Source organism: Alteromonas sp. ABV4_150 (assembly GCF_056311745.1).
The window spans coordinates 3,286,760-3,402,102 of sequence record NZ_CM149971.1 but is presented as its reverse complement, the minus strand read 5'-3'; the positions used below and the strand labels follow the sequence as shown (position 1 = coordinate 3,402,102).

At 43.3% G+C, this 115,343-nt stretch carries 95 protein-coding genes and 1 pseudogene (2 of these 96 running past the window's edge); 56 read left to right on the top strand and 40 right to left on the bottom strand.

Annotated elements, in window-relative coordinates; genetic code table 11:
* Positions 1-510 carry the 5' portion of an HDOD domain-containing protein gene (locus tag ACYX4M_RS14770; protein WP_476080678.1) on the bottom strand. The gene continues 336 nt to the left of window position 1, outside the view, so 510 of the gene's 846 nt are visible here — the first part of the coding sequence; its start codon is at positions 508-510; its stop codon lies beyond the left edge, outside the window.
* A gap of 489 nt (positions 511-999) precedes the next feature.
* Between ACYX4M_RS14770 and ACYX4M_RS14765 the strand changes: the two genes are divergently transcribed.
* Positions 1,000-2,298: a glycosyltransferase gene (locus ACYX4M_RS14765; RefSeq protein WP_476080677.1), complete on the top strand. Its 1,299-nt coding sequence runs from the start codon at positions 1,000-1,002 to the stop codon at positions 2,296-2,298.
* Between the two features lie 17 nt (positions 2,299-2,315).
* On the opposite strand, the gene ACYX4M_RS14760 is transcribed toward ACYX4M_RS14765, so the two are convergent.
* Both ACYX4M_RS14760 and ACYX4M_RS14755 read right to left on the bottom strand, forming a co-directional pair.
* Positions 2,316-2,708 carry a SufE family protein gene (locus ACYX4M_RS14760; RefSeq protein ID WP_476080676.1) on the bottom strand — a complete coding sequence of 131 codons (393 nt, stop codon included), beginning with the start codon at positions 2,706-2,708 and terminating at the stop codon, positions 2,316-2,318.
* A 16-nt stretch (positions 2,709-2,724) separates the two neighbouring features.
* Positions 2,725-3,120, bottom strand: a complete 396-nt coding sequence (locus ACYX4M_RS14755) for a DUF2750 domain-containing protein (RefSeq protein WP_476080675.1) — start codon at positions 3,118-3,120, stop codon at positions 2,725-2,727.
* 310 nt (positions 3,121-3,430) lie between these two features.
* Here ACYX4M_RS14755 and ACYX4M_RS14750 point away from each other — a divergent pair, with 310 nt between their 5' ends.
* From ACYX4M_RS14750 to ACYX4M_RS14730, 5 genes are all read left to right on the top strand, one after another.
* On the top strand, positions 3,431-4,135 hold the full coding sequence (locus tag ACYX4M_RS14750; protein WP_476080674.1) for a heme oxygenase-like domain-containing protein: 705 nt from the start codon (positions 3,431-3,433) through the stop codon (positions 4,133-4,135).
* Positions 4,136-4,367: 232 nt separating this feature from the next.
* Positions 4,368-5,177: an exodeoxyribonuclease III gene (gene xthA / locus ACYX4M_RS14745; protein ID WP_476080673.1), complete on the top strand. Its 810-nt coding sequence runs from the start codon at positions 4,368-4,370 to the stop codon at positions 5,175-5,177.
* A gap of 42 nt (positions 5,178-5,219) precedes the next feature.
* Complete coding sequence (locus ACYX4M_RS14740; RefSeq protein ID WP_476080672.1) at positions 5,220-5,861, top strand: energy-coupling factor ABC transporter permease; 642 nt, start codon at positions 5,220-5,222, stop codon at positions 5,859-5,861.
* A gap of 111 nt (positions 5,862-5,972) precedes the next feature.
* The gene (locus ACYX4M_RS14735) at positions 5,973-7,148 is read left to right on the top strand and encodes an FIST signal transduction protein (protein ID WP_476080671.1); all 1,176 of its coding nucleotides are present in this window, start codon (positions 5,973-5,975) and stop codon (positions 7,146-7,148) included.
* The gene (locus ACYX4M_RS14730) at positions 7,145-8,587 is read left to right on the top strand and encodes a sensor histidine kinase (RefSeq protein ID WP_476080670.1); all 1,443 of its coding nucleotides are present in this window, start codon (positions 7,145-7,147) and stop codon (positions 8,585-8,587) included. The genes ACYX4M_RS14735 and ACYX4M_RS14730 overlap by 4 nt, the downstream gene beginning before the upstream one ends.
* A 23-nt stretch (positions 8,588-8,610) precedes the next feature.
* Here the strand turns inward: ACYX4M_RS14730 and ACYX4M_RS14725 are convergent, their stop codons facing one another.
* Together ACYX4M_RS14725 and ACYX4M_RS14720 are read right to left on the bottom strand one after the other, a co-directional pair.
* The gene (locus tag ACYX4M_RS14725) at positions 8,611-9,174 is read right to left on the bottom strand and encodes a phosphoribosyltransferase (protein WP_118489551.1); all 564 of its coding nucleotides are present in this window, start codon (positions 9,172-9,174) and stop codon (positions 8,611-8,613) included.
* Positions 9,175-9,251: 77 nt separating this feature from the next.
* Entirely contained in the window at positions 9,252-10,616 is a 1,365-nt protein-coding gene (locus tag ACYX4M_RS14720; RefSeq protein WP_476080669.1) for an FtsX-like permease family protein, read from the bottom strand.
* A 192-nt stretch (positions 10,617-10,808) separates the two neighbouring features.
* Between ACYX4M_RS14720 and ACYX4M_RS14715 the strand changes: the two genes are divergently transcribed.
* The 4 genes from ACYX4M_RS14715 to ACYX4M_RS14700 all read left to right on the top strand — a co-directional run bounded on the left by ACYX4M_RS14715 (position 10,809) and on the right by ACYX4M_RS14700 (position 17,214).
* The gene (locus tag ACYX4M_RS14715; RefSeq protein WP_476080668.1) at positions 10,809-11,411 is read left to right on the top strand and encodes a PilZ domain-containing protein; all 603 of its coding nucleotides are present in this window, start codon (positions 10,809-10,811) and stop codon (positions 11,409-11,411) included.
* Positions 11,412-11,469: 58 nt separating this feature from the next.
* Complete coding sequence (gene mfd / locus ACYX4M_RS14710) at positions 11,470-14,967, top strand: transcription-repair coupling factor (protein WP_476080667.1); 3,498 nt, start codon at positions 11,470-11,472, stop codon at positions 14,965-14,967.
* A gap of 1 nt (position 14,968) precedes the next feature.
* Complete coding sequence (locus ACYX4M_RS14705) at positions 14,969-16,609, top strand: CsiV family protein (protein ID WP_476080666.1); 1,641 nt, start codon at positions 14,969-14,971, stop codon at positions 16,607-16,609.
* 89 nt (positions 16,610-16,698) lie between these two features.
* A complete protein-coding gene (locus tag ACYX4M_RS14700; protein ID WP_476080665.1) occupies positions 16,699-17,214 on the top strand; it encodes a cob(I)yrinic acid a,c-diamide adenosyltransferase in 516 nt (171 codons plus the stop codon).
* A gap of 130 nt (positions 17,215-17,344) precedes the next feature.
* Here ACYX4M_RS14700 and nagZ read toward each other — a convergent pair whose 3' ends face one another.
* On the bottom strand, positions 17,345-18,355 hold the full coding sequence (gene nagZ / locus ACYX4M_RS14695) for a beta-N-acetylhexosaminidase (RefSeq protein ID WP_476082887.1): 1,011 nt from the start codon (positions 18,353-18,355) through the stop codon (positions 17,345-17,347).
* A 98-nt stretch (positions 18,356-18,453) separates the two neighbouring features.
* On the opposite strand from nagZ, the gene ACYX4M_RS14690 reads away from it, so the two are divergent.
* Both ACYX4M_RS14690 and ybaK read left to right on the top strand, forming a co-directional pair.
* Complete coding sequence (locus tag ACYX4M_RS14690; RefSeq protein ID WP_476080664.1) at positions 18,454-20,922, top strand: penicillin acylase family protein; 2,469 nt, start codon at positions 18,454-18,456, stop codon at positions 20,920-20,922.
* Positions 20,919-21,389, top strand: coding sequence for a Cys-tRNA(Pro) deacylase (gene ybaK / locus ACYX4M_RS14685; protein WP_476080663.1), 471 nt, complete (start codon positions 20,919-20,921; stop codon positions 21,387-21,389). The genes ACYX4M_RS14690 and ybaK overlap by 4 nt, the downstream gene beginning before the upstream one ends.
* 60 nt (positions 21,390-21,449) lie before the next feature.
* Here the strand turns inward: ybaK and ACYX4M_RS14680 are convergent, their stop codons facing one another.
* From ACYX4M_RS14680 to pheS, 5 genes and pseudogenes are all read right to left on the bottom strand, one after another.
* The gene (locus ACYX4M_RS14680) at positions 21,450-22,043 is read right to left on the bottom strand and encodes a hypothetical protein (RefSeq protein WP_476080662.1); all 594 of its coding nucleotides are present in this window, start codon (positions 22,041-22,043) and stop codon (positions 21,450-21,452) included.
* A 300-nt stretch (positions 22,044-22,343) separates the two neighbouring features.
* Entirely contained in the window at positions 22,344-22,889 is a 546-nt protein-coding gene (locus ACYX4M_RS14675; protein WP_476080661.1) for a hypothetical protein, read from the bottom strand.
* A gap of 114 nt (positions 22,890-23,003) precedes the next feature.
* Positions 23,004-23,303, bottom strand: coding sequence for an integration host factor subunit alpha (gene ihfA / locus ACYX4M_RS14670; RefSeq protein ID WP_012518129.1), 300 nt, complete (start codon positions 23,301-23,303; stop codon positions 23,004-23,006).
* Between the two features lie 3 nt (positions 23,304-23,306).
* Positions 23,307-25,695: pseudogene (pheT, locus tag ACYX4M_RS14665) on the bottom strand (phenylalanine--tRNA ligase subunit beta).
* Positions 25,696-25,709: 14 nt separating this feature from the next.
* Entirely contained in the window at positions 25,710-26,690 is a 981-nt protein-coding gene (gene pheS, locus ACYX4M_RS14660) for a phenylalanine--tRNA ligase subunit alpha (protein WP_015066912.1), read from the bottom strand.
* 501 nt (positions 26,691-27,191) lie between these two features.
* Here pheS and ACYX4M_RS14655 point away from each other — a divergent pair.
* Positions 27,192-27,647 (top strand): hypothetical protein, encoded by a 456-nt coding sequence (locus ACYX4M_RS14655; RefSeq protein ID WP_333970077.1) that lies wholly within the window; start codon positions 27,192-27,194, stop codon positions 27,645-27,647.
* A 241-nt stretch (positions 27,648-27,888) separates the two neighbouring features.
* Here ACYX4M_RS14655 and ACYX4M_RS14650 read toward each other — a convergent pair whose 3' ends face one another.
* The gene (locus ACYX4M_RS14650) at positions 27,889-28,917 is read right to left on the bottom strand and encodes a hypothetical protein (protein ID WP_476080660.1); all 1,029 of its coding nucleotides are present in this window, start codon (positions 28,915-28,917) and stop codon (positions 27,889-27,891) included.
* 587 nt (positions 28,918-29,504) lie between these two features.
* Between ACYX4M_RS14650 and ACYX4M_RS14645 the strand changes: the two genes are divergently transcribed.
* Positions 29,505-30,368, top strand: a complete 864-nt coding sequence (locus ACYX4M_RS14645) for a glycosyltransferase (RefSeq protein ID WP_476080659.1) — start codon at positions 29,505-29,507, stop codon at positions 30,366-30,368.
* 72 nt (positions 30,369-30,440) lie between these two features.
* Here the strand turns inward: ACYX4M_RS14645 and ACYX4M_RS14640 are convergent, their stop codons facing one another.
* The gene (locus ACYX4M_RS14640; protein ID WP_476080658.1) at positions 30,441-31,538 is read right to left on the bottom strand and encodes a glycosyltransferase; all 1,098 of its coding nucleotides are present in this window, start codon (positions 31,536-31,538) and stop codon (positions 30,441-30,443) included.
* 329 nt (positions 31,539-31,867) lie between these two features.
* Here ACYX4M_RS14640 and ACYX4M_RS14635 point away from each other — a divergent pair, with 329 nt between their 5' ends.
* The 3 genes from ACYX4M_RS14635 (at position 31,868) to ACYX4M_RS14625 (ending at position 37,492) form a co-directional block, all read left to right on the top strand.
* On the top strand, positions 31,868-34,339 hold the full coding sequence (locus ACYX4M_RS14635; RefSeq protein WP_476080657.1) for a right-handed parallel beta-helix repeat-containing protein: 2,472 nt from the start codon (positions 31,868-31,870) through the stop codon (positions 34,337-34,339).
* A 493-nt stretch (positions 34,340-34,832) separates the two neighbouring features.
* A complete protein-coding gene (locus tag ACYX4M_RS14630; protein WP_476080656.1) occupies positions 34,833-36,257 on the top strand; it encodes an oligosaccharide flippase family protein in 1,425 nt (474 codons plus the stop codon).
* 5 nt (positions 36,258-36,262) lie between these two features.
* A complete protein-coding gene (locus ACYX4M_RS14625) occupies positions 36,263-37,492 on the top strand; it encodes a glycosyltransferase (RefSeq protein ID WP_476080655.1) in 1,230 nt (409 codons plus the stop codon).
* A 247-nt stretch (positions 37,493-37,739) separates the two neighbouring features.
* On the opposite strand, the gene ACYX4M_RS14620 is transcribed toward ACYX4M_RS14625, so the two are convergent.
* The 6 genes from ACYX4M_RS14620 to ACYX4M_RS14595 all read right to left on the bottom strand — a co-directional run bounded on the left by ACYX4M_RS14620 (position 37,740) and on the right by ACYX4M_RS14595 (position 44,364).
* Positions 37,740-38,378, bottom strand: a complete 639-nt coding sequence (locus ACYX4M_RS14620) for a hypothetical protein (protein ID WP_476080654.1) — start codon at positions 38,376-38,378, stop codon at positions 37,740-37,742.
* 138 nt (positions 38,379-38,516) lie between these two features.
* Positions 38,517-39,752, bottom strand: a complete 1,236-nt coding sequence (gene wcaK, locus ACYX4M_RS14615) for a colanic acid biosynthesis pyruvyl transferase WcaK (RefSeq protein WP_476080653.1) — start codon at positions 39,750-39,752, stop codon at positions 38,517-38,519.
* Positions 39,753-39,812: 60 nt separating this feature from the next.
* Positions 39,813-40,715 (bottom strand): glycosyltransferase family 2 protein, encoded by a 903-nt coding sequence (locus ACYX4M_RS14610; protein WP_474807426.1) that lies wholly within the window; start codon positions 40,713-40,715, stop codon positions 39,813-39,815.
* Positions 40,716-40,794: 79 nt separating this feature from the next.
* Positions 40,795-41,895 (bottom strand): glycosyltransferase family 4 protein, encoded by a 1,101-nt coding sequence (locus ACYX4M_RS14605; protein ID WP_476080652.1) that lies wholly within the window; start codon positions 41,893-41,895, stop codon positions 40,795-40,797.
* Positions 41,896-41,899: 4 nt separating this feature from the next.
* Entirely contained in the window at positions 41,900-43,222 is a 1,323-nt protein-coding gene (locus ACYX4M_RS14600; RefSeq protein ID WP_476080651.1) for an O-antigen ligase family protein, read from the bottom strand.
* 2 nt (positions 43,223-43,224) lie between these two features.
* Positions 43,225-44,364 carry a glycosyltransferase gene (locus ACYX4M_RS14595; RefSeq protein ID WP_476080650.1) on the bottom strand — a complete coding sequence of 380 codons (1,140 nt, stop codon included), beginning with the start codon at positions 44,362-44,364 and terminating at the stop codon, positions 43,225-43,227.
* Between the two features lie 297 nt (positions 44,365-44,661).
* Between ACYX4M_RS14595 and ACYX4M_RS14590 the strand changes: the two genes are divergently transcribed.
* The 5 genes from ACYX4M_RS14590 (at position 44,662) to ACYX4M_RS14570 (ending at position 49,912) form a co-directional block, all read left to right on the top strand.
* The gene (locus ACYX4M_RS14590) at positions 44,662-45,390 is read left to right on the top strand and encodes a transglutaminase-like cysteine peptidase (protein WP_476080649.1); all 729 of its coding nucleotides are present in this window, start codon (positions 44,662-44,664) and stop codon (positions 45,388-45,390) included.
* Positions 45,390-47,327, top strand: a complete 1,938-nt coding sequence (locus ACYX4M_RS14585) for a bifunctional diguanylate cyclase/phosphodiesterase (protein ID WP_476080648.1) — start codon at positions 45,390-45,392, stop codon at positions 47,325-47,327. The genes ACYX4M_RS14590 and ACYX4M_RS14585 overlap by 1 nt, the downstream gene beginning before the upstream one ends.
* A 120-nt stretch (positions 47,328-47,447) precedes the next feature.
* A complete protein-coding gene (locus ACYX4M_RS14580) occupies positions 47,448-48,017 on the top strand; it encodes a hypothetical protein (RefSeq protein WP_476080647.1) in 570 nt (189 codons plus the stop codon).
* 44 nt (positions 48,018-48,061) lie between these two features.
* Complete coding sequence (locus ACYX4M_RS14575; RefSeq protein ID WP_476082886.1) at positions 48,062-49,468, top strand: O-antigen ligase family protein; 1,407 nt, start codon at positions 48,062-48,064, stop codon at positions 49,466-49,468.
* A gap of 33 nt (positions 49,469-49,501) precedes the next feature.
* Positions 49,502-49,912, top strand: coding sequence for a 3-phosphoshikimate 1-carboxyvinyltransferase (locus ACYX4M_RS14570; RefSeq protein ID WP_474872691.1), 411 nt, complete (start codon positions 49,502-49,504; stop codon positions 49,910-49,912).
* Here ACYX4M_RS14570 and ACYX4M_RS14565 read toward each other — a convergent pair whose 3' ends face one another.
* Genes ACYX4M_RS14565 through ACYX4M_RS14545 form a run of 5 tightly spaced genes read right to left on the bottom strand, consistent with a single transcriptional unit; the run spans position 49,913 to position 55,404 of the window.
* Entirely contained in the window at positions 49,913-50,668 is a 756-nt protein-coding gene (locus tag ACYX4M_RS14565; protein WP_476080646.1) for a VpsP family polysaccharide biosynthesis protein, read from the bottom strand. It abuts the gene before it with no gap.
* A complete protein-coding gene (locus ACYX4M_RS14560) occupies positions 50,661-51,401 on the bottom strand; it encodes a tyrosine-protein phosphatase (protein WP_476080645.1) in 741 nt (246 codons plus the stop codon). The genes ACYX4M_RS14565 and ACYX4M_RS14560 overlap by 8 nt, the downstream gene beginning before the upstream one ends.
* A gap of 9 nt (positions 51,402-51,410) precedes the next feature.
* Positions 51,411-53,627 carry a GumC family protein gene (locus ACYX4M_RS14555; protein ID WP_476080644.1) on the bottom strand — a complete coding sequence of 739 codons (2,217 nt, stop codon included), beginning with the start codon at positions 53,625-53,627 and terminating at the stop codon, positions 51,411-51,413.
* 26 nt (positions 53,628-53,653) lie between these two features.
* Positions 53,654-54,139: a polysaccharide biosynthesis/export family protein gene (locus ACYX4M_RS14550; protein ID WP_239219860.1), complete on the bottom strand. Its 486-nt coding sequence runs from the start codon at positions 54,137-54,139 to the stop codon at positions 53,654-53,656.
* A gap of 59 nt (positions 54,140-54,198) precedes the next feature.
* The gene (locus tag ACYX4M_RS14545) at positions 54,199-55,404 is read right to left on the bottom strand and encodes an outer membrane beta-barrel protein (protein ID WP_476080643.1); all 1,206 of its coding nucleotides are present in this window, start codon (positions 55,402-55,404) and stop codon (positions 54,199-54,201) included.
* 672 nt (positions 55,405-56,076) lie between these two features.
* Here ACYX4M_RS14545 and ACYX4M_RS14540 point away from each other — a divergent pair.
* The 3 genes from ACYX4M_RS14540 (at position 56,077) to ACYX4M_RS14530 (ending at position 60,285) form a co-directional block, all read left to right on the top strand.
* Complete coding sequence (locus ACYX4M_RS14540) at positions 56,077-57,531, top strand: undecaprenyl-phosphate glucose phosphotransferase (protein ID WP_476080642.1); 1,455 nt, start codon at positions 56,077-56,079, stop codon at positions 57,529-57,531.
* A 78-nt stretch (positions 57,532-57,609) separates the two neighbouring features.
* Positions 57,610-59,517: an acyltransferase family protein gene (locus ACYX4M_RS14535; RefSeq protein WP_476080641.1), complete on the top strand. Its 1,908-nt coding sequence runs from the start codon at positions 57,610-57,612 to the stop codon at positions 59,515-59,517.
* Between the two features lie 396 nt (positions 59,518-59,913).
* Entirely contained in the window at positions 59,914-60,285 is a 372-nt protein-coding gene (locus ACYX4M_RS14530; protein WP_476080640.1) for a glutathione S-transferase N-terminal domain-containing protein, read from the top strand.
* Positions 60,286-60,436: 151 nt separating this feature from the next.
* Here the strand turns inward: ACYX4M_RS14530 and rplT are convergent, their stop codons facing one another.
* The 4 genes from rplT to thrS all read right to left on the bottom strand — a co-directional run bounded on the left by rplT (position 60,437) and on the right by thrS (position 63,696).
* Positions 60,437-60,793, bottom strand: coding sequence for a 50S ribosomal protein L20 (rplT, locus tag ACYX4M_RS14525; protein ID WP_012518092.1), 357 nt, complete (start codon positions 60,791-60,793; stop codon positions 60,437-60,439).
* 18 nt (positions 60,794-60,811) lie between these two features.
* A complete protein-coding gene (gene rpmI, locus ACYX4M_RS14520) occupies positions 60,812-61,009 on the bottom strand; it encodes a 50S ribosomal protein L35 (protein ID WP_012518091.1) in 198 nt (65 codons plus the stop codon).
* A gap of 118 nt (positions 61,010-61,127) precedes the next feature.
* The gene (gene infC / locus ACYX4M_RS14515; RefSeq protein WP_179985174.1) at positions 61,128-61,667 is read right to left on the bottom strand and encodes a translation initiation factor IF-3; all 540 of its coding nucleotides are present in this window, start codon (positions 61,665-61,667) and stop codon (positions 61,128-61,130) included.
* A gap of 112 nt (positions 61,668-61,779) precedes the next feature.
* Entirely contained in the window at positions 61,780-63,696 is a 1,917-nt protein-coding gene (gene thrS / locus ACYX4M_RS14510; protein ID WP_476080639.1) for a threonine--tRNA ligase, read from the bottom strand.
* Positions 63,697-64,167: 471 nt separating this feature from the next.
* Here thrS and ACYX4M_RS14505 point away from each other — a divergent pair, with 471 nt between their 5' ends.
* From ACYX4M_RS14505 to ACYX4M_RS14495, 3 genes are all read left to right on the top strand, one after another.
* Positions 64,168-65,052 carry a fructosamine kinase family protein gene (locus tag ACYX4M_RS14505; protein ID WP_476080638.1) on the top strand — a complete coding sequence of 295 codons (885 nt, stop codon included), beginning with the start codon at positions 64,168-64,170 and terminating at the stop codon, positions 65,050-65,052.
* 61 nt (positions 65,053-65,113) lie between these two features.
* Positions 65,114-65,875, top strand: coding sequence for a pteridine reductase (locus ACYX4M_RS14500; protein WP_476080637.1), 762 nt, complete (start codon positions 65,114-65,116; stop codon positions 65,873-65,875).
* Positions 65,872-67,221 carry a DUF3080 family protein gene (locus ACYX4M_RS14495; protein ID WP_476080636.1) on the top strand — a complete coding sequence of 450 codons (1,350 nt, stop codon included), beginning with the start codon at positions 65,872-65,874 and terminating at the stop codon, positions 67,219-67,221. Before ACYX4M_RS14500 ends, ACYX4M_RS14495 begins: the two co-directional genes overlap by 4 nt.
* A gap of 10 nt (positions 67,222-67,231) precedes the next feature.
* Here ACYX4M_RS14495 and ACYX4M_RS14490 read toward each other — a convergent pair whose 3' ends face one another.
* Together ACYX4M_RS14490 and ACYX4M_RS14485 are read right to left on the bottom strand one after the other, a co-directional pair.
* Positions 67,232-68,722 (bottom strand): mechanosensitive ion channel family protein, encoded by a 1,491-nt coding sequence (locus tag ACYX4M_RS14490; protein WP_476080635.1) that lies wholly within the window; start codon positions 68,720-68,722, stop codon positions 67,232-67,234.
* Between the two features lie 47 nt (positions 68,723-68,769).
* On the bottom strand, positions 68,770-69,396 hold the full coding sequence (locus ACYX4M_RS14485) for a CPBP family intramembrane glutamic endopeptidase (protein ID WP_476080634.1): 627 nt from the start codon (positions 69,394-69,396) through the stop codon (positions 68,770-68,772).
* Positions 69,397-69,822: 426 nt separating this feature from the next.
* Between ACYX4M_RS14485 and ACYX4M_RS14480 the strand changes: the two genes are divergently transcribed.
* From ACYX4M_RS14480 to ACYX4M_RS14430, 11 genes are all read left to right on the top strand, one after another.
* Complete coding sequence (locus ACYX4M_RS14480) at positions 69,823-70,656, top strand: MurR/RpiR family transcriptional regulator (protein ID WP_476080633.1); 834 nt, start codon at positions 69,823-69,825, stop codon at positions 70,654-70,656.
* A 154-nt stretch (positions 70,657-70,810) separates the two neighbouring features.
* Positions 70,811-71,353, top strand: coding sequence for a DUF924 family protein (locus ACYX4M_RS14475; RefSeq protein ID WP_476080632.1), 543 nt, complete (start codon positions 70,811-70,813; stop codon positions 71,351-71,353).
* Between the two features lie 338 nt (positions 71,354-71,691).
* A complete protein-coding gene (locus ACYX4M_RS14470; protein ID WP_476080631.1) occupies positions 71,692-72,975 on the top strand; it encodes an amidase in 1,284 nt (427 codons plus the stop codon).
* 204 nt (positions 72,976-73,179) lie between these two features.
* Positions 73,180-74,757 carry a gamma-glutamyltransferase family protein gene (locus tag ACYX4M_RS14465; RefSeq protein WP_476080630.1) on the top strand — a complete coding sequence of 526 codons (1,578 nt, stop codon included), beginning with the start codon at positions 73,180-73,182 and terminating at the stop codon, positions 74,755-74,757.
* Positions 74,758-74,880: 123 nt separating this feature from the next.
* Positions 74,881-75,699 (top strand): sulfite exporter TauE/SafE family protein, encoded by an 819-nt coding sequence (locus ACYX4M_RS14460; RefSeq protein WP_179983038.1) that lies wholly within the window; start codon positions 74,881-74,883, stop codon positions 75,697-75,699.
* Positions 75,700-75,709: 10 nt separating this feature from the next.
* Entirely contained in the window at positions 75,710-76,990 is a 1,281-nt protein-coding gene (locus tag ACYX4M_RS14455) for a pyridoxal-phosphate-dependent aminotransferase family protein (RefSeq protein ID WP_476080629.1), read from the top strand.
* Positions 76,983-78,227, top strand: a complete 1,245-nt coding sequence (locus ACYX4M_RS14450) for an allantoate amidohydrolase (RefSeq protein ID WP_476080628.1) — start codon at positions 76,983-76,985, stop codon at positions 78,225-78,227. The genes ACYX4M_RS14455 and ACYX4M_RS14450 overlap by 8 nt, the downstream gene beginning before the upstream one ends.
* A 36-nt stretch (positions 78,228-78,263) precedes the next feature.
* Complete coding sequence (locus ACYX4M_RS14445) at positions 78,264-78,629, top strand: AraC family ligand binding domain-containing protein (RefSeq protein ID WP_179983035.1); 366 nt, start codon at positions 78,264-78,266, stop codon at positions 78,627-78,629.
* Positions 78,630-78,847: 218 nt separating this feature from the next.
* The gene (locus ACYX4M_RS14440) at positions 78,848-80,344 is read left to right on the top strand and encodes a uracil-xanthine permease family protein (RefSeq protein WP_476080627.1); all 1,497 of its coding nucleotides are present in this window, start codon (positions 78,848-78,850) and stop codon (positions 80,342-80,344) included.
* Positions 80,345-80,587: 243 nt separating this feature from the next.
* Entirely contained in the window at positions 80,588-83,005 is a 2,418-nt protein-coding gene (locus tag ACYX4M_RS14435; protein ID WP_334059301.1) for a TonB-dependent siderophore receptor, read from the top strand.
* Positions 83,006-83,139: 134 nt separating this feature from the next.
* Positions 83,140-84,306 (top strand): purine nucleoside permease, encoded by a 1,167-nt coding sequence (locus ACYX4M_RS14430; RefSeq protein ID WP_476080626.1) that lies wholly within the window; start codon positions 83,140-83,142, stop codon positions 84,304-84,306.
* Positions 84,307-84,405: 99 nt separating this feature from the next.
* Here ACYX4M_RS14430 and ACYX4M_RS14425 read toward each other — a convergent pair whose 3' ends face one another.
* From ACYX4M_RS14425 to ACYX4M_RS14415, 3 genes are all read right to left on the bottom strand, one after another.
* Complete coding sequence (locus ACYX4M_RS14425) at positions 84,406-86,409, bottom strand: hybrid sensor histidine kinase/response regulator (protein ID WP_476080625.1); 2,004 nt, start codon at positions 86,407-86,409, stop codon at positions 84,406-84,408.
* 152 nt (positions 86,410-86,561) lie between these two features.
* Positions 86,562-87,509: a diguanylate cyclase gene (locus ACYX4M_RS14420; protein ID WP_476080624.1), complete on the bottom strand. Its 948-nt coding sequence runs from the start codon at positions 87,507-87,509 to the stop codon at positions 86,562-86,564.
* A gap of 175 nt (positions 87,510-87,684) precedes the next feature.
* Positions 87,685-89,790 carry a two-component system response regulator gene (locus ACYX4M_RS14415; RefSeq protein ID WP_476080623.1) on the bottom strand — a complete coding sequence of 702 codons (2,106 nt, stop codon included), beginning with the start codon at positions 89,788-89,790 and terminating at the stop codon, positions 87,685-87,687.
* A gap of 251 nt (positions 89,791-90,041) precedes the next feature.
* Here ACYX4M_RS14415 and ACYX4M_RS14410 point away from each other — a divergent pair, with 251 nt between their 5' ends.
* Positions 90,042-90,341: an Hpt domain-containing protein gene (locus tag ACYX4M_RS14410; protein WP_476080622.1), complete on the top strand. Its 300-nt coding sequence runs from the start codon at positions 90,042-90,044 to the stop codon at positions 90,339-90,341.
* Between the two features lie 59 nt (positions 90,342-90,400).
* Here ACYX4M_RS14410 and ACYX4M_RS14405 read toward each other — a convergent pair whose 3' ends face one another.
* Positions 90,401-91,402 (bottom strand): adenosine deaminase, encoded by a 1,002-nt coding sequence (locus tag ACYX4M_RS14405; RefSeq protein WP_476080621.1) that lies wholly within the window; start codon positions 91,400-91,402, stop codon positions 90,401-90,403.
* A gap of 323 nt (positions 91,403-91,725) precedes the next feature.
* Here ACYX4M_RS14405 and ACYX4M_RS14400 point away from each other — a divergent pair, with 323 nt between their 5' ends.
* Complete coding sequence (locus ACYX4M_RS14400; RefSeq protein WP_476080620.1) at positions 91,726-93,057, top strand: NCS2 family permease; 1,332 nt, start codon at positions 91,726-91,728, stop codon at positions 93,055-93,057.
* Positions 93,058-93,167: 110 nt separating this feature from the next.
* Here the strand turns inward: ACYX4M_RS14400 and ACYX4M_RS14395 are convergent, their stop codons facing one another.
* The 3 genes from ACYX4M_RS14395 to ACYX4M_RS14385 form a co-directional block, all read right to left on the bottom strand.
* A complete protein-coding gene (locus ACYX4M_RS14395) occupies positions 93,168-93,425 on the bottom strand; it encodes a DUF3862 domain-containing protein (protein WP_476080619.1) in 258 nt (85 codons plus the stop codon).
* A 98-nt stretch (positions 93,426-93,523) separates the two neighbouring features.
* Positions 93,524-94,453: an allantoinase PuuE gene (gene puuE, locus ACYX4M_RS14390; protein ID WP_476080618.1), complete on the bottom strand. Its 930-nt coding sequence runs from the start codon at positions 94,451-94,453 to the stop codon at positions 93,524-93,526.
* Positions 94,446-95,099 (bottom strand): TetR family transcriptional regulator C-terminal domain-containing protein, encoded by a 654-nt coding sequence (locus tag ACYX4M_RS14385; RefSeq protein WP_476080617.1) that lies wholly within the window; start codon positions 95,097-95,099, stop codon positions 94,446-94,448. Before ACYX4M_RS14385 ends, puuE begins: the two co-directional genes overlap by 8 nt.
* Before the next feature lie 415 nt (positions 95,100-95,514).
* On the opposite strand from ACYX4M_RS14385, the gene xdhA reads away from it, so the two are divergent.
* The 7 genes from xdhA (at position 95,515) to ACYX4M_RS14350 (ending at position 103,779) form a co-directional block, all read left to right on the top strand.
* Positions 95,515-96,960 (top strand): xanthine dehydrogenase small subunit, encoded by a 1,446-nt coding sequence (xdhA, locus tag ACYX4M_RS14380; RefSeq protein ID WP_476080616.1) that lies wholly within the window; start codon positions 95,515-95,517, stop codon positions 96,958-96,960.
* Positions 96,953-99,319 (top strand): xanthine dehydrogenase molybdopterin binding subunit, encoded by a 2,367-nt coding sequence (gene xdhB / locus ACYX4M_RS14375; protein ID WP_476080615.1) that lies wholly within the window; start codon positions 96,953-96,955, stop codon positions 99,317-99,319. Before xdhA ends, xdhB begins: the two co-directional genes overlap by 8 nt.
* Entirely contained in the window at positions 99,316-100,218 is a 903-nt protein-coding gene (xdhC, locus tag ACYX4M_RS14370) for a xanthine dehydrogenase accessory protein XdhC (RefSeq protein WP_476080614.1), read from the top strand. The genes xdhB and xdhC overlap by 4 nt, the downstream gene beginning before the upstream one ends.
* Before the next feature lie 30 nt (positions 100,219-100,248).
* Entirely contained in the window at positions 100,249-100,752 is a 504-nt protein-coding gene (gene uraD, locus ACYX4M_RS14365) for a 2-oxo-4-hydroxy-4-carboxy-5-ureidoimidazoline decarboxylase (protein ID WP_476080613.1), read from the top strand.
* Positions 100,753-100,832: 80 nt separating this feature from the next.
* Complete coding sequence (uraH, locus tag ACYX4M_RS14360) at positions 100,833-101,159, top strand: hydroxyisourate hydrolase (RefSeq protein ID WP_476073199.1); 327 nt, start codon at positions 100,833-100,835, stop codon at positions 101,157-101,159.
* Between the two features lie 5 nt (positions 101,160-101,164).
* Entirely contained in the window at positions 101,165-102,460 is a 1,296-nt protein-coding gene (gene guaD / locus ACYX4M_RS14355; RefSeq protein ID WP_476080612.1) for a guanine deaminase, read from the top strand.
* Between the two features lie 44 nt (positions 102,461-102,504).
* Positions 102,505-103,779 (top strand): urate hydroxylase PuuD, encoded by a 1,275-nt coding sequence (locus ACYX4M_RS14350; RefSeq protein WP_476080611.1) that lies wholly within the window; start codon positions 102,505-102,507, stop codon positions 103,777-103,779.
* 30 nt (positions 103,780-103,809) lie between these two features.
* On the opposite strand, the gene ACYX4M_RS14345 is transcribed toward ACYX4M_RS14350, so the two are convergent.
* Entirely contained in the window at positions 103,810-105,099 is a 1,290-nt protein-coding gene (locus ACYX4M_RS14345; protein WP_476080610.1) for a diguanylate cyclase, read from the bottom strand.
* A 299-nt stretch (positions 105,100-105,398) separates the two neighbouring features.
* On the opposite strand from ACYX4M_RS14345, the gene ACYX4M_RS14340 reads away from it, so the two are divergent.
* Positions 105,399-105,674 (top strand): putative quinol monooxygenase, encoded by a 276-nt coding sequence (locus ACYX4M_RS14340; protein WP_476080609.1) that lies wholly within the window; start codon positions 105,399-105,401, stop codon positions 105,672-105,674.
* A 192-nt stretch (positions 105,675-105,866) separates the two neighbouring features.
* Here ACYX4M_RS14340 and ACYX4M_RS14335 read toward each other — a convergent pair whose 3' ends face one another.
* A complete protein-coding gene (locus ACYX4M_RS14335; protein WP_334059282.1) occupies positions 105,867-106,226 on the bottom strand; it encodes a winged helix-turn-helix transcriptional regulator in 360 nt (119 codons plus the stop codon).
* A 285-nt stretch (positions 106,227-106,511) separates the two neighbouring features.
* Here ACYX4M_RS14335 and ACYX4M_RS14330 point away from each other — a divergent pair, with 285 nt between their 5' ends.
* Positions 106,512-107,003 carry a (2Fe-2S)-binding protein gene (locus ACYX4M_RS14330; protein ID WP_269916298.1) on the top strand — a complete coding sequence of 164 codons (492 nt, stop codon included), beginning with the start codon at positions 106,512-106,514 and terminating at the stop codon, positions 107,001-107,003.
* A complete protein-coding gene (locus ACYX4M_RS14325; protein ID WP_476080608.1) occupies positions 107,000-109,297 on the top strand; it encodes a xanthine dehydrogenase family protein molybdopterin-binding subunit in 2,298 nt (765 codons plus the stop codon). The genes ACYX4M_RS14330 and ACYX4M_RS14325 overlap by 4 nt, the downstream gene beginning before the upstream one ends.
* Positions 109,298-109,444: 147 nt before the next feature.
* Here the strand turns inward: ACYX4M_RS14325 and ACYX4M_RS14320 are convergent, their stop codons facing one another.
* The gene (locus ACYX4M_RS14320; protein ID WP_476080607.1) at positions 109,445-109,939 is read right to left on the bottom strand and encodes an acyloxyacyl hydrolase; all 495 of its coding nucleotides are present in this window, start codon (positions 109,937-109,939) and stop codon (positions 109,445-109,447) included.
* 290 nt (positions 109,940-110,229) lie between these two features.
* On the opposite strand from ACYX4M_RS14320, the gene ACYX4M_RS14315 reads away from it, so the two are divergent.
* From ACYX4M_RS14315 to ACYX4M_RS14295, 5 genes are all read left to right on the top strand, one after another.
* Positions 110,230-110,880 (top strand): NAD(P)H-dependent oxidoreductase, encoded by a 651-nt coding sequence (locus ACYX4M_RS14315; RefSeq protein ID WP_476080606.1) that lies wholly within the window; start codon positions 110,230-110,232, stop codon positions 110,878-110,880.
* A gap of 1 nt (position 110,881) precedes the next feature.
* Positions 110,882-112,816, top strand: coding sequence for a monovalent cation:proton antiporter-2 (CPA2) family protein (locus tag ACYX4M_RS14310; RefSeq protein WP_476080605.1), 1,935 nt, complete (start codon positions 110,882-110,884; stop codon positions 112,814-112,816).
* Between the two features lie 267 nt (positions 112,817-113,083).
* Complete coding sequence (locus ACYX4M_RS14305) at positions 113,084-113,617, top strand: efflux RND transporter periplasmic adaptor subunit (RefSeq protein ID WP_476080604.1); 534 nt, start codon at positions 113,084-113,086, stop codon at positions 113,615-113,617.
* Positions 113,607-114,218, top strand: coding sequence for an efflux RND transporter periplasmic adaptor subunit (locus tag ACYX4M_RS14300; protein WP_476080603.1), 612 nt, complete (start codon positions 113,607-113,609; stop codon positions 114,216-114,218). Before ACYX4M_RS14305 ends, ACYX4M_RS14300 begins: the two co-directional genes overlap by 11 nt.
* 3 nt (positions 114,219-114,221) lie before the next feature.
* Positions 114,222-115,343, top strand: the beginning of a protein-coding gene (locus ACYX4M_RS14295) for an efflux RND transporter permease subunit (RefSeq protein WP_476080602.1). It continues 1,926 nt past the right edge of the window; the window shows 1,122 of its 3,048 coding nt (coding positions 1-1,122); the start codon lies at positions 114,222-114,224; its stop codon lies beyond the right edge, outside the window.

The following is a 115,343-nucleotide window of genomic DNA, read 5'->3' as shown; positions in this document are numbered from 1 at the left end:
AAGCTCCGCAGGGCTCACACGCGTATTAAACGCCTGACAGCGGGTTGCCGACTCAGGCATTAACGAAACGGTTACCAACTCACCAATGTTGTGAAGCAGCCCAGAAACAAAAAGTCTTTCTGGCTCCCTGATATTGCGCATATCAGCAAAATACTTGGCAAGTAACCCGCAGGACACGCTTTGTTCCCAGAACTTGTCTAGGTCGACCACTTGTCCATCCACGTCGCTAAATGCCTGACTAACACCATAGGCCAGCGCTAAATCGTAGGTAGAACGAGTTCCCACAACCTGAATAGCCCTTGTTATGGTGTCAATTTTATTGGGAAAACGATAGAGCGCTGAGTTTGACACTCTAAGTAGCTGGGTAGCCAATGACGGGTCGAAAGCAATGATATCGCCAATATCGTCAATGCTTGAAGCCTCATCATCCATACAAGCTTTGAGTCGCGTTACCGAGTCTGGTAAAACAAAGAGGTCTTCCGCTTTCGAAACTATTTCATCTAAATTCATTCGTGCACTCTCTTCAATGCAGTCTTTGTCATTGTCGTGTTCAAGGCACCTCCATTCGCCCTGAACTTAATTAAGGTATAGGCTTTAAAACTAAAGAGGTCAATTAATATCGCTTAGTAAAAAAGTATGATTTCTTTAATAATCAGACAGTTGAAAACTCTTAAAAAAGTAATTATTAATTGAGGCTGCTTTTTCAGTATAGGTTGTTTTTCCAACCCTGAGTATTACCAATTTTGGTAATACTCAAGACTACAAGACACCTCCGGAGTTCCTCGAACATGCCGGCACGTCGCGTATTATAACTAACTGCTTGTATTTACAGATCTAAAATTCTATTTCAAAGAAAAACTTAGGGTAATTACCTATAAGAATTAGAATTTCTAAGGCACTCCCCTTTAACATATGGCAAGCGTATTTTTGTGATAGCATTCGCTTCAAAATAACCGTGCAGTTCAGGCACATTTTGAATTAAGAGTAGTGATCCATACCATGTTAAATGTTGTTGTAGTCGGCTATGTATGGCCCGAGCCAAATTCCTCAGCAGCGGGGCAGAACATGCTCTCTATTATCGAGCGTTGCTTAGCCGCTAACTTTAACGTGACTTTCTTAACAGCTGCTACCGATAGCGACCACAAAGCCGATCTTTTAACAATGGGAGTAAATGTTCAGTCTGTGGCGCTAAACTGCAGTTCATTTAACACTCTTATTGCAGACATTGCACCAGACGTGGTTGTTTTTGATCGCTACATGACTGAAGAACAGTTTTCTTGGCGAGTAAAAGAAGTTTGCCCGAATGCACTTAGAGTGCTTAATACCGAAGATTTACATAGCCTTCGCCACGCAAGACATGAAGCTGTAAAAAAGCATAGCGACGCAAGCCTAGCGCATTTACATACCGAACTGGCCCAAAGAGAAATTGCTTCGATTATTCGAAGCGATCTGACCTTAGTTATCTCAAAAAAAGAAATGGCCTTATTGACTGAACACTACGGTGTACCTTCAGCGCAACTTCAGTATCATCCTCTTGTGGTTGGCCCATCTATTAGCTCTGCCCCTTCTTTTGAGCAACGCTCACATTTCGTTCATATTGGTAACTTTCGCCATGCGCCAAACTGGGACGCGGTTTTGCAATTAAAACAGCATCTTTGGCCTTCTATCAAAAAAGCATTGCCTCATGCTGAATTGCATATTTATGGTGCTTACCCACCTAAGAAAGCAACGCAGCTTCACAACGAGAAACAAGGCTTTTTAGTGAAAGGCTGGGCGAGCGATGTTGAGTCTGTAATGATGAATGCTAAAGCCCTTATTGCCCCCTTGCGATTCGGCGCGGGTATAAAAGGAAAATTGCTTGATGCGATGCGCTGCGGCACGCCTAGTATCACGACCTGGATTGGCGCGGAAGGTATTGCTGAAGATAGCGTTGAAGTAGATAGTGGTATGAGCGCAAAAGCAGACAACGAGGTCAAAAATTTGCAGTCTGCACAATGGCCTGGCGCTCTATGCGATACTGATACTTCTGATGCGGCCGTAATTCGCGACTACGTTGAAAGGGCCGTAGCGCTTTATGAGAATGAGAAGGTATGGCGTTTAGCCAATAAACACACGGCTAGTTTGCTAGACGTATTTAAACAGCAACAGCCAGAAGTGCCGCTTATTGAAAGAATCAATGAGTTAAAACAAGGGCTGGATAAACATAGAGATACGTTGTTTATGCAAAGTTTGTTGTGGCACCAAACGCTTGCAGCAAGTAAATATATGAGCCAGTGGATTGAAGCAAAAAGCAAATAGAGGGACGAGAGAAGTGCCTATACACACTTCAACTTTGTTATCACCGACTTTATTCCGTTGCCTCGCGACTGGCTTAGATATCGCTCCAACTGGCAGCGGGACAAGTAATCTTCGAAGTCGAAATTACCGCGCTGCGCTTTGGACAAGGTATTGGCTTTTTCAAGTAATACTGCTAGTACTCCCCGTATCACCTTACTTGGCGAGTATGCCATTAAGCTGTCTCGTTCCGCAGAATATGACAACCACACGGGGCTTTCACATCCTTCAACTGCTGTATCTGGCGTGCGCTTATCTAAAGAAAGTGGCGTTAACGATTTACCCGCTAACATAAGCGTGCGCGTGAAATCATCCCAGCCTTTTGAAGCGGCAAGTGAGGAAGCTAAAGGAAGCAAAGTCTCATCCGAACTCATCTGCTACTAGTCCAGTTTAATTGCCGCTTAGCTCGGCAGCTAAATCCTCTGCGGTCATCACTAGGTTTTCGACGTCACTCGTTGTTGGAAACATAACCAGTTCCACACCATTTTTTGTAAGACCAGGCAGCCAGGTTTCTTTGAATTCAGCAAGTTCCACACTCACACATTGGCCTTCTATTTCATTAATGTCTACAAACTTTTGCGCCAAGTCACGATGCGGGAATACGGGTAATTGAACACTCTCCCCACCTTCGAACATTACAAAGCCTTCACTACCCTGCATCATCCATATTTCTTTTGCCTTCGCAATATAGCTAACAACAAGCTCTTGTCGCTCTTCAGCGCTTAGCTTCATCGCTTGCTCAATGACCGCATCGCTCAACTTGTCCGCAATTGTTTCTGGAAACACGTTTATTCACCTATCTCAAAATTTGGGGCAAGTATACCCGCACCAGCAAAAGGCGCAATGTAATAGTAACCAAAACCTCCCTTACAAAGACACCCATGCCAAAAGCAACAAAACCTTTCTTACAAAGACACCCACGCTAGAGCAGCGAAACTTCCCTTACAAAGACACCCACCTTAACCAACAATGAACCAAGTAAATTTAAAATTATCTAGCTTTTGTTCAATTCACTATCGGTTACAGAGACACCCATGCTAAAGTAAAACCAAACCGATAATGACTATAAAGCAACAACGCCAAGATACTTTAAACCATGCGCAATCTTTTCACTGCTCTTAAGCAAGACACCCATGCAAACCACGATATTTTGGAAAACACCTTCCCATTTTCTATCTACCACAAAGACAATTTGTTCGATGAAAAGGCATATCTCGCTATTTTAAAGATCATGAGGAAGTTCCATCAAACAGCGGCAAACGCTGTTCAACAAGCGGAACTCCAAGTTACTGCCCTTGCATCAGTGGCTTCGATGATAAACAGTGGCGTGATTGAAGATGCGCTGAACCAAGACATTGTTGCGCTTACCAGAGATTCACTTACCAAAGACATCCACGCATTGAATGCTTCTGATACTGCTGTTTCGCTTAGTGACCAAGCTTACGAAGACACCCACCCCAACTCACTATCTACGCAACTCAGCAACTCGCCAACCAGCCAAGCTATTTCAGCTATATACGTATGGTTAGGCTCATCAATGGGTGCAAGTATCATTGTTCGTAGATTAGACGCTAAGGAACGCAATATACCGACGAACTATTACCAAGCGATGGCTGGGTGCGCGAAAGCATGGGTGTCATTCAAACAAGAAGTAGAAAGGCTACTCCCTGAACTCGATCTGGAAAATGAAGGCTTTATTGCAGATGCAGTGACAGACGCTAACTCTTGGTTTAACTACCTGATTTCACAGGCTGAAGTTGTCAGTCATAATAGCAAAGCTCAGGCGGTTGCAGGCAAATAGCTTTGCGCCATATAAGATAACGCTTCGTCCTTCTATAAAAAAACCAATTGTACGTTAATTCGTTTCGCCCACTCCCGGCGGCCTTCCTCCGGGTTGTTTAAACCTACCAAGCTATAAATAAACTTAATCATGGCAATCGTCTGAATGCATTAATATATTGATAGTTCTTCGTTAAGCGCTTGCTGAGTTTCTGATAGAATTACCGCAATCTTGAAACAACAAAAACATAAACATGAAAGTAATCTCATTTAATATAAACGGCATACGCGCCCGCTTGCACCAACTACAAGCGGTTATTGACGCTCACCAACCAGACATTATTGGTTTGCAAGAAATTAAGGTTCACAACGAGCAATTTCCAGTAGAGGCAGTGGAAGCCATGGGCTACCACGTCTATTTCCATGGGCAGAAAAGTCATTATGGCGTAGCGTTTTTAGCCAAGAAAGAAGCCCTTTCTGTTTCTATGGGTTTCCCTACCGACGAGGAAGATGCCCAGCGTAGAATGATCATCTTGAAAACCACTGATGAAGCGGGCGAACCTTTAACTATCCTTAACGGCTACTTTCCACAAGGTGAGAACGAAAAGCACGAAACAAAATACCCTGCCAAGCGCAAGTTTTATAAAGATCTAATGACGTATTTGAACGAGAACCACACGCCGGATGAGAACGTCATTGTGATGGGTGATGTGAACATCTCCCATACAGATTTAGACATTGGTATTGGTGAAGAAAACAAGAAGCGCTGGTTGAGAACAGGCAAGTGTAGCTTTTTACCCGAAGAGCGTGAGTGGTTGAACACACTTATCGACTGGGGTTTTGAGGATAGCTTTAGAACACTTAACCCTGAGACTAATGACAAGTTCTCGTGGTTCGACTATCGCTCAAAAGGTTTTAACGACAACCGCGGCCTGCGCATCGACCTGATATTGGCTACAAAAACATTGCATTCGCATCTGCACGACGCTGGCATTGATTATGAGTTAAGAGGCATTGAGAAGCCGTCTGACCACGCGCCGATTTGGGCTGAATATAAAAAGTAGTTGGCCGATAGCAATTAAAACAGCGCCAATTAAGGAGTAACAGTGAATTCATTACAGTTGTTGGCATTGCTATTCTATGGCGCATTTTTGTTGAGCGCGGTTAAGCACATCGATTTTAGTCACTTCGCTCGCAACAAGCAGCAGCAACACCTTATATTCGGCACTGCTGCTTCTCTATTTGTGCTCTGGTTGTTTAAAGCAGGGATTTTTGAAGGCTTAGACGTTCATTTTCTGGGCCTTTCTGTTCTCACCCTTATGTTAGGCTTTAGAAATGCAATCATTGCTTCTTTTATCGCGCTTTTGGGGGCAAACCTAATAGGTTACGGCGCGTGGGAAAACTTTGGTATTAATGGTCTGCTTGGAACTATTTTACCAATTGGAACAACCTATCTTTTCTACATGCTGTCTTTCCACCATATACCTCGTCAACTTTTTGTTTATATTTTTGTATGCGCTTTCTTTCCGGCCGCACTGTCAATTGCACTCAAAACACTATCCTTAGGCGCTTTCTATTTCATCGAAGGCACATACACATGGGACATCGTTTTCGATAACTACATTTTACTCATCCCGTTATTGGTGTTTCCAGAAGCGCTTCTTAATGGAATGGCCATCACACTTCTTGTCATCTATCAACCGACGTGGGTGTATACCTTCCACGATAAGTTTTATCTCGACAATTAGAATCTTTGTCTTCTTAACTCACTTCACTTATTTAATTTATTAAACTAATAGTTAATAAGGTTTTGCTGATTTCAATCTATTATTAACTTGTTAAGTCAGTGGTAGAGCCAAATGAATATTCAGACAGTCGCATTAGAGTGCAACGATACTGCGAGCATAGCTTCAGAATTAAATAGTATATTGACCGATACTAAACCTTCATTACTCATTGGTTATGGTAATGTGGATGCATCGTTAGAAACATTGGCAGCAACGATAAGCGACGCAGAGCTACCTGTTTTTCTCTCTAGTTCTTGTTTAGGCGCTTTGCTTTGCAACGACAGTGTTGCTAAGGCTAATTGTGATCTAGCGCTGTTTTGTATAGACGATGATAGTGGCGCCTATGGTGTCGGTAGCGCAGACCTATCCAAAAGCGGTTCATTCAAAGCCGGTGCATCCGCACTGGAAGAAGCATTAATAAACGCCGCAAGGCCGTATGAAAGCCCAGCACTTATTTGGTGTGCTCTGCCCCCCGGTGATGAAGAAAGTATACTTGAAGGTTTTGCTAGCGTTGTTGGCACAAAAGTCCCCATCTTTGGGGGGTCGATGGCAGACAACACTGTTTCAGGCAACTGGTGCACCATTACTAAAACTTCATGGGGATCTCAAACCATTGCTGTAGCTGTTTTATATCCCTCAACGCCTTTTGGGTTAAGCTATAGCTCTGGTTATAAACCTACTGAGACGGTACTCAAAGCCACTAGAGCTCAGGGGCGACAACTCCAACAACTGGATAATGGCAGAGCCAGCACTATTTATAATAGTGCAACTAACGGCCTGATTTCACATCAGGTGAACGGCGGTCAAATTTTGGGCCTAACGTCATCGGCCCCCTTAGGCAAGCCTGTCGAGCTTGAAAATGGCGCAATAAACTATCTTCTATGCCACCCTGACTCCGTTGATGAGGATGGTACCCTTAATGTTTTTTCCGAAGTAACAGAAGGCGAACAGCTGGTTTTAATGGAGGGCAATATCACCAGCCTTACCTCCCGCGCAGAGCGTGTTATTAATAATGCAATTATGCTGCTACCAGAAAACAAAAAGCCCATTGGCGTATTGATGATCTATTGCGCCGGATGCCGTTTAATGGTGGGCGATGAAATAAACGCTATGTTGAACTCCCTACAAGAGAGGTTTGCCTCGTTGCCTATCTGTGGCCCATTTACGTTTGGTGAACAGGGGCGCTTTTTAGACGGCAAGAACAGGCACGGTAACCTTATGATATCAGCAGTAGTATTTTCTCGATGAATAAAGATTACGAAAACGTTTTAGAAGATCTGGCTCTTGTTTATCGCTTGAAACAGCAAGCTGAGGCCCATAAAAAAGAAAGTGATGCCTTACTAGAGGGCACGCGAGTACTGCTTACTGCTGAGGATGAAGCAGACCTATACAAAAAGATGTTTAGCGTTTTTCAGGGGCTTTACAACTACGAAGTATGCTTTGTGCTGGAGAATGAAAGCGCGGGCAGAATGAAATGTATCAACAGCACGCATGACGCTTTACTCAACACTGTTTGGAAAATAGACGACACTCTTTCTCGCGCAGTCAAAAGCGAACCCGTAGCATTGTTTAATGTTCAACAACAAACGACTTGGCAACAGCACCTAGCCTTATTTGAAAATCCTGTCACATCGGTGCTCTATTGCCCGTTTAAGGTGCATCAGCAGCAGGCCGTTATTGTTTTTTGCCATCAGTCACTAGGTTACTACACCCAAGAATACGTAGATATGGCCAATAGATACCGCACCTTTACCGAGCAATTGGCAATGGGAATGCAGGCCAAATTAATGACGCTGGAAACCGTCAGGTTGAAAGAAGAAAAGGCCAAAGTTGAAAAAAGCCTTATCGATTCTGAAAAAATGGCTTCTCTAGGGTTATTGGCCGCAGGTGTAGCCCACGAAATAAATAACCCGATAGCGTTTATCAATAGTAACATTCACTTTTTAAGAAACGTATTGCCTGCTTTATCTCAAATGCAGGACATAGTGCTGCAGTTGGCATCAAGTGCTAGCGATGAAGAAAGGCAGGAAATAGCGCAAAAAGCAATCCTATGGCAATCGCACAACAAGATAGATTCATTAAGTGATGAAATTGCAGATATATGTGGGGAGTCTGAAGAAGGGTTAAACAGAGTCACTGATATAATCACCAGCCTACGTTCATTTTCTCATGACGCAGACATACCGGATGACGAAACTATTAATGTGAATGACTGTATTGCCCATGCCTTAAGGTTGGTAAATAGCGAATTAAAACACCGCATCAAAATTCAACAGCACTTAACGGAGGTCCCTCTAATTAAAGGGAAAACCGGAAAGTTAAATCAGGTATTAGTTAACCTTTTCGTCAACGCTGCACAAGCAATGGAAGATGGAGACAAGCTAACTATTTCTTCATTTGAAGAAGATAACCATACTATTATCACCGTTAAAGACACGGGGTGTGGTATAGAAAAACATGCCCTGCAAAAACTTTTCGAGCCGTTTTATACCACCAAACCCACAGGGAAAGGAACTGGATTGGGGCTGTATATTTCTTTTTCTATCGTTGAGGCCATGGGCGGCACTATTGCAGTAGATAGCGAGGTCAACGTGGGCACTACGTTTACGCTCTCGTTTCCAACGAATTTAGCAGATAAAAAAACCGCACATTCGTGCGGTTTAGACGGACTCGATAGCGATTCGTAATCGCTATTTAAACTGTGGGAACGCTATTTTTGGAACAAAATGTCCATAACGTCAGCCAACTCACCTTTTCCTTCGCGAATTTCTTCTTCTGACAAACCAGCAATTTCGTGAGGGAACACTAGCCATTCATCACTTTCGTTTACATAGTAATCTGGCACGATATCAGTAGTGTTATTTTGAGGCTTATACCAAGGGCATGCAATGCGAATGTCTTTTGGCATGTTCAAGCGCATAAGCTTATTAATTTGCTTGATAAGCGCGTCAACACTTCGGCCTGAGTCAAAAACATCATCAACAATCAATAATTTATCGTCAGCGTTGGCATTTTCAACCAAGTAGTGTAATCCGTGCACACGGATTTCTTTCGACTGTTTATTGATTCCATAGTAAGACGAAGTACGAACCGCAATGTGGTCAGTTGACGTATCTTTAAATTCAAAGAATTCTTGAACTGCGATACCAATTGGAGCACCACCACGCCATATACCAATAATAAAGTCAGGGCGGAAGCCGTCTTCATACACCTTTGCCGCTAAGCGAAAGGAATCCTGTAGAAGCGATTGCGAGGTGATAAAATTCTTGTTCATGACGTCTCACTGAGCAAATTTTAAAAGACCGCGAGTATAGTGAATTTCACGGCCTTTTGCACGGTAAATTCAACTATTTATTCGTTTTGAAGGGCTTGTGACGGTGCTATTTTCATCGCTTTGCGCGCAGGATATACGCTGGCTAAAACGCACAACAACAACGAAAGTAAAGTGATGCTAACAATTTGCGCTACGTCCATTTCAATAGGCAGCCCTCTTCCATCAGCGGCGAGCGCTAAAGGTGAACCTATTACATCCAGAATATTATTAAGCTGAAGGGTTATAAAGACACCCAAGATAAGTCCTATCCCTGCGCCTTTAATGCCATTAAATAAGCCGTTCAATACAAAAATCCACATTACCGAACTAGGCAGCATACCTTGAGTTTGAAGTACCGCAATATCGCCTTGCTTTTCGGTGACCACCATTACCAGTGCAGACACTATGTTAAATGCAGCTACAGCGATAATGAGTAGCAACATGAGTGTCATCATGTTCTTTTCCATTTTTACAGCGTCAAACAGCGGGCCCTGGCGCTCCCGCCACGTTCTTATATTATTTACAGAGACACCCACCCTATCAGTTAACTCATTAACCACCGCTTGGTAATTAAACGCGTCATCCAAAAAGAGACGCAATGATTGTTTACTGCCTTTGGGGTCTCTCATTAAGCGATTCACATCATCAAGATTCATGTACATCACCTTGTCATCCATTTGCGAGCCCATATCGAAGACACCCACTACAGTTACAAGCCGCTGACTTGGCATTCTTCCAAACGGGGTATAAACACTGGCTCCTGCCACCATAACTCGTAACCTGTCGCCCACCCGCGCTTCAAGCTTGATAGCCAGCGAACGCCCAATGATGGCGGCGAAACTACCTTTAGTTAGGTCACTGAATCTGCCTTGCTCCATATGGTTTGCAACTAAGGTGTGCTCAAGCATCACATCTGGCTGAACACCGTGAACCTGCACGCCGCGCAAATCTGAGCGTGATTGCACTACAGCTTCAGCTTCTCTGTAGTCCATACTCGTAACAACGCCTTCGATGGGTGTCATGCTAACTTCATTTAAAGTTAAAGGCTTCAACGCGGACGCATTTTGAGTGGGTGTCTCTGTAAATTCCGACTTTTGAGTTTTTAACGTGGGTGTCTCTGTAACTTCTTTTTGAGTGGGTGTCTTGTTAAGGCTGTTGGTTGGGATGGGTGTCTTTGTAAATTCAGTCTTTGTAATTTCAATGTGGGGAACTATGCCTAGTATGCGCTGTTTTAACTGCCCTTCTAGGCCGTTCATTACGGATACTACGATAATAAGCGCCATTAGCCCTAGCGCGATGCCGGCCACTGAAAATCGGTTGATAAATGAGACAAAACTGGTTTGGCTTGCTTTGTTAGACTTGGCATAACGATAAGCAATGAATGCAGAAAGAGGATAAAACATAGCGCCTTGCTTTTCAGTAATACGGTAATCTGCCTTACATTTAGCTATGCTTAGTGAATAAATAATTCAGATAAGTAGCCCAAAGGCGAGATGACGGGTTAACCCCAAAATAGTAAAGTGGGTATACTACATGTGACCGGTATACTACTTATAAGTGACTAGCGGCACAAGAAATAGTGGCAGAGGAATGATGTGAGCGAACTTAGCCTAGAACAAAAAAAAGTCCAATTCGATGAGTATTTTTCTATTGCGCACAGCATAAATGCAAACGTGCGCCCTTTAGGTGAAAACGAAAAAGTGCCTGATGAGGAAAACCTTGAAGAGTCGATGCCCTATGCATTTCGCATTGCTAGTGAAATGGCGGCGTTAGAAGCGCAGGCAATTCGCCCTTTAAGAAACTTAGGCGATCATGCTGAAACCTTGGCCGAATACCTAAATCATCAGTCGCGAAAAATTGATCTGATGATGTCTTTTGTATTGCATCAACAAGATGAGCCCGAGTACCGTCACAAAACCGTAAAGCTCGGTGGTGGTGGCGTTATTATCGAGTCGAGTGACCCACTAGAAGTAGGTAAATATGCAGAACTAAAGCTTTTTCTCGATGCCGAAGCCGCAGCAATTTTTTGTTTTGGTGAAGTAATTACTTGCGAGCAAGTTGAAGATAGTTACCATATCGCCTTTATTTTCAATACCATTCGAGAGCAAGACCAGGAGCTCTTGGTTCGCGCCAGTTTGCATATTCAAACACAGCAACTAAGAAAACGGGCGAAAGAAAAAAAAGCGGGATCTGAATAGCCCCTAACAACTGTATATAAGCCGTAAAACTCATCTTGCATTTAAAAAACAGGACGTCATGACAGCCACTTTATTATCGCTTCCATTACCTGCGCCTAAAAAAGAAGCCTCATCACAAGATCACAAACAGTGGGGCCAGCTTCAAGGCAGCAGCGCCGCGCTATGTATTAGCCAAACGCTAAACCAATACGAAGGCCCTATTGTATTGATTACCGCCGACACGCCATCGGCAATGAAGCTTGAAAAAGAAATCGCATTTTTCTTAAGCGATAATCAAAAAAATACGCCCATTACCCTGTTTCCAGACTGGGAAACGCTGCCATACGATTCCTTTTCACCTCACCAAGATATTGTTTCGCAAAGATTAGAAACTCTGTTTCGCTTTACCCAACAAGTCGAAGGCGTTTTTATTGTTCCTGTTAACACGCTAATGCAGCGCCTTGCGCCTACCGACTATTTAGCAAAATACCTATTGATGCTAAATAAAGGCGATACATTAGATAGAGATCAATTTAGGCGCAACCTAGAGCAAGCTGGCTACCTACACGTAAGCCAGGTGATGAGTCATAGCGAATTCTCGGTACGAGGCAGTATTATCGACCTATTCCCTATGGGTAGCGACCAGCCGTTTCGAATAGATTTATTCGACGATGAAATCGACTCTATTCGCTATTTCGATACAGAAACCCAGCGATCTGGCGAAGCCGTGAATAAAATTCGCCTGCTGCCCGCTCGCGAATTCCCAACTGATAAAGAAGCGATAACCCTTTTTCGCCAGCAGTTTTTAGAAAAATTCGACGCTAACAACGCCTCTGAAAGCGTCTTTTCTCAGGTAAGCAAAGGCACTATGCCAAGCGGTGTGGAATATTACTTGCCTCTGTTTTTTAAACAAACCGCGACTTTGTTCGATTACCTTCACCCGAAAAGCCTGCTTCTACTTCACGGTGATGTGCAAGATGCCAGCGAGTTCTTCTGGGCTGACGTACAAGAACGTTACGAGCAGTATCGCTACAACTTAGCTCGCCCGTTACTGGCACCAGATGAACTGTTTTTACCCATTAACGAGCTGTTCGGTGCTATTAAGCAGTGGCCTCGTGCGTCGCTTTCCAGCAAGGTACTTGAAGAAAAACAAGGTTCTACCAACCTTCAGTGCGAAAAACTGGATGACATTGCGATTAACTCGCAGAAAAAAGTACCTGCTGAACGACTTATTAAAACTGTAAAACAAGCTACTGACAACGGGGCTAAAGTACTGTTTTGTGCTGAAACCCAAGGTCGCCGAGAGGGTTTGATTACTGTGCTTGCCAAAGCAGGTATAAAACCCAAGATTATTGATAGCTTCAGCGACTTCATAGCCAGCCACGATACTATTGGTATCACAGTGGGCATGGTTGATAACAGCTTTCGCTGGCAAACCCAGGAAGGCGAGCTGTTATTTATCACAGAAACAGAGCTATTAGGCCAAAAAGTAAGCCAGCGTCGTTTACGCGATAAGCGTACTGCCACCGACGAAAGCGCTATTATCCGCAACCTAGCCGAGCTTTCTATTGGCCAACCCGTAGTGCATTTAGACCACGGCGTCGGCCGTTACCTAGGCTTGCAAACGCTAGATGCAGGCGGTGTTGCCACTGAATACTTGTGTATTGAGTACGCCAAACAATCAAAATTGTACGTACCTGTTGCGTCACTCCATTTAATTTCTCGCTACACAGGCGGAGACGCAGATAGCGCACCAGTAAGCGCTTTAGGTTCTGACGCCTGGACGAAAGCCAAGCAAAAAGCCGCTGAAAAAGTCCGTGACGTTGCCGCAGAACTATTGGATGTATACGCCCGCCGCGCTGCTAAACCTGGTTTTGCTTACAATATAAACTGGGACGACTACCAAGCATTCTCAGACAGCTTCCCCTTTGAAGAAACGCCCGACCAGGCGCAAGCCATTGCAGCCGTTATGCACGACATGGGAAGCCCATCAGCCATGGATCGCTTAGTATGCGGCGACGTAGGCTTCGGTAAAACCGAGGTTGCGATGCGTGCGGCGTTCCTTGCCGCAAATGCAGGTAAACAGGTAGCTATATTAGTGCCTACCACCCTACTTGCGCAGCAACATTACGAAAACTTTAAAGACCGCTTCGCCGCTTGGCCGTTTGAAATTGAAGTAATGAGCCGCTTTGTCAGCGGTAAAGCGCAAAAGTCTGTGGTGGAGCGTATTGGCGAAGGTAAGGTCGATATTGTGGTAGGCACGCACAAATTGCTATCTAGCGATATAAAGTACAAAGATTTAGGCCTTGTGATCATCGACGAAGAACACCGCTTTGGTGTGCGTCAAAAAGAAAAACTTAAATCTTTACGTGCCGATGTAGATATACTTACGCTAACCGCTACGCCTATTCCTCGTACGCTAAACATGGCGTTATCTGGCATGCGCGACTTATCTATTATCGCTACAGCACCAGCCCGTCGTCTATCAATTAAAACCTTTGTGCAGCAGCGTAATAAAGCCGTTATCCGTGAAGCTATTATGCGTGAAATTCTGCGCGGTGGACAGGTTTACTTCCTTCACAATGAAGTGGAAAGTATTGCACGAACGGTGGAAGAGATTGCCGAAATCGTACCCGAGGCTCGTATTGCAATGGGGCACGGTCAAATGCGCGAGCGCGAGCTAGAAGGCGTAATGAGCGACTTCTACCACCAGCGCTACAACGTGCTCGTATGTACCACTATCATTGAAACCGGCATCGACGTACCAAGCGCAAACACCATTATTATGGATCGAGCCGATCATTTAGGTTTAGCGCAGCTTCACCAGCTTCGCGGCCGTGTAGGACGTTCGCACCACCAAGCCTATGCTTACCTGTTAACACCGCATCCAAAGCGCATGACCAAAGATGCAGTGAAGCGTCTAGAAGCTATAAGTCAGCTAGAAGACCTAGGGGCAGGTTTCGCTCTTGCTACACACGACTTGGAAATTCGTGGTGCAGGTGAGCTTTTAGGTGACGACCAATCAGGGCAAATCGCCAGCATTGGATTTAGCCTGTATATGGATATGCTAGATAAAGCGGTGAATGCTCTTAAAGATGGTAGAGAGCCGTCGTTAGACGATGCAACATCAGGTCACACTGAGGTCGAGCTACGTATTCCTGCCCTATTACCTGAAGATTATATTGCCGACGTTAACACCCGCCTATCGCTATACAAGCGTTTGGCAAGCTGTGCTAACCAAGACGATATTGACGAGTTCCAGGTAGAGTGTATTGACCGTTTCGGTCTTTTACCTGAACCGGCTAAAAATTTGATAGAAGTGGCTGAAATTAAACTAAAAGCCCAAGAGTTAGGCATTCTAAAAGTAGACTTGTCGGCCCAAGGCGGTACCATAGAGTTTAAAGAAAACACTAAGGTCGACCCGGGCTTTATAATCAGCTTGGTACAAACCAAACCCAACACTTTCAAATTTGAAGGTAGCCAAAAACTGCGTTTGGTGAAAAAGACCGAAACAGCTAAAGAACGCATCGCGTTTATTAGCGATATTATTGCCGATTTTGCAAAGGAGTCGCGATAACATGAAGTTATCTCGCTGGTGCCCGTTAGTCGCATCAATAAGCGCCGTATTTTTAACAACAATTTCAACCACAGCTTACGCCAACGATAGCTGGTGGTTCGATGTGGAAGTGATTGCGTTTAAGCGCAACGTGGCACTGACTGAGTTAGAAGAGCAATTTTCGCTAGCCGACAATCTGTCAGCCCCTCGCGCTGAGGCAGACATTATCAGCGACGTAATTGCCCCCGATATTAGCTATTTAAAGCAAGGCTTAGCCGTTTGCGATGCAGATACTAGGATAAAATGGCCAAACGAAACCCTTTTTGATATTCCTTTAAAAGATGTAGATTTTTTATCGCTAGCTACCCCATCTAGCACACAAAATAGCGTTAAGAGCAAGGGCGCCTATAGTGATGCTTCAAGCGTGGCGGCAGACAACTCGTCTCGTACTCAAGATGTAAATAATCAAAAGGAAACAGCGTTTAACAAAAGCCAAGATAACGCAGTTTATTCATCAACTGGGTATACCAGCAACACAGATTATTCAGATGCCGAGACCGCAGGTAACGCACCAGATGCAGCCACTATCGCTAGCTACTGGACATCGTTTTTTGGCGTAAAACAAACTACGCCTGTTACTGTACCAGCCTTTAAATATTGCGAAGAAGCAAAACCTTGGCTTAGCGCAGAGATCACCACTGTATTAAACGTTATGGCCTCGACAGAGCGTGATCTAATCAATGAGGCGCTAACAAACGGTAACTCAGACCAAGCGCCCTCAATTCAGACTGCACTGAAGCCGGCAATTGTATGGAAGGTCAACAAGCCAGACAACAGAATGCCAGCCCCTGCTAGTTTACCTATTGTGGTTGAAGGCCACGACTGGCCTCTCGCTTCAAAAGCGCATCTACTGACTAGTGAGCAACAGGCGCTATCATCTATTTCTCGCCAAATTCGTTCGAACCGACAACTAGAACGCTTATTTCATGCTACCTGGCGTCAGCCTGTAATGTTCGGTAAAAACAATGCTTTTGACGTTAGACTCTACGGCGGTCTGAACTACGCGCAACAGTACGACAAAAATGGCGACATGCGAGAGCAACAAGGGAACGTCGCCCTTGTTAAGCCTGCCAACAGTGATACAGAGTTCGGCTATGAAGCCACCGCAGGTTTGAATAATGATGAAAGCAGTGCAACTATTAAAAGCGTAGCCGACATAGCCACCACTTCAGATATTTTTGCTGATATCGAACGCCGGCTATCAAACCCACAAGCTATAAAGTATGAAGCGTTTAAGGCGCTAGATACCGCCATAATTGTGGAGCAAGGTGACGACAACGCCCTAGCCCCATCGCTCAGAACGCCTATTTGGGAAATTGACGGCACAATAAAAGTATTTCTTAAATACATCAACCGCGTGCCGTATCTTCATGTGGACGGTGAGATGTTCTACCGCCAGCCAGTGCCACTTAGCTACTTTAGCAGTGAAGAGAACAGAAACGTGGCAGCGAACCAAGCAACAACAACCGAATACAAGTTGGTGTCGGTCCCGTTAGCCGAACAACGAAGGGTGATCAGTACGCAACTGCACTACTTTGACCACCCATTGTTTGGGTTTGTCGTGCAGATCCGCCGTTACAATCGTCCTGAAGTCAGCGAGTAGCACTATGCGCGCTAGCTGCTAGTTATCAGCATAAAAAGTGCGGCGCTAAATAAGGCAAGCAAGAAATTTAGTTAAGAGAATTAGTTTTTATGAAAATTTACACTCGCACTGGCGATAAAGGCAGTACGCAGATTTATGCCGACAAAGCCGTACGTGTTGATAAAGACGACTTAGTAGTACAAAGCTACGGCGACATGGACGAACTTAATAGCCATATTGGTTTGTTAGCCGCTCATGTTGCTGAGGAACATCAGCCTATGTTGCACGATATTCAACGTAACCTGTTTCAAGCTGGCTTTGCTATCTCTGCAAGCTCTACATTAAAGCAAGCCGACGTTGAAAGCTTAGAAAGCCTGATAGACACCATTACAAGTAAAATGCCGCCCAATACGTCATTCGTACTGCCCGGCGGCTGTAAAGCTGCTGCGCAAGCTCATGTATGCCGTGCTGTTTGTCGCCGTGCTGAACGCGCTGTTATCAGCCTTTCCAAGCACTACGACGTCCCCGAAGTATTACACGCGTATTTAAACCGCTTAAGCGACTTCCTTTTCACTTTTGCGCGCTTTGTGAATGTAGAAGCCGGGGTAGACGAAACTAAGGTGTAAAGTGCGGGTATCGAATTGCCAATGATGTGCCCAAGGAAACAGGCAGTCATAAAATCAGCTATGAAGCAGGCAAACGTACACCGAGATAACTTACTAGCATAAACGAAAAATAAAACGGTAGGTATAACACCTACCGTTCGCTTAATTGCTTTATTAACTCAACGGCACTGTCGTACTTATCATTAAGCCCTGCAGGCATAACCCGCCCGTAAAGCGCCATAACCCGCTCTTGCTTCTGTGAATCGCTCTCATTTAAGTTAGAAAAGCGTGCTTCTAACCCATCCAGAATACTTTCTGCCCCTTTTGGATTATTGCAAGCGAGGACCATGTCGCAGCCGGCATTTAGCGCAGCTTCGGCGCGCTCTACATAACTTCCGGCAACACTCGCGCCATGCATAGACAAATCATCAGAAAATACAGCGCCACCAAAGCCCAAGTCGCGCTTAAGCACATCTTGTAGCCATTTTAGTGAAAACCCTGCTGGCTTATCGCACACCTGGTTATAAATAACATGGGCAGGCATAACGCCATCAAGCATAGTGCGCTCAACTAAGCGTTCAAACACCACCATATCAGTACTTCTTATCTCATCAAAATCTCGCTCATCTACCGGTAAAGCAATATGTGAGTCGGGTGCCACACTGCCGTGCCCAGGAAAATGCTTTCCAATGGCGGGCATATTTACGGTTTTTAGCCCTTGTATAAGATGGGTAGCAAGGCGTATTACCTCGTTTGCATTATCTGCAAATGCCCTGTCGCCAATAACTTGTGATACACCGTTAATATCAAGCACAGGCGCAAAGCTAAAATCGATATCTATGGTTTTGAGTTCATGTGCCAATACTAGCCCACATGCCTTAGCATACGCTGCACTTTCATCCTGATGTTCTGACTGCTTTAAAATATTTCCCATAGCAGGTATTGCGGTGAAACCTTCACGAAAGCGCTGCACACGCCCGCCTTCGTGATCAACCGCTATCAGTACTGGGCGTTTGGCATAGCGTCTTATATCTTGAACAAGCGCAGAAAGCTGGCGCTTATCATGATAATTACGGCTAAATAAAATTACGCCACCTACAACTGGATGGGCTAACTTTTCCATTTCTTCAGGCGCAAGTTCTTCAGCCTGGCAATCCAACATTAATGGTCCCACAGCACCGCCTTTGTATGTGTCATAAAACATCACTTCAAATTTGCTAATTCTGTGGTTAGGATAGAGAAAAATAGGGAGTTTTACACGTGATAAATTGGTTCAAGTGGTTGGTTTTAAGTGTTTTAACACTGCTTCTAATTGCGGCGCTGGGGATTTATATATCGCTTCGGCTAAGCTTACCCGCACTCGATGGCAATAGTGCCACCTACCACGTGACCGCAAAAACCGAGCTAAGCCGCGACAGCTTGGGTCATGCCGTCATTAACGCCGACGATATTTTCGATTCAGCCTACGCTTTAGGCTTTGCTCACGCACAAGACCGCTTTTTTCAAATGGACTTACAACGTCGCGCCGCTTCGGGAAGTTTGTCGCAATGGGTGGGCGAAGTAGCCCTAGATATTGATAAAAAAGCCCGCTTTCACCAATTCGAACAACGAGCAAAAGCCGTATTCAACAGCCTGCCTTCAACCCAGCAAGAGTTGTTAGTACGCTACGCTCACGGCGTAAATGACGCACTGGATGAATACACCTTGCCGCCCTTTGAGTACCTCGCAGCAGGCGTTGACATAAAGCAATGGCAGCCCACCGACAGCATTCTAGTTATTTACAGCATGTACCTAGACTTACAAGGCACACAAGTAGAACTAGATTTAGCGAGAGAGGCACTACTTTCAACTTTCGGAAGTGATATATATAGCTTTATTACCCAGCCAAGCAATTATCAAGCTGCCTTAGATGCCAGCGAAATCCCGCTACTTGAGGCTGAAATACCCGACTATCCAGCTACTCTTCGTACCCTTACCAACCAGCAGAAAAATGGAAGCGGCCAAAGCGCGGAGCCCAGTACCCAAAAGAGCAGCGAACAAAACACAAAACAAGGCTCAGATACTTCTACCTCTACCACTTCTACATCAACTACTACAACCGCGAAAACTACAAGCAATAGCAAAAACAACAACACAGCGATTGCTCGTGCCCAATATAACGGCACAGAGCCTCCTGACATTGGTAGTAACAACTGGGCGGTTACAGGAAGTCACACAGTAACAGGAGCAGGCCTTTTAGCGAACGATATGCACTTAGGCTTGCGCGTCCCTATCATCTGGTATCGCGCCCAGCTTAACTACCAGGAATCGGGTAACGATGTGCAGGTAACTGGCGTTTCTTTACCAGGTATTCCTGGAATAGTAGTGGGTACCAACGGTCATATCGCCTGGGGCTTTACAAACGCGAACCTTGATAATGTGGATTGGATAGAGCTAGATAATACAACGCCCACGAATGCTGTAACAGAGCGTATTCCCCTACCGGACGGTGAGCATGAGTTCACATTTGAAGTAAGCGAATACGGTCCTGTAAGAGAACTTAACGGCAAACGTTACGCGCTGAACTGGGTCGCGCATCATCCCTTTGCTGCTAATTTGGGTATCATCAATTTCGGCGCTGCAAAGGATGTTCAAAAAGCTATTACCATAGGCAAACGCATTGCCATTCCAACTCAAAATTTAGTTATTGTAGATGAAACGGGCAATGCTGCGTGGCTTCCTGGCGGCGCGGTAATGGATAGGCAAACGGCGTCGTTCACCGCCATAAAACAGCAAGCCGCGACGGTGCCAGAGCGTGCTACAAAACTGCCTATGGTGTTGAACCCAGAAATGGGAAGAATATGGACAGCCAATGCCAGAGTAATTTCCGCTGACGACTTCAAAGTATGGGGTGATGGTGGCTATGCCCTAGGGGCCCGCGGGCAACAAATAAGGGACAGGCTTTTTGAAAAAGACACCTTCAGTGAAACCGATTTTTACGCTATTCAGCTAGATAATCACGCCCGCTTTCTTATTCCGTGGCAACACCTGTTATACGGCTTGCTTAACATGCAAGACATTGAATTCAAACCAGACCTTGCTTATTTAAACGCGTGGAAAGAGTGCGCATGTGAAGACTCGGTAGGCTACACCCTAGTTAAACACTTTAGGCGCGAAGTGATACAAACGCTTTTTGGTGGTTTACTTTCTAACCTAGATCAACAAGGTATAAACAGCCGCACCCTGCTACGAGGCATCGAACCTGCCACTTGGCAGCTTATTCATAGCCAGCCTGATTCATGGCTGCCTGCCGACACTGAAAGTTTCGACGAGTTATTAGTAGATGCTTACAGACGCGCTAAACACAAATTACTAGATAAGTATTCTCCGGTAGAAGCTGACATGGAAACATTAGCCTGGGGTAAGGTCAACGCTTTATCTGTAGAGCACCCTTTCGCTAGTCAAATTCCATTAGTAGGAAGCATGTTAAATATGCAGCAAGTAGAAGGCTTTGGCGATACCTACATGCCTGCGGTTCAAGCGCCTAGCTTTGGTGCTTCTGAGCGATTCTTTGTAAGCCCAGGTCATTTAGAAGATGCCATTCTGACCTTACCTGGTGGGCAGAGCGGACACCCGCTGTCAGATTTTTTTACAGCAGGTTTTAAGGACTATGCCACCCATGCGGCAACGCCTCTACTACCGAGTGAACCTATACATAGCCGAACATTTTATAAAAAAGAGGTTGAATGACACCTGCAATCACAGTTCTTACCAAAAAGCGTATAGCCCATAAGGTATTAAAGTATGAACACGATGCGAACGCGACTTCCTACGGGCTAGAAGCGGTCGAAAAGCTAAACTTAGACGCTAACACCGTATTTAAAACCTTAGTGGTGAGTACAGACACCAACAAACTGGCTGTTGCTGTAGTACCGGTAAACACCAAGCTAAGCGAAAAGAAAATGGCGAAAGCATTAGGTGTGAAAAAGGTAGAAATGGCGCAGGCAAACGCGGTAATGGTTGCTACAGGCTATGTGTTAGGTGGGGTAAGCCCGTTGGGCCAGAAAAAGCGGTTAGCCTGCGTAATTCACAAAAGCGCTGAAGGCCTTACTACTATGCATGTGAGCGCAGGAAAGCGTGGGTTAGAAGTGGCGCTTTCCCCTGCCGATTTGGCTTTGATGACAAGCGCTAGATTTGCAGATATTTCGGTAAGTTAACTTAGCGCAATTTAAAACATCGTTAACTGCGCTAGCAAAAACTAATTACGCGCTATTTGGTTATGCGACTGCTGCCATTATGTTCTTAAGGTTTTCGATTGGTTTAAGCCTTTTTTTAATCAACACATCTTCGTTTATCTTAAGGATAATACCTTTCAGTAAATCAGTGGTATTTTCTATGTGCGATAGTGACTTAAGATGCTCTATGTCTTCGAAAATCTTACGCCCTTTTAGCGATAGGCGCTTTTCTGATCTACCTTTTGCCAAGTCACTTTGAAGATAACTCGCTATCTTTTTCGCTGACTTTTCATCTTCAGACAATGAGTGAATGTAGTACTTCATCATGCTTGGAACAAAGTCTATAGTTGCACCAATTTCCATTGTCGCTAAATTTAGAATATCGATTAAATGCGCAGGTAAACGCCCTTCCACTGGCTTTCGCTTTGCTTCATATTGACGTTTAACCGCAGGTGTAGATTGGTGAGGTAACACAGTCACACTTTCACACTTATCACATACCCCCACCAAGACCTTTTTAACCACCCCCGTACCATCACTGAAAGGCACATCTCTAAGTTGAAATGTTGCATTTTCAAATGATTGGCACTTATTACATGCCGCTTTCTGCGACTCGCCTACTTTGAAAATTTTCATACCTTTTCCTCAATGGTGAACGCTTATAAAAACGCTATTTGGCTCTACAAAATACCATTTAACGTACCAACTCTGACCGGCTAGCTTTGTCTTAATTACATGTACTGTAATTCTGCTATCAAAATGATGAGGACTAGGAAGAAAATGTACGCCATATTGCGTACATTTTCAAATTGAGCTTTCAATAAATTTATAGTATGAAAAGTAGGAGGGAGTATGAAGCTGGTCTAGGGTATAGATTTCTGATGAGTGTTTGAGCGCAGCGAGAACAATAGCCTAAGTCATAGCCTTAAACATAATCTACTCACCCGCCTGCGCTAACCAGTGCTTGCGCGCTTCCTCAAGCGCTGCTTCATCAGGCTGTTCGTTACCCGAAATAGCTACCGCTATTTGTTGAATAATGGCGTCGCGCTTTTTAATCAGCGCATCAGTGCGTGGAAATAAATCTTTGGCTTCAGGATATTCCGCCTTCAACGATTCAACATCTTCTAAGGCATAATAGCGCGATTCAAAGGCTTCGTTATACAGCTGGCGTTTGGCATTAAAAACAACGTAGTCTTCGGCGGTTTCCGAGCTAAGATAATCCATATCTTCAGGTGACAAGTTAGCAGCTTGCCCTACTTCGCGGGCTTGTGCCATCCACGCGTCAATGTCTTCCTCATTGCCATTTTTAACCGCCTGCTTTACGCCTGCCTGCAAATCGCTTGCGTGCAGAATTTCCATTACCGTTATAAGTGGAACTTGCGCTGCGTCTTGATCTCGCTTGTCTGCATCTAGCGACAAATAAGCAAACCATGAAAAGGTAGCAGCAACAATAATAGCAAGAACAACAAGTGCTTTTTTCACACTTTCCTCCAAAGACATGCATATAGAAATCAGTGCGGGTGCACTGTTAAAAAGAAGCAATACAAAAAAGAGCGAGAGACCTCGCTCTTTTTCAATATTGTAACGACCTAAAGATTATTGGTCGACAGGCTCAGAGTTTTCAACTCGGCTTTTTAATTTTTGACCCGGGCGGAAGGTTACCACTCGACGCGCTTTAATAGGAATGTCTTCACCGGTTTTAGGATTACGGCCAGGACGTTCGTTTTTATCACGCAGGTCAAAGTTGCCAAAACCTGACAGTTTTACTTGCTCACCAGATTCCAGAGCGCCTTTAATCTCTTCGAAAAAAAGCTCTACCAGATCCTTCGCATCACGCTTGTTAATGCCTAGTTTCTCGAATAGGTGTTCAGCCATCTCGGCTTTGGTCAATGCCATAGTTTACTCTCTTAACGCGGCCCCAAACTCAGATTCCAGACCTTTAACCACAGTATCTACAGCTTGCTGAATTTCAGCTTCTTCCAAGGTTTTATCCGGATCTTGTAAATGAAGTGACAAAGCAAGGCTCTTATAGCCAGGCTCAATTCCCTTGCCTTTGTACTCATCGAACAAGTTTAGAGCAACTAGTTGATTTACGCCAATATTTTCTATGTAAGAAAGAACATTTCCTACACGCACTTCATCTTTAACCGTAATAGCAATATCACGGCGATTCGATGGGAAGCGCGATACTGGTACGGCTGACGGTAATTTCCGATCGGTAATGGCATCTACCACTAGTTCGAACACAAATACGCGGCCGTTAACACCAAGCAATTTAGTAAACTGCGGGTGTATAGCACCAATATAGCCAACTTCTTCATCATTAAGCAAAATTTTTGCCGTCATGCCAGGGTGCAACGCACTATGCTGCCCTGTAACGAACTGGAACTCACCGGTTTTACCCGTAAGTGCCAACAACGCCTCAACGTCTGCTTTCGCATCAAAGAAATCAACCGGGCTGTCGCCCAAGTCCCAATGTTCTTCATTACGACGCCCTGCTACTACACCACCAATTACTTGTTGTTGCAATACACCATTTGGCGCATCTTGTTGAGGAATAAAGCGTAATCCGGTTTCAAACATGCGAACACGTTGTTGCTGACGCTTCTGATTATAAGCAGTAGCACCTAGCAGACCCGGCCATAAACTAACGCGCATTACCGACATGTCAGAAGAGATTGGGTGTGGTAACACCATGCCTTTCACGTCTGGGAATAATGCGTTTTGAATTTTAGGGTCTACAAACGAGTAAGTAATCGCTTCATTGTAGCCACGGCTAAGAAGCAACGACTTCATAGTGTTTAGTGGCAGCTTAGCTTCTTGCGAAGGCAACATTGCCAGCGTAGCTTTAGGCGCCACGTTTGGAATGTTGTTGTAGCCGTATACGCGGGCAATTTCTTCAATCAAATCTTCTTCAATTGAAATATCAAAACGATAGCTTGGCGCAACCGCTTCCCAGCCTGCTTCAGTTTGAGTAACGTCTAAACCAAGGCGGTTAAGCATTTCCGTTACTTTTGCATCATCAATGCTAATGCCTAGTACACGAGCTAAACGTTCACGACGAAGCGTAACCGTTGCCTGCTTAGGTAGCTTGTCTTCAGCCACAGCTTCAACCACAGGGCCAGCTTCACCACCACAAATTTCAAGAACTAGTGCAGTAGCGCGCTCCATTGCTTTACGCTGAAGTAGCGGGTCTACGCCACGCTCATAGCGGTGCGATGCATCGGTATGCAAACCATACTGACGAGCACGGCCCATAATGGCATCACGGCTAAAGAATGCACTTTCAAGCAAAATATCTTGCGTTTCAGTCGTTACACCAGAGTGTAGGCCACCGAAAATACCCGCCATGGCTAGCGCTTTGTTGTCATCGGCAATAACTAACGTATTGCTTTGCAGCTTAGCTTCGGTTTCATCAAGTAGCGTAAGGGCTTCGCCTTCATTCGCCATACGTACGTTAATGTTGCCTTCAATGCTGGCAAGGTTAAACGCGTGCATTGGCTGGCCAAGCTCTAGCAATACAAAGTTAGTCACATCTACAATGGGGTCGATGCTGCGAATACCGCAACGACGTAGCTTTTCAACTAACCACAGTGGCGATGCTGCTTTAACATTTACGCCTTTAACCACACGCCCCAAATAACGTGGGCATGCGTCATCAGCGCTTAACGTAATTGATAATTTATCACCAATTGTTGCGTTTACCGCTGCTACTTCAGGCTCGCAAACGTCAAGGTTATTAAGCACGCCTACTTCACGGGCAATACCGCGAATACCCAAACAGTCTGCACGGTTTGGTGTAAGGTCTACTTCAATAGCGTTGTCATCAAGACCAAGGTAATCGCGAATGTCTTCGCCAATAGGTGCATCGGCTGGAAGCTCGATAATACCGTCGTGGTCGTCGCTAATACCTAGCTCAGAGAAGCTACATAGCATGCCGAATGATGGCTCGCCGCGAAGCTTTCGCTTTCTTAATTTTAAAATCGCCTGGCAATACAGCGCCAACAACCGCTACCGCTACTTTAATGCCCTGACGACAGTTAGGTGCACCACAAACGATATCAAGTAGCTCATCGCCACCTACGTTAATTTTAGTTACGCGCAGTTTATCGGCGTTCGGGTGCTGACCGCACTCTACTACTTCACCTACTAGCACGCCTTTAAAATCGCCTGCTACTGGCTCAACACCGTCTACTTCTAGGCCAGCCATGCTCAACTGTTCAGACAGTTCATGTGCCGACAGCGACGGGTTAACCCACTCTCTTAACCATTTTTCACTGAATTTCATGTGTACTCTCTGCCTTAGTTGAACTGCTTAAGGAAACGAAGATCGTTTTCAAAGAACGCGCGCAAGTCGTTAACACCGTAACGAAGCATAGTTAAGCGCTCTACGCCCATACCAAAGGCAAAACCTGTATACTCTTCAGGGTCGATACCCACAGCTTTAAGTACATTTGGGTGCACCATGCCGCAGCCTAGTACTTCAAGCCACTGACCGTTTTTACCCATAACGTCTACTTCTGCTGAAGGCTCGGTAAACGGGAAGTACGACGGACGGAAGCGAATTTCTAGCGACTCCTCAAAGAAGTGATGTAAGAAGTCGTGCAAAATACCTTTAAGGTCGGTAAAGCTAACGTTCTTATCAACCATCAAACCTTCCACCTGGTGGAACATTGGCGTGTGGGTTTGATCGTAATCGTTACGATACACGCGACCTGGCGAGATAATACGCAATGGCGGCTTTTCCGCTTCCATGGTGCGAATTTGAACACCAGAGGTTTGCGTTCGAAGCATCATGTCTGGGTTAAAATAGAAGGTATCGTGATCGGCACGCGCTGGGTGATTCGCAGGAATGTTCAGTGCGTCGAAATTGTGAAAGCCATCTTCAATTTCAGGGCCGGTTTTAACTGAAAAACCAAGCTCACCAAAGAAAGATTCAATACGTGCAATAGTGCGGCTAACCGGGTGCAAATTACCTGGCTTTTCAGTGCGGCCTGGCAAAGTTACATCAATAGCTTCTTCGGCTAGCTTTTTGTTAAGCTCTTCAGTGCGTAAAAACTCACCTTTTGCAGAAATAGCTTGCTGAATAACCTGCTTAGCTTGGTTAATCTTTTGGCCTGCGGCAGGACGTTCTTCGTTCGATAACTTTCCAAGCCCTTTAAGTAAGTCGGTAAGTTTACCTTTCTTACCCATGAATTCGACCCTAACTTGGTCTAATGTGGCTGCATCTTGTGCAGCGTCAATCTGGCTTTGTGCCTGATTGATAATAGCGTCAAGCTCCATGTTTTCCTCAATTTACATGATGACTGCATGGCCAAAGCATAGGAAGAATTTTTCTGTGCGCTAAGGCTTGCCTGAAATAAAAGCGGTAGTTTACACGAGTGACAGACATTACCGCTACCCTATATAGCTGATAATGGCGAAATTTTGGTGGGTTTAGTTGAGCCAACAGGGAAAATTTACAACTTCATGTAAAAAGCTAATAATTTAATCAACAGGGCTGGCAACATATCCCCACCTATAATAGAGTACAATTTATAAACAATAATACTGTATAGGAAAACACTGAGAGATATTACCGTTGTTTTTTAGTTCCCAACTGTACAGCACGATTATTACGTTTAGCTACGATGGCTGTGTCTAAGAGGGAAAAACACCGTTATAGAGTATTTCAACTTGACTATTTTGTTGGTGGAACGGGTTACGCTTAGACGAATATCTTTCGGTATATTGACCACAAAGGTTTGTATATAAGTTAGTAGAATCATTGCCTTGGGGATCAACATGGAATACATAGTCGAAAAAGCTGTAACTCTCTCGTTTGGTATTGTCGGCGGCTTCATAGGCTTTCTGATAAGAGATAAGCTTCTTAGAAAAAGGGAAAAACGAAGAAACACTTTAGATCTAGCATCTGAGTTTGAAGGCGAAGCAATGGCGAAGGCTAGAGTTGAAGCCGACAAAGCGGTAGTAAAGCTCCGGCCGTCTACGCCAGAGTGCATTATGGAGCAATATAAAAATAATCATGAAAAAGTCATGGCCATCATGCGTATTGTCCACTTTTACCGTCGCCTAACCATATTAAAAAATGAAAACGAGATTGATACAGACTTAGCAATAAAACTTTTTTCCGAGATGTACATATGGTGGCACGATAATTACTTTCAATATCAAGCCCATGCTTGGAATGGCTGGTGCTTGTGCGCCCCTTGGCTATTACCACATAGCGAAGATGCGAAGTAATATAGTTTATCGGGCTGTTAGCCGTCCTAGCGCTGTGCGAAGAGACAAGACTCGAAATCCACTATTAAGATTGATCTTTTACGCTAACCATTCTACCAATTATTGAACAAGACAACTTTTATAAGATCCAAGAATAAAACAGTTATTTCACGTTTATAAGATCCAAGAATAAAACAGTTATTTCACGTTCCTATAAGTCAATCTCTCTTGTTGAGCAGCTTACTTTTCTTCATTGTGCAAATCACTTACTTTCGAGAATCTCTATACGAGCTTTAACATCATCACTGTTGTCCCATGACAATACTTCCAAAGCGTGTTTTTTCAATGCAGGGATATCACTCTGTGATAGCCCAGACTTTCGAGCAAACGCCACCGGATCTTTAAGAATCGTTTTCGCAGACTCGCGATATGCATAACCAGGCAACTCTTTGTCATAAGTTTTCAAAAGCATAAAATCAAGATAACTATCCATTCCCCTCAACTTTATCAACTCTATATTAGCGTCTGCAACATAACCATTTGTGTTACCATTCATGTATGCGACAGCTATAGTGCCTAAATTGTTCACAAGCTGATTTGCCCATACAAAAACGGCATTCAACCCGTTTTCAACGCTAATTTGGTCAAGAGCTGCTAGGGTATTGCTAGCTATCGAAATATTATTGCCGTACACAACATAAATAAGTTTGTTTCTACAGGATTCCGTTCGAGTCAACTTTCCACAATTTTCTTTAGCTAACTTTTCTGTTTCATTTGCAGCGTAGCCTCGGTGGTTTACAATCAGGATTTTTGAGAAAGATTCTCTGTAGCTATTTATTGCTTTATTCACTTCGGCGCGCACCGTGATTGCTCGTTCTATAGCAAAATGAGCACTTTTAAGTACGCGGTCAACATTTGAAACTCGCTGATATTCGGGTTGCCGCCTTATCAAAGCCGAAAAAGCTGAAAATCCATCAACGTAAAACTCAATTTTTGCAGAAGAATCGTCTCCATTTGAACTTCCTGCAAGGAGAAAAGCAATAGAATGACCATCTTCATCAAGTTTCTGCGCTGCCTCGTATGCCGACATCATTAAAGCCTTGCTTCCACCATGTACTATAAGTGTTAAATGTTCATTCGATAACTTTTGTGCCAAGACTTTAACAACAATCGTATCTTCAGAGCGCAGATCTTTTTTAATAAAGTCCTTTCCAGCGAAAGCTGGCGCTACAATTAGGGTAAAAAGTACCGCAACTAATATGACCTTGGCCCGACTCTTAAAATTTTGCATATAGAACGCTCCCACCTTAGTTATTTTTTAAAAAATCACAGAAATCAAGTTTCTTTTGTGCTTTTTGTTGTAGGCCACAGTATTTATTCACTTCAACTACCATCATCAATACAGACCTGATAAGACTGGCTATTTAATATCAAAAGTGTTTAGAAGAAACGGGAAAAAATAGTCAAATGTGTATTCTTTATAACACTATATGAATTTATTCGAGCATATACCTGTACTACTTGGTTGTAGACTACAATCCTGAAGGTTGCACGCTGCAGCAATTAATTCCAAATATCCCGTACAAGCATTTGCAGCTAAATTAATAAATTAGGTTCTCCCCACTTATTTGGTAAGAATAGTTTCTTTCACTTAATATAGGACGATAACTTGATAAAAAAGCAAGCGAACAGAAATTAAATATTAACTCTATGCTGAAGAGAATACTTGCACACATACGTTTTTAACGTTTTAAAATGACACTTCAATGTTTTTTTAGAAGAGCTAAGATAGTACACTGTTGCTCCGTATGTTAGGCAACGGCATTTATTTTGCTTCCTAGTAAATAGTTTTAGTTCGGTAAAAGGATATTAAAAAATATGGAAGTACAAGTGCTACCATCAGTTTCCGTTATAATCACAACGCATAATCGCCCCGACTATCTCAAAGAATCACTCGCTGCAGTATTAAAACAAACTGTTATGCCAAAAGAAGTGTTCGTCATTGATGATGGCTCATCAGTAAGCTATGAAGAAGTATTATCTCTCTTTCCAAGTGAGCAATTTACTTACGTTAAAGTTCCAGTGGCATCAGGTGCTAACGCGGCACGCAATTTAGGTATATCTAAGTCGACGTCAGATATTATTGCGTTCTTAGATGACGATGATGTATGGGATAATGATTACCTAGAACAGCACATCGCAGAGCATCAACGCGCTGACGCTGTGACCTGTGGGTACCGATTCCTTGAAACACCGGATAAAATACACATTAACGAAACTGAAGTTATCACTACAGATGTAATCAAAAAAGGTAATAAATTCTGCGGAATGAGTGGTGTTACGTGCAAGGCATCATTAGCTAAAAAGCTGATGTTTGATGAAGAACTAAAGAACAGCCAAGACTGGGACTTCTTTGTTCGTATTACGTTAGAAGATGCTGTTTTCAGAAACATACCTAAAGATATTTATCTCTATCGCAGAGGTCATGTTAGCATTTCTACCGAAGTAGCCAATATGCCACTAGAAAAAGTCTTCCCTAGGCTTAAGGCTTTTAAAAAACACAGGGCGCTATTAGGCAAAGAAGCTTATAACGACCGTGTTGCCAATCAAATACTTAGTCAAATTGGAAAGAAAAATAATAAGCTGGGCTGGCTTGGATTGTCTGTAAGAGAAGCTGGCTTAGTAGCCACCGCAAAAGTTATTCTAGGGAAAGACAGACTTCGTCGTAAGTTCGGCAAGTAGCCAACATTGTTCCACATTTAGTGTGCGCCGTTAACAAAACTAACAGCGCACTTCCTATATCAGAAAAAAGTACTACAATTTGTTTATTACTTCTGCATAGCGCTCGGCCACACTCTCCCAACTAAAATCAGCGGCCTGCTCTATCGGCGCATTTGCCCAGTCGGTTGATAGTGTAGTGGATATGGCAGCAGCGTATTCTTCAATGTTTTCAACGTCACAAACCACCCCGGCTTTACCTATCAGCGTTCTGCGCATGGAGTCATCGGTAGCTACAACGGGCAACCCGCTTGCCATTGCTTCTAAATATACTCGCCCAAAAGGCTCGTCTTCAGATGGCAATGTAAATGCATCTACTGAACGATAAACATTAGGAATATCAGCGAAGTCGACTTTAACGATTTTAAAGCGTTGTGCACCTAACTTCTGAATACAAAGTTCGTTAAAGTACTGTACATCTGGGCCGTCACCACAAATAAGCAATGAAACATCGTTCAGCTGGCTTACTGCCTCAATTGCCAAATATATACGCTTGTGATTTTGCCTATTTAACGCACCCACAGTTAACAATACTTTGCCTTGTAAACCATGCTCATATTTCTCGCCTTGTGGGCTGAATTTAGCTAGGTTTACACCGTTTGGGATAATTTCCACCCGTTGCTCTGGTGCTATAGAATTAACATATTCTTTAGTTTCTTGGTTAAACACAACCAAGCAGTCGGGCTTAAACTTCAAATTGCGACGTAATACTTTACCGTTTGATACCATCCCAGCCCTTTCGGTATAAAGAATAGGCGTTTTGAATAGCTTTCTAATTACTGCTGCTACTGCCAAGCCACCATAATCGTTATTGGGGTAAATGACATCACATCGCTTAAACATTAAATATGGCGTATATGTTAGGAAGCTAGTTAGCGACTCGATAAGCAAAGATGGATTAGAAACAAAGCGCGTTAGCAACCAATCAATGGTTTTATTGCGCTGGGCTTTTTTCACCTTCCCTCTGGGAATACAGGGAATAACTACACTGTGTTCACTACACTTAGATGAGCTTAAAAGCTTTACGTCAAAAAATGTGGCAAGATGTTCCGCCATTTCATACGCACTGAGCTGAGATCCGCCGCTTGATGAAAACCCTGCCTCAGGGTGAATAACGGCTACTTTTTTCTTCATAAAATTTCCATTTTAGTGCATCGAAGCAATTGCTCTGTCCGATATACAAGTGAGTATACCAAATTGACTTTAAAGATTATTCTTGAAATAGGTGAGTTAGCCACAAATCATCATTAATAGTCCATTTGCAAACATTTAGATTAAGCAATTTAGATTCCGTTTTTTCCAGAACTCAAATGAACCCGAATAAGGCAGGCTATTTTACCACCAAAATCAAACTAAAATTGTAAAGATCCCAGCCACCGTCTTGCTACGTACTAACGTTAGCACTACCCTTTTAATACAGCCCTAGTTTTCCTTTCATGCTTTTCAATCTATAGGGATATACCATGCATTCTGCTAACTCAAAGCCACCTGTTTTTCGCTTCACTTTAATTGGTTTGCTGTCTTTTTTAATGCTTTCTTGTGCCGCAGTGAACAAGAATGATAAAAATTACACAAAAGGCGGCCAACCCGGTGATATTTTGCATAACTATCTTAATGCGAATATTAGCGACAATAATACCGTAAACTCATTACTAGCTGATTACAAAGGCCCGACAAACCTATCAACCGTTGTTGAAAAGTACGAAGTCGAGATAGCGCAGTTGTATAAGCAAAAACTATTATCACGTAAGCCATCACTTAGTGAAGATGCAAAGAAAAGGCTGTTTGCCAATATAACCTCTAACCAAGCTTCTACTCTGTTCGCTTTGTATCCTATTGATACAGCAAAGTGGATGAAGATTATTTCAACATACTCGAACTTAAGCAAAAACGATATTTACGAATCGGCGATTACAGCAGGGTTAGACCCGTCAATAGTTTTTGCAGCTTCGGCTTCTGGGTTTGAAGATACTGCTACCCCGCTCATTAACTCAATAGGGTTAGTTATTCACGGCCAGGATGAAGAAAGTACTGCCGCCGTTAAATTTAGAACCGAAGATGATACTTATTGGCGTGAAGGTCTAGATTTAGCATGGGAGCCCATTTACGGGTCGTTCGCCGGAAGCATAGTGTACCTAGAAGCAGACACTACATACCATATTGAAGTGACGATTACGGATGCTAATGGCGATATCGTTGAACATTCCTTTCAAACTACTACAAAATCAAATACGCCCCTTATCGACCCAAATAAAATTTATTACCTTTCTGAAATTTACGCTGGCGGTCAACTGGATTTAGAAGCGCTAAATATAGAAGGTAGCGCTGATGGCTATGCAAAAATTATAGGCGACGGCCCCGTTATTGAAGCTGGCAACGATGCTCTTGCGGCTGTGAATATTGGTAACAACTCTTACGTTATGCTAGAAAACCTGACCGTTAAGGGGGGGCAGCGTTACGGTATATTTGCCAAAAAAGCACACCATATCTGGATTAAAGGATGCAATGTATCTGAGTATGGTAGACAGGCCGTAGATATTAGAAACGGTGTAGCCTATTCAAGTACGACTAATAATTCACCTATCAATTACGATTCGGGTATTTACCTAGAGCGAAGTGGAATAGCAGTAATCGAAGAATGTGAGGTCCATAGCCCTAACTTAGGTGCGAATAGCTGGGCAGTCGGTCACCCTAAAGGTGCAAATGCGCTACAAGTTTGGGCATACCACGACAGTGATGCCTACAGGGGCGAATTCATTGTTCGAAATAACCGCTTTTATGGAGCGCCAGATCATAGATTCAACGACGTTATTGAGGGCAGAAAAAATTTTGAAAGACGTGGTGGTTTCGTTAAGAACTCGGCAATTTATGGCAACTACCTTGCCTATGCAAATGATGACTTAATAGAAATAGATGGCGGCCAACAAAATGTGTTGGTTTACGACAACGAAATGGAGCAAGGCTATGCTGGTATTAGCATAGCGCCGAATACTTTAGGCCCCAGCTATATTTTTCATAACTACATACACAATTTAGGTGACGAAACAGGTAAAGAGTGGACTGCAATAAAAGCTGGAGGACTAATTTCTAAACCAGCAGGCAGAACCTATGTATTCGAAAATGTTATTGACGTAGAGCGTAATGGCATTGCTGCATCGAAAGTAAATAATGACACGACATTTTGGGTTACCACCCAGAACAATATTATATTGACTAAGAATACTGGCTATTCAGTTGGCTACTGTATTTTTGATAAAGAAAAGCATGTAGGCAGTACAAGTACTAACGACCTTTGTTTTAACGAGAATTCTGGTGACGCAAGATACGAATTCAATTTAGATAACGTTGTTGAACACCCCTACTCCGATGATTTTACTTACATAGCGTCACTGCAAAGCTCGTCTGAACCTACTCTATATGTACCCGAAGAATTTAAAATTCCTAACTTTTCTACGGAAGTAGCTTTACAAGCCATTGTAGAGCAGCCGTCAACAGTGTGGGAATTCAAAGCGAGCGAGATTGAGTACAGCGGCTTTCCTAAACAGTACCGCTACGGAGCTACTACGATTTCTGATGACAATACCGTTACCTTAACTGGTAACAACTGGCAGATGTTTCCAATTAGCTACACATTAACTGAGGGCTCTGTATTAGAATTGGAGCTTGAAGTAGAAGGTAATCCAGAAGTAGTTGGTATTGGCTTTGAGACAGATACTAAATTAAATAGTTCTAGAGTGGTTAAATTCTACGGCAAGCAGGCTTGGGGAATTAGAGGTGAAGACTCCTTCATACCCAAATCTAGTACTATAACTTTTCCTATTGGGCAATATGTGAAAGGTAAAGTGAATTATCTAATACTCGTGCTAGATAACGATGATATTGAGAGCTGGCGAAATAGAGATAAAGCAGCTTTTAAAGCGATAAAAATTAAATAAAAGGAAACTGCGATTGGCATTACAAAGAGAATTTTCTAATCTTTAATTATGCCTTATATAGCTCTTAGGTAACATGAAAGATTACGAGTAAACCCCTCTCGCTCAATAGTTTGGCTATCGTTAAAAGGCGGGCTAATCGTTAACCGTTGACTCAACATGTTTACCAAAACTGTAAAAGAGAGGCATTTCTATTCAACTAGAAAAACTTCTTTCAGAAACTGTACTTTCGTAAGCACTTTACTCCTTCCATTTTTGCGAACAATTTGTCACCTTGTATTCAATAATTGATGTTATTATTCCTGAGAGCTAGTAATTTTAATAATAGTAGAATATTCATTTAACATTATTCTTATTTAAGCACGCTTATACCACACATAATTCAAGGTATGCTTATTGCTAACTGTTTGGCAACCGGCAATTTTTTAAGCTAGCAGTGATACAGTTTTATAACAACTCAATTTAAAAAGAAGTACATGAAAGGATTTAAAATTTTATGAGCAGGATAGTTAACGCTACTAAATGGACTACCGTTGCAACGATAGTAACTATACTGTTAACAATATTACAAATATCAATTTTAACCCGTTATATCGAGCCTTCTACATATGGATATTTCGCTATTGTCAATTTAGCAATCGAAGTATTCACTGCTATGGCCCTTGGCGGCATATCCTCATTTGTAATATATAAAAAAGAAATAAGTCAACGTGGCACTAATACCATCTTTCTGATGGTTGCATGTAGTGGCATTGCAGCATTTCTATTTTTTTATTTTGTAGGCCCAATGCTTACCTCACTACTTGGCTACTCTATCCTCGAAGGGCCAATGCAGTTAGCTGCAATTCTACTCCCACTTTCAGCATTATCATCTCAATACCAAGCTATTGGACTCAAGCAATTTTCACACGATAAGGTTGCAAAGATTGAAATAACAGCCAAATCTCTATCTTTTTTAATCGCTATCAATACCACCGAGCTAGAAATTTTCTGCTTACTCGTATCGTATATTAGTTATTATATATTTAGGCTTATCGGCTTGATTATCGTTTTCAGTAAAGTCGTGAATTTTAGCCCCTCTTTTGAAAGGGCAATTATAAAAGAAGCATTTAACTACGGAGCCTTTGAATTTGGAACGCAAACCTTAAATATCGTCAGACGTCAACTAGATGTCCTCATATTGTCACTTACATTGAGCGCGAACGATCTTGGAATTTATCATGTCATCAAGCAATTGGCCAGTCGACCAGCTATGGCAGTACAACCAATAGTAAATAAGGTAGCGCTACCAACTTTTGCAGGACTACAGTCTAATGCAAACCGCTTAAGAGAGACCTACTTGGATTTCATGGGAGCCCAATCATTTGTATTGGCATTTTTCTATGTTCCAATCATTCTCTTTTCAGACCTAGTAGCTTCATTATTATTGGGTGATGAGTACGCCTCGCAATACATAGTACTAACCTTATTAGGGGCTTTTTGGTTTATTCGAGTAGGTTCTAGTAACTTGGTAGGTCCAATCGTTCTCTCTTCCGGAAAAACTAAGGCAAACTTTTACTGGAATCTTGGTATCATGATCCCGAATATTGCGGTTATATACTGCTCTTCTTATTTCGGTGTGATTAATCTTGCTGTAGCGCTTATAATATTCCAGCTACTAGTCATACCTACTGCTAACAAGTTGGTTGTCGGACAGGTTCTGAGCATTCCGTTGGCTAAAATTGCGCTTAGTTTGGCAATTCCGTTTTTACTGTTGCTGATTCCATTAATATTACTAAAAATGCTTTTTTTAAACGTAACTATAGATACCTTTCTGGTACGGGAAAGCATCGTAGGTTTAGTAACGCTCTTAGTATCATTCCTATGCTTCAAATACATTTCATTTATTAGAGATGGCCTTCTTCGATTAAAAAAAGGATAGTTTCGTTGAAAAAAGTTATATTCTTCGTCAAAAAGTTTCCGATTCTTTCGCAGACTTTTGTAATAGATCAAGTAAATTCACTTATCGATAATGGGTTCGACGTCCAGATAGTTTCGTTCTATAAAGAAAAAGAAACTGTTCATTTAGAGTCGTTAGAACGGAACAACCTTTTAGCTAGAACGCACTTTATTAGTCCAAAGGGTGCTCAATCAGTGAAGAAACCCGTTAAACTGTTATTCATAGCAAAATTTCTAATTTTGTCTCGAACTTATGAAAAAAAATTAGCGCCATGTGCTGATTTAGTAGTTCATCTTATGAAAAACAACAAAATAACCTTAGCTTATGAAATCGCAATTACTTCTTGGAAAAACAAGTCAGTAAATTTTAGTGCTGACAGCATTATCGCTCACTTCGGAAATAACGGTGTAGTCGCTAAGGCAATGAAAAACGCGGGCATTTTATCTGGCCATCTAAATACAGTTTTTCATGGTTACGAGATTAGTGAGTATGAAAATATAGAACTGTGGAAAGATAAATACGTCGACCTCGCAAAAGATAGTACTTTACTACCAATAAGCAATTTTTGGAAACAGCGCTTAGAGCAATGGGGAGCTAACAGCGAATCGATAAAAGTTTTGCGAATGGGTGTAAATGTTGACAAGTTATCACTGAAATATAAGCCTGTGAGCAAACCTATTCGAATAATTAGTGTAGCAAGAGCAACAGAGAAGAAAGGGCTTAAGTATGCTATTTCAGCAATGCACTATTTATCTGACGATTTCCATTTGGACATAATAGGTGGTGGGGCGTTACATGATGAGCTTGTAACACTGAGTAAAACCATTTCAGTAGATAATCGTATAACCTTTCATGGCGCACAATCGCCAGATTACGTCCAAAAAAGCCTTGAAAAATCAGATGTATTTTTGTTGCCATCGATAGTTGATAGCAAGGGAGACATGGAAGGAATCCCGGTAGCTTTGATGGAAGCTATGGCTTCCGGCTTAGTAGTTGTTAGTACTTATCACAGTGGTATCCCTGAACTAATCGAAAATGGTGTAAGCGGATTTCTAGTCCCAGAGCATGACCCTGAAGCCATTGCAATAGCTATAAAAAACGTTGCTAACAGTGATGATCTAAACCATGTTGTAAAGGAAGCTAGAAATAAAGTTGAAAACGAGTTTAACTCTTTGAAGCTGGGTAAAGAGCTAAGTACACTTCTTAATAAACAGTAAGCTACTCGCTACACTATTTGGCAAAAGTAGTTGCCCTATTTTACCAACCTAACAGTTTGAAACAAGGAAAAGCAAACTAGCTCGTCTTTGAAAAAGCATGTATGCAAAGCATCGTTAGTGGTAAAAGCCGAATATCACTACATTTTTGTACGCAATACCATGTGAAATTATCCCATCAGAGCGGACAGGACGAATAACACAAACAAAAAAGCCGCTCAATGAGCGGCTTTTTTATACCAACGTTGGTTTACTTTTTGATTTTACGTCTTAGCGCACCAACTAGCATGATAGCTAGGCCAGCAAAACCAATATGACTTGGTTCAGCCACTTGAGTAACTGAAGAAGATTGGCAAACTAAGATATTGTCACAAATTTCAACATTGGTGAATGAAGCAACGGAACCCGACCAATTTTCATCATTATCAAGAATAAAAACTATACGGTTGAATGAACCAGTAATATATTGTCCAATTTCAATCGAAAAATTAACAACACCATCGCCACTTTCATAGTCAGAAAGAACATTCGCACTCGGGAACATAGTAGATTGCGACCCGCCCACAAAAGCAAAATCACCCATTTCTGATACAGAGAAACTATCATCGATGTCGAAAGCAATGCCGTATAACTCTGCGTTTAAACCATTCGCTTCAAACGTGAAATTCAAAATGGAAGTACTTGTCAGGGTAGTATTAACTAAGATGTCTACCCATAGGTTCCCATCTAGCGTTAAGGTACTACCGCCATTATCAACCGTAGCAGTGCCGGCTTTATATTGGTTACTATACTCTGTTGCAGTGTAGTCATCAAAATCAATAAAAGCAGCATTTGCGCTACTTGCTAAAAACAACGTTGTGATACACACAATTTTAGAAATAAACTTCATTTTATATCCTTCGACAAAGCTAAAAGGTCAAACCACTAATTAATTTAAAGCAAAACACATGCCAATAAAAATACTCATAAATTACAATAACTTACATTGACACCTTATATGAGTGTAAAAATTACTGACAAATAAATTCTATTCTAATGAGTGAGCGATCATGCCACGGGCTCTTTCGCGCTCTGATTCCACAGCAACGCGTACCTTTTCACTAAATAAGGCGATATCAGATAATACGTTGAATACTTTTTGCTCTAAAGTTTTATCTATTAATTCTACTAATGGAACTCCGAAGTCACGCAACCCAAGTTGATTCATTATGCCTTCAGACTTGTGCTCGTAGTTTAAAGCGAATGCTGGTGTACCAAAGTTCATAGATATTATGGCGCTGTGGAGCCTAGTTCCGATTGTCAGCTCGCATTTACTAAGAAGATTGCCTAACTCCACATCATTCAACTCGTCCATAACAACTTTGAATTTGTCAGTATTTTTTATAAGCTTGCTTACTCTAAAAGCTACCATTCTATCGTCTTTTTGGTAACCCTCTATTCCAGTGCAAGTAGAGCACGCTAGAACATTTACACCCTTATCAATAAGACTATTGCACAGCTTACCAAAAGCAGTTTCATATTCTTCTTGAGTTATACCTAGCCTTTTATCAAATGGTTTAAGCTCTCTTAATGTGATAGCTACTGTTTTTCCACTAGCCACAAACTCGTCTAAAGTTTGATTTTCTAATACAATTTTATTAGGACCAACTAACCACGCAGTGTCTGCTCCTTCAAAAAAACCTTCAGGCAGAGGCATTTTCTCTTCAAGAAGCCCTTTACTTACTGGCTCACGCAGTCCAAGTATCTTAGCTTTTGAAAAAACAAGTTCTGCAGCTTCGCAAAATAACTCATTTTCAAAAGGTCCTACTGAATGGCCAAGCATTAACAATGGACGTTTGGCAGCTATTGCGCAAAATGCGTGATAAAACTGACCTAGGCCATACAAATCAACAAAGAAAGAGCCGCCAACTTGAATTATATAGTCATATTTCGCCAGTGAAGTTATATAGTCTTTAAATTCAACAGGTAGATTTTTGTCAGCATCGCCCTCTTTAGCTGAAGACAGAAGCTGCTGAAAGAGTTTGTTTTTAAAAAGTCTATTCTTAATCTTTCCTTTTAAACCGCCTGAATAACTTTTGTATCTATATAACCAATCATTTTCGAACTTTTTGCCTAATAGTATTTCTGAACTGATAGGAAACCGCGAGATAAGATCAATATCAATATTCTTATCATGCCTTTCAAGCTCTTCTATTAAACCGCGAAGTATCGCCCCATCACCTCTATTGCCACACGAGTGATTGCCTATTATTAAAACTTTCATTATTTAGTTGTTCCGTTAAAACTTAAGATTTGAAAATTGTGGTCAGATTAAATACTAAAACTAACTTCTATTAGCCTCTTTACCCAAAAAAAGACGAAAGAACTCAACATTACTAGTTATCCAGATTTTGAACAGTAGATAAATTAGGCCTGCTTTCCTACTGAGGGTTAGGTTAGAATAGAATAAGACGCTCTTTCCGCGCCCAAGAAACATTTTTAAAAGTCTAATTAAAAAAGACACTCTGTCTACAGTTGTCGAGCGTTTTAACTTTGTCTCCCAGTTTCCACCTATAATTCTTTTACGTTTGACAATCAATTCATGGACATTTCTAGATGGGTGATTGACTGATGCTTCAGGGTTAAATATTACTGCTCCCCCCTTAGTTACAGCGCGCTGACTTATTTCTACATCTCCCCCAGACTTTAATTTAGAATTGAATACACCCACGGAATCGAAAAATTTCTTATAACAAAAGAAGTTTGCTGTAATACACTTGCCATTTTTAGCATTTTCTTCTTGCTTCATTGAGAAAGTATTTTCAAAATCAATCGCGCTTTGTTCAGTAAATTTTTCGTTCTCTTTAAAAAAATTGACCTCACCAGCTATTATTGTTGTTACCCCTTCCCCTTTAATCTTCGTAAGATTCGCGTCTATCCAGTTTTTCGAAACAATACAATCCGAATCTGTAAAAGCAGTAAAGTCGCCGTTACACACCGACAAGCCTTGATTACGCGCAGCATAGGAACCTGGAACTTCGCAGCTTTCCACCACCAAGTCTTTATACTTAGTTTTAAGTTCACTTTCGATAATAGCCAGGGTGTTATCTGAAGAGCCGTTATCTACTACTATGACCTCTAAAGAGTAATTTATCTGAGACTGTTCATATACCGAATTCACACAATCTATAATGCGCTTTTCGTCGTTGTAAACTGGTATAATTACGCTAACTAATGGTTTTTCCACTTTCTTCCCTCTGGATCCCCCGGTTCTTAGTAGCAGAATGCTGTCGCATCCGCCTACATCATTACCATGAACCTATTCTTTATCTTTTTGCAATTATTCTTACAATAGAGGTAGTTGTTTCGGCGATGTTTCCCCAATCAAATCGAGATAAGAAACTTTGCTGGTCTAGTTTTAAATCTAAACTTGCTAGTTTATTAAGTTTAGTCGACAGCGCTTCAATATCTCCGACACGAAAGTAGCTATCGCTTTTAGCCTCTATATCTTTATTAGGAAATATGTCGCTCAGTAATACTGGCGTTCCTGCGCTAATTGCCTCTAATGCTACGATAGGAAGTCCCTCATGATATGAAGGTAAAACAAATACTTTTGCGTATTTAAACAAGGCATGTAATTCATTTCCGCTTCGACGGCCTGCGAATATCACTTTTTCAGCTCTATTGTTTAATAACGTCGATGCATATTCATCAACGTGATCCGCATCACCGACAATTACTAAAGGTTCCGCTATTCCTGATTTTTTGTAAGCTTGTACAAGATCATGAAACCCTTTTTCAGGCACTAATCTACCCACTGCGAGTACATAGTTATGCGGTTGCAACCCAAGATCTACTGGAAGAAAAGAGTCTGAAACATCCTCGGCAAACTTCGGTAGCATACCGTTAGGTACGTATTGAAGTTTATCTGAATCATTTGGGAAACGTATTTTCAACTGCTCTGTTAATGTCTTCCCTACGACTAAAACAGCATTGCCATAATTTATACCCATTTTTTCGCCAAACTTTAGTACCTTTTTAGCGAATGGACTCCACTTTTGCCTGTCGTAGTCTGCGCCATGGTGAGTAACCATAACCTTCATACCAAGCAATCGTGCTAATGGCGTGAATAGTGCAGGTCCTATTGCATGCAAATGCACAATATCTGGTTTTACAAAAAGTCTGGCATAAATAATAGCGATAAAAGTATGTAAGAAGGTTTCTAGCAATTTGTGCCTTAGCGCCCAAACACTAATAACTTCTACACCTTCATATTCATATCGCTTCTGACTTACATAGGGCGAGCGCGCTAAAACCGTAACCTCCGCTCCGTGCCTTACCATTTTAGGGTAAAGCTGTTGGCAATGAGACTCTATCCCTCCCATAACATCTGGGATACCGCGTAGACCTATTGCGCATATCTTCATAAAACTAATCCGTTGTAGTTAATGTTGCTAATTGGTTTCTAAAACTATACCGCGCTTTGGCAGGGGCAGTATTACCTAAAGAAACGCCCATCAAAATTGCGAAGAATATTAGCCCTTCTATATTCCATAGTGGCATTGTTGCTAAATTCATTGTTAGAAAACCAATCAAAGAGAGTGGCAGGATTTTTGACAAGCGTTTGTCTTTTACACCAGCGGTGATAATTAAAGAATACGAGCATAGGAATAGAAAAGAGAACAGCCCTATGTATCCGTATTCATAAAAGTAAGAAACATACGTGTTATGTGCATAATGCTTAAAAACGCCGTTCCACGCCTCTGGTCCATAACCAACTAATTGTTGAAGCAAGTCTGAATTTGTTAGCGCATCTATATATTGGCTCCACAAATATACTCTTGAAGACATAATGTCTTTCTCAGCTTCAGTAAAATAGGCAGGCGCTTTAAATATTAGGTCTAAGTTCGATGCTAACGTTCCAACGTCGGCAAACCTTTCCCTCATCGAAAAAGAAAGTGCCACAAAAACAAAAATAAGGAACATTGAAACCACTGTTAAAACAGGGGCTTTTTGGGAAGGCTTCAAACGTTGCTCTACTAACGAGTAATAGAAGATTGCAGCAATAGGTAAAATTGTTAACACTGCAGTTCTGTAATTAACGAGTATGAGTAGGAAAACCGCTATCGTAAAAAGTGTGGTTCGAAACCTAATAGCATGTCTTTCTGTTAACCCTAGTACAAAGATGAAGCTAACTATTATCATAGAAAAAGCTGCTTCGTGATTATATCCGCCAATATAGCTTGCCGAGCCATCGTTCTCTGTCGCTTTCACTTCGCCAAGCACTATAGACAGCACTTGCATTGTTACAGGCATAAAAAAGCACACCAATAGCTTTTTAAAGGTAACACTGTGACCTTGAGCCCTTACAGATAAAAATATAGCCCCAGTTAACACCAAGAAATAGCACCATTTAACTAATACATTTATAGTGCCTGGAATCAACATGTTAACAAAGCCACTCATTGCAATGGCAAGAAACAGAAAGTAGAAAGGAAGTAGTTTACGTAAGGTAAATACTGCAAACGGTAAGAAGAAAAGCCCAAGCCCTGCAACCGATATACTTGAAAGCGCATTTATTGAAAAACCCGCTACCAAAGAAGGGTACGTAATAGTATGAAACGCCGACAAAAAGAATCGCAGCCATATAGCGCAAATAGCAAACGCTAAATATTTATTGCAGTTACCCGTTATGGTGCGATACACCATAATGAAGCTTATTAGGCCAACAACTACCTTTAACCCTTCGAACATGTTTATTCACAAACCTTTTCAATAATGGCTATGACTTTTTCTTGAAAGGCATTGTAAGAAAATTGCTTTGCACAGCTTTTGCTTTTTGCGGCGTAAGAAACTCGAACGGTTTCGTCACTGAATGAGCTTAACGCGCTTGCAACACCTTCAGCGTTATTTAACTCACACAGAATACCGTTTTTTTCATCACTAGCGCCAGTTACTCTGTAAGGATATTGTTCGGCAATAATTTCCGCAGGGCCCGACTCACAGTTTGTTGCTATTACCGCTTTTTCTAAGCACATGGCTTCAACAATGGCGTTAGGGAACCCTTCAGCATTTGATGTACTTACAAAGTATTCGGCATTGCTTAAATAAGGGTATGGGTTTGCTTTAAAACCAAGAAACTGCGTTTTGCTTTCAATTCCTAGCTCTTTTGCTTGTGATTTTAGGTTCGCTTCTTCATCGCCCACGCCCAGAATCACTAAGTTTTCTGCTATGTTAGCTTTAGCATAGGCGTTGAGTAGTAAGGAAAAGTTTTTATTCTTAACTAAGCGCCCTACCCCAATAATGTAAGGCTTTACCGGTAGATCCTGCACATTTTCCGATGCCTGGGCCTGAAGTTGGTCTATATCGTAAGGGTTGTACAACACCGCTACCTTGTCTCTTGATACTGCATAGTTGTCGATAAGGTCGGCTTTTACGCCTTCAGATACAGCTACAACGCTGTCGGCTTTATTGTAAAGCAAACGAACTAACAAACGGCTCACACTATCCTTTAGGCCGCCAGAAAGGTGGCTTGTTGTATTAACCCGCTCGCTAATTATAGCTTTAAACTTTAAGCGCTTGGCTAACGTAACGTTCAGGAAGTTACTTCGCGTTAAAAAGCTAAAGCAATATTCTGGGTTTAGTTCCGCTAAAACAGGCTTAAGCTGTTGATAGCCTGAAACTAAACTGCCTTGGGAATTGAGCACTATTTTATTAACGTACTCGGGGCAAACTTGAGATTCAGGCAAATCATCTAGCAGAATTAGATGTACAGGAATGTTTTTAGCAACGAAATAAGATTGCATTATGGTTAGCAGTTTAACCATTACTCGTTCAGCGCCGCCGCCTTCAAGTGAATTAATGATAAACACCGCTGGACGCGCTGAGTACTCCATGAAAGTTCCTTTTCGTTGTAAATTTACTACAAAGCTGGGTAATGATACCAGATGGTGTGCAAGTTCATAACCCACACCATGTACTTATATGTTCAAAACTCTATTTGAAGATAGCTTAAACATAAAATGTGCCAAAAAGATCAATATAGTACAAAAAAACTTTTTGGTATTTGAAATACCTTTCAAGTTCCTAATAAGTTTGCCATCATTGCTTTATTGGTAGGCAAGCTATGCTATCGCATAGTGGTGAAAGATTTTTTACACTTGCCTTAATCTATTGCATAAAGTACCCACGGTTTGCACCAAAAGAAACGTTTTCACTCTCCTTTTCTTACCCGTTTTACTGCACGCAGTATGTTAACCGCTGTTCGCTCAGCTGTTGTTGTAGGTCTTACCTTACTAGCCGTTACATCGCCTATAGCCCAACAAAAAACCGTATTCACGCCGCAAGTTTATGCACGTATCGGTTCAATTTATGGCAGCGAAGCAAAAGAAGACGTTGCTAAATGGCGACAATTAGTTGCTGAGTTACAAAATGAAGACCTAGACGAAAAACTTTACGAAATAAACCGCTTTTTCAATCGTTTTGATTTTGTAGACGACCTTGTTCACTGGCAACAAAAAGATTATTGGGCAACGCCAATAGAGTTCATTTCTACTGGTGCGGGCGACTGTGAAGACTACACTATTGCCAAATACTTCTCTTTAATTGAACTTGGCGTCCCTGAACAACAGTTGCGATTAATGTATGTAACCGCCTTAGAATTACGCCAACCCCACATGGTTTTGGCGTATTATGAAACCCCAACCTCTATTCCACTTGTTTTGGATAATATAAATAGGCGTATATTACCTGCTAATAAAAGAAGAGATTTGTCACCCATTTATAGCTTTAATGGTAACGGCTTGTGGGCCGCAAAAGCTATGGGAACGGGCCGGAAGCTGAAGGGAAGCGGCCCAATGAAAATGTGGGACGATATGGTAGAGCGGCTAGACCGCGTTATGTACGGAGATAAAGAAGAATAATGAGACTATCTACCCAACTAAGTACAAGCTTACTGGTTTTTTTAATACTGGTTTTTGCTGGTTCTTTCATAATAAACGTTAAGCTAACCAGAGAATATGTAAACGAGCAGCTTGCCACCCACGCGCAAGATACCGCGACTTCGCTGGGGCTATCAATCACCCCATATTTAAGTGAAGCTAACGGCATTGCGGTAGCCGAAACCATGGTAAACGCTATTTTCGATAGAGGTTTTTACCAATACATAACCATTACCGACATGGAAGGCAATTTACTAATTGAAAGGCGTAACCCTAACACCATTGATACGGTGCCAGACTGGTTTACTAACATTGTAGAAGTTGCTCCCCCCGTTGAAAAAACAGAATTAAATGATGGTTGGACGATGGCGGGTGAACTAGCGGTTCAAAGTCATCCAGGCCTTGCCAATGAAACCTTATGGGAAAGCGTAAAGCAAAGTGCGTTTATGTTTTTTGCAGCCTTTGTTTTTGCTTATATTGCCCTGCTGTTCATCATCACTGCTATTACAAAACCCCTTCGTATTGTGGTAAACAAAATTGAAGACATTCAAAACCAAAAATTTTCCCACATTAGCTACAAACCTTTTACCAAAGAACTTTCTTTTATAACTCAGGCGGTAAACAGGCTTTCTTCGTCTGTTGAAGTTATGTTTAAAGAGTTAACGCAAAAGGCTGAACAGTTCAGAATTCAAGCCTTTGAAGACAGTCTTACCGGAGTGCAAAACAGAAACGCTTTCACACGCCATATGAATGCCCTACTTAGTAAAACTGCCACCTCGGATGAAGGCTATGTAATTTTAATACGTCTTGCACAACTAAACGCTATTAACATGACATTAGGTGCTCAAGATGGCGATAAGTATGTTACGGGTGTAGCTGAAGAGCTTAAAAACTTCTCATCTAGCATTCAGGAAACGGCGTTTCTGTTTAGGGTATCTGGCGCTGATTTTGTATTGGCTACAGAAGCAATGACAAAGCAAGATTGCGAAGCCCACATAAACGTACTCTGTAGTACCCTAGCGCCTTGCAACCCACTTAAAGATGGCAGTAAAGCAGTATGGATTGGCGCTGCGCAGTTTAATGATGAACAGTCTTTTTCCGAAATTATGGAAAATGCCGACAGTGCACTGATGGCTGCAACCAAACAACCTCACGGCTGGCAGTTCGCTTCTGAGCTTTCTCATATTCACAGTAACACAGCGTGGAAAGAGCGTTTAAACCAAATTTTAGATCAGCAATACGCCGATATACTTATTCAGCCTGTAATGAATGTTGAAAAAAACACACCCGCTTACTGCGAGGCGTTTGCGCGATTTAAAGACAGAGATACTGGCAACCCTATTCCTATGTCACAATTAATTCCGGCATCTGAACGTTTGAACTTAATTCCTGAGGTTGATAAGTTGGTGGTAAGCTTAGTGCTTAATAAACTGGCAAAAGATAAAAGGAATGTTGCAATTAATATTGCAAATGCATCTTTAGCCAGTGGGTCGTTTAGGCAATGGCTGTTAGGTTTGCTGAACCAAAATGAAGCGCTGTGCACTTATTTGATCTTTGAATTAGAAGATTCAGCGTTAATTCACCACAAGAACGACGCGGTATCATTTTGTAAGTCGCTGGTTAATTTAGGCTGCAAGATTACGGTTGAACATTTTGGAGACAATCTTGCATCATTAGCTGGGTTGAGGGCTATTCAGCCTCATTTTGTAAAAATTTCCGGCAAACTTACGAAAGATGTTCACTCAGACAAAGATAGTCAGTTATTTGTAAGTAGTTTATTAAGCATTGCACGCGGGTTGAGCATTAGCATTATTGCTGAACTTGTCGAGAACGAAGCCGAGTCGATTGCACTATCGCAACTACATGTTTCGTATCAGCAGGGTTTTTACTTTGCCAAACCTTCGTTATGGCAGTATTAGTAAGCCTAAAATGAATAGATGTATAACAAAAACGAGATCTTATACGTTCACTTGTTGTACAATATGGCTATATGGCGTTAGCAAGAAGCTAACCCGACGTTTTTAATCTAAGGATAAGTTATGCGTAGCAACGTTTTTTTATCTGTGCTTTTAAGCGCTTTAATCGCTTTTTCGACAGTTTCTTTTGCGCAAGAAGGTAGCGTACCAGGCCTACAAGTTAGAAACCTTTTAGTTACTGAAATTGAAGAAGGTGCCGCGGTAGAGCAAGCCGCTAGTGAAGTAAGCCAGACTGTACTTGACGAAGGTATGTTTTTTGATGCCGCTGGCTTATCGTACTTAAGCGAGAACCAAGCTGCTTATCAATCGATGGTGAGTCTACTGAACGACAACGCAACCGGCTTTGAAATTGCTATAGCAGGTTTTGGTGAATTGCCGGAACAACCAGAACAAGTAGTAACTATCGCTATTTTGATGTTCCCAGAAGACGCTAATGAAATTTACAATATTGCCCTTCAGATGCAGGTTATTAGCGAAGAAGACGCATTATTAGCAGTTATTAATGCAGGTGTAGACCCTAGCACGTTAACGGCAACTGCGGCAGGCGCTGCTGGGAATACCTTCTCTCCGCTAGGTGTAGGTACGGGTGCTGCTGGTGCTGGCGGTGGCGATACCACTATTTCAGCGAACTAAAGCCCATTATATTTAAATTTCGCGCTAGTACGTTGTAAGTGCTTATTTTTAATACCCAGAAAACCGAAAAGTTTCTTTTCGGTTTTCTTTTGTTTACCTTGTTCTGGCTGCCTTTATCACTAGGTGCCAATCGCCCGTGGGCATGGGCATTAATGCAAATGTCAATTTTCTTTATTGGCGGCATTTTATTACTCATTAACAACTCTTTACTCTCAAAGCTATACGCACAATACAAGGTGCTTGCTATTGTATGGATGGCATTTTTAGCCTGGCAGCTAATTAATATAATTCCCCTTCCCTTCTCTTTAGTTGAAGCCCTTCGCCCTGAACGCGTTCACTTTATGATGAACGATAATATTCAGTACGTGGAAGATATAAGGTCGCAATGGCCTTCGCTAAGTTTCGATGTTGGGCAGAGCAACGTTACGTTTTTTAAATCGCTTGCCTATTGCTTCTTGTTTTTCATTGCACTTACTCTTATCAACACAGGTAAACGCCTTAGGTACACTTTGATAGTGATTAGCGCTGCTGGTGTGTTTCAAGCTATATATGGTGCATTGGAAGTATTGTCTGGCTTGAAGTACAGCTTGATTTTTAAACTACCTGTTTCTCATATTGCCACTGGAAGTTTTGTGTATAAGAACCACTACGCTAACTTTCTTTTGCTATGTTTAAGCGCTGCCATTGGTTACATGATAGCTAGCTTGCGTGTTCGAAGCGGTTCTAGCCCAAGAGAGCGATTACGTCGAATAGTACGCTTTTGGCTAAGTAATAAAGTGCTGTTTCGTATTGGCATTATTATTATGGTTATCGCGTTAGTTATGTCTCGCTCTAGAATGGGTAACAGCGCCTTTTTCATAGCTATGACTATTACCGCCACGTTAGGTTTAATTTACTTCAAACCGCGCCAAAAAAGCTATGTAGTGCTGTTTATCAGTATGCTAGTTATCGATATTCTTATTGTTAGTAGCCTTTTTGGGCTAAAGCAAGTACAGCAACGCATAGAGCAAACTAACTTAACTCAAGAAAGCCGAGATGAAGTTGTTACTGATGCCCTGCCCCTTCTTACCCAATACGGGATCATAGGTACAGGTGGTGGCACCTTTTATACGGTATACCCCAAGGTTCAAAGTGAATCTATTCAGCACTTTTACGATCATGCTCACAACGAATACCTTCAATTTGCTATTGAGTTTGGCATTGTGGGCGCAGCCGCTATAGCTTTGCTCGTTTTGCTGTGTGCGAAAAGCGCCTTAAGCGCTATGCGACACCGAAGACACCCACTGCCAAGGGGAACAGCCTTTGCCACTGTTATGGCGGTGATAGGAATGGCTTTACACAGTACTGTCGACTTCCCACTGCAAGCACCAGCAAATACCGCTATATTTATTGTACTGCTATCACTAGGTGCGTTAAGTCGCGATATCCCTATGGGGCGGCGAGATAGATAGCCACAATTAGTTTTATGACACAAGGGGACCTGTGTGGTATTAAAGATAAAGCGACCAATAAAAGAAGAGCCTAACGTTCAGCACATGTTAGAGCGTATGCCCAAAAATGTTGCAGATTCCTTTACCGACGACCAGTTGTTTCATTTAAATACCGCACTTGCTGGACGGCGGTGGGGCAGCCACAAGGTGGATCTAAGAGGCACTATAGGTTTACTGCGAAGCCGATATTATTTTGTTTTACTGGCAGGTCGAGATAAGCGCGACCTATCGCGTACCGAAAGTCGCATAGGCAAACTGGTGATGGCAGCGGTTATTGCTTTATTCTTATGCGTATCTTTAGTGCTAGGCTTAGTGCTGTTGTATATTTTAAAAAGCTGGCTGGGTATAAACCTTTTTGAAGGGTTTTCTTTAGGTTTATGGGATTGGCTGAATGGAAAAGGCTAGCTAATCATAAGTTATGCAGTTATGAATGCGCTTTCGAACCGGGTAACTGGCGTCGCGCAACCATCTGCAAACGGTTTCACTCGCATTGTGCTTTTGTATTGTATTTAAAACAAAGTCTCTGCTTAGCGGGTTCTGAATGCCTAAATTCAAATGCTGTTTCAATTGCTCTTTAATTTTTACGTAGTGGATAGACCTTCCAATAAACATTTCTAAACCGAACTCCACGATAAACTTGTGCACTATGGCATCCTGCGGGCCGGCTTGCTTGGCGTTTTTTACGTAATGATAAAACTCATTATCTAACTCACCCTGCTGTAGTTTTACAGAAGCCAAGCCAATCCAGCTGCCGCTCCAGCTAGGCCGCAATAACAGGCTTTTTTCATAGCTTTGTGCCGCATTGTTTAAGTTATCACTATGGCTCTTTAAGCCTAATTCAGCACTGCCCGATTCTTTACCTCTCTTTTCAACAACGGCTTTCCACTCAAATAGCTGCCCCTGTATTTGATAATAAAGTGCATTGTCTGGGAAATAATCGATAGCGTTCCCAATTTTGCCTAGGCCACTGTCAATTCTCTTTATTGAAGCTTTGTCAGGGCTTAGTTGCCAACCCTCAATGTCATTTTTAACGCTGTAATATGCATTGCCAGCAATGAAAAGCTGCATACTCCACAAAAAACAGAAACCGGCAAGCGCCACCATTACCCACTTCAGTATTAAGTTGTTATTTGTGAAGGTATTGAGTAAACGGCTAATCATTGATTGATTCAGTTGGTTTATCAAACGACACTATAGCACCAGGCCGCGTTACAAAAACCTCTTGTGCAAATTCATCACTGAATGTCGACACAACATCGAAAGCGGCGCTCATATCGTTAGGTCGGCGCTCAAGATCATGGGTGTCTGACGCTACAACATGAAATGCTTTGTTTCGCATCATAGATAATGCGAAATCTTCTACCTTGTCACCAAAGCGACCTGTTAGCGCACCTGCGGTAACTTGGAACATACAGCCTTGACGCTGCAGCCAGTTAAACTTGTGCTGCTCGGCTAATAGCTCACGGTTGCGCTCTGGGTGTGCAATAAGTGGCTGTACGTTATTTTTCAAAAGCCATTTTATAAGTACTTCCAAGCCTTGCGGTATGTGACTATGTGGCATTTCTAGTAGCAAGATATGCTTGCCGTTATATTCGCCTAAAAAAGGCAGTTCTTTTTGCTTGTACCAAATAGGAATTAGCTCGTTTACGCGCACTTCTGCGGCAAAAGAAAGAGAAAGAGGAATAGATGCGCAATTTACTTCTTTTTGAAACTCTAAGAAAGTTTGTTCGATAGACTGTAATGTATTGTCGAAGTAGCCTTTATGAATATGTGGTGTACAAACCATATGGCGAACGCCGCCATCTACAGCTTGCTGTGCCATTTGTAAGGCAATATCTAAAGACCTGGCACCATCGTCGATGCCAGGCAGTATGTGGCTATGTAAGTCTATCAATAAATGCTGTTAGCTGTTTTTATGACTGGTATACCCGTATTGATCATAAAACCCAGCGTACCTTTGTGCTGCTCCAGATTTGCGTAAGTCTACTTGATTTAGTACTACACCATCAAGGCGATGACCTACTTGTAAGAAGCGAGACAACCCATTATTAATTAGCTTCTCACTGGTACTGTCAGCACGTACAACATAAATAACCGAGTCACACGAATTAGCAATAACCATAGAATCGCTTACCGCTTGCGTTGGTGCAGTATCAATTACTACATATTTATACTGTGTTTTTAACAGTTCAACAAGCTCGTTGAAACCCTTATCAGACAAGAGTTCCTGCGGATTAGAAGGTATAGTACCTGCTGATAAAATATCAATATTAGACTCTTCATCTCTTACCAAGCACTCATCTAAAGTATGAGACTTCAAAATAAGGTTGGCTACGCCGGGCTGATAGTTGGGAATATTAAATTGCTTGCCTACACTAGGGCGACGTAAGTCCGCATCGATAAGTATCGTTTTATCTAGCTGACCCAAGGCGAACGCTAAGTTTATAGAAACCGTCGTTTTACCTTCTTTAGGTACACTTGAGGTTACCATGATGGCTTGTTGCTCTTTGTCTAAATTCAATAAAGATAAGCTAGTACGCAATGTACGTACAGACTCAGCAAACTGATGCTTTTTACCGTCGAAGAATGAACGAACAGGCAAGTCGGTCTTTTTCTTATGTGGTAACCATGGAATAAGCCCTAACATACGTTGACCAAGCTTGCGCTCTACATCTTCCACTGAACGTATACCACTGTTTAATGTTTCCATTGCAATAGCTAAGAACACGCCAAAGCCAACACTGAATACGAACGCTGCGCCAATCAACAACTTTTTGTTTGGTTTTGAAGGTACGTAATTTGGAAGCGCTTCATCTAATACTCTTGCGTTTGCAGATTCAAAACCACCTAGCTCGTCAGTTTCTTTTAAGCGTGTGAAAAATGAATTATATAGCTGCTGGTTTATATCGACTTCGCGCTGAAGGGCTTTACGCTGATTGTCCAATCCAGACAAGTCGCGGAATTCGGCTTTTGCACGAGATACTTCCCGCTCTAGCTGAGCTACTCGGTCTTCAGATACTTCGTATTGCGTAGTAATACTTCTAATAAGGTCACGTATTTGGCCGCTTAGGGTTTCTCTTATTGATGAAAGCTCTGCGTTTGCGGCTATCATGCGCGGGTGTTTCGGGCCGTACACATTACTAAGCTCGCTTACGCGCGTCATCGCCTTAGCTTCATCGCGGCGAACGTCTCTTATAGTGGGGTGATTCAGCACTTCCGGTAGGCGAGCAATGTCATCTAATGAAACATCATTACGTGTTTGTTTGTAAATAACCGCGTTTAATTTAAGCGCAGTCTGTGCATCTAATAACTGCTTACTCAGTTGCTCTAGTTCTTCAGACGCTAACCCTACTACACCATCAATATTTACCACTTGGTTTTCTTCGTAGAACTTCGCTAAATTACGTTCAGCCACATCTAGCTTTTGCTTCAAGCCTTCTAAGCTTTCCGTAAGAAAAGACGTCGCTTTTGCCGTCATATCTAACTTAGCTTGAAGGTAGTTCTCTATATAAACATCAGTAACTGCGTTAGCTAACTCCGCCGACAACTGCGGAGATTCAGTAGTAACAGTAATACGCATAACTTGCGTGTTATCTACCATTTCTACTGACAACGCGCTCATTAGTAACGACGTTGCTTTACGCTTTTTAGCAGCTAGAATTTGCTCTTCTGTTAGCTCTTTTGGTTCATCTTGGGGTAAAAAAGGTAGTGCTTCAGCAAGTGTTGCTTTAAGCTCATCGATGATGCTTGGCTCTTCGTTCGCTGGCATAAAATCTTCATTAGCCCATAGCGACAAGCTTTCTACCGTACGCTCTGCAATTTGACGCGACTGCAATATTTCAAACTGCGTTTGCATGTAGTCTTTGCGTTTGGTGTCTAAGCCATAGACTTCTTCAATTGAAACAACGTTTGCTTTGTCAGCTTCTACCAAGATAGTGGTGGTAGAGGTATACATTGGCGTCATGCGCAAAACTAACAGCGCAACTAAAATTGTGAACGCAATTGCTAATGAAACAATACGAAATGCGTAACGCTTTATAATTCCTAAATAGTGAGCAATGTCGATGGTTTCATTTTCAAACACACCGGCGTTTAACTCTTCCCTGCTATTTACTGCCATTTTTATTCCTGAACGCTACGTGTAATTTAGAAGAAACGCTGATTAATAGTGATAATGTCACCAGGCTGGATCATGTCACTAACCGTTACTGTGAACTCGTTAGTTCTACCGTCTTTTTCGCGTATGATGGTAATTTTGTCGCGCGCTGCGCGCTCGGTATACCCGCCTGCTAACGCAGCGGCTTTATTAACTGAAAGCCCAGGTTGATATGCATAACCACCAGGGCGCTTAACTTCACCATCAATAAAGAACGGACGATATTCGACAATGGCAACAGATACTGATGGATTGACAAGGTAATCCCCTAATAAGCCATCGTAAATAAGCTGCTCTACTTGCGCTGCAGTTAAACCTACAAGCTTTATTTCGCCTAAAAATGGGTAGTTAATAGTACCTACATCTGGCAGACGAACTTCCATAGAAAGGTCATCTTGACCAAAAACGCTTATTTGAATTCTATCACCAGAACCCAACTGGTATTGGCTCATACTTAAGTTGCCCTCTTGGGCCATTACTTGTAACGATCCAAAAAGTAAGAATATTAATGAAAATAAGCTAACTGCTTTTTGCTTCACAGCGTTACCTCTACTGTTACACCAATTTCGCTTTTGTCATAACCGATAGTATCTCTGTTACTATCTCTATCTGTGTACTGATAAAATGTGCTGAATTTTAACCATCTACGTGCTTGGTAATTTAGTGCTGCTGAGTAGTTCATTAATTCGTCGTCTCTGTTAATGATATCTACTTCATTGAATACATATTCGTCATTCTGCTGCGTAACACTAAAAGATGTGCTAACTCGTTCTAACCAGTCATGGTTCCATCGCACACTATAATTTTGACCGCGAATGAAGTCACCTTCTCCGTTGGTTTCAAACGTATCTGCGCTGGTAGAAATTCTTACAGTTGAATAGCTAACAGGTTGCCAATCAATGCCAACTTCCCAGTCGGTTCCATAGAAAGTACCACGAGATTCATTATCAAAATCTTTTTCTTTATAACCTACTTTCGCAAAACCGGTAGTTGCAGCAGTACTCTCCCATACAACACCTACAAGTATACGGGTTTCATCATTGTCACGAGTGACTAAATCAAGTTGCTCGTCATATGTTATGAAAGTCTTTGTTACGTCAACTACCATACTGGTTGCCGAACCAATCTGGTAACCAAATTCAGCGCCGACCATATTTTTTGCACGGTCTCGAATAATATAGGCATCTTCGCTTCTATCGTAATCAAGGGTTTGACGACGCGCTTTAAGAGTAATCATGCCGTCTGTAGTTGCAGCACCGTAACTATACTCGGCAGATAAATTGCTGCTCTTATATGTGTCTGGTGTGGTTATTTCTAAGCCAGAACCGATTGAAAAGCCTGTACCTCGATCTTCATGTCCGTCTTCATATTGTGCGAGTGCGCTTACGCGATGGCGGCTGTTTAATTCAAAATCACCTGACGCTTCTACAAAATGGTCACTGTAATCGTCATTTTCGCTAGAGAAATAAACCCCCTTCTCTAATCTATAGCCTACTTGAATTGGGTTTCCGTCAACCTCTGTAGCAGCAATTAGTTCTGGTGAAAGTGTTGTTCGCCAGCTGTAGATTTTACTTTGATTGTCTCTGGCATTCGCTACGTTATCGACATAAGCCATAGACGAAGTAAACGACGGAATTAAATCGAATTGCCCAGCTTGAATTCGACCGGCCTCTTGGGCATATAGTGTCGGAGTGGCGCAAATAACCGACATTGCTATGATGCTTTTGGTCCTTTTAAACATGTTTTTTCCTTCCTTCGATGACCTATGTTGAATGACACTCAAATAATTTTAACTCCGCGTCGGCTATAACTATGGCAAAGATGTCGGAATCAAAATGAAAACCCTGCATCTTTTACAGCATTTTGGTGTTTTTTACCGAAACGTCGAACCTAAGTACGATATGAGCAATAGGCGTGCCGCATTTGCAATATTGCTTAACGTTGTCGTTACTAAATTAAAAGAAAGCCTGTGCTAACTGATTAAACTTTCACCGCTTCACACGCCTGTGCAAAAGTATTCTATAAAGTACCCGCGTATTGTTTCAGCTATGTGTCTGCGCAAAAAACTGCATAATATGCTATCGTATTTATATAAAGAATGAAAAGCGCATAAGCATCATTCTACTCTTTTTGCACCAAATTAGTACGAAATAAATTTTCAAGGTGTAATAAAATTACAATATCGAGGGGATATTGTTACGATAGAAAGGCGCGTTGTGCAAATAGCTAGAATAACAACACGATAAACAATCGATTGGCAACGCAACGAAAAGACCAAGTAATTTCAGGCACAACTATTGCTAGGAATTATACAAATGTTTTAGCTGTTTTTACTATTTACGTAATACTTGGATCAGGTTAGCTAAATAAACCATCCATAGCGGCCTTCACTTTTCACCTAGAGATTACCTAAATGGACAATAGAGTAGAATCTAATAAAGCGCTTAAAGCACACCCGGTAGAACCCAATACCAATGGTGGCTTAGTTGTTAGAAACCAAAGCGGTTTTTCTACTATTTACAGGCTTATAGACTTATCACTTGTTACTATTCTTTATTACTCGTCTGCTGCGTATTACGGAAATCAGATAGACACTACAAGCCTTATCCTTTTATTTATTAATGTAATTTGCTTTCAAATTTCGGCAGAAGGCGTAGAGCTTTATCGGTCTTGGCGTGGCCATGGAACCCAAGAGATGCTAAGAGCAGCGGCTATTACTTGGGCATTGAGTATTTTAGGTACTATGACGATGGGCTACTTTTTTGTTCAGGAAATTAAGACCCCGCCTCCTGCAATTTTATTGTGGTTCGCATCGTCATTTGTTGTGCTGATAATGTGGCGTTTTGTAATGCGTAAATTTCTGTTTCGCATTCGTAAAAGTGGTTTGAACTCACGTCGCTCTATTATTATTGGTGCTACACAACTTGGTGCAAATGTCGCACTTCAGATACAACAAAACGAACATTTGGGTATAAAGTTCAACGGGCTTTATGATGATAGAGAACCTGAAAGACTGCCACACGAGATGCAAGGCGCAGTGCTTGGAAATATAGAAGCTGCAATTGAGATGGCAAAGCGCAACGAAGTTGACTACATATACATTGCCCTTCCGATGAGTGCAGAAAACCGAATTCGCAGTATTCTAGAGCAGTGTAGTGATACTACGGCAAACGTTTATGTTATTCCGAACTTCTTCATGTATAACCTACTGAATGCTAGATGGCAGACAGTAGGAAACGTGCAAGCGCTTAGCGTTTACGATACACCATTCCAAGGCGCAAGCGACGTTCTGAAGCGTTTAGAAGATATTGTTTTAAGCACCCTGATTCTAATGCTTATATCTGTTCCTATGTTAGCGATTGCAGCAGCAGTTAAGCTTACATCCAAAGGGCCCGTAATTTTTAAACAAAAGCGTTACGGTTTAGATGGTAAACAAATTACGGTTTACAAATTCCGGTCTATGACAACCCAAGATAACGGTGCGGTTGTGAAGCAAGCAACGAAAAATGATGCGCGTTTAACGAAGATTGGCGGCTTTTTAAGAAGAACGTCTTTGGATGAACTTCCACAGTTCATCAATGTTTTGCAAGGCCGTATGTCGATTGTGGGCCCTCGCCCCCATGCGGTAGCTCACAACGAAGAATACCGTAAGATAATCACCGGCTATATGCTTCGCCATAAGGTTAAGCCAGGAATAACCGGGTGGGCGCAAGTAAATGGCCTACGTGGCGAAACCGAAACGACTAACAAAATGGTACAGCGCGTTGAATATGATTTAGATTACATACACCGCTGGTCTATCTGGTTTGATATCAAAATTGTATTTATGACTGTTTTCAATGGTTTTATAAATAAGAACGCCTATTAAGCTGAGTTTTTATGGGGATTACATTGTAAATAGGCGTTAATCCCTGCCCTCTAAAAGAATAATGACATTTAAAGTAGTATGAAATTTAGAAAAGATATAAATGGTCTTAGAGCCATAGCTGTGGTTGCTGTCGTATTATTCCACTTTAATGAATCTTGGATGCCGGGTGGATTTACCGGCGTTGACGTATTTTTTGTCATATCAGGCTTTTTAATGACGAGTATACTTTTTAACTCCATGGAAAAAAGTGGCTTTTCTATTTTTCGATTTTATTTAGCTAGGGCGAATAGAATTATTCCTGCTTTAGCCATTTTATGTATTTGTTTAATGATTGCTGGTTTATTTTTCCTCCCCCCTTTGGAATACAAAGCCTTAGCCAAACATAGTGCAGCAAGTATTAGCTTCCTTTCAAATTTTGTATACTGGACTGAGTCTGGCTACTTCGATGTAGATTCTCACAGAAAATGGTTACTTCATACGTGGTCTCTTTCTGTAGAGTGGCAATTTTATCTAATTTACCCAGTTTTGCTTTTAGCATTACGCTCGATATTTAGTGTTAGCAACACGAAAAGAGTAATTCTAGCATTAACAGTTATGGGGTTTGCGATAAGCGTTATTGCATCTACCCGATGGCCAGATTCATCTTACTTCTTAATTCATACAAGAGCCTGGGAGATGCTGTTTGGCGGTTTAGCTTACCTATATCCGCTTAAGTTTGTTGAGCGTCACAAACGGCTAACGGAGTACGTTGGTACTCTATTGATACTGATGTCTTACGCTTTCATTACATCGTCTAATGCGTGGCCAGGATATTTAGCGCTTCTTCCTGTGCTTGGCTCTTATTTAATCATACAAGCATGTAGGACAAATAGTCTTTTAACAGGTAACGTGGCTTTCCAGTATTTAGGGAAATGGTCCTACTCTATTTACCTATGGCATTGGCCTATTGTAGTAGTAATTAGTTACTTCAAGTTAGGTTTCACATACACGCTTTTAGGTTTAGTTTCAACAATTATCTTGGGTTGTTTAAGCTATCGATTTGTAGAAAGCTTTAAGTTAAGTTCGGCACTTCATTCTACATTTGATTTGTTGAATAAGAGGATAACTTATATAGCCCTGCTCCCTCTGCTAGTCACATCTTTAATCTATTTTAATACTAATTTAGTGTTTGGACTTCCAGAAACCATATTTAAAAACACGCTTGTAAATAAAGATACTGAAGATAATGGAGAGTATACCTGGGAACTTCACAAAAGCCTTAACGGCAATCAATTTACAGACGACGGTCAAAATAAAGTACTCGTAATTGGTGACTCTCAGGCGGGCGACTTTATTAACATGTTATCTGTGACAGAAAGTTTTGAAAAAATTGACTTAGTTAGTCGAGTAATATACTCACGCTGTAGAGGCGTTTACTTGAACAGTCGTACTTCAGACAAGATGTTCTCATCTTTGTCAAAAGAATTGTCAGAAAAGCAAGTTTCCGAATGTAAACAAGCACTAACGAGTTTGCAGACGGATGAAACAATTAGAAAGGCAGATACGATAGTCTTAGCTATGCACTGGCATAATGACTTCATTACGTACCTCTTAGATTCAATAAAACAAATAAGAGAGCTTAACCAAAAAGTTAATATACTCGTTGTCAGCGGAAAGTCATTTTCAATGGAAGTACCGCTAATGTTGTTCCATTCTTATGAGTCAGAAAAAGACTTGTCTAGCATAGCATATGAGCACATTCCTACTTCGTCTGACTACAACTATGAAATACAACATAAACAGCTTCTTGCAAAACAGTCGACACTAGGATACGACTATATAAACCTATTCGACTTCTTCTGTAACCAGAGTCAGTGCGAAGTTGCTGATCACGATTCAAACGTATATTTCTACGACAAAAATCATCTAACGAGATTAGGGGTTAAAACGCTAGGTGAAAAGCTTGCACAGAGTAAGTTTATTAACCAATTGACTATAGTAAATTAATTAATCACAAAAGATATTCAGCTCTTTTACTATTAGCCAACCAGTCTATGATTACTATCGGCGGCAAACGAACCCTAGGAAAACTCCTTTAGAGCGTTTAGAGTGCAGTCGAGAGCATACCTTGGTTAAAATGGCATAGTAAGGTTTTCAGACGTCTACGGTCGTGTAGAGAAAAATAAGAGCACTCTGTACCAAGTAAACGACTATAAGCAGAGCTTTGGCTCTGCTTTTTTGTATCTGAACCCCAGAAACGAAAAAAGGCGAGCATGTTGTTGCGATTTACTTTATTGCCAATAGTCTTACATTTGGCTTAATCGCAATTCCTTCACATAGAATCCCATATAGAATTTTTGTTATACTGCACTGCTCTATTTCTTGACTTAAAAAGACATAAAATTGCGCTTATTCATTTCCCTAATTCGTAACGCACTTGGCGGTATTATTGCCTTAGTTGATTTAACTACTCGTGGCACTAAACTTAAACGGTTGCCACAAGAACAACAGCAAGTCGAAAAAGCCGTACAAGAATTAACACTTTATCAATTTTTTGCTTGCCCTTTTTGTATTAAAACACGCCGCGCTATGTATAAAATGAATTTGCCTATTCGTAAACGCAGCGTATCGAATGGGTCCCCGTATCGTGATGAGTTGGCAGATGGCGGCGGAAAAGTACAAGCGCCTTGCTTACGTATACAAACCCCTGAAAAAGATATTTGGTTGTACGAGTCTTCTGAAATTATTAAATATTTGCAGCAACGCTTTCAGTAAGTTGTTTATATTCGCCGATTGAAGGAATACAACATTGGCGACAAGGTAAATTGGCTTTAAAGAGAGTGAGTTATCTAAACCCCAAAAACGAAAAAAGGCGAGCATCCTGCTCGCCTTTTTCCGAAAGAACTTAAACTTAATTAGTTAATAATTAAGCTAATGCGCCTTTAGCCGCTTCGACTAGTGCGCTGAAAGCTGCTTTGTCATGTACTGCGATGTCGGCAAGGATCTTACGATCGATTTCAACAGACGCTTTCTTCAAACCGTTAATGAAACGGCTGTATGACATACCATTTTGACGAGCAGCAGCATTGATACGTGCAATCCATAGTTGACGGAATTGACGCTTGCGCTGACGACGGTCACGGTAAGCATATTGACCAGCTTTAGTTACAGCTTGTACCGCTACGCGATATACACGTGAACGTGCGCCGTAATAACCTTTTGCCTGCTTGAGGACTTTTTTGTGACGAGCACGTGCGATAGTGCCGCGTTTTACTCTAGCCATTAATCAGTCTCCTAAGTCTTATACGTAAGGCAACATGCGCTGAACCAATTTGGTATCAGAATCATGAACCAGTTTTTTGCCACGAAGGTGACGTTTACGCTTAGAGCTCTTCTTAGTCAGAATGTGACGTAAGTGAGACTGTTTGCTTTTAAAGCGGCCAGAACCCGTTTTCTTGAAACGTTTGGCGGCACCGCTTACAGTTTTCATTTTAGGCATTGCTAAAACTCCGCATTGTTTAATATCGGTATTTTTCGTGTTGCAGTCACTTCATACCGGCTAATGTTTAGCAGCAAGGTGTTTAAGGGTGCAGATTCCTTAAAACTTTAGACCGTTACTACTTCTTATTTGGGGCTAGCACCATGATCATCTGACGGCCTTCCACACGGCGTGGGAAAGACTCGCAGGTAGCGATATCTTCCAAATCACCTTTAACGCGATTTAGTAGATCGATACCGATGTCTTGGTGCGCCATTTCACGACCGCGGAAGCGGATCGTAACTTTGGCTTTGTCACCACCTTCAAGAAAGCGACGCAGGTTGCGCAGTTTTACCTGGTAATCGCCTTCATCAGTGCCAGGGCGAAATTTAATCTCCTTGACCTGAATTTGCTTCTGTTTTTTCTTCTGCTCTTTTTGAGCTTTACTTTTTTCGAAGAGGAATTTGCCATAGTCCATAACTTTACAGACTGGCGGCTCGGCATTCGGACTGATTTCTACTAGATCTAGGCTCGCTTCTTCAGCGGCACGCGTAGCATCTGCTAGCGAAACCACACCAACCTGTTCACCGTCTTTGCCAATTAATCTTACTTCTCTGGCTTTAATCTCATCGTTAATGCGGGCTTTGTCGCCCTGAGCCTTGTTGTTAGCGCCTTTAATGTGCTATTCCTCCAAACATTTAATTCTTTTGTCTGCTTCTGGGGTGGTCGGTTGACCTAAAGTAAAACCAAAAGCAGACACCTTACTTGTGTATTATACACAAATTGCTCAACTATTTAATTGTCTTTTCTACAACTTCTTGTTGAGCCATGGCAATAAAGTCTTCCAGGCGCATTTTGCCTAGGTCGTCACCGCGACGAGAGCGCACTGCTACTTCGCCCGCTTCCATTTCTTTATCGCCCACAACTAGCATATATGGAATACGCTTTAATGTATGCTCGCGGATTTTAAAGCCGATCTTCTCATTTCGCAAGTCAGACTTTGCTCTAAACCCTAAATCTTGCAGTTTTTTTACACAATTTGATGCGTAATCAGCTTGTTTGTCAGTAATGTTCATTACTACAACCTGCTGAGGTGCTAACCAAAGTGGGAAGAAACCTGCAAATTCTTCGGTCAAAATACCAATGAAGCGTTCTAGTGAACCCAAAATCGCACGGTGAATCATAACCGGCACTTTGCGCTCGCCATCTTCAGCTACATAGGTAGAGCCTAAGCGACCTGGCATTGAGAAATCTAGCTGTACGGTTCCGCACTGCCATGCACGGTCTAAGCAATCGTGCAGCGTAAACTCAATTTTTGGTCCGTAGAACGCACCTTCACCTGGCTGATAATCGAACTCGATATCATTGGCTTTAAGTGCTTCCGCAAGCGCAGCTTCTGATTTGTCCCAAATCTCGTCAGCACCTACGCGCTTTTCTGGGCGAGTAGACAGCTTAACTTTGATATTTTCGAAACCAAACGCAGCGTATGTCTCGTACACCATCTTAATACAGCCACTCACCTCTTCTAGGATCTGTTCTTCAGTACAGAAAATGTGAGCATCGTCTTGGGTAAAGCCACGAACACGCATTAGGCCGTGTAGTGCACCCGATGGTTCGTTACGGTGACAGCAGCCAAACTCAGCCATACGAAGCGGTAGGTCGCGGTACGATTTCAAACCTTGGTTGAAAATTTGTACGTGGCCTGGGCAGTTCATCGGCTTAACGGCATATTCACGCTTTTCAGATTCAGTGGTGAACATGTTTTCAGCGTACTTATCCCAGTGACCTGATTTTTCCCAAAGCGTACGGTCCATCATTAATGGGCCTTTTACTTCATCGTAGCCGTATTCACGCAGCTTCTTACGCACGAAGCTTTCAAGTTCAGTGTAAATTGACCAACCATCATTGTGCCAAAACACCATACCTGGCGCTTCTTCTTGCCAATGGAAAAGGTTAAGTGCTTTACCAATTTTACGGTGATCGCGCTTTTCTGCCTCTTCTAGGCGCTGTAGGTAAGACTTAAGCTGCTTCTTGTCAGCCCATGCAGTACCGTAAATACGCTGAAGCATTTTGTTGTCGCTGTCGCCACGCCAGTAAGCGCCTGCCACTTTCATTAGTTTGAAGTGGTGACAGAACTTCATGTTTGGTACGTGAGGTCCACGACACATGTCTGTGTATTCTTCGTGGTGATAAAGTGCTGGGCGGTCGTCCTTGCTGATGTTCTCATCAAGAATTTCCATTTTGTAGCTTTCACCGCGTGCTTCAAATGCATCGCGTGCTTCTTGCCAGCTCACTTTGTTTTTAACCACGTTGTAATTGGTTTTAGCCAGTTCAAGCATACGCTTTTCTAGTTTGGCTAAATCTTCCTGGGTTAGGCTTTCTTCCATATCAACGTCATAATAGAAACCGTTGTCTATAACTGGGCCGATAGCCATTTTGGTGTTAGGCCAAAGCTGTTTAATAGCGTGACCTAACAAGTGCGCGCAACTGTGACGAAGAATTTCTAACCCTTCATCGTCTTTTGCAGTAATAATTTGAAGTTGTGCGTCAGCGTCAATCATATCAACGGCGTCAACTAACTCACCGTTTACTTTCCCTGCAATGGTTGCTTTGGCTAAACCAGGGCCAATATCGTTTGCAACGTCTAGTACAGAAACAGCGTTATCGAAAGCGCGTTGGCTTCCATCAGGAAGGGTAATTACAGGCATTTTAATTCCTTTACAGTGGTGACGCCTACTCTGCGCCACATGCATTTATTTGATAAATTTAATCGTGCTCTTTAGCACTCGAAACTTGCTTAGCTAATACACATTAGCGATCTACGTTGGCAATCCACATTGGCGTAACAATAAAATACACGCGCTGCGCTTGTTTAATAAGCTTTTATGAATAAAGCCGTGTTAAAGCAAGTGGTGGATTATAACCAGTGTATGGTCAACTTCAATATTGAAAAGCCTTTATTCACTAATTAGTGGGGCTTTGTTTTTCCTCGTTATGCTCTAGAGCAAAAATTTAGGCTGGAATTTATACATTTCAACGGTTTTAACCCATACTTTAGTTGAAGGCGATAAAGGTGAATAAACTAAGTAGTTAAGCACGCTCCTAATCGTAATGGCGTTACAACCATCTCACCCCTACTCGTCTTAAGTTTAAGTATTAAACAAAGCAGAGTGCGTAATATGTGGCATTTTATTAGCGAGCATATTTCAGACGAGACGCAGCAATTCTTTAGCTGCCAGAAAGCCGAGCGCGTGAGCGGCGGCGATACTCACCAAAGCTATATAATAAGAGATCAAACCCATAGGTACTTTGTTAAAACAAGGCGCTACGACGACACTCAGCAACTTTCCCATGAAGCTGAAGGGCTAACCGCTATTACTAATACGCAAACCATTCCTACGCCACAGGTCATTTGTCACGGCATCACCGCCAAAGAATCTCCCAATATGGAATATTTGGTGCTTTCACACATTCGATTTGTTGAACCTGCCGCAAGCGATTATTTCGCTTTAGGACAAAAGCTTGCTGCACTGCATAGTGTTAATGCCTACACCAGCTATGGGTGGCCCCACGACAACTATATTGGCGCCAGTGTGCAAACCAACGGGCGCATGGCATCGTGGGCGGACTTTTTTGCAGAGAAACGCATTGGCAGTATGTTAGAACGTTTGGCATCTAATGGGCTGTGGACAACACAAAACGGCGATATTGATAATATCGTTACGAAAGTAAAACACCTTCTTAGCCTGCATCAACCCCACCCTTCGCTGCTTCATGGTGATCTGTGGGCGGGTAACGCTGGCTTTAACAAGAAGGGACCTATTTTATTTGACCCTGCTGTGTATGTTGGCGACAGTGAAACTGACCTTGCTATGGCTGAATTGTTTGGTGGTTTCCCTAACACCTTTTTTGAAGGCTACCACCAGCAAACGCCAATTGAAAAAAATTACGCTTTAAGAAAACCAATTTACCAGCTTTACCATATTTTAAATCACGGGTTATTATTCGGCGCGCATTATATTGCGCAAGCCGAACAAATATTAGAAGACATCTACAGGCACTAAAAAGCGCAGCACATGAGCCTTGAAACCGCCAAACGATTTAAAATAGAGAGTAGCGTTTATTATGACAAATTCAGGCCCTGTAGCACTTCCTGTTGCACTTATAACCGGGGCAGCTAAACGAATTGGCGCTGCCATGGCGTGTAAACTTCACAGTGAAGGCTATCGCATTATCATTCATTATGGGCATTCTAAAGATGATGCCTTAGCACTTGCCGAAAAGCTAAATAGTCAGCGAGCGGATTCTGCCACCTGCCTACAAGCCAACCTTTGTAATTCAGATGAAGTAAACGCGCTAGCCCAAAAGGCGCTAGATGTATGGGGTCAACTAGACGTGTTAGTAAACAATGCATCAAGTTTTTACCCTACGCCCGTAGGCGATATTTCAGAAGACGACTGGATAAACCTAATAGGAAGCAATGTAAAAGGGCCGCTGTTTTTATCGCAAGCGCTAGCCCCCGCTTTAAAAGCGAGCAAAGGTTGCATTATCAACATGGTCGACATGCATATCGACCGGCCACTCCCCAAACATAGTGTTTATTTAATTGCCAAGTCGGGGCTAGCCTCCCTCACTCAATCATTGGCCATAGACTTAGCTCCTAATGTACGCGTAAACGGTATCGCGCCAGGCGCTATTTTGTGGCCGGAACGGGAAATGGATGATGCAGAGAAAGACAAACTGCTATCGAGCATTCCTTTGGGCGAACTAGGTACGCCCGAAGATATTGCTAATACGCTATCGTTTTTAGTATCGGCCCCCTATATTACCGGGCAAATCATTTATGTTGACGGTGGCCGCGGCCTTTATACTGGTGCTTCAGCATGAAGATTTCCCAAAATAAGCCTGTTCAACTAATAAGCACCCGTGACAATGGGAATAACAACGCCTGCGGCTATAAGAATAAAAGCCCCAGCGGCGTCCATGATAGAAATGTATACGCCCGCAGTAGATTCATAAAATTCTGCCGCATCAGCATCGTCGGCGCAGGCTTAGCAACCTTGTTCGGGTGCTTTGGAGGCAGCACGGTAAAGCAGAGTATTGAAGATTATGCAGAACGACTTTCTAGAGTACTGGACACTCCCCTACCCAATACATTCAACGACAAGATTACTACCCCACTTCCTAAACTGGCCGACTCCGCAACGCTAAAACACAATATAGAGGGTGTTAGCATTAACTTGCGCGAGTTTTATGCGCTGCAAGATTGTGAGTTAGGCACTGTGGTTGCCGAGCGCAATACATCGTTAGGAAAAAGCCAGTTACCGTCCCAAAGACTAGCTTATGAAAGTAAGCTGCTTAGCGTATTAAAAAGCTGTGAAGCAGCATTAGCGCAAGATGAAAGTTCTGCTGAAAGTGCAAATAAGAACGCGCTCAAAAACAGTCAGGCACTGGCCGAAACTATTGCTTCTTGGCGTGAACAAAAGTCTCAAGACTACAACAAAACCTGGGCGAACCTTATCCAAGGAAGCCAAGAATTGAGGTTGGCGCTGAATACCCCTGAACGTCTGTTTTCCGTTGAAAATAATAAAGATGCCCTTTCAAGCGTTAATGCGCTCTTTTACCTAAGCAGCTTGAATAACATGCCATTTTCTTATGGCGAAACGGCCTCAAAACATAACACTAAAAATTTAACAGATGGTCAGAAGCACGTGGGCAACGCTTCTGAAGGTTATAATGGTAGCGCCAGCAGCAAGGTCATTAATGAGATCTCAATTAATAGCAATAAAAACTTTATCGACAGCAGCGAGTTGGAACAACAGCTGCAAATTATACGTTCAGCGCGTTTACCCGCTACGCTGTGGCATACACAGCAAACGTTAACGCAAAACCTTTCATTACTCACTAACATGCTAACCACTGAACTTGACGCAGTAAGCTGCCCAGAAGGCCGCGCTAGCGATAAAGCCAAAATACTGCGCAATGTGTTTTATTTATTTTTTATTGAAGAAATACAGCCAGTGGGAAGCTTGGTAAACCAATATCATTACAAGCTGGTTCCCTTGTGGGAAGACTGGCTTAAACAACCGTCGTTACATGAAGAGTTCAAGCGTTATATTAGACTTCAATCTCAAGGCGGTTTTGCTCAATACAGTCGCGCTATGAAAGCCCACGTTAACCTGTGGCAAGGGTTTCTTGGCAGGTGCAACCTTTCACCTGTACCGCCGGTTTAACGCCGCTGTATTAAAGAATATTATCACCAGCCTCTGGGTCTCTCGACTTGCGGGCCTGCTCTCTTATTTCATGCGCTTCTGATGATACGTCATCTTCATTAGACGTTGGCTGTTGACGATTTTCTGTTTGCTTATTACTTTTATGGCTATCGTCTTTGTTGCTATTATTTTGTTTCTGCTCGTTATTGTGCTCTGAAACATCTGAAGGCTCAACTGTATAATCACCGGCGGCACTGTGACCTAATAGGTTATTGCTTTTGCTCTTATTCATATTCCGGCCCTTTTCTTGGCTATTCATATTAGCAGCGTCTTCACTAACGTTAGCTCTTCCACTTTCAACGGTTGAATCATTAACGTCGCCTTCATGAGGAGATTCTTTTCCACCAGAGAACCCTGTAGACACGCTTCCCTCGCCTCGTGCGCCTTTTTCAAGGCTTTCTTCTCGGCGTTGCGAGCCTATCGGTTCGCTTTTTTCAACGCTAAGGTGCATACCCTCCGGGAATATTCGCTCTCGAGCATCATCCGGCATGCTGATATTCGCGTCTAAGAACGCTTGCGTGATATTACGCATTAGCACAGAAGCCATTTTTAGTACGCTGGTTTTCTCTACATCCACCCAAAAGTACACCTTTACGTTATAGGTAGAAGCGCCTAACTCATCAATAAGAATTTGCGGTTCAGGGTCGCTTAGTACATTGCCCTGCTCTACGGTAACTTCTCGGGCAATTCGCTGTGCTTCTTGTATGTCGGCATCGTAGCCGACGCCAATAACAAAGTGGCCTCGCATAAGCGGGTTAGCGGTTAAGTTCTTAATCACGCCTTTGTAAATGGTCGCGTTAGGTATTTGTATGTGGTTACCGTCAAAATCCACGAGAGTTGTCGCACGTGCCGTCACTTTCTGAATAATGCCGGTGAAGTCATTAATTTGTACGATATCGCCTATTCGAAACGGGCGTTGAATAGTAAGCAAAAGGCTTGAAATAAAGTTCTCTGCGATATCGCGAAATGCAAAGCCAAGAATAAGACCAACCACACCGGTACCGCTTACTATCGCAATGGCAAACCCAGTAAGCCCAGCTAAAAATAGAAAAAGATAAATACCGAGTAATATTAGAATTAAGCTTACGCTTCGTTGAATTACCGAGCGCAGAAGCGGAGATGTGGTTGTACGCGTTAACGGCTTAACTAAAACTTTTGCAACGTGTGGCGCCAAAAGAATGAACACCACCATAATAACGATGCCTAGCGCCATGCCTGGCAAACGATAAATAAAGCTATCCCACAGTTGCGAAAGCAACGATTGAGCGCTTGACAAGCTAGTTATCGCACCGGCTTCGTCATCTTGCTGAAGCAGAGTTTGCATGAAAGGATTGCCTAGGGCATGGCCGTGTAAATTCAGGGCTATGCCGTTAAAATCTGATGCTACGACGCTTGAAAATAAACTATTCTCTGAGTATTTATCTGCGATTATTGATAGCAAAGCTTGCAAAGCACTGAACATAACCCGACTCCTTGGTGTTCATGTGTGGTTGTTGTTAACAAAAGTTGTTACGAAGTAATAACTAAATAAGATCCCAACCCAATGGTGAACAAGAAACTTCCCCATATGGCATGCTCAATAACTACAACAGGCGTTGAGTTTGTTTGCATATACCTATAACCAAAGATAGCACCACCAATCCACGAGACAATCACAGCGATCCAGTTCCCGTATACCAAGTGAGCTAGCCCAAATAGAAAGGTACTTAGCACCCATCTAGCATATTTGGAAGGTAGAATACGTTTGTAACGATGGAAGAAATAGGTGCGAAAAATAATCTCTTGGGGGATCACAGAAACAATGGGGTAAATCAATAACGTTGCCACCCACATCCACGGCTGATTCATAGGCCAGTGCAAAAATAGTTCAGGTTTTAAGAAATAAACCACAAGCGCAAGTAAGCACGCCCAAGGTAAAAATAACCTGAGCGTACTTTTAAAATGTACTCGGTAATCTTCCCAATGCCACAATTTAATACGCTTAAATTGCTTATCTGCTAACAAGACAGCTAAACAGCAAAGCCCCATTACCCCTAAAATCGGCATGAGATAATCTGCAAAATGCTTAATCCAGTAGAGAACAGCAAAAGGAATTGCTACAAATAGCAAGATCAATTCAGACCACAGCTTTGCCACAACTCACCTCTTTCTCTTGTTCATGCTGAACTCGCTGTAGGTTTCCCCATTTAAAAAGCCAATGTGGAGACGGAGCTAAGCCAACAAAATAATTACCAAACGATGACACTTTCGTGAATTTTCACAGTTAGTATGTATGAAATTGTAGTGCCAATTTGGGCGGCGTGAAGAAGAAATTAGATTCAACTTTAGCCCAATACAGGCAGTTATTTTTGTAACCCTTGATTGGCTTTACATTTTTTTTAAGCAGGTTTCTATAAATGAAGTTTGCAGAGCGGGAATTAGTAACGTATCTATTCAATTTTCACGTTCTTATTCTCAAATAATCTGAACCTTTCAGTGGAACAAATTGTTGGATTTCACGTTGTGTTTGTATATCGAACAAAAGTCGTGAAATAATTGCACAAGATGTATAAGGCGATACCAATGACAAAAAATAGCCCTAGCGACGTTTTACAACAGATTGAAAAGCATTATGCCGCGTTGTCCCCGTCGGGCAAATCTATCGCGCATTACATTCAGCAAAACCCTATCGCCGTACTTAGCCAGTCCACTTCATTTATTGCAGAAAAAACGGGAACCTCAAAAGCTACCGTAAGCAGGTTCTTTCGACAGCTGGGCTTTGAGTCGCATCAACAAGCGAAAGACGCGTTAGCACAACTGCGTGAGCAAGGCGTGCCTGTAGTAAACCCCTCAAGCAGTGTTTTACAGCATGAAAGTGATAGTAAAAATTTAGCCAATACATTCGAAGGCACATCGTCCGAGGCATTAAGAGAGATAGCTAAGCTACTTGCTTCAGCAGGTCAAATTACTTTAATTGGGTTTCGCAACGCTTACCCTATTGCCCTTCATTTTAGACAGCAGCTTAAGCAAATTAGGACGTCAGTTCGCGTACTGCCACAACCCGGGCAGACCCTTAGCGAAGATCTCATTGACCTCACTGAGAACGATCTAGTGGTGCTTTTCGGCTTTCGTCGTAGGACCCGCCAATTCAAGTTTGTTCTAAACAGTATTAAACACTGCAAGACTGTGCTTATAACCGACCCTACCGGCCAAGGTTATCGCAGTGATGTAGACCACCTCCTTGTAACCCACATTGGCAGCGACTCTCCTTTCGATAGCTATGCCGCGCCAATGAGCTTAGTTGCATCACTGTGTAACCTTACCTACGACGCGTTAGGCAGCAAGGCAGCAGACCGTGTTGATGCTATTACTGATATCTACATTCAGATGGATGAATTAGAAAGCCCTAAACGTTAACTCTTCCCATAGCACATTTTTTAAGCAATACTATAAAGGCGGCGATAGCACACAATTGCGATTTCGCAAGCGAAGATGGAACTTTTTCGATAAAAAAAAGTATAAGTCTTGATGACTTTAATTTTACTGCAGTAAGCGTGTAGTTGAGGTGGATATGGATAAAACGCGAGTAGTCATGGAAGAGGCTAACGGTGTACTAGACTTTTGGTTTGGTGAGCTGTCACCCGAACAATGGTTTACGGAAGATGCAGCACTGGATAAAACCATTGCTTCACGATTTTCGGCTTTACGCGCAGCAGCTGCGCGAGGTGAACTTTGGCCTTGGCGCGCTACGGCCACAGGTAGGCTTGCCGAAATTATACTTATTGATCAATTTTCCCGAAATATTTATCGCAATCAGCCAGATGCGTTTAGTGCTGACACTATCGCTTTGATACTAGCTCAAGAAGCGGTGAGCGTTGAGGCTGACAAAATGCTCACCCCTCAGCAGCGTGCGTTTCTTTATATGCCTTTTATGCACAGCGAGTCGTTAGCCATTCACGATGTGGCAATGGAGCTCTTCTCTCAAGAAGGGCTTGAGCGGGAATACACTTTTGAAAAACGCCATCAGGCGGTCATTGAAAGGTTTGGGCGCTACCCTCACCGAAACTCAGTGCTAGGCCGTGAATCTACAGCCGAAGAAGGCAGCCTTTCTTAAAGAAAACCCTCAAGGCTTTTAGCTATAACCGTAGCCACGATCTAATGGGGGTACGTATAGCTTTAACCTACTCCTATTAAACTATCTTCAGTTAATCCAGCAAAAACGCAGACAATTAGGTAGAGTGTAAGACTCAAAAATTCACATAACCCGGTAAACGTACTTAACCTGAACAGTGCCTTCCTTTACGTTCTCGCTTACGCCTTCTTTTATTCCCTATCACTAATTTATTTCTATTGATACGAAAAGCGACGATCGTTTCTCTTGACTTTATAGTGAAACAGTTGTTTCATGATAGAAAGACTAATAAAGAATCAATAACTAATAAGTAACGCGCTGTGAGCTCTCCTTTTGTACTTAAGTCCTGTGATGCAAAGTTCGCACAGGCGATTAAAAATCTAGAAGCAACTTTTGATGGCTCTAACAACGGTGAAGACAAAACGTCTTCTTTAAACAACGTGGCAAGGCAAGAGGTAGCCGAAGGTACAGCAAAAACGTGTAACCCAGTCAAACCACTTAGCGGTTTAGGACTTGCGGTAAAAGACTTATTTGATATTGAAGGTTTACCAACAGCAGCTGGCAACCCAGATTGGTTGGCCACTCACCCTGTACCAACAAGTACGAATAGCTGTGTGGCGAATATGCTTAAAGCAGGCGCCGCGTTTAAGGGTAAAACCATTACTGACGAGCTTGCTTATAGCTTACACGGGCAAAATAAGCATTATGAAACGCTTGTGAACCCGGTAGCGCCAGCTCATATACCTGGCGGTTCTTCGTCGGGCTCTGCGGTTGCCGTTAGCGCGCACCTTGCCGATATCGGTCTTGGCACTGACACAGGTGGCTCTATACGCGTACCGTCTAGCTATCAAGGGTTATGGGGGCTTCGCACCACCCATGGCGCCGTCGCTTGCGACAACATGGTAGCACTTGCGCCATCGTTCGATACCGTAGGATGGATGACAAGAGATTTAGATACGCTGTCAAAGGTAGCCAATGTTTGTCTTGATAGTGCTACGCAAAGTGACATACCTGACGAACCTTGCTTAGGTATAGCGACACACTTGTTTGAGCAAACCGCTCACAAATCGCTTTGCCAAACTTGGCTTAACGCCCTTGAAGACAGTGATAATTGCATTGGGTTGTCAGAAACACAGCTTAATTTAAACACATTACAAACTGCCGCTACATTTCGCACTTTACAAGGCAGTGAAATTTGGAAACAGCATGGCGAATGGATTGAAAACACTCAACCCGACATCGCTAACGATATTATGTTGCGCTTAGATTGGTGTAAAACCATAACAACACAAGATGTAGAACAAGCTAAAGCGCAGCAAACCGTGGTAATAAATCATTTAAATGCCCTATTTGAAGAAATAGATGTTTTGGTTATTCCCACAACACCTGGTGTTGCACCTCGATGTGACGCCGATGATACGACTCTGGCAAATGATAGAAACGCTCTGCTCGCATTTACTGCGGTAGCCGGGCTTGCGGGTTTACCCCAGCTTCATTTACCGTTGTTTACCCTACACAATGCCCCGTGCGGTTTATCGCTTGTGGGCAAAAAAGGCAACGATCTTGCACTTCTCGCGTTAGCTAAAACGCTAACCACTCGCTAAAGGTGTAAAGCGCGCAAAGTATCTGTTTAACTTCATTTAAGTGACGGTTATGCCGCACTAAAGTAAAGCACAGAGCGCACTATCGCATTTAAGTTGAAAGTAAGAAGAGAAAGTAAGACTAGAACGCGCGTCTATTTACCTAGCTCTAGGTCAACAAGGGCTATACATGATGGCGTGGTTGCTGAGTTTTTGAAGGAATTAATTATGAGTGAAAAACCTAATATTGCGTTTACCGCCCCTCACTTCGCGGCATCACAAGTGGGCTTAAATATACTTGAAAAAGGCGGTACCGCTATTGAAGCTATGGTAGCCGCTGCTGCCTCTATAGCCGTTGAATACCCACATATGAACGGCATGGGTGGTGACGGGTTTTGGCTTATCAGTGAGCCGGGCAAAAAGCCTATTGGTATCGATGCATCAGGCGTGGCAGCAAAAGGCGCTACGCCATCTTTTTACGAAGGTAGCGATGCTATACCTAGTCGAGGCGGGAAGTCTGCATTGACCATGGCCGGCGCAGTTGCCGGTTGGAAAGCTGCCCTTGAGATAAGTCACGAATGGCAAAACGGTTTACCGTTAAGCACGCTATTCGATACGGCGATAAGCCAAGCTAACTGGGGTATTGAAGTTACCCAAAGTTTAGTAGATGCCAGTAACAAAACCTTCGACGAGCTAAGCGCTGACGAGAACTTCGCCCAGTTTTTAATTAAAGGTAAGGCGCTTAAAAAAGGCAAAATTTTAAAGCTGACAAAGCTTTCAGAAACCTTGAAGCATTTGGCAGATAAAGGGCTTGATGATTTTTACCACGGTGAATTAGCTTCAAAACTGGCTGAAGACTTAGAAGCGGCTGGCTCCCCTATTCGCCTTGAAGATTTCAATAATTACAAAGCAACGATTGTTGAGCCATTGGCAGTATCTACCAGCAAAGGCAAGCTTTATAACTTACCTGCACCAACGCAAGGTGTAGCCTCGCTTATTATCCTGGCACTTTATGACAAAGTTCAGCATTTAGGCAATACCGATGCAGACATGGTGCATTTACTTATTGAGTGTACAAAACAAGCTTTTATTGCTCGCAATGCAAATGTAACCGACCCGTCGCGTACACCGGTAAATTTACAAAGCCTGTTAAGTGACGACACGCTTGATGAAATGGTGAAAAACATTTCACTAGATAAAGCATTGCCGTGGCCCCACGAAGCCAAGCATGGCGATACCATATGGATGGGCTGCTGCGACTCAGAAGGTCGTATGGTGAGCTACATTCAATCTCTTTATTGGGAGTTCGGTTCAGGCATAGTTAGCCCTCAAACTGGCATTGTATGGAATAACCGTGGTACTTCGTTCTCGCTAGACTCAAACAGTAATCAATATTTAGCGCCTGGCTTAAAGCCGTTCCATACGTTAAACCCAGCATTTGCCGAGCTTATCGATGGACGCCGTATGAGTTACGGCACCATGGGAGGTGAGGGTCAACCTCAAACCCAAGCTGCATTATTTTCCCGCCACATTTACCACGGGCAGCCTATCGACAAAGCGATTTCCCTTGGTCGATGGTTACTTGGCAGAACGTGGGGCGATCAAAGTCACAACTTAAAAGCAGAGCGTGATTTAGTTGAATACGTGGGCGAGAGCTTACTGGCAAGGGGGCATGACATGGTTACGGTAGACCCTTGTAACGAACTGATGGGCCACGCAGGTGCCATTATTCGCGACACAGAGGGCACAGTTAGCGGCGCGAGCGACCCACGAAGTGATGGTAAAGCTTATTTAGGTCATCGCTAGGGTTGTTTTAAAACCTTCGCTTCCGCAACCCCGTTTACTGGGAAGCGTCTGCAAAGACCCTTCTTAAACAGCTTAACGCATACAAAATATTTAAATAGCAATCGTTAAAGAGATAGAAATCACATGCAGTTTTTAATGGATAACCTCACGGTTATATTATCGCTCGCGGGAACGGGCGTATTTGCCGGCATACTAGCAGGTATGCTTGGCGTAGGTGGCGGTATCGTTATAGTTCCGGTACTGTTTTTCTTATTTCAGGCACTTGGCGTGTCACCTGAAAGTGCCATGGTTATTGCCACGGCCACGTCGCTAGCGACTATCGTTCCTACTTCAGTTAGCTCTATTCGCGCTCACCACAGTAAAGGCAACGTTGACTTTGCGCTGCTAAAAGCGTGGGCCGTATTCATTTTAATTGGGGTACTCGCGGGAAGCTATGCAGTAACCGTGGTTAACCCAACGTTCCTTACTTTGTTATTTGGCGTTATCGCAACCTTATCTGCCATCAATATGCTTATTGGCAAAAAAGATGCGCTATTTAAAGGGTTACCAGGCCGTGCAGGTCAGTCAGTAATGGCAACGTGTATTGGTTTATTTAGCTCTATGGTGGGTATTGGCGGCGGTACGCTAACCGTGCCTACGCTTACTTTTTGTAATTACCCAGCGCACAAAGCTGTGGGAACTGCTGCGGCGGTCGGCCTAATCATCTCACTACCCGCAGCACTTACGTTGTTATTCGTAGGTACCACACCTGCTGACGCCCCCTTCGCAACATACGGCTATGTAAACTTGTTAGGTTTTGCCTGCATTGTTCCGCTAACGGTCTTGTTTGCACCAGTGGGCGCGACCATTGCCAACAAGCTAGACGCAGGTTTACTTAAGAAAATCTTCGCTGTTGTTCTTATCATCACTGGCTTGCGCATGCTAGCGCAAGTACTTATCTAGGAGTGCTCCAATGTATAAAGAAGCGTCTAAAGAAGCGTCTACAAGTACTTTCGCGCCACTTAATCCACCACCTCGCTTGTTGATGGGCCCAGGCCCTATTAACTGCTACCCACGTGTTTTAAGCGCCATGTCTACTCAATTAGTAGGCCAGTACGACCCGGTAATGACAGGCTACATGAATGAGACAATGCAGCTTTATCGCGATGTGTTTAATACCCAAAACCAGCAAACCTTTTTGGTCGACGGTACATCGCGCGCGGGTATCGAAGCGGTTTTGGTATCGGCAATAGAGCCAGGCGACAAAGTCCTTGTGCCTATCTTCGGGCGCTTCGGTCATTTACTTGCTGAAATTGCAGAGCGTGCCGACGCTGAAGTACACACCATTGAAGTGCCTTGGGGTGAAGTATTCACGCCTGAGCAAATAGAAGCAGCAGTAAAAGAAGTAAAACCCAAGCTTCTTGCCATAGTACAAGGCGATACCTCTACCACTATGCTTCAACCGCTTGAGCATATTGGCGCCATTTGTGAGGCGAACGACGTCTTGTTTTATTGCGATGCAACCGCGTCAGTAGGTGGAAATCCACTGGATGTTGATGCATGGAAATTAGATGCGGTATCGGTTGGCCTTCAAAAGTGTTTGGGTGGTCCGTCAGGCAGTGCGCCTATTACCCTTAGCGACAAGTTTGTTAAAACCGTACGTACCCGTCATCACGTTGAAGCCGGTATTCGCGATGCCCACCACGAGGCGGCACGCGGCCCTAAAATTCGCTCTAACTACTTCGATTTACCCATGATCATGGATTATTGGGGTGAAAAGCGTTTAAACCACCATACCGAAGCGGCCAGTATGCTTTACTGTGCGCGTGAATGTGCACGCGTGCATTTAGAAGAAGGTCAGCAAAACGTTATTGCTCGTCACAAAGTGGCTGGTGACGCCATGCTTGCCGGTATTCAGGCTATGGGGCTTGAACCATTCGGCGACCTTAAGCACAAAATGTACAACGTGGTGGGCGTTCATATTCCCGATGGTGTTCACGGTGAAGAAGTGCGCGAAACCCTACTGCTGCGATTTAACATTGAAATTGGCACCAGCTTTGGGCCATTAAAAGGTAAGATTTGGCGCATTGGTACTATGGGCTACAACGCCAGAGAAGACGCCGTACTGCATACACTCCAATCGCTTGAAACCGTACTTCGCATGCAAGGGTATGCGCTACCTGCGGGTAAAGGAGTAGACGCTGCGCTTAGCGTTTACGCCAAAGCCAAAGGAACAGGAGCTGCGAATGAGTGAAATCTCAGCATTTGCTGAATTGGCAACGCAAGTTATGGCAAGGTGCGAAACGTTAGGCACATTAAGCCAAGACCCCTCTTGCCTAGACAGGCGCTATTTAACCGAGCAGCACAAACTTGCTAATCAATTGACGTCTGGCTGGATGATTGAGGCGGGCATGACCACATGGCAGGACGCCGTTGGTAATATCTGGGGGCGCTATACCTCAAGTGTGCCCAATGCACCGCGATTAATTTTAGGTAGTCATCTCGACACCGTCCCTAACGGCGGAAAGTACGACGGAATGCTGGGCGTAGTTGCTGCTATATCAATGGTTGCTATGTTTGACGGCACACAAGCCAAGTTCCCTTTCCACATCGACATTGTGGGTTTTTGTGATGAAGAAGGCACGCGTTTTGGCACCACGCTATTAGGTAGCCGTGCGTTAACCGGCAAATGGCAAGAGCAATGGCGTCACTTAAAAGATGAAAACGGTGTAAGCCTTGAGCAAGCCATGGCTAACTTTGGGCTTAGTTTCGATGCGGTTAACAGCGCGGCTATTTCCCCCACTGATATTCTGGGCTACCTAGAGCTTCACATTGAACAAGGCCCTGTTTTAGAGCAAGAAGACCTGCCTGTGGGTGTAGTAAGTGCTATTGCAGGTGCTAAGCGCTTTAACTTTACGGTAGAAGGTATGGCTGGCCACGCCGGCACTGTGCCCATGTCTATGCGTCGTGACGCCCTATGCGCAAGTGCAGAAATGTTACTCGCGGTAGAGAGCATTAGCATGCAACGCCCCGGCGTAGTGGCCACCGTAGGTAAGGTTGAGAATGCACCAAACGGCGTAAACGTGATATCTGGCCGCACGCGATTTTCCCTTGATATCAGAAGCGAAGATGATGATTTACGCGATTCAGTATTGGCAGAAATATTGCAAAAATTTGATGACATTGCGCAAGCGAGGCAGTTAACACTTACCCGCGAGCAAACCCATAGTGCGCCTGCGGTACATTGCGATAGTCAGTTAAAGCAAGCGCTCGTACGCGGTGTTCAAGAAAGCGGTATAGCACCGCGAATTCTTGCTTCAGGTGCGGGTCATGATGCCATGGCTATTGCGGATATCTGCCCTGTAGCCATGCTATTCACGCGCTGTAAGGGTGGCATAAGCCATCACCCAGCTGAGTCTATTACCCATGAGGATGTGGCTGCCAGTTTGTCGGTGCTTTATAAAACCATAGGCAAACTTAAGCACGCGTAATGTTCAAATTAGTACAGTCTTAAACAAGGGTCGATAATGAAAATAACAAGGATTTACAACGATGAAGCGGGCAAAAGCCACTTTGGCGAGGTTGAAATAGCGCTAAAAGACGGCGGTCCTATCGGTATGCTTTCAGAGAAATTTGGTGCAGATAAAATTATCTTTCGCGAGACACCTGCCGACTATGACTTCAAATGGCACCCTGCACCTGCACGGCAACTTCTTTTCATTATAAAAGGTCGTGCCGAATTTACAGTGTCAAACGGAGAGCGCCATGTATTTGGTGCGGGCGATGTACTGCTGTTAGAAGATACCGAGGGCGAAGGCCACTGCTCTCGCGCGATGTACAATGAAGTACGTCACTCAATTTTCGTCACGCTAGATGAAGGTGTTACGCTTTAAATTAAACCTTCAAATCTCTTGTGAAAAAATGCGCTAATTTAGCGCATTTTTTTGTTTAAGCACCAAATTGGGGCTTACCTATTCACCCTTGTTAACCCACAAGGTAAAAAAACTAAAAATTCACTATTAAAAACAGGGTGATACAGCACCCAACGCTAGCAGACCAATTGGTCAATATTTTGCAGTTATTGACCAACTGTTATTAAGAAATATTGCTCATGTCTTCAAATCACAGCGAATTACTTTACGATCTTCATGATAGCCCGGCATTTCTTCCTTCTCTTACCGCGGCGTTCCAGCACTTATTAGCGAGTTTTGTTGGCGTTATTACCCCTACTCTTATTGTTACGTCAACGCTGGGGCTTGCTGAATACACTCCCTATCTTATTAGCATGGCACTGTTTGTTAGTGGCCTAGGTACTGCTATACAAACAAAGCGTATAGGGCCGGTAGGTAGTGGGTTGGTCGCCATCCAGGGTACAAGCTTTGCGTTCATAAGCGCACTGATTCTGGCGGGAAATCAAGTTAAAGCAAATGGCGGTACGCCCGAAGATATCTTAGCACTGCTGTTTGGCCTCACTATGGCAGGTGCGCTCGTTGAGGTAGTGTTCAGCCTATTTGTAGATAAACTTAAACGCATCATTACCCCTTTAACTACAGGTATTGTGATCACGGCCATAGGGCTTAGCTTAATCAACGTGGGTATGACCGACCTTGCAGGAGGTTTCCATGCGGCAGACTTTGCGAGTACTGACAACCTAGCGGTTGGCCTTGGGGTGTTGCTTGTTATTGTATTTTTAAACGCCTCTCACAATCATTGGCTACGCTTAAGTGCTATTTTTATTGGCATGGCCATTGGTGCAACCTATGTTGGGTTTACTAAAGGTCTTGATTTTAGCGGCCTTGCCTCTTTATCTATTGTCGCTATTCCTACGCCGTTTGCGTTTGGCATTTCATTTGATATCAACCTGTTTTTACCTATTGCGCTAATTTACTTATTCAGTGCTATAGAAACAGCGGGCGATCTTACTGCCAACAGCCTTTTCTGTAAGCAGCCTGTAAGCGGGCCTGTTTATTTAGCGAGGGTGAAAGGCGGTATTTTAGGCGACGGCGTAAATTCACTAATTGCCGGTATGTTTAACACCTTTCCAAATACCACATTTGGACAAAATAATGGGGTTATTCAGTTAACCGGCATTGCAAGTCGCAAAGTAGGCTTGTTTGTTGCTGCGCTGTTTGTGCTTATCGGCTGCTTTCCGATAGTTGGTGGTGTGCTGCAGGCTATCCCTAAGCCTGTTCTAGGCGGCGCAACATTAGTTATGTTTGCCATGGTTGCAGTAGGCGGCCTTAAACTTCTTGCCAGCTATGCCCTAGATAGACGTAGTAGTTTAGTTACGGCATGCGCCCTTGGTATGGCAATTGGGGTAATGATGGTCCCCGAAGCCTTAGCCGAACTACCTAATTGGCTTGAAAATATTCTCCTTTCCCCTGTTACGTCAGCAGGTCTTACGGCGGTTATTTTAGATTTAACGCTACCCGGGAAAAAAGGCGCTAACGAAGCGTTGGATAGCGCGGCCAAAGCCGTCTCGCCTGTTATAAAAAAGCGTACTAAAGAAAGTCGTAGTAACCCAGTACCTTCTTCCCACAAAGCGATACCAAGTATAAATCAGCGGCAAGTACTGCGCCCTGCTCTTTATAGTGCAAAACCACGATAGAAATCACCGCAACGGTGCAAAAATAAGAAAAACCTTATCAATTAACATAATCATAACAATATAAGAACAACATTATATTTTTAAATCCATATAATTCAGCAACTTAAAGACAGGTCAAAAGTTGACCAACTGGTTAGGAAGTTGGCACTCATCCTGCTAAACCTCTTGCATACAGCAAGGCGCAATAGAAATAGTGCGTTAATAAAGCTCTAAAAAAGGGCAAATAAAAATAATGAGGAAACCATGAAAAACACTACATTCGCATTATCTCCTCTAGCAAAAGCCTTAGCGATGACAACGGCAGTAGCTTTGTCATCTCAAGCATTTGCACAAGAAGAGACAGAGGTACAAGAAAAAGATGTCGAGAAGATTCAGGTTACTGGATCGCTAGGCAGCTTACCTGGTCAAGACGTCGAGTCGGTATTTGGCTTTGGTAAATCTATTCTAGAAACACCGCGTTCAGCATCCACTATTTCTCAAGAGCAAATGGAGCGTTTTAACGTTTCTGATATTGATGAATTAGTAGCATTTGCGCCAGGTACGTTCACCCAGTCTTTCTTTGGTGTTGCAGGCTCACTTGACGTACGTGGTACACCAGGTGAAACCTATTTCCGTGGCGTTAAGCGCCTTGATAACCCAGGTAACTACCCGACCCCTATTGGTGCATCTAGCCGTATCGATATCGTACGCGGCCCTGCATCACCTATTTATGGTCCGTCTAAAATTGGTGGTTACCTGAACTTTAACCCTAAATCTGCCCGTGCTTCTGGCGGTCAGTATCTAGATGCACCTACTGGCGCGTTGTCATATACCACAGGCTCATGGGATAAAAGCATTTTGACCGCCGAGGTTGGCGGCCCGACTAGCGTCGCTGGCAAAGAAATGGGTTACTACATATACGGCGAGCTAGAAAATTCAGATAGCTATTACGACAATACGCAAACTGATCAAACCGTACTTCAGGCGTCATTTAACATTGATATCACTGACAATCTTCGTTTTGAATTTGGTGGTATGTACCACGATTATGACGGTAATCAAGTAGCAGGCTGGAACCGTCTTACACAAGAATTGGTTGATGACGGCACCTATATTACTGGTACAGCGCTTCCGTTAGATACTGATGGTGATGGCCAAATTAGCCACGAAGAATACGGTGCAGTTAATATCGCTGGGGAAAGCTTTTTCTATGTCCCAGCATCTAGCTTCACAGACGATGAAGCAACAGAGTTGATGCAGTTACAAAACGTAGGCACGACAACGCTTAGTGGTAACCAAGTATTAGTAGCGCCTGATGACCAGCTTGGCAATGAAGCCATTACGCTTTATTTCGACACTATCTACTACACGGATAACTGGGAAATTCGAAATCAGTTTTTCTACGATGCTTACGACAATATCAATGAAAACGCCTACGGCTTCTCACAATTCCACGACAGCTGGGTTGTTGAAGATAAGCTAATTTTTGCTACCGAATATGAAAACGACGGTCTGTTTGCACAGTTTCAATTCTCACCTTCAGTTCGTTATACCGATTTCGAACACGGCGATGATTTCACTTACGAGTACTTTAACCGTCGCGACCTAACCATGCCATCGTCTGCACTAGACAAGCGTTTGTTGTCTACACGTTCAGGTAAAAATTTCGATAACTACGACGTTGGTAACTACTTAGACCTAGGTGTTGCCGCAATGACAGACTTAACTTGGGACTGGGGCTTAAACCTAGTTTTAGGTTTGCGTTACGATACAATCGACATTGAAAGTACATCGCGCACTGACCTTTTGTTAGGTGCAACTGGCGATGAAACACCTGAATATGCAGAAGAGACAGTTGACGGGTGGTCTTGGAACGCCAGCCTTTCATACGAGTTTGAGTTCGGCCTTATTCCATACGTAACAGCCGCTGAGCAAGCTACGCTTGTTGCAGGTCAAGGTGCAGAGATTGGTGTTGGCCAGCTAGGTGACGGTAGCGCGTTCGATACTTCTGAACTTATCGAATTCGGTGTCAAGGGCTCACTGCTAGAAGACACACTATACTTCGCGCTTTCATCGTTTGAGCAAGAACGTACCGATTTTAACGCGCAAAACACTGTTACAAACAACACCACTAACAACAAAGGTACAGAGTTTGAGCTTCGCTGGGTGGTAAATGACAACCTTGTTGTATCTGCTGGTTACACCAACATAAAAGTGATAAACCTAACTGCACTAGAAAATGGCAACCAATTTGGTTTCTTGGGTGCTGAAGACCTAGTTAACCTTGAAGATCCTTCACTGATCTTTGGTGGTAACGTTATTGGTCTTAATCTTATCGGTGAAGGCTTTAATAATACCGATGGACGCAAAGCGGGTATTCCGGAAAATATTTATACGCTAACAGCAACTTACGATTTCCAAAATGGTTATGCCGCTAATGTTAGCGTTGTAGATGTTGAGGAAGTTGCATCAGGTTTCTCTGCGGCTGTAACACTACCGTCTTATACGCTTGTAAATGCTGGCTTATCTTATCAGGCTGAAGACTGGTCATTTAACTTAACCGTTAAAAACCTAACTGATGAACGTTATTTCCGTTCTAACTTCCCTGACCTATTCGGTAGCCAAATTGTACTACCTGAATTACCGCGTCACTTTAATGCTAAAGTTTCTTATTCATTCTAAGTAAACTTAGCGTATGAGTGTTGTCACGCTTACTATAAATTCCGTAAGCGTGGCATCTTCGCTCACTCGAATTTCGTTTAATAAAGAGCTCAGTTTTTGCAAAACTTGAGCTCTTTTTTTTTAAGGAGTATTTTATGTCTTTGCGCCACATCATCCAACGTTGTAAAGAACGAGTACATCTACGCAGTGCTAAGTACAGCCGCCACTTTGCATATAAAGCGCCTTTTTTATTGGCTACGCTAATCGGCATTGTGATAAGTACTTTTGCGACAATTGCTCATGCTAGTAAAGCACCGCAACCTATAGAAGTTAAGGTCGTAGTGGTGAGTATGTTCGAAATTGGTGATGATGAAGGTGACGCACCGGGCGAATTCCAGTTATGGAAAGCCCGTCAGCAACTGACGGTAGAATATCCACTACCCCACGGCTTTCACGACATTTATGCAAACCCAGAAACAGGCGTTATTGGCATAGTTACAGGTATGGGTATTGCGCGTGCTTCGGCGGCAATAATGGCACTTGGACTCGACCCTCGCTTCGATTTGTCAAAGGCCTATTGGCTGGTAGCTGGTATTGCAGGCGTCGACCCTGCTGATAACACTATTGGCAGCGCTATCTGGACCGATTATGTTGTAGATGGCGATCTAGCACATCAAATTGATGCAAGAGAAATCCCTTCAACGTGGAGTACAGGTTACTTTCCACTATTCACCCACTCACCTTATGCCAATGCCGAATTGGTGGATGTGAATAATAGCCCGAACGGCGAGGTTTATGCGCTTAACCTTCCATTGGCGAAATGGGCTTATTCACTGACCAAAGACACCAAACTTTTAAATAACGATGCAATGGATGCGCTACGGGCGAAATACACTCACTCACCTAATGCAAGGGTACTTCCTAATGTATCTATGGGTGCCCATTTATCTGCGTCTACTTTCTGGCATGGAGAGAAACTAAACACGTGGGCGAATGATTGGGTAGCATACTGGACCAAAGACAAGGGTAACTTCGTGACATCGGGTATGGAAGACTCGGCTACGCTTCAAAGTTTGACCTATTTGGATAATGCTGGCTTGGTAGATAAAAACCGCGTAATGATTTTAAGAACCACGAGTAATTTTACTATGCAGCCACCTTCGCTAAGCGCATCAGAAAATTTGAAACTTGAAAGCTCGGGTGACGGTTATGCTGCAATGAATGCCGCAATTGAAGCAGCGTATAACGTGGGCGCTCGCGTTGTTGACTACATAACTGAAAACTGGGATTCAGTAAAAGAGACTCCCCCTGTCGTAAAATGAAAGCAAAACTTATCTATTACTGTCGTTACATGTATTTTTGACAGTATTTGAAGCTCTAGTAAACGCTGGGCTTTACGCTTAAATTAAAGTGCAAAGCCCTTAAACTGTTACAGATTTGGCATCTAGCGCTAATTTAAGCTGTATAGTCACATCATTTTGCACAACGGGCTTAGCAAGAAAGTCCTGCATGCCCGCCTCGCTACAGCTAGCTTTATCTTCTGCCGTAGTATTGGCGGTAACAGCGATAATGCGCCCGTTTTTAGGCATTAGGTTTTCTTGCATTATTATCTTCGTTGCACTTACGCCATCTAATACAGGCATAGCACAGTCCATAAAGATAATATCGTACTTTTTGGCCCTTGCCATTTGTACTGCGACTTCTCCGTTTTCAGCTTCATCAGGTACGTAATTGAACTTTTCAAGCATGGACCCCAAGACTAGGCGGTTTATATCGTTATCGTCCACAACTAAGATGTTCAAGGGCACACTCAATAGCTCAGAGGAAAGCTCTACATCGCCATTGGCTGTCTCATCTACCGACGCCATTTCAATGGGTATAGCCACGTCAAAACAGGTTCCTTTACCCACACTCGAGCGTACTTCAAGCTCGCCTCCCATCTTCTCAACAAGTTGGTTGACGATAGAAAGACCTAATCCATTGCCGTTTAGCTCTTCTGATGAACTGTTAGTATCATTCTGAAACGGTCTGAAAATCCGTGACAAGATATCGTCGCTCATGCCAACACCGGTATCTTCGACTGAGGCAAGTAGAATAGGAAGGTCGCCTTGATGCTTCAGCGTCACCTGTACAGAAATATAGCCTTTCGCGGTGAATTTTACGGCGTTCGACAGTAAGTTGGTTATTACCTGACTTATTCTAGCTGCATCGCCATGTACATAGGTCTTTTCGTCGAAAGACAGCACAGCGTAAAGTCTTACCCCTTTCTCGGCACATTTAGTTTTAAACACATCGACAATGTCTTCGCACAAAGAGCGAACGCAAAAATCGCTGTGCTTGAGACTAAATTCCCCGTTAATAATTGAGGTATAATCAAGCACATCATTGATAAGTGATAACAAACGATCTGCGCTGTGCAACGCAACGTCAGCCTTCCTTATTCTTACATTGTCTTTCGTTTCAAACTTTATCGCTTGAAGCATGCCAGTGATGCCATTTAAGGGGGTTTTCAGCTCGTGGCTAATTCTTGAAAGCAACATTCCGCGCTCTTTCGATGCGGCTTCTGCCTCTTTGCGTCGCTCATCCAATTCCAACCTGAGTTGAACTGATTTATTCACGTTTTGACACGTTCCGAACAAGCGAATGCACTTACCATGCTTCATTTCGGCCATACCGTGGGTTTCTATCCACACTGAATTACCTTTTGCAGTAGTAAGTTCAAGTGTTGCGCTCCATGGCTCACCGGTCTCAGTAGCGTGAGAAACGATGCGACTTATCTCGTTTCTATCAAACCCTTCTTTGTAGAAGGCAATTGCCGTATCTAATGTAGGTGTGTAGCTGTCGTCCACCTCGTGTATTAGGCGAGTTTGAGATGACCAAGTTAACTCGTTGGTAGTAAAGTCGACTTCCCACGTACCAACACTCGCAACATTTTGCAGCTTTTCATACAGCGTATTTTGCGTTGATTCTGCTTTTTCAATGTGAAACTTGTCTAGGGTAACGGACAACCACTCATCGAGCAATGCCACTTTATCCAAGTTGCTAGACTGGTCAGGGCATGCATTGATGAACACTAAACAGACGTATCCGCCGTCAAGCTTATGGACTTTACCTCTGATATATTTTTCCGCGCTGAAATAAGTTGTAAACCACTGCTTAAATGCCAAAGAACACTTAGCATTACTTACCGGAAAACAATTATCTACCGTAGAGCAGTTTGCAAACGAAGGGATAGATTTAAAACTGGGGGGATAAGCAGATGAGGCTTTGACTAGTATGTTGACGGTGTCCTCTTCAAGGTGCAAAAGCAGTGCTTGGAATATCCCAAGAGTGTCACAACCTCGCTGTAATAACTGGGTAAGCGACGACTTTAAGCGCTCTTCCAGCTTCACATTCAAACCCGATAGCTCGTCAAAATAAACCATTGCTCTTTACCTAAGCCTCAAACGTGTACCAAAGGGGTACTATCCGCAGCCACTACAAATTTCGAGAATAGTACGTCATAAGGTATGATAATAGCGCGCTATCGATAACTGCGACATTAAACAATAGGATAGTATATGGCGCGTAATAAGCTTTAACCTCTAGCTTGATTTCGCCCTGATTCCTTAGCTTCAAACAGCGACACATCAGCATCCTCAATAAGGGCCGTAAAGCTGTCTTGAGCGACTTCTGTTGCTTTCAAAACCGCAAAGCCTGCGCTAATAGAAACCCGGTTTTCAATACCTTTACCGTGAGGGATTCTCGCTTTATCCACCGCCTCTACTAATTGATTTGCCACAAGCTTAGTACCATGTCGGTCGTTATATGGAAGAATGACTAAGAACTCTTCACCGCCGAAACGTATCACAGCATCTTTAGGTCTCTTGACTGTATCAGACACTATCTGTGCCACTCTTTGAAGGCACAAGTCACCTTCAAGGTGCCCATAGGTATCGTTGAAGAGTTTAAAGTAATCAATGTCTAGCATTATAGCCCCTACCGATCCTTTATCTCTAGCCACCTGCTTTATCAATAACGGAATTTCCTTGGTCAGGTACATTCTATTGTAAAGGCCGGTAAGCTGGTCATGAAACGTCATCATTTCAAGAAACTCGGTACGAAGCTTATTTTGAAGGTGTGTTTTTACTCGGTGAGTTAGCGTTGACGCGTTTACTGGCTTCATTACAAAATCAGACGCACCTACTTCCCAGCAAGCGTTTTCACTTTCAATATCCATAGTAGACGTAACGAATATAACTGGAATATCTTTGGTTTCAGGAGCAGCTTTTAATGTTGCACACACCTCAAGGCCGCCGATATCCGGCATATTCATATCGAGTAAAACGAGATCAGGTAGCGCTTCGGCACAGTAGGATATGGCACCGCTTCCAGAATCGACCGTCGTACAGTGAAATTCGACTTTGAGTATCGATTCCAAAAGCAATCGACTAATTGGCTCGTCGTCAACAATAAGTACATTGCACTGTGAGTAGGGTTTAATTTTATTTCCGTCCATTTCTTTTTTAGCGCGAACTGCTAGCAAAACAAGCGTTGTCGCATTGTAATATAAAGCTTTTTTAATATGTGTAGCGTTGGTATATAGTCTAACATCTACAAGGTATATGTATATTGAAAAGGCTAATTTTGAACACGCTATGGGTATTAAAAAAAACACCTATAGCGAGCGGAGATTAAGTGGATGAGATAGCCGTCCTAAATCAGGCGACTTCTTCATCGCTTATAAATTGTGCAAAAAAATCGTTAATGGCTATGGGACGACACATGAAATAGCCTTGACCTTGATGGCAGCCTAGTGCTTTTAGCTCGTTGAAATGTGATTGTGTCTCTATTCCCTCAGCAACAATAGTTAATTCCAAGCTTAGGGCTAAGTGTACGATTGCAGTGACAATATCGTGAGCTTGCTGCTCCTTATCCATATCAATAACGAAAGATCGGTCTATTTTTAGCACGTTGAGCGGAAATTGACGCAGGTACGATAAACTTGAATAACCGGTGCCGAAATCATCAAGGGCTAGGGTAACGCCTAGCGACGTTAATTTGTTGAGGATATCTCGTGTTTGCTCAAAGTCGTGCATTAGCGCAGACTCCGTCACCTCAAGCTCTATTGAACTGGCTTCAATACCCGTAGTTCGAATAATTTCTGCTACTTCATCCGCAAACCCTGGGTTTGCTAGCTGTTTGGCAGCCACATTTACTGCCACCCTAAAGTGCTTGTTTTGTTCATTACACTGGGCAATGAATTCACAGCTTTTTTGAAGCACCTGTTTACCTAGCTGATGTATTAGACCGGTTTCTTCAGCGAGGGGAATAAATTTATCTGGCCCAATTACATTACCGTTTTCATCGAACATTCTAACTAAACTTTCAGCGCTGATTACTTCATCGCTATTGAAGTCGTATTTTGGCTGAAGATAGATAGCCAAACTGTTATTTTCAATTGCCTGTCTAAGCTTAATCTCCATTTCGACCCTGTGATGCATGGCATGCTGCAAGTCTTTTGAGAAAAAGCTGAAAGTGTCTTTGCCTTTCGATTTCGAACGATACATTGCGGAATCAGCATGCCGCATCATTTCTTCTGCATTCACTGCATCCTGCGGATACAAGCTGATTCCGATACTTAGACTAAATCGATGGGACTTTCCGTCTATCTCTATAGGCACTCTGCCCGCCTGAAGAAAAGCCATGGCAATACTATCTGCACTGAATCCAGAGCCTATATCCGATAAAAGGCAAGCAAACTCGTCACCGCCCACTCGCGCGAGTGTAGCGTTTTGTCCAAGTGTATTTGCGAGACGCTTCGCTACCGTCGATATGACGAAATCTCCGACCTGATGTCCTAGGCTATCGTTAAGATATTTAAAGTTATCAATATCAATTAGCAGTAGCGCAATACTTTGCTTACTAGTAAAGCTTCTTGCGATTGCTTGAACAACCCTGTCGTGAAGCAACACACGGTTTGGCAAGCCTGTAAGCTGATCATGGTTGGTTAGATGGGTCATTTTCACCGCCATTTCAGCGGCTTCAGACACATCTTGAAAAACCATAACAGCGCCGGTTATGTTGCCATCATCGTCAACAATCGGTGATGCAGTATCTTCAACTCTAAATAGTTGCTTGTGCCTATTAACAAGGGTCGCGTTATACGACATCGCCACCGGGCGCTTTACCTCTAGCGCGTAAAGAGCAGGGTTTAACAACGGCTCATGACTTGATACATCTCGCAGAGTCATGATCTCATCAACGGGCTTACCGAGTGCATCTTGCGCATTGTAGCCTGTCAATCTTTGTGCAACAGGGTTGATAAATGTGACATCTCCAGCCGCATCAATTGAAATGACCCCGTCAGCTATCGACCTCAATGTAATGGCAAGTTGTTTTTTTTCAGCTTCAAGTTCTTGATTAACCTTCTTCAGTAAGGCTTTTTGAGATTGAAGCGTGAGATGGTTCTTCACTCTCATCCGACACATTTCTATATTGATAGGCTTTGAGACAAAGTCTATCGCGCCGAGCGACAGCGCGCTGTGTTCGTTTTCAGTGTCGCTATGAGAGGTGATAAAAATAACGGGAATTGAAGCTGTGTTTGGACATGCTTTAAGTTGCTTACAAACATCAAAGCCTGAAAGCTCAGGCATGCTAATATCCAAAACGATTAAGTCTGGCTGCTGTGCCTGAATTATAGAGAACGCTGCTACACTTTGTGAAACCGTAACAACTTCTGCTAAAGACTCTACCGCACTTTCCAGTAGCAAGAGTGTTGTTGGTTCATCGTCAATGATGACTACTTTTTGAGTCTCATTTTCCATGAGAATTACCGTATTACATTATAAATTCCTTATTTAGTATCGTCTGACATACGCAAAATAACATTAATCTTTAGTCTAATATTGTTAATGAAAACAGAATTTTAGCGGTAATACATTGACTAAAAGGCTTTTTGTAACGCACAATTAACTCTCTATTAAACCCTGTTTGAACTGCTTGGTGATAAGAATGGATACGTTACATACGCATAGTGGGCTTCTAAAAGAAAAACTGTGGAATAAAGAAGGCAGCGTTGAGCAGACTCGGCGGCAATGAAGGGTTGTTGAATCGCATTGTTGAAATGTTTTTAGTGCAGATAACACAGAAGCAAGAAGCCTTTCAAAAAGCCGCAACTGAGTTAAACGTCGATGCAGTAAAATTTACAAGTCACGCAATGAAAGGCGTATCAGGAGATGTAGGAGCTGACGCAGTTCGAGAAAAAGCCGCATCTATTGAAAATAAAGCCAAGCAAGGTGATTTAACTGATATAGCTACAGATATAGAAGAACTAAATAGCTTAATCGAGCAAACGCTTATCGTAATGCAATCTTGAGGCGAAGCGAGCTTATCTAGACTTCCTTTGCAAGCTCGCGCCCTTGCTTTGCAGGTCATTTACATAGCCCCAGTAACCTGCTTAATTAATGCGTTTTTCTTCTCTTCTGGTAGGAAACTTGCCTTAAAACTGTTTGCGGCCAGCACGCGAATGGTCTTCTCATCTATATTCAGCGATTCATGAAGCGCTTCAAAATTTTCGTTTAAGAAACCACCAAAGTAGGTAGGGTCGTCAGAATTAACCGTCACTAATAAGCCAGCATCTAACAGATGCACGATATTGTGCTCTTTCATATCGTCAATCACGCATAGCTTTAAATTACTCAGAGGACAAACGGTAAGAGGTATTTGCTTTTCTTTTAGAAGCGCCATGAGAGCTTTATCTTCTTGGCAGCGTACGCCGTGATCAATTCGGTCAACGTTTAGCAGTTCAATAGCCTCCCAAATATAAGATGCCGGGCCCTCTTCTCCTGCATGGGCAACAATCTTAAAACCAAGGGACTTTGCTTTTTTGAAAACTCGCTCGAACTTAGACGGCGGGTGACCCAACTCTGAACTATCAAGACCCACTGCTTTAATATACTCGTAATAAGGTTTTGCAGCTTCTAGTGTTTCGAAAGCTTCACTTTCGGGCAAATGTCTTAAGAAAGACATTATCAGATAGCTGCTTATACCAAATTCTTCTTCAGCCTTTTGCATTGCGCGCAAAAATCCGGGCATGAACACATCAAAACCGATTCCTCGCTCAGTGTGAGTTTGAGGGTCAAACATAATTTCACTATGAACGATATTTTCTTCAGCGCATCGCAATAAGTATTCCCACATTAACGTGAAGAAATCTTCTTCATCTCTTAAGACTCCTGCCCCTGCGTAATAAAGATCAAGGAAGCTTTGCAAATCTTTAAAATTGTATGCGGCTTCAATCTCTTCCACGCTTGCATAGGGAAGTGATACACTATGCTTATCAGCTAGGCGCCACATGAGTTCAGGCGTTAAGCTACCTTCTATATGCAGATGCAGTTCGGCCTTTGGTATGTTTCTAATTATTGATGACAGCGACATGGCCCCTCACTTTTTTGCACTATGGTAATGCAAAAGCATTTAATTGGTGCGTAATAGTTTATCTTTAATGTTATCTGTAAACGAGTTCTATTGCTCATTTAGGTTTTGTTAGCGGTTTTTCTAGCACCATCTATGTTAGTTACTAACCGTTTAGCTGGCTTTGTGCTGCCTGGCTAGTGACCTCGAGTCACGCAATGATTGTACGTTGATCATTGTACTGAAATTAACGTTAGCACAAAACACACCAACAAGTTGACTAATTGGTCAGTTTATTGCTTTCAAACGCATAAAATACTTAATAAAACACAAACAGAGAACTCTTGATGTCCAACAACGTTATTGAACGGCTATTTAAGCTGCAGGAGCACGGCACAACGGTAAAAACTGAGATCATTGCCGGTCTGACTACCTTCGCGGCTATGTCTTATATCCTCGTGGTAAACCCGGGAATTCTGGGCCTTAGTGGCATGCCCGTAGAGGGGCTTATTACAGTGACAGCAGTTGCCGCCTGCATCGGCACATTGATGATGGCGTTGATGACTAACTACCCTATTGCCTTGGCGCCAGGTATGGGCTTGAATGCGTTTTTCGCTTTCACTATTTGTCTTGGCCGCGAAGTTCCGTGGGAAGCAGCCCTAGGCATTGTATTTTGGAACGGTATTCTTTTCTTAATACTCTCTCTTACTGGCGTTCGAACCAAAATAGCTGAGTCTATTCCTCCTTCACTCAAGATAGGTGTTCAGTGTGGTATAGGTTTGTTCATTGCCTTTATCGGCCTAAAAAACGCGGGCCTTATTGTTGATAACCCTGCAACCTTTGTTCAGCTTGGTGACCTTTCTGAGCCGGCTGTCATGCTTGCGCTTGTTGGCATTATCTTTACTATCGTTCTTATGGTTAAGCGCGTTACCGGCGCTATATTAATCTCTATCGTTACCCTCACTTTAATCGGTGCTTTTATCCCTACCGAAAACGGAACGTTAACCGCTACTCCTTCTGCCGTTGTTGGCATGCCAGAGTCTATTTCAAATACATTTATGGCAATGGACTTTTGGTACCCTATCGATCACCTCGCAGAAACGTGGGACCTTATTTTCGCACTTATGTTCGTGAACATGTTCGACACTATAGGCACATTAATAGGCGTATCGCGTAAAGCCAACTTGCTGAACTCAGAAGGTAAGCTACCGAAAATTGGTCCAGCCATGACGGCGGATGCATCAGCGAGTGTAGCTGGTGCTTTTGTGGGTACTTCACCGGTTACCAGCTATGTTGAATCTGCCACTGGCGTTTCAGCTGGTGGTCGAACGGGGCTTACCGCAGTGGTGGTTTCTATATGCTTCCTGTTGTCGCTTTTCCTCACGCCATTGATGAAAGTTATTCCACTAATGGCAACGACCCCGGCGTTATTAATGGTAGGCATTCTAATGATGGAATCGATTCGACAAGTTGATTTTGACGACTTAGGGGCTTTAGCAACCGCGTCGGTTGCACTTATTGCGATGCCTTTGACATTTAGTATCAGCGAAGGCATCGCCCTTGGTTTTATTACCTATGTGGGTATTAAGGTGGGTACCGGTAAATTTAAGGAAGTGACTCCACTTACTTATGCCTTAGCTATCGTTTTCTTACTTAGGTACTTACTAGATTTAAAATAATCTATCGGTGCGTGTGAGTGATATTACGCACAAGCCCTTAATTTGGATAAAAAAAGGTGGCTTCAATGCCACCTTTCTTTTATGCGCTCTGGTATAAACACGCTGATGTTTTACTTTAATCCGTCGTATGTGAAGGTAACTGCTTTATCGCCCATAAATACGATTTTTACATGTTTACTGTCTTCAGCGCCCCATGTACACGCCATAGTGCCCATTGTTTTACCGCAGTTGTCGGCTGAACCTAAAACAGCTTCAACTTCATCCTGAGACATTCCCATCTTTAGCTTGTCATAATTTTCTTTAGTTAGCTTTGAGCACGCAGTTAACGCTAATGCACTAAAAGCAATGATGGCTATTTTTGATTTCATGGTTTTGTCCTTTATCTAAGTGAAAGTAAAAGCAACCTACCCGTCGCCCCTTATCTTCCACCTTGCTTTATGTGAATTACGATGGCGTACTGTAAACGCTATGAACCCGTCTTGTCACTACCATCTTTAGGGTGAGTGGCTAACCAGTGGCGAGCAATTTGCTCTCTCGTGGCTAACCACACTTTGTCATGAGATTTTACGTACTCGATAAAACGCTTAAGCGCTGCAAGCCTAGCAGGTCTTCCGATAATGCGATTATGAAGCCCGATAGAAAGCATTTTGGGCGCTTCTTCCCCTTCTTCATACAACACGTCAAACGCATCTTTTAAATAAGTAAAAAACTGTTCGCCACTATTGAAACCTTGAGGTGTGGCAAAACGCATATCGTTTGTGTCTAACGTGTAAGGCACCATAAGTAGCGGCTTACTGTAGTGGCCGTCGTAGTATGGCAAATCGTCAGCGTAAGAGTCTGCGCAATATAAAATGTCGTCGCGCTCTGCTATTAGTTTAAGTGTATTAGGGCTGGTTCTGCCTGTGTACCAACCAACGGGTTTCTTACCCGTTAACTGCTCGTGAAGAATAATAGCCTCATCGATTTGTTTGCGCTCATCATCTTCACTCATATCCTGATAGTGCACCCAGCGCATGGCGTGACTGGCTATTTCCCAACCAGAGTCCATCATGGCTTTCACAGCATCAGGGTGGCGCTGCATGGCCATGGTAACGCCAAATACAGTCACAGGAATGTCGTACTTATTTAGCAAGCGGTGTAAACGCCAAAAACCTGCACGACTGCCGTATTCGTAAATAGATTCCATGCTAAGGTGACGATCTTTATAGGCTTGTGCACCTATAATTTCCGATAAGAATATTTCAGACGCCTCATCACCATGAAGCACACAGTTTTCGCCACCTTCTTCGTAATTCAATACAAATTGAACGGCTATTTTTGCATCACCAGGCCAGTTCGCCCGAGGTACGTGTTGACCATAGCCAATGAGGTCGCGAGGATACACAGACTCACTCATACTGCACCTCGAAACTTTCAGGAACAGCTAAACCACAGCCGCCAAGTACAAGCTTAACTACTTGCTTAGTTGCGTCTTCAAAATCTGCTTTAGTCATCTTCTTACCCCGTAGTCGGGTAATCTGCGCTGAAAAATCAGCATAGTGCTGGGTGCTGGCCCAAATGGTATAAAGCAAGTATTCGCCTTCAACGTGAGGGAGTTTGCCTGCTTTTATCCACTCATCAATAACTTCAAGACGCCCTTTCATCCATAGTGCATGCTCTTCATCGAAGTATCCGCTTAAGTTCTGCGCCCCGTTAATAATTTCCATGGCAAAAATCTTCGACGCCAAGGGATGGGTGCGCGATACTTCCATTTTTTCAGCTATGTAATTGGCAAGTACCTCGGCGGGATCATCTTCTACTGTTGCTCTGTCAAAACGCGAGTTCCACAATGAAAGCGTCTCTTCCAATACCGCTACGTATAGCTCTTGTTTCGTTTTGAAATAATACAAAACGTTTGTTTTTGGAAGTCCTGCTTCGTCAGCAATCTTCTGCACTGCTGTGCCTTTGAAGCCAAACTGTGCAAAACACTTTTCAGCGGCTTGGAGTATTTTTCTTCTGTTCATAGCGCCAACGCCAGCGTCAGCGCTCTTTACCTTCATCATTATTATCTAAATTCCTTTGCAATCTACTTTGCAAGCGTACAGGCAGGAAAAATGCTGCATGCCTTTTTGATAGGTTAGCATTTATTACCAAGGTGTTGCTATGCTCTTAAAGTTCAGAGTTACCCACCACCTGCGCCCCTCTCCAATGAAATGAGTCATTCAGAAAGTATTTATTCTGCATTCAACTTAAAACCTAGCACGAATCTTGCCTTATTCTTTATACAAATTGATGCGTTTCTTGTTAAAAACACGCGGGGAGGCGTTATATAACTTCCCATAAATCTGCACAAAATCATGGCCTTTTATAACTCGGCCATTTTTTATAAGCAATAAATTGACCAAATGGTCTACTTTTATGATAAAAATACAGCTATATTAATGAATACAAGAATGAATATAACAAGAAGGTGTGAGTATGATTCGCTTTCTAATAAATAACGATGTTGTTGAGTTAAACGAAGCGCGAGCCGACCTCACCCTTCTGCAATTTATACGCGAACATCGCAAGAAAACAGGCACTAAAGAAGGCTGTGCAGCAGGCGACTGTGGCGCGTGCACCGTAGTGCTTGTAGAGCCAGTATCATCTGATAACGCTACAAAACTTAACTACCGTACAGTAAATAGCTGCATCACGCTTATGAGCGCTGTACACGGCAAACAGCTATTGTTCGTAGAACATTTAAGCGATGGTAAACATTTACACCCTGTACAGCAGGCCTTGGTTGATTATCACGGCTCGCAGTGTGGCTTCTGCACACCAGGGTTTATCATGTCGATGTTTGCCTTGTATCACAGTAATACAAAACCTAATCGCGACGATGTGCTCCATGCTTTATCTGGTAACCTGTGCCGCTGTACTGGCTATCGACCTATTATCGACGCTACACTGGCGGTGTGCCAACAAACACCTGATGATCAGTTCTCGGCGCGCCAAGACACTACTCTTGCAACGTTATTATCACTATCTAGTGAGAAGCCATCGGGTACAGGCAATATATATACACCAACCTCCCGCGAAGAATTAAAAGCGCTCATTGAGGCGAACCCTAACGCACAGCTAGTGGCAGGCAGCACTGATTTAAGTTTGCAGTTCACCCAACAGTTAAAAAACGTAGATACGCTGATCAGCGTTACGCATATCGATGCACTTAAAAAGTGCACCAAAAACGAGCATTCTCTTACTATTGGTGCAGCCGTTCCGCTCAATGACGCAGCACCGCTTTTACTAGACGCATTTCCACAAGTAGCCGAACTGGTAACGCGCTTTGCGTCTTTGCCAATTCGCAACCAAGCAACGATTGGTGGGAATGTTGCCAACGCATCTCCTATTGGTGATATGCCTCCCTTACTACTTGCACTGAACGCTATATTACATTTGGATAATGGAGAGCGTGTTCGCACGATCCCTCTTAGCACTTTTTTCACGGGTTACCGGGAAACTACGCTAGCTAACGATGAATGGATAAGTGCAATAGAAATACCGCTTAAACAGCCTAAACAAGCACTTGCTGCCTATAAAATATCAAAACGTTTTGAAGATGACATATCCGCGGTATGTGCAGTGTTCAACGTTACCTTAGAAGATGGCAAGGTTGAGGCAATCACCAGTGGCTTTGGCGGCGTTGCTGCCGTACCGTCTACTTGTGAAGCATTGGAAAATGCTCTGAAAGGTAAACAGTTCGCGAGCAAAGAATGCTTAACCTTAGGCAAGCAAATCTTATTTGATGCGTTTGCACCTATTGATGACGTGCGCGCGACAGCACAATACCGCAAAACCGTGTTAGCTAACTTGTGGCACCGCTTCTGGTTAGAAAACCAAACAGTTAACCATATTGAAACTCGGGTGGTGCAGCATGCGTAAGTTAATTGATGCCCCTAATCCTGTAGAAAAAAACGGCGAACAAGAAGTTGTTCACGTCTCTAAAAAGCACGAAAGTGCGGCACGCCAGGTACAAGGTAGCGCCAACTACGTTGATGATGTAGTTGAACCTCAGGGTACGCTTTATGCGGCAGTCGGTGTAAGCCAGTGCGCCAAAGGTACTATCAGCTCTGTAGATCTGAACGCCGTGCGCCAAAGCGAAGGCGTTATTGATGTCATCACCATTGATGACGTGCCTGGACATAAAGACATTGGCCCTGTGTTTGAAGGTGACCCATTACTTGCGAACGGCGAAATTAAGTTCTTCGGTCAACCGGTGTTTGCAGTACTTGCCACTTCAGTAAATCTTGCCCGACAAGCTGCGCTAAAGGGCAGTATAGAAGTAGACGAAGCTACACCTGTACTCAATGCTGAAGCTGCCCACCAGCAGCAAAAATTTGTTCGCCCGTTACATAGATTTGGTCAACATGCTGCCCGCGTTGATAGCACTATTGAAAACGCTAAGTATAAGGCACATGGTTCGCTAAGCATTGGCGGTCAGGAGCACATGTACTTAGAAGGTCAAGTTAGCCTTGCGATCCCCGATGAAGAAGATCGCATGAAAATCTATACCTCTAGTCAGCATCCAAGTGAAGTGCAAAAGCTAGTTGCAGAAGTACTAGATGTTAAATTACACCGAGTAATGGTAGACATGAGGCGTATGGGCGGCGGCTTTGGCGGTAAAGAAACCCAAGCAGCACAATGGGCCTGTATCGCTGCTCTGCTCGCTTCACGCAATCAGTGCGCAGTTAAGCTTCGTTTGCCGCGCTTCACCGATATGCACGTTACAGGTAAACGACACCCGTTTGAAAATGAATTTGATGTGGCATTTGACGAAACTGGTAAAATTGAAGCGACTCGCATGACCATTAATGGCATTTGTGGGCATTCTCCTGATTTATCAGACGCTATTGTAGATAGAGCCATGTTCCACGCTGATAACGGCTACTTCCTAGGCGATAGCGATATTGTCGGTCACAGACTGCAAACCAATATGGTATCGCACACCGCTTATCGAGGGTTTGGCGGCCCCCAAGGCATGATCATGGCCGAAGCCATGATTGACAAAATCGCACGAGCTATCGGCAGCGACCCGCTATCGGTAAGAAAGCGTAACTTATACGGCCCGACCACCGGCAGTTTTACTCCATATGGCATGAAGGTAGAGCACAACCTTTTACCCGATATGATTGCCGAGTTAGAAGAAAGTGCACAATATTGGCAGCGCCGAGACGCGATTGCAGCGTTTAACCGCGAAAGCCCGGTAGTTAAGAAGGGCCTAGCGCTAACGCCGGTTAAATTTGGTATTTCATTTACCTCAAAGCACTTAAATCAAGCTGGCGCTTTAGTCCATATTTATACCGATGGCAGTATTCAGGTAAACCACGGTGGCACAGAGATGGGCCAAGGCCTGCACACTAAAATAGGCCAGATCGCTGCCAATGAGTTTGGTCTAGATTTAGATATGATTGAAGTTACCGCTACGCGCACGGATAAAGTACCGAACACTTCGCCAACAGCGGCATCAAGTGGAACTGACATGAACGGAAAAGCCGTACAAAACGCGTGTATTACATTAAAAACTCGCTTGGCTGAATGCTACGCCAAAAGCTTGGGTCTAGAGGGCCGCGCTGGTGATGTGCAGTTTATTAATGAGCACGTTGTGTTAGATGAACACAGCATTGCCTTCAATGAGCTGGTTCAACAAGCGTATTTTGCCCGAGTGTCTCTGTCTTCAAGCGGTTTTTATAAAACACCTAAATTGCAGTACAACCGTGATACAGGCGAAGGCCGCCCGTTTTTCTACTTTGCTTACGGCGTTTCGATGAGCGAAGTCTCGGTAGATACACTGACTGGCGAATACACGGTAGATAAAGTTAACGTTATTCACGATGTAGGTAATAGCCTTAACCCTGCAATTGATATTGGCCAAATTGAAGGCGCCTTTATCCAAGGTATGGGCTGGCTTACTACGGAAGACCTACAATGGAACGAGGCAGGCAAGCTGATAAGTGAAAACATGGCGACCTATAAAATTCCTGCCATTGGCGATACGCCCAAGGAATTTAACGTGAAGCTTTTTGGTAGAGAAAATGCTGAAGACAGCATTTACCACTCAAAAGCTGTGGGTGAGCCACCGTTTATGCTAGCAATTTCAGTATGGAGTGCTTTAAAAGACGCGATATCTAGCCTATCTGGCTACACTGTAGACCCGCAGTTAGATACGCCAGCCACACCCGAGCGCGTGTTAAATGCTGTCGCTGCAATCCAACAAGCAGATACACAAGGTATAGCTGTATGACGCGCGCAGCAACGCCATCATTTCGCGCCCCCCAATCATTTCGTGCTACGCACTGGCACGAGGCGATAGCCGAGTGCCAAGAGCGTAATGAGGGCTATGTTTTAGTTACCGTTGTGGGTACAGCGGGCTCCACACCCCGTGAACCGGGCAGTAAAATGGTGGTCACCGCTTCACACAGTATTGATACCATTGGTGGCGGACACCTTGAGTTTGATGCTATTGCCCGCGCCCGAGCATACCTTGCTAAAGGCGAAGTGTGCACTGAGCTACACAGCTACCCATTGAGCAGTTCTTTAGGGCAGTGCTGCGGCGGTGCGGTAAAGGTCCTGTTTGACGTATGCAATGTTCATCAGCAGCATATCGCCATTTTTGGCGCTGGCCATGTTGCAAAAGCTCTGGTTCCAATTTTGGCTCAATTGCCAGTTCGAATTTCATGGATAGACAATCGAGAAGATTTGTTCCCATCGACGCTACCAGCCAACGTTCAAAAAGTGGTGGAAGAAGCGCCCGAGAGTGAGGTAAGGCATCTTGCTGAAAATAGCTGGTTGATTATTCTCACCCACGATCATCAATTGGACTACCGTATAACCGAGCAAGCATTAAAACAACCTTCCCTGCCTTTTGTTGGGTTAATAGGTTCAGACACTAAAGCAAAGCGTTTTATTACCAAGCTTACCCAGCGCGGGTTTGAAAACCATGCGCTAGAGAGACTGTTCACGCCTATTGGCAATCGAGATATTCCTGGAAAGCGCCCTATTGAAGTTGCGGTTTCTATATCGGCGCAAATCATTGAACGTCTTCATACAAACCACGCAGCAGCGGCTTCAGAAAACGACGCTGATACAAATACTGATGCATGTACGGGTGAACATACAAAGCCCCCTGCTATAGTGCTGTAAAAGTGCAGCAAATAGAAAAGGATACCAGCAGTGACACTTACTGAATTAAATACACTAAGCGCTGAAGACGCATTTTCTTGGTTTGAGCAATGCTGCGCGGCGAAAGCATGGGTCTACCAAATGGTAGAAGCTCGCCCTTACAGCGATTTAGATACGCTTGTTAGCCAAGCAAAAGACGCTTGGGCAAAATGTGGCAATGATGACTACCTAGAAGCCTTTACAGCGCACCCTATGATTGGCGACGTAGACTCACTACGTAAAAAGTTTGCCAACACTAAAGCGATTGCTGCCGGTGAACAATCAGGCACGGCTAGTGCTTCTGAGGCCGTTTTGCATCAACTAAAAGAAGCTAATCACGCCTATTTAGATAAGCATGGGTTTATTTTTATTATCTGCGCTACCGGGCTTTCTGCGCAAACCATGCTGGAAGCTTTACAGGAAAGGCTGCCGAATACCACAAAGCAGGAAATATCTAATGCTGCCTCACAGCAGATAAAGATAACCCTGCTACGTATTAATAAAGCGCTTAATTAGTTCGAAGCCTTAATCGCCAGCCCAGACTTTTGTGCTACAGGCAACAGCAATACGAATTAAAAAATTTAAAGGACCACAGTATGAATACGCTTTCAAGCCACGTACTAGACACCACTTTGGGTAAGCCTGCACAAGGCATTGGACTTACCCTTACATTACCTGACGGCAGTACCCTTTCTGGTGAAACAGACAGTGATGGCCGCTTTAAAAACTGGGGCGTTGAGGATGGTTTTGCTGCAGGGGTTTATACCTTGCGCTTTCACTGCAAGCCATACCTAACACAAACTCATGGCAGCAGTTTCTATCCACACATTGATATTACGTTTGAACTTGTTGAGAATGGCGGTCACTATCACGTACCACTTCTTATCTCTCCATTCGGTTTCAGCAGCTACAGGGGCAGCTAACAAACATGCAGCTTTTTCGTGCAAGCATTGCGCACTTTCCTAAACAAACCACACAATTTGATAATGATATTGCCGTTTTTAAAGACGGTGGTTTGCTGGTAGATAACAAAGAAATAAAAGACATTGGCCCGTTTAGTGACCTAGCTGAACGTTACCCTGCCGCCACTGTCACTGATTTTTCGGGCAAGTGGATTTTACCAGGCTTAATAGACAGCCACCTGCATTATCCGCAAACCCAAAGTATTGCCCACTATGGTGAGCAGCTTTTGAGTTGGCTAGAAAACTACACGTTTCCCACTGAAATGCAGTTTGCCGATAGCGAACACGCCGACACCATCGCTAAAGTATTTTTAAACCAGCTGCTAAAAAACGGCACCACAACGGGGTTTGTTTTTACAACCGTTCATAAAAGCAGTAGCAAAGCACTATTTAGTGCCGCCAGCGAGATTGATATGGCGATAGTGGCTGGTAAAGTGTGTATGGACAGAAACTGCCCAAGTGCTCTGAACGATTGCCCTGACACAGCGCAAGCTGATAGTGCAGAGTTGATTGAGACTTGGCACAACAAGGGTCGTAATCGCTATGCGCTTACGCCTCGTTTTGCCCCCACCAGCACAGAAGCCCAGCTTGCCGCACTAGGCGAACTTGCCCAGCAATATCCCGACGTATTCATTCAAACCCACCTGTCTGAAAATTTAGACGAGATTGCATGGGTAAAAAGCTTATTCCCTAACGCTGACGGCTATCTAGATGTTTACGACAGCTACAATTTGGTGCGGGAGCGCGCAGTGTTTGGCCACGGTATCCACCTTACGCCTAACGAATGGGCGCGCCTTGGCGAGAGCGGCGCTACGGTTGCGTTTTGCCCTACGTCTAACTTGTTTTTAGGCAGCGGGCTTTTTGATATGACCGCAGCGCGTGCTAATAAAGTACATGTTGCCATGGCTACCGATGTGGGCGCAGGAACCACGTTCAACATGTTCAAGACCTATGGCGATGCATACAAGGTCAGTCAGTTGCGCAACGAGCCCATTAGCCCGTTGGAAGGGTTTTATCTTATGACCCAAGGCGCAGCAGTGGCCCATGCGCTTGACCATGAAATTGGTAACTTAAACCCAGGTTCTACCGCAGACTTTATCGTTGTAGAGCCAAGGTTCGATGAATTAACACGGTTGAGAATAAAAGAAGATGCACACTTCGATGATGTGTTTTTCGCGCTAAGTATTTTAGGTGATGACCGCGCTATTGAGCAGACGTGGATAAGCGGTAACTGCCGCTACATCAAAGAAGATAAAGAGTAACAAGCTACTGTAGGGCCAGCCGGCCCTAAATAAGGAGAATAATAATGCCGTGGCTAGATTGGATAAGTTTATTTGTACGTTGGTTTCACGTTGTGGCCGGTGTAGCTTGGATTGGTGCGTCGTTTTACTTCATTTGGCTAGACAACAACTTGCGAACGCCACCTAAGTGGAAACAAGACAAAGGTATCAAAGGCGATTTATGGGCCATTCATGGGGGTGGCTTCTACGAGGTCGCCAAATACGCCTACGGACCAGAGAAAATGCCCGAAACATTACATTGGTTCAAATGGGAAGCCTATACAACTTGGTTATCAGGCTTTGCCCTTTTGATTATTGTTTATTACTTCGGTGCCAGCGCTTACCTTATTGATCCATCTGTCAACGCCATGTCGCCAGCTACGGCAATATCGTTAGGTTTGGGGTTAATCTTTGGTGGGCTTGCCATATACGAATTCGCATGTCGTAGCCCATTGGCCAAATACCCTCTTGCTTTTGGTATTGGGTTAGTTGCTCTAGTGTGTGTGGTTAGCTATCTGTCTACCCAGTGGTTTAGCGGTCGTGGTGCCTATATTCACGTGGGAGCCCTTATTGGCACTATCATGGCAGGTAACGTGTTTTTCAATATTATGCCTAATCAGCGCAAAATGGTAGCTGCGGTAGCTGACAAGAAAGATATAGACCCTGCGTGGGGCGCAAGTGCCAAACTTCGCTCGGTGCACAATAACTACTTCACGCTACCCTTGCTGTTTATTATGATTTCAAATCACTACCCAATGACCTATCAGCATCCTCAAAATTGGCTGGTACTCATTGCCATAATGGCCGCTGCAGCGTGGATACGTCATTTCTTTAACCTGCGTCATGTGGGTACCACTAAACCAAGTATTTTAGTCTCTGGCGCTGTGGCCATGCTTGCAATCGCGCTATGGGTATCTTGGCCACAAGCATCTTCAATTCAACCGTTAAGTCATAATGACGCGCAACCTTCTTCAACCATGAGCGTAAAGCCATATAATCAATCTGATCTACGCGCGCCTGCAAGCGGGATAACAAACGAAGCATCGACCGAGGTTAGTAACGAAACCGTCGCGAGTTTGATTTCCACTCACTGTGTAAGCTGCCACTCGCGCACACCCACCGACGAGATTTTCAAAGTGGCGCCTTTGGGCGTAGTCTTAGACTCATGGGAGGATGTTGAGAGGTTCGCGCCACAAGTGGTTCGAAGAACCACTGTGACCAAAGACATGCCGTTTTTGAACAAAACAAAAATGACCGAAGAGGAAAGGCAAGTTATAGCGCGCTGGTTTGCACAGCAGTAGTAAAATACTATGAGCGATGTAGCAGCTTGGCTATATCGCTTTATTCCACTGGCTATTAATCGCTTCTACAACTTGCCCACTTTGCTTTTTTTCGTACATTACCTCATCTGCTCGGTCTAACCATTCCTGAACAGTATTGATACCCTCGTTCCACTGCACCCACCCAACGCTAAAGGTGATAGGTACGGCCTCATTACCATCAATATCAATCTCAAATTTACTGTTTTTTATCCTGTCGAAAAATACTGCGGTTTCTTTCTCATCTGTACCGTAAAGCAAAATGACAAATTCATCGCCACCGATACGGCCAAACCGGTCGCTATCTCGCAAAAGTGAGCTCATTCTATTAGAGAACTCAACTAACGCTTTATCGCCTATCTTGTGCCCATATTTATCATTAATTTCTTTAAACTTATCTAGGTCGACATAAACAAGGGTAGACACTGTTTGGATTCGCCCCATGCGAGAAATCTCGTCACTTAACTGACTAAAGATCTCTCTTCTATTGGCAAGCCCAGTGAGCGCATCAGTTTTTGAAAGATGCTCTAGCTTTGTGACTGCACTCATTAACGCTTGCTGTTGGTTTTTCTCTCGCGTTACATCGTCGGCGGTTCCTAAAATAAGCGACTGCTTCTCGGAGTTGTCATAAATCAAACTTCCACGATCATGAAGATACTTCACCTCTCCTTTTGCATCATAGATTCGATATTGAATATCCCAATTCTGCAGAGGACGTTGAGAAAAAAGTTTTAGAACACGGGCTTTATCATCGTCGTGAACGTGATCAATAAAGCCAACTGGATTACAATAAAGCTCATATTCGTTACGACCGAAAATCTTCTCATACCCGTCATTAACGTACTTTAGCTTAGTTAAATCAGGCGTTGCCACCCAGATAAAAGTTCTATCCGAAAATGCTCGTACGATTTTACTGAATAATGCGTCGACTTGAAAAAGCTCAGACTGAATACGCTTTTTCTCGTCAATATCTTCGACCACCGAAATAAAGTAGTCCGGATTGCCACGCCCATCTTTGACTAAAGAAACGGTTAGTTGCGCCCATACCTGTTCGCCGTCACGCCTTAGGTAGCGCTTTTCCAACGAGTAGTTTTCAATATCTCCTCTTAAAAGGCTTTCTAAGTAATCAAGATCCTCGTTCAGATAATCTGGTGCTGTTAATTCTTGAAAGGTGAGCTTAGTGAGCTGTTCATCTGAATACCCTAAAAAATCACACAGTCGTTTGTTCACACGGATGAAGCTTCCATCCACACTGACATGCGCAAGCCCTACTGGGCAAGCGTAAAAGGTTTTTTCAAACATAGGGCGTAGCCCCGCTAAATAATTGCATTCCTTCGCCTCAATCAAAGTGGCACTTATAATTAAGCACCAGATTTATCTATACTTTAGTATATAAGTATAGATTAGTATTTTTTCTTAGCTAAAAAAGTTGACTAAGAAAATGGCTTAGATAATCTTCAGTAGACTTATCATGAACACGGCTAGATACGTTGAATGGGACGGCAAGCCCCTTACCTGAAAAAAGGGACAAATTAGCGTTAAACGCTAACACAAGCTTTCTAATTTATTTATGTTAAGCGCTTTATCATCAGGAGTCAGTTGTGATCGAATTTTCAGTTATTATCTTTTCTCAGCCCAACCAACAAGAAGCGCTACTAAAATTACTAACCCCTCTGGTAGAGGCAAGCCGCAAAGAAAAAGGGGCTATAATGTATGACCTACATTCAAGCGAAGAGGGTGTGTTTGTTATTACGGAAAAATGGCAATCTCAAGCAACGCTTGATGCACATGAAGCCACCACACACTTTATAGTTTTCCAAGAGAAAGCGAGTGCTCTGATTGAGAAAGTACTTAGATTGCCGCTAGTATCAATCTAGATGTGAATTTTTACTATCAGTTCGCTTAGATGGTTACCCCCTCAGCAAAAGTAAAAACGTTCGCAATCGCGGCATGTTGCCATTGCAATAGTGGTTCCACATCAAGGTAATACAACAAAGAGTGAGAATATTTCAAAGGCAGTGAACAATTGCGTACACTGCCTTCATCGTTCCACCGGTATATTTCGGTTATTAATCGTTTGTATGATTTTCAGACCAGACTCTTAGCTGTTCGAGTATATCTAAGGCAGAACGGCCAAAATCCGTTAGGCTATAAGCAACGGCTATAGGGCGAGAGTCAATAACGTTGCGTAAAACCATACCGTTGTTTTCAAGCTCTTTTAAACGCTGATCTACCATCTTGCGGCTGGCGCCACCTAGCATTCTACATAAGTCGTTAAACCTAACTGGCTCATCTTTTAAATGATAAATAATGGAGCCTGTCCATTTACCACCTATCAAACGCATACCGCGCTCAATCGCGCAGGGCTCTGTACAAGTATTTAAAACGGTTTTTCTACCCTTAGCGTCTGTTTTTATTACACTTTCCATTAAATTCCCTAAAAAAGCCACCTAGTTACTAAAAGTATACTGATTGTTTGTTTGAACAAGGTAACTAAACTATACCACATAAACTATTTTGGCTGACAGTCGTACCACTCTTGTCAATTAGTCTACTTTATAAATAGAAGGTTCACAAAATGCTAAAACCCAAAGCATAAGACTAATACAGATAAACAATAATGTTGGGTAAAAAGTACAGGCAAAACAGACCGTTCAAACCAAGACTTACCTTGGCGAGAGCATTTAGACTCTAACTTCACGGTGATAATTACCATGATTGAATTTACATTAAATGGAAAAACAGTGCAGACGGATGCTGCCTCAGATACGCCCCTTGTTTGGGTGATTCGCGACGAATTTGGCTTAAAAGGTACAAAATTCGGATGTGGCGTAGCCATGTGCGGCGTATGTACCGTTCATATCGATGGCAATGCTATTCGTTCATGCTCTTACCCTGTTTCTCTTGTTAACGGAAAGAAGGTCAATACAATCGAAAGTTTAAACGGTGAGCATCCTTTGCAATCGGCTTGGGTGGAGGAGCAGGTACCACAGTGTGGTTACTGCCAGTCTGGTCAAATTATGCAGGCGGCGACATTACTGGACAGCAACCCTAACCCCAGTGATCAAGACATCGTTAACCACATGAATGGCAATTATTGTCGTTGTATGGCTTACACTAGAATAAAAAAAGCGATTAAACGCGCCGCAACTTCTACGGTTCAGCATTACGACCCTAAGGCTTCATCAGAAGGTGAAAACGCATGAGCATTAAAGACCTATCTAAAGAGAAAAAAGACACAATCAATTTGTCTCGTCGCTCATTTATGGCCGGTTCTGTTAAAACGTCGCTTTTCATGGCGTTTGGCGCTTCGGCAATTCCATCCATTCTGTCAGCTAAAGAAGCCATTGAAAATAAATCGTTTTCACCTAACGTCTGGTTTGAAATGGATACACACGGCCGTGTAACAGTGAATATTGCCAAGGCAGAAATGGGACAGCATGTTGGTACTGCTTTAGCGCGTATCTTAGCGGACGAACTAGAGTGTGAATGGGACAAAGTAGCAATTGTGCACGTAGATACCGACCCTAAGTGGGGTTACATGGTAACAGGTGGTTCATGGTCTGTTTTCCAAACCTACAAACCTATGTCACAAGCAGGTGCAGCTGGACGCCAAGTACTTCTTAACGCCGGTGCTAAGTTACTGGGCGTGCCGGTATCAGACTGTGAAGCTAACGCGGGTTTTGTAGTATCAGGCACCAAAAAAGTAAGCTACGGCGACATTGTTGCTAACGGCAATATTGATAAGGTTTATTCGGCGGACGAATTAGAAAGCTTACCGATTAAACCCGGGAACAAAAAACACCTCATTGGTTTGGGTAACGAATATAAAGCTTTGGATATTCCACCAAAAACCAACGGCACCGCAGTTTATGGTATTGATGTTGAAGTAGACAACATGCTGTATGCTCGCCCTATTCTTCCGCCAACGCGCTATGGCAGTAAAGTCACTGAGGTAGACGACAGTCAAGCGAAATCGCTCCCTGGATATAAAGGCTATAAGGTATTGAGTGACCCATCGGGTACGATAGAAGGCTGGGTTGCTGTACTGGCTTCTGATTACCCGACGGCAATTAAAGCCATCGATAAAGTGAAGGTTAGCTACAACGCAGGTAAGACGGTGAACGTTAACGAAGCTGACATTCAAAAAGAGGGCGAGCGAATCTGCCGCGATAGAAGTGAAGGCACATTATTTGTCGATGAAGGCAATATTTTAAATGCTGAAAAGCAGGCGGCTGAATCAATTGAAGCAATGTATACCACATCAACCGCTAGTCATTTTCAACTTGAACCAGTAAACGCGGTTGCTGAGTTTAAAGATGAAAAATGGCATATCCATACGGGTAACCAGTGGCAAGGACTTACGCTGCCTGCAGTAGCAAAGGCCGCAGAAGTCCCTGATTCTGACGTTGTTCTTCACCAATATTACCTTGGCGGAGGCTTTGGCCGCCGTTTGTTTGGTGACTGGATCATTCCAGCGGTGCTTACCGCGAAAGCGGCCGGACAACCGGTTAAAATGCTCTTTATGCGCCCTGACGATACCATGTTCGACCAACCTCGCTCGGCGTCAACGTCGTTGTTCAACGCCTATTTCGACGACTCTGGGAATTTCACTGGTATGGAGCACGCACTTGCTGCGGGCTGGCCAACGCTGGCAATGGCACCGAGCTTTATGCCTGACGGCGTAGATGGGAAAGGAAAGGTTGACCCGTTTTCAGCTTCAGGGGCAGACCATTGGTACACCATGCAGCATCATCAAGCCCGAGTGATAAACAACAAAGTGGCGCAGGATACCTTTACCCCTGGATGGCTTCGCTCAGTGGGTCAAGGTTGGATAGTGTGGGGATTAGAAAGCTTTATCGATGAAGTGGCACATAAAGCTAACCAAAACCCCGTGGACTTTAGGTTGTCTATGCTTGACGGCAAAGGTAAGCAAGCGGGCAAAGCGCCTGAAAGCGTTGGTGGTGCCACTCGTCTTGCTCACACGCTTAAAAAGCTCAAGGACAAGACAGCTAACGTTGAACTAGGTGAGAGCGAAGGTATTGGATTCAGTGTAACCGCAGGCCAAGAACGTACGATGCCTGCGTGGCTCGCTACCGCGGCACATGTTCACGTCGATAGAAATAGCGGAAAAATAACGCTTAAAAAATTATGGGTGGTCGCAGACGCAGGAATTATCGTTCACCCCGATGGCGCAATGGCCCAAATGGAAGGCGCGCTGCTTTGGGGAACCAGCCTTGCGTTATTTGAACACAACGAAATTAAAGACGGCTATGTGGCGAAGAAAAACTTAACGACATACCAACCTCTGAGAATGAATGACGTACCTGAGATGGACATTGAGTACATTGAAAGTAACGAATTTCCCGTTGGGTTAGGTGAGCCAGGCGTTATTGGGGTAGCTCCAGCCGTTGGTAATGCTGTGTACGATGCAGTGGGCGTTAGATTGCGGCACTTACCAATGCTGTCTAGCGATGTCAAAAAAGCGTTGAATGCTTAGGCTTTTAACATTAAGGCCGTGCTGTTTATATAGCATCGAGAAGGTAAATAAAAGAGTAAAGTAAAAAGTAACCCGCGGCTTCGCGGGTTTCTTTTTAAAAATAAGTAGTATGGGGTAGCTAATGCGTTGAGAATGTTAATCCCACTGCTAGAAATTATAATGTGCACTTAAGACAAAGGATTCTGAACCTGGATTTGTATCACCTAGCCCGCCGTTAGATATATGCCCGACTTCAGCCTCTAGCGAAAAGGTATCAGAGAGTTTGTATAAACCAGAAAGTGATGAGTAGAACTCGATGGTGTCACCTAGATTTTCAGACTCATCAACGATACCGGCATGAAAAGCGACGCGCACGGAAAAGTCATTGTATTTGTAAATGTCTTTTGCCAATCCAGCCGCGAAATAGTGTTGGCCTTGATCTGCGTTTACCAAGAGTACCGTTGGCCGGACTCCGTAGAACGATTCAACCGGTTTGTGGATATAGGCCACATGCAGAGCGTAACGGTCTGCATCATCGAACAGATTCCAAACAGCTGCTCCAGCTTTGAGTTCTGTGCCTTGAGGTAGAGCGTGGGTGGAAAGTGATGTAAAAGGTGAAAGTAAAGATAATGCAAGTGCGAGTGTTTTTACTGGTGTTTTCATGTTTATACTGTTCTAAGCAAAGGTTAAAAGGTTCGCTTTTTCAACGCTCTTTTTACGTCATTTTCAAAGCTATTTTGTTTGTAGGTACACAATGGTAATCAGGTTACTTTTTTCAACCTTGTAATAATTAGTAACCTTATAACTTTGCAGAAAAACACATTACGATTTGCTCTAAGCGTAAATATTGTATTAAGAATTAGACTAGTGCCTGCTGACCTTTGGGGTACGCTTAACGGCAACAAAAGCTAAATAATTTCAGAAACATTGGCTGTAAAACTGAGTAGAGATGTATGACAGACGAAACCTCCATTGAACGTGTTATAGAAAGCACCAAAAACAGTAAGAAAGTGCTGGTTTTGTTTGCTCATCCAGCACAAACGAGCTCTGAAGTGAATGTGCCCCTTTTTCATGAAGCCCAATTAAATAAGCACGTTACAGCTGTTGACCTTTACGCAGAGTATCCCGATTTCAATATTGATATTGAACGAGAGCAGCAGCGTCTAGTCGACCACGATGTCATTATTTTTCTGTTTCCTCTTTACTGGTATTCAACGCCTTCCATTTTAAAAGAGTGGCAAGATCTGGTGTTGGAATATGGGTTCGCCTACGGTCATGAAGGTACTGCGCTGAAAAATAAATTGTTCCTTTGTGCGTTAAGTGCAGGCGGCAAAGAAGAGGCCTATCAAACTGACGGTTTCAATCATTACACTATTAGGCAACTACTTCAGCCATTAGAGCAAATGGCCCAAATCACGCATATGACTTACATCGCCCCTTTTGCTCTATTTGGCTCTCGTACTGCGCAGGAAGAACACCGGGTGGCTCAGCACAAAGACAAGTGGGTAACTTTGCTGAAAAAGCTAACAACCAATACCCTCGATTTAGAAAAAGCAAAGCGTATCGAAAATCTCGCAGACCTTTGTACTTCTCAAGGAGATTAACGTGACTGGCTATTTCTTATATGCATTTATCTACTTGGTTGCCGCTGTCATCGCCGTGCCCATTGCAAAGCGCCTTGGATTGGGGTCTGTATTAGGCTATTTAATTGCTGGGCTTGTCATAGGACCGGTATTCGGCCTTGTTGGCGATGAGACCGTTGCCATTCAACATTTTGCTGAATTCGGCGTAGTCATGATGCTGTTTTTAGTTGGGCTAGAGCTTGAGCCCCGTTCGCTATGGGCAATGAAGTCAAAGCTTATGGGATTAGGCGGTTTGCAATTAGCATTAACTACCGCGCTTATCACTGGTGTCGCTCTGTTGCTTGAACAGCCTTTCAGCATTGCTCTTACCATTGGTCTTATATTCGCCCTTTCTTCAACCGCCATTGTTTTACAAACACTACAAGAAAAAGGCCTGCAGAAAACTGAAGGAGGCAAAAGTGCCTTTTCTGTTTTGCTGTTTCAAGATATTGCTGTTATTCCCATGCTTGCGCTTATTCCCTTACTTGCCATTCCCGAACTCGTTGCCGCAGGAGGTGAACATGGCGCAGCAGAATCACACGATAGCTTCAATTTAGTAGAAGGGCTTGCACCTTGGGCTTCTGGCTTGGTGATTATTAGCTCTATTGCCTTTCTCACTATTGGCGGACACTACTTAAGCCGCCCTTTATTTAAGTTTGTCGCCGCATCGGGTTTACGAGAAATATTTACGGCCACGGCGCTTATGTTAATTATCGGCATTGCCGCGTTGATGGGGCTAGTTGGGCTCTCTCCTGCCCTTGGTGCATTTTTAGCCGGCGTCGTTCTGGCTAACAGTGAATTCAGGCATGAACTTGAAGCCAATATCGAACCATTTAAAGGATTGTTGCTGGGCCTGTTTTTTATAACGGTAGGCGCTGGCATCAACTTTTCAGTACTTAGTGAGAGCCCGATGTTGATAGCAGGGCTAACTGTCGCGGTTATGCTGGTGAAAGCCGTTGTACTGTTTATCATCGCCTTAATTTTTAAAATAAAAGGCACCAATAAATGGTTGTTCACACTAAGCCTTGCCCAGGCGGGTGAATTTGGCTTTGTGCTACTCAGTTTTGCCTCGCAAAACTACGTGCTGCCCAGCGACATTATTTCTGTACTTTCTCTTGTTGTGGCTATTTCCATGTTCTTAACGCCAGGGCTTTTCATCCTATTCGACAAAGCCATTATTCCTCATTATAAGAATGCGAAATCACAGCGTAATGAAGATGTAATTGACGAGAAAGGTACCGTGGTTATTGCAGGAATTGGGCGCTTTGGGCAAATTATTAACCGTCTTTTAGTAGCCAACGATGTAAATACCGTTGTGCTCGATATTCGTTCTGAGCAAATAGATCTAATTAGGAGTATTGGCACCAAAGCTTATTTCGGTGATGCATCCAAACCTGACATTTTGCATACCGCTGGGGCACACGAAGCCTCTTTGTTGGTTATCGCCATTGACGACAGAGAAACAGCCGCAGAAATGGTAAAGTACGCAAAGCACTCATTCCCCAACACTAAAGTGCTTGCACGTGCCTTTGACCGTGGTCATGGATACCGCTTGCGCCAGCTGGGCGCAGATTATGTAGTATCTGAAACCTATCACAGTGCGCTAGAGATGGGCGCAGAAGCATTACGCTCACTCAATATTCACCCCTTCCAGGTTGAACGACAAAAGATGGCCTATAAAAATATTGAGACGCAACAAAACGATGTGCTTTATCACGCGTGGGTGGATGAAGCCAGTGGCGAACGGGTTGATAATAATTACCTTAAGCTCTTTATTGAACTGGAGTCACTAATCGAAGGTGCGCTTAAAGCAGATTTACACGACAAACATTCGAAAATGCGTGGTTGGACTCCGCCGCCTAAAGGGTACGCAGAAAAGCTTGCGCCCGATGAAAATCCAGATAAAGAAGACAAGTAATTAGCGCGTAACTTAGCGATAACTCTGTTGCACATTCGCACTACGGATCGAAGATGTTGACGTTAACTCGCTGGTTAGCACTTGAATTTGTGAACGAAAAATCTGATCGAAAATGACAAATAACGCTATAACCTTTAAGTACGTTAAAGTAAGCGTATATTAGATTTCTATACCATCCGCTCTAATGATGGTTAATAGGCGCGTAATACAAGATAACCCATTGCCAAAATGGGAACGAAAAGTGGTTTATTTGAATGGAGAGTTACCATGTTGTCTAAAAAGAGTCTCTTTAACAGTGTAGTCGTGCGCGCTGTGGTTGCATTTACCGCACTTGCTGGCCTAAGTGCGTGTGAAGACGCCCCTACTCCACCTAAAACTGTATCTTCAACACCGGTAACGCTTTATGAAGTTCAGCATTCAGACGAAACCATTGCTAAATTCCCAGGAAAAGTGGAAGCGGCTGAGTATTCAAACCTTTCTTTTCGTATAGGCGGTAAGCTTCAAGAACTTAACGTAAAAGCAGGCGAGGAAGTGAAAGAGAACCAGCTTATCGCACGGCTTGACGACCGAGATGCAAAAGCACAACTCGCCACCGCCCAGTCTCAGTTTGATGTATCCTCTGCTATGTTTGAACGTATGGAGGCTTCCGTTGAAAAAGGCGCGGTAAGTCGCTCTACTTTTGATGAAGCGAAAGCCAACTTTTTAGCGGCTAAAGCCAGTTTGACCAACGCACAGGACCAACTAAGCTATACAGAAGCTTCGTGCACCTTTTGCGGGGCTCATTGCATCTGTGCCCGTTGAAAACTATCAAGTCATTGTACCGCAGCAAACCATTGCCGAGCTTCACTTGCCAGGCGCTATTGACGTAACGTTTCAGTTGCCAGAGCAAAAAATGCGCATGATTGACCGCTCTAGAGCACGCGAAAACCGTACCTCTGAAATGGCATGGGTCACTTTTTCCGGTATGCCAGAAAAACGCTATGCTGCCATGTATAAGGATCACGAAAGCACTACGCGACAAGGTGAGCTTAGCTACGAGGTTACGATTACGCTGCCTGAGCCTGAAGACATTAATGTACTTTCAGGTATGAGCGCGACCGTATTACTTGATATGTCGAAACTTATTGAGTCTGACACGAAACTTTGGTTAGTCCCTTTTGGTGCAGTGGTTACAGACAACGCAGAGCCAGAAAAAGCGATTGTTTGGCGCTTCAAGCCTGATAGTGACGGTACTAAAAAAGGCACAGTCGAAGCGGTAGACGTGATGATCACACGCGGCATTTCTAATGGCTTACTTGTAGAGGGGCCTCTACAGGACGATGATAAAATTGTGGCTGCCGGTGCCCATTTAGTAAAAGAAGGCCAAGCAGTTACTGAGTGGACGAAAGAAGGAGGCCTGTAAATTATGGTCGAGTATTTTTTTCGTCAAAAAGTAATAAGCTGGATGGTTGCCATCATTTTAGGTGTGGGCGGCATCGTTACCTTTCTTGGCTTAGGTCAGCTAGAATTTCCCGAATTCACCATTAGAAATGCACTAGTCATAACCCAATACCCGGGCGCAACACCTGAACAAGTTGAAGAAGAAGTTACGCTCCAGCTTGAAAAAGCAATTCAGCGTATACCCAACGTAAAACGCGTAAGCTCAGTTAACATGTTGGGGTTATCACAAATTACGGTGGAGCTTAAAAGTAGTGTTCAGGCCAAGGACCTAGAACAATACTGGGATAACCTACGGCGTAAAGTGGGTGACGCACAGGCATCGCTGCCCCCCGGTACCAGCACCTCTATTGTAAATGACGATTTCGGCGATGTATTTGGGCTGCTGCTCACCCTTAAAAGTGAAGACTATTCGCTTAAGCAAATGGAAGATTTTGCTGATTTAATGCAGCGAGAAATTCAGCTTGTTGAGGGTGTTAAGAAAGTATCTATCGCCGGCACGGTAAGCGAACAAATTATTGTGTCTTTAGATCACGATAAAATGAAAGCCCTTAATGTGTCTGCAGAATCCATTGCTGGACTGCTAACTGCACAAAATGTTGTGGGCAACGCAGGGTCGATTAAAGTTCAGGGCAAGCGCCTATCCATTCAGCCTACAGGTGAATTTGATAACTTAGAGGCGTTAGGCCAAGTAGTCATTGGCTCACCGGCTAGCGGCCTTATTCGCTTAACAGATATCGCGACTATTGAGCGCAAGCTTAACGATACCCCTTCTATTCTTTATCACAGTTCTGGCACTCCAGCTCTTTCTGTTGGCGTGTCTTTCGCATCGGCGGTAAATGTGGTTGATGTAGGTAAGCGACTTAATACAAAAATTGCCGAGCTAGAGCAGCGTATGCCCCTTGGCATGAGCCTCAACACCGTTTACAACCAACCTACCGTGGTCGACGATTCTGTTACCGGCTTCTTGATTAACCTAGCTGAAGCCGTGGCCATTGTTATTTTCGTACTTCTGCTGTTTATGGGCTGGCGAAGTGGCGTGCTAATGGGGCTCATTCTTGTGCTCACCATTCTTGGCACCTTTATCTTA

Coding starts and splice junctions, on each gene's coding strand:
- ACYX4M_RS14765 (WP_476080677.1), top strand. CDS start 1,000: ATGTTAAATGTTGTTGTAGTCGGCTATGTATGGCCCGAGCCAAATTCC.
- ACYX4M_RS14760 (WP_476080676.1), bottom strand. CDS start 2,708: ATGAGTTCGGATGAGACTTTGCTTCCTTTAGCTTCCTCACTTGCCGCT.
- ACYX4M_RS14750 (WP_476080674.1), top strand. CDS start 3,431: ATGCGCAATCTTTTCACTGCTCTTAAGCAAGACACCCATGCAAACCAC.
- xthA (WP_476080673.1), top strand. CDS start 4,368: ATGAAAGTAATCTCATTTAATATAAACGGCATACGCGCCCGCTTGCAC.
- ACYX4M_RS14735 (WP_476080671.1), top strand. CDS start 5,973: ATGAATATTCAGACAGTCGCATTAGAGTGCAACGATACTGCGAGCATA.
- ACYX4M_RS14730 (WP_476080670.1), top strand. CDS start 7,145: ATGAATAAAGATTACGAAAACGTTTTAGAAGATCTGGCTCTTGTTTAT.
- ACYX4M_RS14725 (WP_118489551.1), bottom strand. CDS start 9,174: ATGAACAAGAATTTTATCACCTCGCAATCGCTTCTACAGGATTCCTTT.
- ACYX4M_RS14720 (WP_476080669.1), bottom strand. CDS start 10,616: ATGTTTTATCCTCTTTCTGCATTCATTGCTTATCGTTATGCCAAGTCT.
- mfd (WP_476080667.1), top strand. CDS start 11,470: ATGACAGCCACTTTATTATCGCTTCCATTACCTGCGCCTAAAAAAGAA.
- ACYX4M_RS14705 (WP_476080666.1), top strand. CDS start 14,969: ATGAAGTTATCTCGCTGGTGCCCGTTAGTCGCATCAATAAGCGCCGTA.
- ACYX4M_RS14700 (WP_476080665.1), top strand. CDS start 16,699: ATGAAAATTTACACTCGCACTGGCGATAAAGGCAGTACGCAGATTTAT.
- nagZ (WP_476082887.1), bottom strand. CDS start 18,355: ATGTTGGATTGCCAGGCTGAAGAACTTGCGCCTGAAGAAATGGAAAAG.
- ybaK (WP_476080663.1), top strand. CDS start 20,919: ATGACACCTGCAATCACAGTTCTTACCAAAAAGCGTATAGCCCATAAG.
- ACYX4M_RS14680 (WP_476080662.1), bottom strand. CDS start 22,043: ATGAAAATTTTCAAAGTAGGCGAGTCGCAGAAAGCGGCATGTAATAAG.
- ihfA (WP_012518129.1), bottom strand. CDS start 23,303: ATGGCATTGACCAAAGCCGAGATGGCTGAACACCTATTCGAGAAACTA.
- pheS (WP_015066912.1), bottom strand. CDS start 26,690: ATGGAGCTTGACGCTATTATCAATCAGGCACAAAGCCAGATTGACGCT.
- ACYX4M_RS14655 (WP_333970077.1), top strand. CDS start 27,192: ATGGAATACATAGTCGAAAAAGCTGTAACTCTCTCGTTTGGTATTGTC.
- ACYX4M_RS14650 (WP_476080660.1), bottom strand. CDS start 28,917: ATGCAAAATTTTAAGAGTCGGGCCAAGGTCATATTAGTTGCGGTACTT.
- ACYX4M_RS14645 (WP_476080659.1), top strand. CDS start 29,505: ATGGAAGTACAAGTGCTACCATCAGTTTCCGTTATAATCACAACGCAT.
- ACYX4M_RS14640 (WP_476080658.1), bottom strand. CDS start 31,538: ATGAAGAAAAAAGTAGCCGTTATTCACCCTGAGGCAGGGTTTTCATCA.
- ACYX4M_RS14635 (WP_476080657.1), top strand. CDS start 31,868: ATGCATTCTGCTAACTCAAAGCCACCTGTTTTTCGCTTCACTTTAATT.
- ACYX4M_RS14630 (WP_476080656.1), top strand. CDS start 34,833: ATGAGCAGGATAGTTAACGCTACTAAATGGACTACCGTTGCAACGATA.
- ACYX4M_RS14620 (WP_476080654.1), bottom strand. CDS start 38,378: ATGAAGTTTATTTCTAAAATTGTGTGTATCACAACGTTGTTTTTAGCA.
- wcaK (WP_476080653.1), bottom strand. CDS start 39,752: ATGAAAGTTTTAATAATAGGCAATCACTCGTGTGGCAATAGAGGTGAT.
- ACYX4M_RS14605 (WP_476080652.1), bottom strand. CDS start 41,895: ATGAAGATATGCGCAATAGGTCTACGCGGTATCCCAGATGTTATGGGA.
- ACYX4M_RS14600 (WP_476080651.1), bottom strand. CDS start 43,222: ATGTTCGAAGGGTTAAAGGTAGTTGTTGGCCTAATAAGCTTCATTATG.
- ACYX4M_RS14595 (WP_476080650.1), bottom strand. CDS start 44,364: ATGGAGTACTCAGCGCGTCCAGCGGTGTTTATCATTAATTCACTTGAA.
- ACYX4M_RS14585 (WP_476080648.1), top strand. CDS start 45,390: ATGAGACTATCTACCCAACTAAGTACAAGCTTACTGGTTTTTTTAATA.
- ACYX4M_RS14580 (WP_476080647.1), top strand. CDS start 47,448: ATGCGTAGCAACGTTTTTTTATCTGTGCTTTTAAGCGCTTTAATCGCT.
- ACYX4M_RS14565 (WP_476080646.1), bottom strand. CDS start 50,668: ATGATTAGCCGTTTACTCAATACCTTCACAAATAACAACTTAATACTG.
- ACYX4M_RS14555 (WP_476080644.1), bottom strand. CDS start 53,627: ATGGCAGTAAATAGCAGGGAAGAGTTAAACGCCGGTGTGTTTGAAAAT.
- ACYX4M_RS14550 (WP_239219860.1), bottom strand. CDS start 54,139: ATGGCCCAAGAGGGCAACTTAAGTATGAGCCAATACCAGTTGGGTTCT.
- ACYX4M_RS14545 (WP_476080643.1), bottom strand. CDS start 55,404: ATGTTTAAAAGGACCAAAAGCATCATAGCAATGTCGGTTATTTGCGCC.
- ACYX4M_RS14540 (WP_476080642.1), top strand. CDS start 56,077: ATGGACAATAGAGTAGAATCTAATAAAGCGCTTAAAGCACACCCGGTA.
- ACYX4M_RS14535 (WP_476080641.1), top strand. CDS start 57,610: ATGAAATTTAGAAAAGATATAAATGGTCTTAGAGCCATAGCTGTGGTT.
- rplT (WP_012518092.1), bottom strand. CDS start 60,793: ATGGCTAGAGTAAAACGCGGCACTATCGCACGTGCTCGTCACAAAAAA.
- rpmI (WP_012518091.1), bottom strand. CDS start 61,009: ATGCCTAAAATGAAAACTGTAAGCGGTGCCGCCAAACGTTTCAAGAAA.
- thrS (WP_476080639.1), bottom strand. CDS start 63,696: ATGCCTGTAATTACCCTTCCTGATGGAAGCCAACGCGCTTTCGATAAC.
- ACYX4M_RS14505 (WP_476080638.1), top strand. CDS start 64,168: ATGTGGCATTTTATTAGCGAGCATATTTCAGACGAGACGCAGCAATTC.
- ACYX4M_RS14500 (WP_476080637.1), top strand. CDS start 65,114: ATGACAAATTCAGGCCCTGTAGCACTTCCTGTTGCACTTATAACCGGG.
- ACYX4M_RS14495 (WP_476080636.1), top strand. CDS start 65,872: ATGAAGATTTCCCAAAATAAGCCTGTTCAACTAATAAGCACCCGTGAC.
- ACYX4M_RS14490 (WP_476080635.1), bottom strand. CDS start 68,722: ATGTTCAGTGCTTTGCAAGCTTTGCTATCAATAATCGCAGATAAATAC.
- ACYX4M_RS14480 (WP_476080633.1), top strand. CDS start 69,823: ATGACAAAAAATAGCCCTAGCGACGTTTTACAACAGATTGAAAAGCAT.
- ACYX4M_RS14475 (WP_476080632.1), top strand. CDS start 70,811: ATGGATAAAACGCGAGTAGTCATGGAAGAGGCTAACGGTGTACTAGAC.
- ACYX4M_RS14465 (WP_476080630.1), top strand. CDS start 73,180: ATGAGTGAAAAACCTAATATTGCGTTTACCGCCCCTCACTTCGCGGCA.
- ACYX4M_RS14460 (WP_179983038.1), top strand. CDS start 74,881: ATGCAGTTTTTAATGGATAACCTCACGGTTATATTATCGCTCGCGGGA.
- ACYX4M_RS14455 (WP_476080629.1), top strand. CDS start 75,710: ATGTATAAAGAAGCGTCTAAAGAAGCGTCTACAAGTACTTTCGCGCCA.
- ACYX4M_RS14450 (WP_476080628.1), top strand. CDS start 76,983: ATGAGTGAAATCTCAGCATTTGCTGAATTGGCAACGCAAGTTATGGCA.
- ACYX4M_RS14445 (WP_179983035.1), top strand. CDS start 78,264: ATGAAAATAACAAGGATTTACAACGATGAAGCGGGCAAAAGCCACTTT.
- ACYX4M_RS14440 (WP_476080627.1), top strand. CDS start 78,848: ATGTCTTCAAATCACAGCGAATTACTTTACGATCTTCATGATAGCCCG.
- ACYX4M_RS14435 (WP_334059301.1), top strand. CDS start 80,588: ATGAAAAACACTACATTCGCATTATCTCCTCTAGCAAAAGCCTTAGCG.
- ACYX4M_RS14430 (WP_476080626.1), top strand. CDS start 83,140: ATGTCTTTGCGCCACATCATCCAACGTTGTAAAGAACGAGTACATCTA.
- ACYX4M_RS14425 (WP_476080625.1), bottom strand. CDS start 86,409: ATGGTTTATTTTGACGAGCTATCGGGTTTGAATGTGAAGCTGGAAGAG.
- ACYX4M_RS14415 (WP_476080623.1), bottom strand. CDS start 89,790: ATGGAAAATGAGACTCAAAAAGTAGTCATCATTGACGATGAACCAACA.
- ACYX4M_RS14405 (WP_476080621.1), bottom strand. CDS start 91,402: ATGTCGCTGTCATCAATAATTAGAAACATACCAAAGGCCGAACTGCAT.
- ACYX4M_RS14400 (WP_476080620.1), top strand. CDS start 91,726: ATGTCCAACAACGTTATTGAACGGCTATTTAAGCTGCAGGAGCACGGC.
- ACYX4M_RS14395 (WP_476080619.1), bottom strand. CDS start 93,425: ATGAAATCAAAAATAGCCATCATTGCTTTTAGTGCATTAGCGTTAACT.
- puuE (WP_476080618.1), bottom strand. CDS start 94,453: ATGAGTGAGTCTGTGTATCCTCGCGACCTCATTGGCTATGGTCAACAC.
- ACYX4M_RS14385 (WP_476080617.1), bottom strand. CDS start 95,099: ATGATGAAGGTAAAGAGCGCTGACGCTGGCGTTGGCGCTATGAACAGA.
- xdhA (WP_476080616.1), top strand. CDS start 95,515: ATGATTCGCTTTCTAATAAATAACGATGTTGTTGAGTTAAACGAAGCG.
- xdhB (WP_476080615.1), top strand. CDS start 96,953: ATGCGTAAGTTAATTGATGCCCCTAATCCTGTAGAAAAAAACGGCGAA.
- xdhC (WP_476080614.1), top strand. CDS start 99,316: ATGACGCGCGCAGCAACGCCATCATTTCGCGCCCCCCAATCATTTCGT.
- uraH (WP_476073199.1), top strand. CDS start 100,833: ATGAATACGCTTTCAAGCCACGTACTAGACACCACTTTGGGTAAGCCT.
- guaD (WP_476080612.1), top strand. CDS start 101,165: ATGCAGCTTTTTCGTGCAAGCATTGCGCACTTTCCTAAACAAACCACA.
- ACYX4M_RS14350 (WP_476080611.1), top strand. CDS start 102,505: ATGCCGTGGCTAGATTGGATAAGTTTATTTGTACGTTGGTTTCACGTT.
- ACYX4M_RS14345 (WP_476080610.1), bottom strand. CDS start 105,099: ATGTTTGAAAAAACCTTTTACGCTTGCCCAGTAGGGCTTGCGCATGTC.
- ACYX4M_RS14335 (WP_334059282.1), bottom strand. CDS start 106,226: ATGGAAAGTGTAATAAAAACAGACGCTAAGGGTAGAAAAACCGTTTTA.
- ACYX4M_RS14330 (WP_269916298.1), top strand. CDS start 106,512: ATGATTGAATTTACATTAAATGGAAAAACAGTGCAGACGGATGCTGCC.
- ACYX4M_RS14325 (WP_476080608.1), top strand. CDS start 107,000: ATGAGCATTAAAGACCTATCTAAAGAGAAAAAAGACACAATCAATTTG.
- ACYX4M_RS14320 (WP_476080607.1), bottom strand. CDS start 109,939: ATGAAAACACCAGTAAAAACACTCGCACTTGCATTATCTTTACTTTCA.
- ACYX4M_RS14315 (WP_476080606.1), top strand. CDS start 110,230: ATGACAGACGAAACCTCCATTGAACGTGTTATAGAAAGCACCAAAAAC.
- ACYX4M_RS14305 (WP_476080604.1), top strand. CDS start 113,084: ATGTTGTCTAAAAAGAGTCTCTTTAACAGTGTAGTCGTGCGCGCTGTG.